Genomic DNA, 115,343 nt, shown 5'->3' on the forward strand with positions numbered 1-115,343 from the left:
TTTCTCCAATGAAAATAGGCGTTTCATCCTTTTCATTGGCATACCAGCGATAGTTGAGATTGACCGGATTGTTAACTGATAATTCAGCCCTTCCACTGGATTTGCAAATGGCCTGACTTTCGGCTTCCGGAGCATCGGGAATACTTAAAATTTCCACCCTAACTTTTATTCTTTCACTTTGACAAGCCAGATGATCCAGCCTTTTTATGGCTACAAAATAAGCAGTAGTAACAGCAATATCAGGCAAATGAAGCGTGGGACCGGTTCCAATAGCACTTGTTGCTTCTAAACTTTCATACCAGAAATAATCGTGGTCATCTGGTGCACCAGTGGCATTCAAAATGATATTAGAACTTCCACAATAGGGTGAAGGCTTGTCTACAATGGGTTTGGGAGGCAGTGCGTTCACTTTTATCTGTATCCATTTTCCAGGACCTTTGCACCTTCCATTTACAGGAACCACCTGGTAACTGTAAGTTCTGTTTTCAAGTAATATACCAGTGGAGAATATTCCATTAGTTTGCGCCAGACTATCCCCACTTTCTGATAAAAACAAATACGCATCCGCATAAACAGAACCTGAAGCGGAAATGGAAGCGGCTTCTCCCACACAAATTTCAGCAGGAAATTGCAAATTGGTAATTTCTCCCGGCAAATGTTCCATGGTCACCTGTATTTCAGCCGGAAGACTTTCACAACCCGTTTCATTGACAGCTGAAACATAATAAATTCCTGAACTGTAAACTGGGCCCAGGTTAAAAATTCTGCTGTTTCCACTGGGATTAGGCAACTCAATTTTCTCTGGAGATATTTTGGAATACCACTTGTAGGCTACAATTCCACTTTGAGCCTCTGGTGCGATTATGCCTTCCTCCCCGTAGCAAAAGGAATAACTTTTATTGGTTGGTCTGGCTGGTAAATCTACTAAAGTAACATCAAAAGGAAGTGCTACACTTTGGCAGGTTTCCCCCGATTCATAAGTGATGCTACTGGCCACAAAAAATCGCCTTTTGTTATTAAAAACCTCATTTTTCCAAATCGCTGGTTCAAAGGTATTGCCTTCTCCAAGCACGGTTTGTCCATCTTTATCCAGCCAGATGATTTTGGTATTCGGTGAATTATTCGGATTTAAAATACTGATCAATGCTTTTTGTCCTTCTCCACAAACAGGGGCAAAAGGTTTTAAGTCCGGAGTTTGGGGAATATCCCGGACGATAAGGGAAATTTTAGCCCGCTTTGGATTAGTGCATTCTTCCCCGGAGATATTGGTCCTGTAGCTTTCCACAAAAAAATCATAAGTGCCTGAAGCTGGGATATTGGCCTGAAAGGTTTTACCGGATTCATCCTGATTAAATAAAGGTTGCCCTCCAGATGCAGTCGAATACCATCGAAACTGAATGGCTTTGTCAATCAGGTTGGCTGATAAGGTATAATTTCCCGGACCACACTTGTAAATGTTGGCAGCAGGAATCAATTCCGGGAGTTCCTGAAAGGAAATGGTGGATGAGGATTCCTCACTAAAACAACCGGAAATATCCCGGTATTCTGCCACTGTGATAAGTTTAATGTTTTCCGAAACCTGCTTTAATAAAAGCTCGGTGCTTTCTCCTAAATATTCTTTTTGCTCCTGACCATTGCCCAAGGTAAAAGCTTTGTACCACCTGTACAGAAGTAAAGGATTGGGGTTTTCCACTACCATGGTCTTATCCTGAATGCCACAGACCGAAGTGGAAGTGACCTGAGGAGCAGCTGCTTTTTTGAAAAAAGTGATGGTTCTGGTATCAGCATCCACACAACCATTGGCTGCCTGATAAGTGTAATTCAGATCCACTGAAATCTTTTCCTTATTGCCTAAAGCTTGCTTAAAATCAGCCGGATTGATTTCACCGGCAGTGATGGTAATTTCGTTGAATTCAGCAGGTAAAGTCCACTTGCCTTTTTGGGTGATACTATTTCCATTGAATTGAATTTTGGGATCTTTAGCAGGATCATCAAAAAAAGTATGGAGGTTGACAGAAGGGTTTTCTATACAAATCTGAATAGGTTCCCCTGCAAATACTACAGGACTGGGCTTGACTTCTAATGTGAGTTTTAAGGTTTTGGTACCATTATAAAATTCCCTTGAAATGGGTATCACATGACTGCCTGTTTCAGCTTTTTTGGTGTCAAAAAAACCTTCTGCATTGACCAGATGATGGTTGAAGGTCACCTTGTGATCATAAAAAGAGAGGAAGTCTTTCAAATCAATTAGTCCTTCATTTTGGCAAAAGGAAAGATTTTGATCAGTGAGGTTAAAAGCAATAACTTTGATGGTCCATTGCCCAACTGTTTTAATATTTTCTGTATCATCTGTGAGGTTACAACTGCCATCTAAAGAGTTATAACTTCCAGAGCGAATAAAATAGGATTCTCCCATTTTATATTCGGTGGTAGTTAGCGGATTCAACTTAAATTCATCGGTAACAGTAGCGGAAGTTGGGGTGAAATCCAGTCCTCCCAAAGGCAATTCAAATTGATAAACCGCCTGATAGAAAAAGTTGAAATCTGCCCCGGAGCATCCCCTCGAACAATCCCCCAGCGTACAATCTTTTTCCGGCACGGGAACGGTAGCTTCCGGGCCATATTGGTAGAATTCTAAGGATTCGTAATAAGGAGTTGTTCTTTGGGCAAATACCCAGAAGGGAAATAATAGTAAAATGGTGAGTAGTAGTTTGGACATATAGCAAGCTGATTTGGGTTAGAAACTGAATTTTAAGCCACTTCGGGCAAAAAAGCGTTGGTGGCCAAAGGTGTTGTTGAAATAAAAATGCTGTTGGCATTTCACGGTCAAAGCCCAATGGTGATGGAAAAACCATTCGCTGCTCAATCCGAGGAAAATACCCAGACCCATTTCCACATTTTTATCCGCTGCATTCAGGCTCTTTTCGGTGGCATTGGGCAAGTCATCCCAAACGGCTGATGCTCCACTCAGACCATTGAAATAGAATTTATCATTCAGGTGGAAAAAGGTATAGGAGGAACCTAATTCCAGGTAATAACTTTGGAATTCCACTCCGGATAAATCCCCTTTTTCAAACTGTGCGGTGAGTTCAGTCTGCCATTTGTTGGATAGAAAATAATGAAAACCCACCTGAGTGGTAAAGCCATTTTTTCCGGCTCCTAATCCTATTTCCATTCCCTTCATGCCATTGGTGTGCTGGGCTTTTCCAAAGGAATATGGGGTTTTAAAACGGGCACTTTTGGGCCTTTTCTTTTGGTACTGAGCCCTGACTTCCTGAATACTTAGTATTCCGAAAATCAGGCACGCAACGCATAATATGGTAGTAGTTTTCTTTTTCATGGTTGAAATTTTAAATAGACCTCATAGCCATCCTGCAAATGGATAGCGGGTTGTTTGCTCATTTTTTTTAAGGGATCAACAAGGAAATTTCCCATTCCTCTGGTGGCAAAATTCAAAGCTGTTTCTACTCCTTCTTCAGCGGTTTCAGCAAGGGCTTTATTGGCCGGAAATCCTTTGCCCAATTTTATTCCGGCCAATTGATCGTAATCCATGACTTCTATGGAGAGGGGAATGATTTTTCCTTCCAAAACCAATTGCTCGATTTTAATTTGCAATCTGTTGCCATTTTGCAAACTGGATCGTCCGGTAAAAAATTGATTGGCTGGAATGGTGATGTCGTTCCAGGTCAAGTCCTGAAGCAACCGAAAAGTCACAGCTTCACCTGCTTTAATTTTATGGTCTTTAAAGACTTTGGCTTTTACAATTTGAATGGCTGGTTTTTGGGTTGGTAAAACAATAGTTGAGCCTGAAGCCGGATAAACCTTTGCGGTTTTGAAAGTTGTTTCCTCTGGCTCTATTTGCTTGGTTGATTCCAGCGATTTTTCATGAAAAACCCTTGTTTGTGGTTTGTTTGAAATGGATGGAATTAATTTTTTTGGTTTTGGAAGTATGCTTTTCTGCATATTTTCAGGATTAAAAGCCTGGGAAGCTGGAGTCACGCTGGAATCATTTTCCAAAAGAACCTTTTCATTTTCCTTGTTGGAATTAGGAATTGTATCCGGAACCACCCCTTTGACCATGGAAATGGGTTTATGATTCCGATCTCTTTTATAGGCAGTGTTATCCTCTTCAATTTTCTGTTCAAAGTATTCAATTTTGCTGATGCTTTTGTTTTCAAAAGCAATGTCATTTTCAGGTGGAGGAGTGGTGTTTACCCCTGAAAAGCTATGCTGATTTTCTTTCAGGAAAAATGTGAAAAATAATGTGCCTGAAAGCAGTAAGGCTATCCCAAAAGTAATCGCTATGTTTTTCTTTGAAGCTTTCATTTTCTTGTTATTCCATTTTTTTTAATTAAATGGTTTTGGCTTTCCTGATGACCTGAAAAGGTACTGACACACTCATGGTCCGGCTGCCTTTTTTCTCTCTTAGTGTAATTTTCAAGTGTTCTCCATTGCCTCCGGCAAAACTTGGCAGGGCATAAAGCAAAGTGGCAAAAGCCTCTTTTTCCACAATAGAAGGGGCCTGACTTTCCAGTATTTTCATCGCCCTGGTATTTTCTCCACCCGGACCAAATCCTTTTTGTTTGCTTTCAATTTCAAAAGTGACCAGATCAATTTCATAGTCCATGGAGCTTTGATTTTCCATCACCAGTTTTAAATAAATGGCTTCCTGATCCACCCTGATCGAACTGATGAGTAATAAAAGGTCATTTTCTTTTGTTCCCAGACTTCTATAGCGTTGTTTGTCTTGCTGAACTAACTCCAGTTTCTCATGAGTGGCTTGATCTTTTTCTTTCTTTAAAGTGGTCGGGGAAGTAGCCTCTTTTGGTTTGTTTTCAGGCTTAAGGTTTTTACTTTGTAGGGTTTGAATCCTTTTAGGATTTGCTCTAAAATCGTAAAGCAGTTTGGAAGGTGCTGCTTTGTAGGCAATTAATGCTTGGAAAACGCCATCACCACTTTCTAAAAAGAGACTGGAAACACCTGCTTCACTGGTTTTAGCATATAAAATAAACTTGTTTCCAGCATGCTCAAAGCCGAAATCCGTACTGCCCACATTGTAAAAGCTAATGGATTCCTCAAAAATCACTACCGTCATCACATCCGTACTCAGGAAAATGGTGTCGATGCCATTTGATGCATGGGAATTGGCTAGTCCGGATGTATAAAACCCAAGTATAAATCCCAATAGCCCGATAATAAATTTCTTATTCAAAAGTTGCATAGCTTATAATTTTTAAACCTCTTGGATTGTACCTGGTGCGATTCATTCCCCGGTCAGAAATCTTGAAAAAAGCTTTATGTTTCTGGGTATTGACCTTTCCCTTAATCTCCACCTGCTGGGTGGCAATCATCCAGCATTCGTAAGGGTAAATGTCCATGTTGACATGAATGCTATCCACGGTCAGGGAGTATCGGGCATCATTGTCCAGCAGGAATTTATAAATCTGATCTTCCTCAAACTTTTTATAAATGGGCAGTCCAAATTCATCATCAATCATTTGCAGTGCAATTTCCAAATGTTGGTAATAATTTCTTGCTTCAAATTGCAGCAAATATTGATGGAAAGTAATGCCAAAATTCTCTACATCCAAAGCAGAAAGTTCGTAGTTGTAATGTGCCTGAGCAGTGTACATTTCCCCTCTGTCCACCACATAAACTGTTTTGTTCAGGGTAAAAATAGCAGCGATTACCAGTGCGGATAAAAGAAAGAATCCGGTAATGCAGACATACACCAGTGTTTTTAGGAATTTAAAATCCTTGTTGGCATTTAAAGCAGTATAAACTTTTTCTATAGGCATTGGTCTTTCAAATTTCTTTTTTTACTCGTTATTCGAATCTCTTTCAGCAATGACCTGGTCAAGTGCTGAGGTAATTTTCCCGGTTTTTCCCAAAGCAGTTTTAATGGCATATTTATCTTCCTTTTTGCTGGAATAAGCGAGCCTTTCTTCAGGACTCACTTCCACTAAATACACATTAGAAACATTCCCCATTTTGATGAAAATCTCCCGACCATTTTCCTGGTGTTGGGCATCAATACTTTTGATCTGGGCATTTTCATGATCGGTTAAACCAAGGTCTTTTTGAAGTCCCGGAATCAGGTTGGGTTTATCAGAATGGTTCAACACAAATAGGGTAGAGGCATTGGAAATAATCGCCTGCCCCGCTTTGGTTCCGGCAATTTCAGCAGTGCCCTGTGTGATGACCATGGTGGCTCCATTTTCCTTTCGCCACTGCCGGGCATTTCTTTCCATAATTGCCCCAAGCCTGTCATCTGCCATATCCCAAAATTCATCCATGATCAGGCTTTTTCGCTCCAAAGGAAAGCGTTTGACAATGCCTTTTACTAAATGAGCAATCAGCAGGGAAACCACTGAATACAGCAACTGATTATCCTTAATCTGCCCCATTTCAAAGCAGACTAACTTTTTGGAAAAGATGTCCAGGTCATGAGTGGCATTCATCAAATAACTGTATTCACCACGTGTAAATGGAGTGATGCAAAGAGAAAAGGAAAGCAAGTCAAAATAGGCGGCCTGCTCTCCAAAATCTGATTTAAAATCCTGATTTTTATAATTTTCTATAAACCGTCCGAAACTTTCCATGCAAAGCCTGTTGTCCATTTCAATAGCCCACTGGTAATACTTTTGAACTATAGTTTTCAGGATAACTTTTTCTTCTTTGGTGAATATTTCCCCTTCCTGTTTCCAGATCAATTGGAAAATATCCAACAGGAAATGCAGGTGTTCATCCGAAACCGAAAATTGCCCCTGTGGTCCTTCCAAAGTAAAAGGATTGAACTCCAGGGGATGGTTTTCGGTGAACTCATAATATATGCCATCAAATAGCTGAACTGTTTCTTCATAAGATCTGCCCACATCGATTATGACCTGAATTTCTCCATTCTCAAAAGCTGAAGAAACAATCTTGTTTACGGTAAAACTCTTGCCTGCACCTGAAGGAGCCACCATTACCCTATTGCGATTGATCAATCTTTTATGCCATAAGTCCAGTTCAATGGGATGCCCTAATCTGTTGCACAGCCTCAAACCGTATTCAGTTTTGGGGAGTGCATTGAAATTGATAAAAGCCGAATTGATTTCTCCAATATTTAACAGCCATCGGAATTGGTTGCCACAATTAAATGGAGCTGCTGCCCAGAATAAATTCCCTGTATCAAAACTTTCCACCATGGCTCCACAATCATTCATTTTGGAAAATGCTTGCACGGTGCGATACACCTGATTTTTGAGTTGAGCTGTGTCATTGTGAAATACCATCACATTGAGATGTAGCAAATTGAGTTTCTGTCCGTTTGCTCTGACTTCCCGGATGAAGTTTTCCAGTTGTTCCTGCTTGGTTTCATTGGAAGAAGAATTCCCGCCAAAAGCATTCAGCAATTTGACCTGCATTTCAATTTTTTGTAATTCCTTTTCAGAATCAGTTACCAGAATGTAATGGTTGACAATATGGGGAAAAGGCAACTGCACCGTTAAGGGATCAATAAAGCCACTTTCCACTTTGTTCTCATTGGGTTTTGAGGAACAAACCGTATCGCCATAATTGTGAAGAGTGACTACATTCAAATCCTGTTCGCCTATGGTAATTCCTCCAAATTTGTTGGTGATATTTTTATAGAAAATGCCGGGTTGACCCAGAAAATCGAGGTTAAAATAATTGTAGGAAACCTGCTCAATTTGCGCATTATTTAATCTTTTGTAGGCCAGTCCGGGAATGGACGTGAGTTGATTGATGAAGGCTTTGGCGTGATCTTCGGCACTAGCTTTTCTGGTTTCAATATCGAGTAATGGATTTTTAAATTTGCGGATAACTGAAAAGATAGTCCCATCTGGTCCATTTGTCCCATTTTCTTCCTTGGCGAAACTCAGGAACAAATAACCCTTATGCCGCAACACTTTCCGCTCAAAAAAGTAATAGTTACTCTTTCCTTTGAAAAAGCCTTCTTCCTCCTGATTACTTTCGAATTGATCTTCAAAGAAAATATCCTGACGATGGATGATGGTACCATTGGGCAAATTGTTACTGGCCCTCCTGAAAATATCATTTGCCTTGTTATACTGATGCGCATCCAGGGATTCAAAAGCCGGAAGCAAGAGTTCAAAACCAAGGGCTACCCTGCCATCTTTGGTAATGGCCTGATGGTCTTCGATATTGAGCAATGGAAAAATTTCCTTGATTCCGATGGTATTGGTTGACATGGTTGAAAATATTTAAGGAACAAATTCCTGTTTCAATTGCTGAAGAGATTTCAGGTTAATTTTTTCTCCTGCACTGATCTTTTTGGGTTGTAACCAAAAGGCATAAAGGCTTTGCAGGAAAGTGGGATGATCCTTTTTATTGGCTATCAGCAGAATGACAAAAAGCACATTGATTGCCAGAAAACAAATGATATAATAGTAATAACCCACCGAAATGAAAAAACTCAGGATGTTACCAATTACCATTGAAAACACGATAAGGGCAAAATACAACACCATTTCAATGATTTTTACACCCAGAAATTTCCCCTGGCTCTGGATATGTTTGTTGACCTGATATTCCTTCATACCCCTTATACACTTGAGCCAAAGGCTGCCTGAACTGCATAACCCACAGCAGAAATGCCATAGAAAATGATGACACCCCAAACCAGTTTGATTCCATAGTCACCAGCATCAGGGTCCTTTTTCACAAAAGAATATAATACATAAAGCCCGCCCAGAGCAATGGCCACATTCCCAAGTGCCCAGATGGCTTTTAAGATATTGGTGGTCAGGGAATTAAAGTCAGACCAGATATCAAGGATAATGAGTAGTTCCATGTTAAATTATTTTTGTTGATTTGATAAAAATCGACTTGTTATCCTGTTGTTTTTTTTGAGTAACCAAAGCATTTTGTTGAATTTTAGCTTTCGGCTTTAATTCAAAATCTTTAGAGTTGAGCAACACAGGTTTAATGATGGCTTGAGCCACTAAATCTTTTTTAGTGTAGAGGTTTTTGTAGCGCATGATTCCCCAGTAAACCAGGCAAATCAAAATTGGTGTCAGGGCAAAAACGAATGAAAATGTACTTAATAAATCGTGCATAGGTCAATTACAAATCTTGAAAAAAGACAATTTTGTCCTATTCCTAAAACGGCCATGTTTTAAGTTTAAAATACACCTCTTGTGCATAAGAATTCCGAATAGTATCAAATGCAACAGGCTAAAGTAATGGCAACTATTTTATTGAATTTGTAATGTATTGATTAGTAAAAGCAAGTAATTGATAGATGTAAGAAATAATATCACAAAAATGGTTTAATTATCAATATTACTTAAGAAAGATAATTTGCTTTGTCAGATTGGATTTTGCTTACTATAAAATTATAAAAACAATCTGTAAAACCCCAAATTATTTTCAATATTTTTTTGAATTTATTCTTGGAATAGTATTAAAATATGGTTTGAGGGTGTTTTCTGGTGGAATTATTTTTTTGAGGAGAGTAGGCGATACGTTTTGAAAATGCTGAAAATGGTTAGACCTGTAAAGAATAATAGTGTGTACTGGATGATAAATCTGGTGTTTGTAATTTGGAGAGAAGATAATTGGCCAATAGTGAAAGAGGTATTTTCCATTTTAAAACTTTCCCATAGAAAATAGGCGAAAAGTGAATCAATAAAAAATAGAAAAAGAACTAAAATCATGTAAAACCATCTCTTCTTAAAAAATTGCATTGCCCCCCTAAGTAAATAAGCAGGTATGGTTAAGGATAAAAAAGTAATAAAGAAGAGGTAAATTGGGGAAGAAGTCTTGTAAGAATCGTTTTGTTTAAGTTCGAAAGACTTATCTAATTCATTTAGTTTACTATAAATCAAAAAGCTGAAAATTAAAAGTCCGATTACCCAGAGGGTTTCTTTAATTGTTCTGGTCATTTTTTCTTTTTACAATTTAACTCTCCATTTCAAAACCTACTTCATATTCATACGCTTAATACGGTCGAGGTAATTTTTGATGTAAATTTCTTTTTGTGCCTCATTTAAAAAAGAATTTTGAATCAGTTTAAACACAAGTTTATTTTCTTTCTGGAAGGGAGCTATGATTTTTTCTGCCCTGGAAACTTTGATGCCAATTTTTTTTCCAAATTCAAAAAAGTCCTGATAAGTATAAAATCCATAGGCCTCAAATGCTTTGGTGAATTCATCTTTGAAAAGGGAAAGAGCCAAGTCTGATTCGGTGGGATTGTGCAGTTTTGTACAAAGTAAATCATAGGCTGGTGTGAGTAGGTAATCTCCTTGTAGACTTTGGATGGCAGAGAAGTTTTTCAAATGAGCATCACCATTTGAAATGATATAATTGAAAAGGATAACTCGGAAGAATTTTTCCATTTCTATCTTGTAAGTTTTTATGTGTTCCCTGATTAAAGCAGCAATTTCCTCATAAGAAAAATCATACTTGTAATTTTCTCCATGCGTAATAGAAGTTCGTTGGGCTATTTGTGCAAAATCCTCTTGCTGGAATTTTTCATTAGCATTTGACCCTGCTTTTCGGTCAAATCTTTTTACCAGATAAGCCGGACTTCCATCCCGAAAATATACCAGCGCATTTGGCGGAACATTAATTTTGAATGCCTGCCTGGCCAGTTGCATGGTAAGATGTTCATTGGCTGGAGCTGCCTCCAGATGAAGAAAATTACCAATGGGTATGGGTTTAATGAGAAATTCCCCGCCTTTTTCAGTTAGCTCAAGTTGATTGTTTTCCAGTTTTACCGAGAATTTTACCTGAACTCCTGAAATCGAAATATTTTGCGTATGCTCAATAAAATAAGGTTCAGTTGCTTTTTGTGGTGAATTAAAGCTTAAAACAGGGCTTACTTTTTTTCCATCAAATAATTCTTTTCTGCACTTTGCACAAAATTCCTGTTGATTTTCTTTTAGGCATCCGGGACAATTCATTTTTCAATGGGTTTAACAGTGATAGCGCCAATTGTATCGGTATGAGCGGTTTTAAGCAATAAACTGAAGTAATCATTTTCATCAATTTTCAATGCCCTGCATTGGGTGGCTTTATTTGCCCCTTCGGAGAGTAAACCAAAAAAGAAGGGAAACAGGGAAGGGGAACGAAATTCCTGCTGTGTTTTTGGCAAAGTTAAACTGATACCATAAGTATTTGGGTTTTGGAAATAGGCTTCATGATAGGAAAAAACATAATCTCCCTTGTCGGTTTTCTCCAAAAAACCGCATAATTCCTTATTGCTATAAACTGCTGCTTTCCTGCTCATGGCATTAATTTCACTTCTATGGTCAGACCCAAAACCTCACAAATTTTTATCAGGCTTTGTAACTCCGGATTGCCAATACCCTTTTCAATATCCCGAAGCGTTCTCTCTGATATTTCGGAAATATCAGCCAGGTCCTCTTGTGTGATTTTGAGGAATTTACGCCTTTCCCTTATTGTTGATCCAATTTTTTCTATATCCATTTCCAGCAATATTTTGCCGATTTGAACAAAAATAGTAAAAATCTTCATTAATAGAAATGGAATCGGCAGTGTTTTGCCGGAAATAATATTCAATTACTGAATAAATGCTTCACCCATTGAATTTGCTCCTCAGTATCAGGAACTGAAAGTGTTCTATGATAACTTAATAAATCAAATACTTTATCCGGATTAAATCCACGCTTTTTAAATAAACAGGCAGCTACTAATGAAGTTCTTCCTATTCCCATTCGGCAATGGATCACCACTTTTTTATTTTCAGCCAAAGCTTTATCAATTATGGAAATTAGTTCAAAAAATGATTGAGAGTTTTCTGGAAGGGAACGATCTTTTATTGAAAAATGAGGAAGTTTTTATTTATCATCCCAACAATTCCTCCACCTCCAAATGAATTTTTTGGAAATTTAAATCCACGAGTTTTTCTAGTTTTGCTTTATCCAATTTTCCATCAATGTGTACAAAACCATCAAAATCTTTTTCTTTGAATTGATAAGGATGCTTTTTGATTTGTTCATCGAAGAAGGTGGCTTCTTTTCCTTTTTTACCAGTGACTTTGCCTACGAAATGCCCCTTTTCAAGGCTTTGGATGTAGGAGGGAGGTAAGATCACCTTTTCATGTAAGGATTGCGTCTGTGCCTGGCTCTGGGAGATTCTGGAGCCTCCCTGGCTGGTGCCAGCGCTAAAACTCTGGTGGAGCATTTCTTCTTTTCCAAAGAGATCACTAGCCAGTTTGGCTGTGGCAAAATCATTGACCATTCCAAAAAACTTGTTGCCTAAATTGGCTGATAAGGCTCTGGCATAATTTTCTTGATAAGCCAGCTGAGTTACACTGTAATCCTGAGTGGCAACTGCTGTAACAATTCCCCTGCTTCTTCCGGTTTTGGGTATTTTCTCTAGGTTAGGAATATACAAAGTGCCAATTTCATCACAGAGATAAAGGCATTTTTGTTTGCCTTGCTGATTGATGAGTTTGCTGACCACCGTAGCCACCAGACTCACCGTAGGAGAAATGGATTCCTCCACCATATCCCAGTTGCCTACACACAACCATGAAGGATTTTTCGGATCATTCAAATCCAGACTAAAGTCATTTCCACTGAATACCCAAAATATATTTTTGGCATATAAAGCACCGATGGGATTTTGCAGACTGGCTGTCATTCCGGCCAATTGGTTTTCAGCATCCAGTTCCATAGCCGATCGGATACTGGCTAAAGCATAAGCAATTTCTGAGTCTTTACAGAGCAATTTAAGTACTTTGGGAAAGGGACTTAAAGCCAATAAAACAGCATGAGGAAGATCACAAAATTGGGGATGATTTTTTCTGAGGAAAAAGAAAATACATTTAAGATAAAGAATCGCACTTTCCGCCCAGAAATCCTTTTTAGCTACCCATTCCTTTTTAAGACTGGTGAGAATGGCAAGTGCATAATCATGGGCAAAAGTGAGGTCAGGCATGTATTCTGGGTGGATAGGATTTACCCGATGGGATTTATCCAGTTGGGAAAAATTCAGGGTATAAAAATTTCTTCCCCTGTCTCCAAATTTTTCCAGACTATGGAAAGCTTCATTGGTGAGTTCAGGATATTTGTAATCATAAATGAAAGCAGCATAATCCTTTTGGGCTGCCTGATGAATGAGTTGATCAATAATACTCATAGTTTTCCCCGCACCAGCTCCTCCGACAATTTCAATTCCATCCTCAGGATGAAGGATTTGCAAGTAACCTTTTTGGGTTTTGAGGTTGAATCCAGACTTGGAAGGTTTCCGATTGGTTTTAAAAAAGGAGGAATTTGAGACAAATGAAAAATTTAACCTTGAAAAAAGAGCAGGTACAAAAATCAGGTAACTTAAAAAGTAAATGGGATAAAAGTATTTGACAAGACCAACAGGAAAGTAATCGATAAAAATAAATCCCAGGGCAAAAGCCAAAACCAGAAAAAGGGTCAGAAAAGGAAAGTGATTTTGTTCCTTGTCAGATACAAAGGATTGAGGCTGGATAATCAACACCAAAGGATAAAGCAAAAGCAGACCAAGTCGAATTTGGAATAAATTGGGAAAAATGAATTGATGATAAATCTGAATGGCAAAAGGGTAGGGGAATAGGGAAATATCCCACCAGAACAAATAATGCCAAAGCAATGCAAAAGAAAGTAAAACCACCACTAAAATAGCCGGATTGAAAGGGGAATTGTTCATGGTAAATTACAAATTGTTTCCAGCTAGATAGAAAGGATTATTGGCTTGGGCAAGTTTTAACCATAGAGCGGGATATTAGTGATGAAAAATGCCTGATACTTAACCTGGTTTAACCAGGCTTAAGGATAAAATCAAATGAAAAGAAAAATCATAAAGTAAAATTATGAAAAAGTATTCTATCATTTGGATTATGAAGATGAGCAAAACACTAGCTAGGGCGCTTTTCCGTTAGTTTGGAATAAGATTTTTTAAAATTCAGAATTGATTTTTTTATATGTCCTTTTTTAAAGATGTTTTTATCTCCTATGGTCGTAAAGAAAGCCTTAGTTTTGCCGGAAGATTGCACCAGCAGCTCAAATTACAGGGCTACGATTGTTGGTTTGATAAGGTGAATATTCCCGATGGAGATGATTACGCTTTAAGGATAAAACACGGCATTGAGTCTGCTCACAACTTTGTGTACATCATGGCTCCCCGTAGCCTGACTTCTCCCTATTGCCTTTTAGAATTGGAATATGCCCGATTGTTGGGGAAAAGAGTAATTCCCATGAATCAGATGGTGGGATTTGATATTGACATTCGGGAATTGACTCAGGAGGAAATAGCTACACTTAACAGGTTTTACCATGAATTTCAATTACCCAATCCTAATCTTAAAAGCACACAAGATGTAAGGGATCGGTCAATTGCCTTAATTGGAAAAACAGACTGGTTGGATGCCAAGGAAGAACTAGAAAAAGAAGACTGTATAGCACTCTCAGAATGGGCCATGCAGTATGAAAACCATTGGCACAAACATGAGAATGTAGACTTTTTATCTCCACTGAAACTGCCTTTATTTGGAAAAGGTATAGATAGATTTGATAGCATCCTTGAAAGATTGACCGAAGTTTTGGAACGGGAAAAAAGTTTTGTGATCCAACACACTGAAATCTTGCAGAAGGCGCTTGATTGGAAAGAAAACCAGAAGCAAACCAATTATTTGGCAGTTGGTGAAGAGCGGAAACTAGCCATGGAGTGGTTGCTTCAACCATTTACAGGAGGTAGGCAAATTCCGGCAACTCCTTCGGTCTGGCATTGTGAATTCATTATGGAAAGCAGGAAGAATGCCGAAAACCTGATGACCGATGTTTTCATTTGTTGTAGTTCGAAGGATAAAAGTATAAAAGACAATATTGTTAATACTTTATCCAGATATGGGATTACCACCTGGAATTATGAAAGAGACATCCGGAAAGGAGAAGATTATCACCAGGCAATTTTAAGGGGCATTGAGGAAGCCGATAACTTTATGCTATTTATTTCTCCGGATGCCATGTCCTCCTTACATTGCTACAAAGAATATCAATATGCCCTGCAATATCAAAAACGCATTATTCCTTTACTCATCAAACCAACTGATGCTGGAATTAAGGGATTTGAAAACTTTCCAAAACTGACCAATATTCAATACGTAAATTTTACAGATAATGTAATTGAGGAAGATTACCACCGGGATATTGATGAAATTTTGAACTTTTTAAAGCAAGACGAAAAATATTTTGAGGAGCATAAACAATTACTGACTAAAGCCATAAAGTGGGAGAAAAATCAGCAGAAATCGGTTTTCCTATTAAGAGGATTTAACCTGGAAAATGCCCAAACCTGGCTCAGAATTAATGAGAAAAGAGCGCAGAATGCCCCAACAGCATTACATAAATCATTTATAAAAGCGAGTTCAGCAGCCAAAGGCAGTCTGGCAACAGAGGTATTTATTTCTTATTCCCGAAAAGACAGCGACTTCGCCCGGCAGGTGAATAATGCCTTGCAGGAAGCAGGGAAAACCACCTGGTTCGATCAGGAGAGTATAGCGACAGGAGCCGATTTTCAAGCAGAAATTTATAAAGGCATCTCCTCTTCCGATAATTTCTTATTCATCATTTCCCCAGATGCAGTAGATTCGCCTTATTGTGCCGATGAAGTAGCCTATGCAGCTGAGCACAACAAGCGTTTCATGAGTATTTTGTATAAAAAAACGGATGAAAGTAAACTCCCGGCATCACTGGCGAAAGTACAGTGGCTGGATTTTGAAGGAGGAGATTTTTCAAAAAGGTTTGTAGAGTTAATCCAGGCAATAGAAATAGATCAGGAGCATGCCCACCAACATACCGTATTACAACAAAGAGCAACTGAATGGGAGGAAAATGATAGAAGTAGTGACTTTTTACTCAACCAGTCAGCATTTACCAACGCCAATGCCTGGTTGGAAAAAGGGAAAGGAAAAATACCTCTGCCAACCACCTTACAGAAAGAATATATACTAAAAAGTGAAGAAGCCATAAAAGCAGCAGAAGCCAAAGAAAGAGCTATTGAAAATCGTCTTAAAAAACGATTAAGAATAGCGGGAGCTGCGTTAGGGATAGCAGTGCTCTTTATTTTAGTAGCGGTATATTTTGGATGGCAGAGTTATAATAGTGGGGAAGAAGCTAAGGATGCATTAAATATGGCAGAATTAGAAAAGGAAAGGGCAAAACAAGAACAACAAAAAGCCGAAAATGCAAGAGATCATTTAGCACTGAAACAACAAGAGTTAGAACAAGAAAAACAGGCAGCTTTAAATGCCAAAGATTTTGCTGAAGTAAAACGAATTGAGGCCGAACAGGCAAAACTTATTGCAGAAGAGGAAAAAGAAAAACAAAGGTTAGTCCTAAAAAAATTTAAGGCAAGTAGCGTTTTTTCAAGATTACAATTAGAAAACTTAGTTGAGCAAGACCCTACCTTAACTTTTAATCTAATGAATTGGGTTTATAAGGAAATAAAGGAAGACGATGCAGTAGTAAAAAAGGGTTTATATGACACATATAAAAACCAGACTTTTTATCGGAGTTTAAAAAGCTGGAAGGGGTGGAGGCATACAAGTATTATTACTTCAGTTAGTATTTCGCCAAATGGGAAGCAGGTATTGACAGGAAGTTTCGATAATACTGCAAAGCTGTGGGATCTTGAAGGGAATGAGTTACAAACATTTGAGGGGCATTCTGCAATTGTGAAATCTGTCTGTTTTTCGCCTGATGGCAAGTATGTTTTGACAGGTAGTAATGATTATACTGCTATTTTGTGGGATTTACAAGGCCATGAACTCCAGAAGTTTAAGGGACATAATGATTGTATATTTTCTATCGATTTTTCACCCAATGGCAAGTATATAATTACAGGAAGTTGGGATAATACTGCCAAATTGTGGGATTTAAATGGAAAAGTGTTGCAAACCTTTAGTGGACATACTGATCACATAACCTCAGTTAGTTTCTCTCCTTTTGGCAAATATATATTAACTGGAAGTTTTGATAATACTGCTAAATTATGGGATTTGGCAGGCAAAGAACTCCAAACGTTCATAGGTCATGATTATGGAGATCAGGTATCTTGTATTTGGTCAGTAAGTTTTTCCCCTGATGGAAAAAAAGTGTTAACGGGTGCTTCTGATAATACTGCTAAATTGTGGGATCTTTCAGGAAAAGAGCTGCAAACTTTTACCGGCCATAATAGAGGAGAATATGGATCAAGTGTTAATTCTGTAGCATTTTCACCAGATGGCAGAAATGTATTGACTGGTGGAGATGATAATACTGCTAGAATGTGGGATCTTGAAGGGAATGAAGTGCAGAAATTTATCGGGCATCCAGCCATAATAAGTTCTGTAAATTTCTCACCAAATGGAAAGATAATTATTACTGGAAGTGAGGATAAAACTGCAAAGCTTTGGACACTAGACGGACAAGAGATACATAAATTCAGGGGCCATGTAGGTCGTGTAGAATCTGTTTCTTTTTCCCCGAATGGTAAAAAAATGTTGACTGGAAGTGCTGATCATACTGCTAAATTATGGGATTTATACGGAAATATTTTGCAAACTTTTAGTGGCCATATAGGTGAAGTTAACTCAGTGGTGTTTTCCCCAGATGGAAAACAAATTCTAACTGGGAGTACTGACAAAACAGCAAGGTTATGGGACCTTTCTGGCAACGAATTAAAAACTTTTAAAGGACATACTGATGGAATTACTTCGGTGAGTTTTTCCCCTAGTGGTAAACAAATATTAACTGGAAGTGCTGACAAAACGGCCATATTGTGGGATCTTTCTGGTAACAAATTAAAAACTTTCAAAGGCCATACAGATGGAATTACTTCGATAGATTTTTCCCCAGGTGGAAAACAAATTTTAACAGGGAGTGCTGACAAAACAGCCAAATTGTGGGATTTTTCAGGGAATGAATTATTATCCTTCAAAAGCCATACAGATGGAATTACTTCGGTGAGTTTTTCCCCTAGTGGTAAACAAATTCTAACTGGGAGTACAGATAAAACAGCAAAGTTATGGGACCTTGAAGGGAAAGAATTACGGACATTCAGTGGGCATACAAGTGGAATAGCCTCTGCTGTTTTTTCAAATGGAGGTGGATATTTGGTTACAGGAAGTTGGGATAGTACTGCCAAATTGTGGGATCTTGAAGGCAATGAAATTAAAACATTTACAGGGCATTCAGGGAGTATTTGTTCAGTGGCATTCTCATCCGACAGGAGTTGGTTATTGACAGGAAGTGAGGATTATACGGCAAAATTATGGAGCCTTTCAGGGCAGGAGTTGCAAAAATTTCAAGGGCATAAAGACCAGGTCACCTCAGTGGCATTTTCTCCTGATGGTAAATATACCTTAACTAGTAGCCACGACAAAACAGCGAATTTGTGGGATATTAATGGTAATATGGTTCAATCTTTTATTGGACATAAAGCAGCTGTAAGTTCTGTGAGTTTTTCACCAAGTGGCAAAAATATTTTAACTGGAAGCTATGATGGTACTGTGAAATTATGGAATCTTGAAGGTAATGAAATAAAAACATTTGAAGTTACAGATGAGGTAACATCCTTGTGTTTTTCCCCAGATGGAAATTATATTTTGACTGGTGGTGCAGATAAAACAGTCAAATTATGGGATCTTAAGGGTATTGAACAACAGGTTTTTACTGGACATGATGGTGAAATTACATGTGTTGCTTTTTCCCCAACTGGACAGAATATATTAACAAGCAGCTGGGACAATACAGTTAAACTATGGGATTTACAAGGGAATGAACTACGTACACTTAATGGACATATAGGTGATGGAAAATATACGGGTGTTTTTTCGGTTTGTTTTTCTCCAGATGGTAGGCAAATATTAACAGCAGGTATGGATAATGTGGTGAAATTATGGGACTTATGGGGAAATGAATTGCAATCTTTTTCTGGTCATACTAGGGGTGATTTTTCTTCCGGGGTTTACACGGTTAGTTTTTCCCCTGATGGTAGTCAAATATTGACTGGTGGCGCAGATAAAACAGTCAGGTTATGGGATCTTTCTGGCAACGAATTAAAAACTTTTAAAGGACATCACGAAGGTGTAGCATCAGTTTGTTTTTCACCAGATGGTAAGTATATATTATCCGGAAGCGGAGACAAAACAGCCAAACTTTGGAAGCCTAAAATGAATTTAGAAGATTACATTAAAAGAGGGAATTACGATCGCCTTACAGAGGCACAAATACGAGAGTATGGATTGTTGGATGAATATTAAATGTTTTAAATAGAATATTCCTTGCTAAAAATTTTAAATTCAAGGGCTGGATCTCTATTGTTTACTATCAGGAAAAATGATATTTGGAATTGATGAAAATTGCTCAAAATTTAATCTAAGTTCCCTAATGGTTGAGGCTTTTCTTCCCACCCACAAAAACCACCCTCTTGGATTTTCTAAGGTAATTGCGGTTCTGAATTACTGATTTTTATTTCAAGTTTTAATCAACCAATTTCTTTAAAACTAAATCTTTTCTCAAATTTCTTAGGCTGTATTCCCAAATATTAAAATTTATCTAATTATTATGTTTTCATTCTTCCTAACTCTCAAAAACCATCCTCAGGGATTTTTAAGGCATATTTGGTTCTGAATTGTCTCCTAAAAATGTGATTTTTTTCAAATTTTCATAATTGTACTATTTTAAGATGGTGGTTTTTAAGTTAGGTTAGCCAAAACTTCTTTAAGTGCAATTTTGATCCGCCTATTCCTTAGAAAATCCAAAACAATATTAATGTTATTGAAAAGATGGAAATTTCTTAAATTTTTAAATTAAGGCAATAGCTTTTTCAAATTCTTTTTGGGTCAAACTGGACGGACGGGACAAATGGGCCATTTGGGATAAATGGGTCAAAATAAGAGGTTTTAATTCATTTTAAGGTAAAAAGCCAAAAATCTGAATGGTTACCTGTTTAGTGAGGTTTCGCTGCATTTAAATAGATGTAAATACTTAAATTCGGAAAGTTTGAACCTGTAAATAAAGACTACTTAAGGTTCTAATATACTCTGGAGGTAATTGGTTGTACTTAGCTTGATTTTACCACCAAAAATTAAATGAAATCAATCCAAATTTTCTTCCTCAAAAATATCCTTCAAACTCTCAAAAAAAAATGTTTCAAGTATAGTTTTTTGGGGAAGAATGGGCTGTTTCGATTCCAAAAATTCTGATTCCCCAAAATGAATCAAAAAGTGAGTTTCAAAAGTTTTTTGAAGAAGGAAAAATTTAGCTTCAAAATGCCATTTATTTTCCAGTTTTTATCAAAAACTGTCAACTTTTTTCAGGACGAGTCAGAGACAAATGAGAGGAATGGGACAAAAAAGACACTTGGGACAAATGGGTCAGTAGCGGAGATAAAATAGGATAAAATAAGGAAATTAAATTCTTTTTTTTCAAAAAGTGTTAACGGTTCTGTTAACGCTTTTAAACAAAAAACCTGTAAGTGCTTGACTTACAGGTTTTTATGATCCTAATTTGTAGCGGAGGCAGGACTCGAACCTGCGACCTTTGGGTTATGAGCCCAACGAGCTACCAACTGCTCCACCCCGCACTGTTATTGAGGTCACAAAAGTAGTAATAAGTTTTATTAAAACAAATATATTTGCAGAAAATAAATAAAAAATCGAAATGGAAAATCATAAAGCAGGGTTTGTGGCAATTTTGGGAAAACCAAATGTGGGGAAATCAACACTGATGAATCAGTTGGTTGGAGAAAGACTTTCAATCATCACTTCAAAGGCGCAAACTACTCGTCACAGGATTATGGGGATCATAAATGGAGAAGATTACCAAATTGTATATTCTGACACTCCAGGGATAATTGAGCCGAAATATGAATTGCAAAAAGCTATGATGGGGTTTGTAGATTCTTCTCTGGAAGATGCTGATTTAATTTTGCTGGTGGTGGAAATGGGCATGAAAGAAATTGAGGAATCCATTTTAGAAAAACTTGGACAGGTAGGGAGTCCTGTTTTCCTGGTTTTAAATAAGGTCGATCTGGGTGATCAGGAAGCCGTGAATGAAAAAATGAATTATTGGAGAGAAAAATTCCCGTTTAAAGATATTATCCCTGTTTCAGCTCTTCATGGATTTAATTGTGATACCGTTTTTGATTCAATTGTGGATTCATTGCCTGTTCATCCTCCTTTTTTCGCTAAGGATGAATTAACGGATAAACCGGAAAGATTTTTTGCATCTGAAATAATTAGAGAGAAAATTTTCCTGAATTACCAGAAAGAAATTCCATATTCCTGCGAAGTGGCTGTTACTGCCTTCAAAGAGGAGGAAGCAATTATAAGAATAAGGGCTGAAATTTATGTGGAAAGAAGTAGTCAAAAAATTATTTTAATCGGAAAGGGGGGACAGATGCTCAAAAAAGTAGGGACTGAAGCAAGAAAAGATATGGAAGAATTTTTTCAAAAAAAGGTGTTTCTGGAACAATTTGTAAAGGTGGATTCTGATTGGAGAAAGAAGGTTTCGAGGTTAAAAAATTTCGGTTATAAAAATTAATGATAGATTTTTTGTCTGTCCAACTTTTTCAATTGTCTGAATAAGTGTAAAAGTCGTTAAATTTAAATGCCCATTGTAATGACTACAAAAAGAAAAAGATTGAACAATAAATTTACAAAGCTTGATACCAGAAAGGTAAGTTTAGCTTACGTTAACAAGTTTGAATCTGCTGTAAAAGTATTTGAAAAAGTACTTGAAGAAGAAAATGTTAAAAGAGGAATGCTTATAAAAAGCAGGTTTGCCAGTTTTAATTAAATTATATTAAAGGTTTATTTTTGTAAAGTGGAATATTTTTTCCACTTTTTTTTGTGCCTTTTTTTAAATTCAAACATTTCTTGTGGCTTCTACCAATGGATTTGATAAAAATTCATCCTTTCTTTTAGTCTACATTTCTTTTTGAAGGACTTCTAAGGGAGAATGGCTGACAATTCCTCTAAGGTTAAGCCAGCTTATTAAAGTAGTGAGGAATGTTATTGCCAGAATAATTAATCCTATACTTAGTAAATTAGGTGTGAAAAATAAATCTAAAAAATAAATAGAAAGTCCCCAGATTGCTCCAAAAGATAATAATACACCAGTAAGCGCAGCCAAAAAACCTAAATAACCATATTCTAATATGGTAATACTAATTAATTGTTTTTGCATAGCTCCTAGTGTACGAAGCAGAGTGTTTTCCTTGATTTTGGCAAATTTACTGTTGGCTACTGAGCCGGCAAGGACCAAGAGTCCTGTTATAATGCTGAACATGGCCATAAAACGGATGGCAAAAGCAATTTTATTCATTACATCATCTAGAGTCCTGACAATCAGGCTTAAATCTACCGTGGAAATATTAGGATAAAGATTAGATAATTTTTGTTTGAATTTGGCAGATGTTTGTTTGGTTGGGGAATTTAGCAACATGGCGAAATATTGGGGAGCTTGTTCCAAAACTCCTTTGGGGAAAACAAAAGCAAAATTTGTTTGAACTTCCTGCCAGTCCACTTTCCTTATACTTCCCACAAAGGTATTGAGGTTGACGCCTTGTAAATTAAAATTGACCTCATCACCAACCTTAAGAGATAATTGATTGGCAATGGTTTCAGTAATTGAAACATATATGGAATCATTGGCCTGAATGGAATCTGTTTCTATTTTTCCTTCAATGATAGATTCAGAGGCTAGCAAATGATCCCTGTAAGTAACAATATATTCCATATACAATAACCAGTTGGGAATGTTTTCTTCAGGATTTTCTCTTACTTCGCTGAGTGTTTGACCTTTGAGTTTATTTAGCCGAAGGGTAACAATAGGAACGAGCTGTTTTTGTTCAATTTCAAATTTTTCCACGAGTTGCTGGGTAGGAGAGGTTTGGTTTGGCTGAATATCAAAAAGTATCAGGTTTGACCTGGTTTTATTCCCAATACCTGCAACCTGATTTAATATCCCATCCTGTACACTGGTAACTGTAGCCACCAAAAATGCTCCCAGCCCAATCACTACCATAAGTACAGCGGTTTGGTTATTGGGACGAAACAAATTGGCGAGACTTTGTTTCCAAACAAAGCCAATCTGTTTGGGTGAGAGTTTTTTTATCATAAAAATGAGCAGGTTTGCGACTAAAATCAAGCACAACAAAGTCACTAATAATCCCAAAAAGAAGAAGCTTCCAATCTGCAGATCATTGGTTTGTACTATTGCAAATGCCCAATTGAAAACCAAAATCAATACAAATATTAACCTTTTGATATTTCTGTTTCCTTTTAATTTATCTGGAAAAGACCGCAAAACAGCAAGGGGAGAAGTGTATTTGATGTTGATTAATGGTAATGTTGAAAATAAAATGGTAATGATAATTCCAACTATAAATCCTTCAATAATGGCAAACCAGGAAACTGAAAAGTTGAGGGCCACAGGAATAAAATCCTGGAGGATATATGGAATTAATAATTGAATAAAATGCCCCAGGGTAATTCCAATGAGATTCCCAATTAAACCTAGAAATAGAATTTGAAGGAAAAAAATCTGAAATGCAATGTTTCCAGATGCGCCAATGCATCTTAAAATGGCAACAGTATTGATTTTCTCTCTTGTATAAATATGAACAGAACTGGCTACCCCTAAAGAGCCTAGAATAAGAGCCACAAATCCCAATAAATTAAAAAAACGATAAAGGTTTTCAAATCCACTACTGAGGCTTTCTTTTCTGTAAGAAACCGTTTCGTATCCATAGCCGTGCTTATTAATTATGGGTTTGATTTCGGCTAGGAGGGCTTCTCCTGTTTTTTTTCCATAATTTTTAAAATATTTCCTGTAATTAACCCTGCTTCCTTTTTTGAGCAGTCCTGTTTTTTCAATTTTTTCATACGGGATGTAAACGGAAGGTGCTATAGTTCCTGCAATTTTAATATTGCCAGGAATTTTGGTAACTACGCCTGCCACAGGCAACTGCAAATCTCCGACTTTGATATAATCACCAGGTAAAATATTATACTCCAGTGCCATGTTATCATCCAAAATAGCGACTCCTCCTTTATGAAACCTCTCTAATGCACCTGCTGGTTCAGTCTTCATCTCTCCGTAAAATGGATACCTTCCTTTTATGGCCACAATTTGGGCCAGCCTGCTTTCTTCCAGGTTGGGGAAACTCACCATAGAAGAAAACCTTGCATCTTCTGCCTGAGGGTAAGGCAGAGTATCAAAATGCAGTGAATCTGCTTCATAAAAATTATTTTCGCTATATAATACAAGGTCAGCGCCCAGTAGGGCTTTTGCCTGATTATCAATGTCTTTTTTTAAATTAAAATTGAAAGAATTTATAGCTACTAGTGCAGCTATTCCAATCACAATAGAAGAGATAAAAAGTGATAAACGACCCAGATGTTTTTTAGCATCATTCCAGGCAGTTCTCCAAATCCATCCACTTTTAAAGAGATGAACTTTTTTCCTTTTTATTTTAATAAATCTATCCATGCTGGTTTGTAGTGAGTAAAATGGAAATCTGGTCTTTCTCCAAAAAATTGAGGCAGATTGTTTAATTTATAAAATAATCAAATAACCAAAAAGCTAAGGAATAAATTCCTTACAACCTATTGGATAATTTACAATTTTTCTAAAAATATTTCACAAAAAAAGACCAACAGCAGAATACTTTTGGTCTTTTATTTTTTTATAGGTTTAATATTTTTACCCGGGGGATCAATCATTCATCAATTCTCTGGAAATGACTATTTTTTGAATTTCAGAAGTACCTTCATAAATCTGGGTAATTTTAGCATCTCTCATCAATCGCTCTACATGATATTCCTTTACAAATCCATATCCACCATGAATTTGAACGGCTTCCACAGTGGATTCCATCGCTATTTTTGAAGCAAAAAGCTTAGCCATGGCACTGGCCTTGGAGTAATCTTTTCCCTGATCTTTCAAAAAAGCGGCTTGTAAACACAGCATTCTGGCGGCTTCTATATTTGTAGCCATTTCGGATAACTTAAAGGCAATTCCCTGATGCTGATGGATTGGTTTTCCAAAAGCTTTTCGTTCTTTTGAATATTGAATAGCAAGTTCCAACGCTCCGGAGGCTATCCCCAAAGCTTGAGAGGCTATCCCTATTCTGCCACCATCCAGGGTTTTCATGGCAATTTTAAATCCTTCTCCATCCTCGCCCAACCGGTTTTCCTTTGGCACTTTTACATCGGTAAATCCAAGTGAATGAGTATCACTGCCTCTTATGCCCAGCTTATTTTCTTTTTTCCCAACAATAAATCCTTCCTGCCCTTTTTCAAGTATTAAACAATTGATTCCTTTATGTTTTTTCTCTTTATCAGTTTGGGCAAAGACCAGATATACAGAGGCTGTATTGCCGTTAGTAATCCAGTTTTTGTTTCCGTTTAGTAAATAATAATCTCCCTTATCTTCAGCCGTGGTTCTTTGGGAGGTTGCATCGCTACCGGCTTCTGGCTCAGAGAGACAAAATGCACCCCAAATTTCACCTTTTGCCAATGGAGTGAGGTATTTTTCTTTTTGTGCCTCGGTTCCATATTTTTCAAGTCCCCAGCAAACCAGTGAATTGTTCACAGACATGCAAACAGAAGCGGAGGCATCTATTTTTGAAATCTCTTCCATGGCTAGTACATAGGAAACGGTATCCATTCCACCCCCACCGTATTTGGGATCTACCATCATGCCTAGAAAACCAAGTTCTCCCATTTTTTTTACTTGTTCCAATGGGAATTTTTGCTCTTCATCTCTTTCTATTACACCCGCTAATAATTCTGTCTTGGCGAAATCTCTTGCGGCATCCCTGACAGCTAATTGTTCTTCTGAAAAATTAAAGTCCATATGAATGTTGTTTTGGTTATTTTATGAATGATGCGGTATTAATTAAAAACAGCTAATAACCAGAAAAGGTTATCAGCTGAATTTGTTTTAATAATTGTGGTTGTAATTATGTCAGATTAACGCATAGTAATTTATTATGCATGCATAACAAAAGTAATAAAAATTACCCTAAAAAAAAACTATTGGCATCTGTCATTTTTTACTCTGAAATATTTTCTGCCATTCATGTAAAATTTTCCATCCCGAAGTTCCACCTGATAGCTGGCAGATGATCCGTCATTATATTGTAGGATTAGTGTCCCGGTATTGCCACTTCCATTTGCACTCCATCGGCCTGCATTATTACTGTTGGCCACACCAGAAAAACTGGACACTGCGCCACTTGAAAAACTACTGGTATCATCCTTTCTGGCAAAGGAACCATCACTACACAGCCAGAAAATAATGTGGTCAGTGAACCCAGTTGAAGTCTTATAATATTCTAGTTTCCTGCCTTTTAAGTATTGCTGCCAGTCTGCCACATTGCCTGAGGGGTCCACAGCAACCTTTGGTTGGTAAAAACTAATACTTTTTGCATGTTGTGTAGCTGTATTTTTTAAATCTTCATTGTAGTCCTTGGTTTCACTTATGGCCAGAATGGTGGCTCCAATGCCAAACGGAGAAAGGATGCCGATGGCAAAACATTTGGCTTGTCTTTGGTTAAACATACCTTCAAACTCACTTGAAATTCCATTCGTTCCAAATAATTTTGGTTCACCCGAAATATTAAATCTAATATTTTGATCCATAATGCCCTGACGTGCCGCAACCTTTAATTGGTCAATAGTTTTAGCTTCCTGATTGGGTATAAGAAAAATCAGACTTCTTTGATCTGGCGATACGAATGTATATCCACCTTCACCAGTTTGCGAACTCCAGCCGGCTGGAGGATTGAATGAAATTCCCCATTCATCATTTCGGGTGGCGCCTATAGTATTTTGATTTGAAGAAATATTATTTGACGGGTTTAAATTGGGATCTGTTTGTTTTTGTAAATTAATGGATTGCCCTTCACTATAAATGCTTAATGTATTTCCCTGTATGGTTCCCGAAAATGGGATGTTAGTGCCAAAATAATTGTATGTACCCTGAATGGATTTCTGGTCATAGGATTTGGCAACCAGGTTGAAACTTCCTTCCTGACTTTTTACAAATCCTGCATAATTTCCAGCAGATTCCGTAAACTGAATAGTAATTTGTCCATTGGAAAAGCTTCCGATAAATGGATCACTTTGTCCGAAGGAATATAGGGAAAAAGTTAGTAGAAATAATGCGAGAATCAATTTAATATTGGAGACCATCTTATTAATCTGGTTAGTTTTAATTAATTTACTAAAATTGAATTTTTAATCCTAAGATTGGATATTGATTTTAGTTTTATAAAAATTCTTTCACTATTTGGTAAAAGCAAAAAATACTTCAATCAATTTGTGGAAATATACGGGTAGAAAAATGGATTGTTAGGCAGGACAGTCTCCTAAATTGCTAATAGAAGTTAACCTCGGATGGTAAAAAGAAAGCCAGTCTGAAAGAACCTTGAATCAAACTGGCATTTATTAATAAAATGAATGTAGTTGGGGATTTTGCTTAAAAAGAAGGGTTGTTTTGATTTTCCTTTATCTCTCTGATATCATCTTCAAGTCTCCAGAACGCCTCTTTTAATTCTGACACTGTATGATTTTCTTCAGGAAATTCTTTGCTGATAAATGCGGCAAATTTCCAAACCTCAATTACATCCTCTGCGGGAATTTCGTAAGAAGGGTAATTAATATTTGATGATTTAAGAATGAATTTACTCTCAGATTTAACCCTGTTGTAAATCTTCTTTAAAACTATCCCTTCATTCATATTTTTTACTACTACCACACAAACCTGCCCGTCTTTTATGGAATTCCAGTCGGAAATAAATTCTCCTACCACAATGCTTTTGGGCTTAAGAGGAAGCATTGAATCTCCTTTTACTTCAAATGCCCTGTAGGTTTTGCCTTTTGGTAGAAAAGGTAACTGATACTTTGGCAACTCACTCAGGTATTCGGTGTCTGCGTAACCGGCTGTATACCCGGCTGAAGCTTTAATAGGAACCAATTCAATGTTTTCATTATCACTTTGGTCGGTGGTAATAGCCAGAATTCGCAAATTTTCTGCTTTTACATATTTATCGGTTTCTTTTTGTTGCTTTATTTCCGATTCATCCAGTTTTGACAGATCCACATTTAATAGCTGGTCAACAGTAATATTGAAATATTTGGATATGCGGTTAAGTATTTCATACTTGGCTTCTGCTCGGCCATCTTCATAAGAACTTATTGCACTTCTGGTAAGGCCAAGCTTCATTCCCAGCTTTTCCTGGCTTGGCTTTCCGTGTTTTTCTCTTAAAAATCTGAGGTTTTTTCCAAAGTACATTATAAATATAGTTTTGTCTAAAAAATGCAGCTATTAAAATGTAAATGAGATGTTTACAATATTAGCAATAAATTCTCATAAAAGTAATTTTTTTTCTATAAAATACCATTTTTGATATTTGTATTGGGAATTTTTTGTTAAAAAAAACTACTTAAAAAGCCTCGTGTGCCTAGATATTGAGGTAGGGCTTCCTGAGGGAAGGAGGAAAAATTGTCTCCGGCTATCATATAAGATACATGGTGCAATTAAAAAAAGAGTTTAAGCAAACTGTTAATTCGGTTATGATTTTAGTTGAATATTTAGCAATTAATTAATAAAATAGTAATTATCAGCCTTATTTATTGATGATTTTGTAAAAATAACACGGTTTTAACTAGAGAAATATTGATTCGACTAAAAATAGTTATATTTTTAACCTAAATAATTAAATATTACAGAGATTTTTATAATTTTGGGTAATTATAAGACCATCAAATTGTAAAATCAAAGTAAAAATAGCTACAGAATGACAAAAGCAAAGTTAGAGTACATTTGGCTAGACGGATACAAGCCAACTCAAAGTTTGAGAAGTAAAACTAAAATAGTAAAGGATTTTAGCGGAAAATTAGAAGATTGCCCTATGTGGTCTTTTGATGGTTCCTCAACTGAGCAGGCAGAAGGAGGTTCTTCTGACTGTTTATTGAAACCAGTTGCTATTTACCCAGACCCAGCCAGAAAAAATGGATACCTGGTGATGACTGAAGTTTTAAATGCTGATGGAACTCCTCACGAAACTAATGGAAGAGCTACTATTGATGATGATGATAATGACTTCTGGTTTGGTTTTGAGCAAGAGTATTTCTTGTGGGATCCAGCTACAGATCTTCCATTTGGTTTCCCATCAGGTGGTTATCCTGCTCCTCAGGGACCATATTACTGCTCTGTTGGTGCGAAAAATGCTTACGGAAGAGAAATTATTGAAGAGCACTTAGATCTTTGCATTGAAGCTGGTTTGAATGTAGAAGGAATTAATGCCGAAGTTGCTGCAGGACAGTGGGAATTTCAGTGTTTTGCAAAAGGTGCACAAGAAGCAGGTGACGAAATTTGGGTTGCAAGATACCTTTTAGAAAGAACTGCTGAGAAGTATGGTTTATCTATCAACTGGCATCCAAAGCCACTTGGTGACACTGACTGGAACGGTTCAGGAATGCATGCTAACTTCTCAAATGAAGTATTAAGAACTTGTGGTTCTAAAGAAGTTTATGAGAAAATATGTTCAGCTTTCGCTCCGGTAGTTAAAGAGCATATTGCAGTTTACGGTGCTGATAACCATATGAGATTAACTGGTAAGCACGAAACTCAAAGCATAGATCAGTTTAGCTTTGGTGTATCAGATAGAGGGGCCTCTATCCGTATTCCAATTGCTACTGTAGAAAACGGATGGAAAGGATGGTTAGAAGACAGAAGACCTGCTTCTAATGCTGATCCTTACAAAGCTGCTGCTAGAATTATCAAAACTGTTAAATCAGTAGACTAAGTTTTAGCGCAATGTTTTTTGAAAGGTGTTCAAGTTTGATTGGACACCTTTTTTATTATACAAAGATTAATTTATAGTTTACATTTTGTGAATTGGTTGGAATTTACTTTTCTATTTTACAACTTTCGTCTGTAAAAACTATTTTCATTAGTTTTTTACCATAACCAAATATTCCTTTCTTTAACCTTCCGTCATTACTAACTGTTTTTCTACTTAATTTTTATTATTTCCTATCGTGAATATAAAAATTTATCATCGGGATAAGCTGGTTAGTGAAGCCCCTTTTGAAGCCCCGTCAAATGAATGGGCAAATATTGCCTGGATTATCAAAGGGTTCACTAAAGATGGCTGTAGTTTTGAATTATATTACCGAAGTGAAGAGGAATACAAACTATACCATAACTGGATGCTGAAAATTATGTACAAGGAAGGTGCAGAATTGGATACAGTGGAGTATTAGCTTCTGTAGGCTCCAAACTCAGGCAAACTCAATTCTAAAGGGGGGAGAAAAAATGCGCCCCCGTTCAGAATTCTTTTTCAAAAAATAAGGTAACCCTAATTCTTTCGGCTTAATTGATCAAAGCCAGATTGTTTTCCCTAATATACACTTTTTCTTTATCCCAGAGTATCTCATACCAAATATCATTTTTTGATAGTATTTCTACCCGATGCCCTTTTCCTACTTTTTCTACAAGGTTTGCCCCGGCTGAAGGTTCATCCATTAAAAAAGTATTGTCATTGGTAATTATCCCTTTATGGGAATCTAAACCAAAATTTATAGTGAAGAAGAACAAGGCTATAAAAGAAGTTAGAAAAATGGAGGGTATCAGGACGTCTCTTTTATTTATTTTGTTTTTAATGATCAACACCAGTAAAAACAAGAAAGTGGCTAAGACTCCTCCAAAAACGTAATACAGGTTTGCCTGAAAAAAAGCATAGAAGAATTCCGCATCGGTAAACTTATATCCTTTTAGTTCATTATCCGATGCTAAATCCATCATTTTATCCAAAACTTTTTTGTCTGCTTTGAATAAATAATACAAATTCAGGTAGTATAAAGTATTGGTAAAATCGCCTTCATTCTCTTTTATAAATGCCATTTTTAACAACATTTTTGGAGAGAACTGTCTATTTTCTTCTAATATATTATTGTAAATAGTGAATGCTTCCTGAAATTTATTTTGGTTGAAAAGAGAATCTCCTTCTATTAATTTGGGGTTTGAGGGCGCGGATATGGTCCGAAAGAATGTGGTCAAAAATAAAATTGACATCAAACAGAATAATTTTTTGATTTTTTTTTGCATTGAATGTATTTAATATTAGTTTTGCACCGCAAATAACGCAAAGGAGAGGACAAAATCCAATATCCTTTTAGATTCCGTAGCTCAGCTGGTAGAGCATCTCCCTTTTAAGGAGAGGGTCCTGGGTTCGAATCCCAGCGGGATCACAGCTGATTCGAAAGATCGTGAAATTAATGAAAATCCTGAAAAGGGAAGTGAAGTTGGAGAAAATCTTTCGAAATTTTTTTTTGTGTCATTTGATGCAGGAAAATAAAAAAAAGTATGGGAGTTTGGTGTTTTTCATTTGAATTCTCAATCTTGATTTTTTTACTGCCCACGTGGTGGAATTGGTAGACACGCCATCTTGAGGGGGTGGTGGGCTAACGCCCGTGGAAGTTCGAATCTTCTCGTGGGCACTAAATTAAGAAGATATTAGATTCCGTAGCTCAGCTGGTAGAGCATCTCCCTTTTAAGGAGAGGGTCCTGGGTTCGAATCCCAGCGGGATCACAAGCACAGCTCCAAGTTCAGAAATGAACGAGCTGTGCTTTTTTTATTTCCTCAGTCTGGACTCTGATTACAAATTAAAGATTAATGAGGTGAATGAAAAGAAATTTGATTTCCTTCCGTATCGATAAAAGTAGCCATATAGCCAATTTCATCAGATATTTTAGTTTTAGGTAATACCACCTTTCCACCGGCAGATTCAACTCTTGATAAAGGCGTACTTAAATCGTCACCACCATTTAAATATACTCTTGCTCCATTTTCCGATGGTTTGTTCCCGTCTCCATAACAAACGGCTCCTCCTACTTCTCCTTCACCACAGGGTAAGAATGCCATTTTTATTCCCATAATATCTTGCTGATACAGCTCCGCATCGAACACTTTTCCGTAAAAGTCTAAAGCTCTTTCGTAGTTGGATGATGGGATCTCGAACCAATTAATTGCATTTGCCATTTTTTGAATAGTTTTTAGTTGTAAAAATTAAATGATGCTTCAAATGTAAGTGAGTACTAAAAAGTTTTTTAGCTAAAAAATATAAAAACGTAAGATTCTAAAAAGAGAAAAAATGTTTTAATTTCATACTGAATATATTTTAATATGAACTTCTCTAAGTTTCTATGCAAAAAAAAGGTAATCTATTTTTATTGATAAAGTCTTTATCAAAGCCTGAAAAAAGGTATTTCCGGCTATTTACAAGCCAGCAGGAAAGTCAGCATAATTACCTGAAGCTTTTCGATTTTATACAAAAGCAAAATGAGGATGATGATCAGGCCATAAAAACGGCATTCAAGGATGAAAAATTTATTAAACAACTTCATGTCACTAAAATCTATCTCCGTGATTTGATTTTAAAGGCTCTCAGGAATTTCCACCAAAAATCATCCAAAAATCTATTAATTCTTGGCTATCTCCAGGAAATGGAAATTCTTTTTCACAAAGAATTATATCCTCAGTGCGAAGCCCTGGTTGAAAAAATTATAGGATTGGCTGAATCTTATGAAAAATTCCCTTTACTCATTGAGGCCCTGAATTGGAAAAGGAAATTGCTGATGACTACCAGAGGGGCCGGAAAAGAGCAGGAAAATATTAATATGATTTTGAAGGAAGAAAGGAAAATTCTGGAATGGATAGGGGAATTAAATGAACTATGGCGAATCACCATAAATATTTACAATATTTTTCAGGAGCTTGAAGGAATTGCCGGAACCAGACAGGGCTATAGTTTGAAAAACAAACTTTTGGATAAGGAACCGGATTTTCTTCAGGGAAAAGTGCTTTATTACTATATCAGGCAAACGGAGTCTTATTATAAGGCTGATCCGGAAAAGGCTTACCAATTTGCCGAAAACTTATGTCTGTTACTTGAAAAATTGCCTGAAAGGATTAAAGATGAACCTAAAGTGTATTCAACTGCTCTAAGTAACCAGATTGGAATGTTATTGCAAATGAAAAGACTGGATTATATTCCACCCTTACTGGAGAAAGCCAAGCAAATACCCACTACTTATGGCCTCAGGATTAATTCTTCATTTGTGGTCCGGTGGTATGTTCAGATATTTAATATAGAATTGGAGTTGCTCAGAGATACTAAGGCCTTTGAAAAAGGGGTGGAGCGAATTGGAGAAATAAAGGCTTTTATTGAAAAGCATAAGCAATCAGTTCCATTGGCTTATCGGCTGCTACTATATTATCAGTTTTCTTATCTTTATTTTATGGAAAAGGAGTTCTCAAAATCCCTTTCCTGTCTCAATATCATTTTAAATGAAAATTTTGGTGCTGAAAGATCGGATATTTTAAGCTATGCCAGGTTTTTAAATCTGGCCATTCATTTTGAATTGGGAAATATTATGGTGTTAAAATATGCAGTTATTGCTACCAAAAGGTTTTTAAAAAAGAATAGAAAGCTTTTGCCATTCGAAAACACTCTGCTAAAATTTTTCTCAAAAGTGTCTGTTTCCCCAAAATCTCATTTTCCGGAATTATTACAAAAACTAAAGAAAGATTTATTTGCAAAAGCCGGAAAATCAGAAATTGAACGGGTGCTGGACTATTTTGATTTTCACTATTGGATAGAGGTGAGATTGCTGAAGAACAAACAGACACATTAGTTTTTAGGAAATTTCTCCTTTACAAAAATCAAAATTTAATAATAGGTCTTTAAGAAAAGATACAATCTCAGGAAATTCTCCTTAATTTTGCCGCATGAATTATTTATCAGTTGATAGTCTGACAAAGACATTTGGAGAAAAGGTCTTATTTGAAAATATTTCCTTTGGTATAGAAAAAGGGCAAAAAGTAGCTCTCGTAGCCAGAAATGGGTCTGGAAAAACGACATTACTAAAAATTATTACAGGTCAGGACAGTGCTGATACTGGCGAAGTGGTCATTAATAAAGATATTTCAGTGGCTTTTCTCCCTCAGGAACCAGCGTTTGATAATATCAACTTTGTAATGGATTATATCTTTCAGGGGGATAATGCCATTCTAAAGGCCATCAAGCAATATGAGGAAGCCATAAAAGCATACGAAAGTGATCCATCCGATAAAAATCTTGATGTGCTTAATTCGGCCACAAGTGAGGTCGATAATTTGAATGCATGGGACTTTGAAGTGAAGGTTAAGCAAATTTTGGATAAGCTTAAAATTTCCAATCTCGATCAGGATGTGAAATTGTTATCCGGAGGGCAGAAGAAAAGAGTAGCCCTAAGCAGAGTACTGATTGAAGAACCTGATTTTCTAATTCTGGATGAGCCTACCAACCACCTTGATCTGGACATGATTGAATGGCTGGAGGAATATTTATCCAAACAAAACCTTTCCTTGTTTCTGGTTACACATGATCGCTATTTTCTTGATAGAATCTGCACGGAAATCATTGAAATAGAAGATGAACGGGTTTATAAACACAAAGGGAATTACAGTTATTACCTGGAGAATAAATCGGAGAGGGAACAGCAAATGACCAAAGAAGTGGAGAAGGCCAGAAACCTGATGCGAAAGGAACTGGAATGGATAAGAAGGATGCCAAAGGCCAGAGGTACCAAGGCAAAATACCGTGTGGATGCATTTGATGACTTGCAGGAAAAAGCCAAGGGCCCTGGTAAGAAGGAAGGTTTACAATTGGGCGTGAATATGGCCAGAATGGGTAAGAAGGTAATGGAAATAAAAGGCCTGAATAAATCCTTTGGAGACCTGAGAATTACCAATGATTTTAATTACATTTTTAAAAGGAAAGAGCGGGTTGGTATTGTGGGTAAGAATGGGGTAGGGAAGTCCACTTTTCTGAATATGTTAACCGGGAAGGAAAAACCTGATAGTGGAATTATCGATCATGGAGAAACCATTGTATTCGGTTATTATACGCAAGCGGGAATCAAGCTGGAAGATGGCAAAAGAGTGATTGATGTGGTTACTGATATTGCCGAAGTGATTCCACTTGCTGATGGAAGCAACCTTACTGCTTCTCAGTTTTTGCAGTTGTTTTTGTTTCCTCCAAAAACACAGTATTCTTTAGTTTCCACTTTAAGCGGAGGGGAAAAAAGAAGGCTTTATTTGTTGACAATTCTGGTGAAAAACCCCAACTTTTTGATTCTGGATGAGCCTACAAATGACCTGGATTTACTTACCCTTAATGTATTGGAAGATTTCCTGTTAAATTTCCAGGGCTGTCTTATTCTGGTGACTCACGATCGGTATTTTATGGATAAATTGGTCGATCACCTTTTTGTTTTTGAAGGAGATGGAGAAATAAGGGATTTTAATGGGAAATACCTGGAATACCGGGATATGGAGGATGAAAAAGAACGGTTGGAAAAATTAGAAAAAGAGGAAAAGAAAAAAGCTCCACAGCCCAAAAAGGCTTCCGGTTCGGACTCAAAGAAGAAACTTTCTTACAAAGAACAAAAAGAATTTGAGGCACTGGAAAAAGAAATTCCAGAGCTGGAATTAAAAAAAGAAGAATTAAGTGCAAAAATGAATTCTGGTGAAGTCACCGATCATATTGCTTTGCAGGAAATTTCGGAGGAAATTGGGGAATTGATGGAAGAAATAGATGAAAAAACCATGCGTTGGCTGGAGTTATCGGAATTGGCTTGATTCTTTGTTTGAGTTTTTTCAATAAGAAAAGCCCTGGATTTAAGTCCGGGGCTTTTTCGTTTTCATGATTTTTATTGAATTTAAAACTCCTTGTAAATCAGGCTTGGTTGAACACCGTTGTTGTTGTGATACTTTAAGCTATTGTATTTGACAAACTCACCAGTCATTTCATGGAAAAAGATTTGACAGATTTCCACACCGGCATAAATTTTTACAGGCTGAATACAGGCCAGTTCAAGTGTCCAGTAACCATTGGCTCCAACATTTCCCAAACCGGCCGTAACATGTATAAAAATTCCCAATCGGCCAATTGAAGACCTTCCTTCAAGCATGGGTACATGATTTTCCGCCTTGGTTAATTCTTCAGTTCTGCCCAGGTATAACTTCCCGGGTTGCATCACAAATCCATCTTCTGGTATTTCTATTTTTTCTACTTCATTGGCCAGTTTCATGTCAAGCACATCTGCCTTATAAACCAGTAAATCTTTATGTAATTTGAGGTTGTAGCTATTCGGGTTGAGTTGCTTTTGGTTGAAAGGTTCAATGAAAATATCCTTGCCAATTCTATTCTCGATTTCTTTTCCGGATAATATCATATTTATCGCATTTAGTGGGAAATGAAGAACGAGAGATTTCAGGAATTTGTTTCAATTGTTCTGTTATTAAGTTGTGAAGGCCTTGTTAACTTTTAAAACTCAACCTTCCACACAGAGACAGATTTATCGTCACTACATGACACTACAGTATTCCCAGTTCCGAACCATCCCACCTTATTTACGGATGTGCCATGCCCCGCATGTCTGGCTTTGTCTATCACTTTAAGCAATTGAAAAGTTTCCCCATCCCATACTTTTACAGATTTATCCTTGCTGCAGGTGGCAAAATATTTCCCATCTTCACGGTAGGAAATATCATTGATGGTAAACATGTGTGCCACAATGGAATCCTTAAGCTGATAATTTTGATTGACTTCCCAAAGTTTGAGATGCGCATCCCTGCTTCCACTTAATAAAATCTGGAAATCTGGGCTGTAAGTCAGGGAAAAAACGGAGATTTTATGGGCCTCAATTTCATGCTTTAAGTTAAATGTATTTAGGTCAAGAATCCTGATGAAATTGTCACTAAATCCACAGGCGATTTCCTGGGTTTCTGGATTAACAGCCATTGTCCTAAGAGATTTATCCGAGAGTTCTATCTCTTTCAGAATTGAAAAAGTCTGGTAGTCTACTACAATCAATTTTCCATCACCTGTGGCCACAAAAATTTTCCCTTCGTGCCATTGGATGGAAAAAATGGCTGCCTCAGTGAGTTTTAAAGATTTTATTTCTTTCTTATTTTCAATATCAATCAGGTGGATACCACTGAAGTTTTCCCCTACCAATAGTTGATTGTATTCCTTAAGGTATTTGAGAGCATAAACCGTGTTTTGAACCGTAGCGATCAGTTCTCCTTTGTCTGGTTCATTTAAATCCCACTTCACGACCAGCTTATCCGACCCACTGGTGAAAAACTCGTTGGCTGTATAAGCCTCCATTGCATATATGCAATCTTTATGACCAGTGAAAGAATGTACCTTTTTTACCTCTATTTTTGCCATGTTGGTTATCTTTGCGCACAAATGAAAATATCGTGAAATTGAATGAACAAAATTAGCCTTTTTGCTCAAAGATTTAAGGGATATAAATCATTTTATAAATACAATTGAAATATACCAGCAGGTTATCGAAATAAAAGTTTCAGACATTATTTCCATAACAGGCTTAAAATTTAATTCATGTCCTTATTAAGGCATCATCAGATTAGTGAACATACTTTTTGGGGTATGTGGGAGATTGAGGAGACATTAGAGGATTTACTGGACATTTTTCCCGAAGCCATCCATCATCAGGATTTTACAGCCATTCATATTGAGCTGAAGCAAAAGCAATGGCTGGCCAGCAGAATTCTTATTCAGAAACTACTTGAAATTCATCAACTTCCTTATGCAGGAATCAGCAAAGATGAATTTAATAAAGCGATTTTATTGGATTCGGATATTCACTTGTCCATTTCCCACTGTAAAGATTACGCAATAGCCATTATTGATACCAAAAAATCTACCGGGATTGATATTGAGTTGGTCTCTCCCAGAATACAGCTTGTCGCTAAAAAATTTCTTAGTGATTTTGAAAAGAATAATACTTGTTGGTCGGATGAAGAACTAACCATTTACTGGTGTGCGAAGGAAGCCATGTATAAATTGTATGGGAGAAAACAATTGTTTTTTAATAAGGAATTAAAAGTGATAAAAAACTCAAATGCAACTGCATTTACAGGGGAAATCATAAAAGATGAAATTACCATTCCTGTGGAAATGATCAGTGAAAAATTTGGAGATTATATTATTGTATATTGTAAATAAAAAAGCCTGTGAGTCCAAACTACAGGCTTTTTTGATTTTAAGAATTTGTTTTTTACTCCAGAGTGACTACTGGCAATGTACTTATTGTACTAGGGATTTGAATTGTTGGATTTTGATGATTATTTGTTAAACTTCTGACTCTTGGTTTTACATAAGTACTTAATTCATCAATAAATACTGTTTTGTCTACTGGAAATATATCCGCCTGACCTTTTTCTAATCCTTCCAGCAGTGCCAAAGTAAAAGCTCCATGACCCCAATCAGTATTCTCCAGGGAATATTCATCTCCTGTAGAAGCGGACATTATTATTACTCCATTTTCTACAGAAGACATTGTTCTTAAAGCTTCTGTATTGTTTACATATCCCACATTAGTTCCCAACTGACCGCTATGACAGGCATCTACCAGCATCAGTACTTTTGAAGGCAGGTTAGCCAATACTTCTGCGAAGTTTTGCCAGTCCACACCAGTTTCTCTTAAATTTTCCGGATCTCCATCATGTGGAAGAATATAGAAATGATTTTTCTCATTGAAACCATGAGAGGCAATAAAAATGACAACTAAATCTTTTTGAGTAGCATTTTCCTCCAGCCATCTAAACTCATTTAAAATATTATGTCTAGTTGCCTTTTCATTCACTAATTCTTTCACAATGATATTTCCGTACAATTTATCTTTCCGATTTTTAAAAACCTGAGAAATGGCATGGGCATCATCATCTGCATAATTCAGATTATAGTCAGATTGTGTGAAATCAGAGATGCCAATACTTAATAAATAAAGATTCGGTTTTACGATATAATCGAACACATCAAATTCCAGTTCCTCAGCTTCCTCAACGATATCTGTTTCTCTTTTTTCTTTTTTAACCCTTATAATTCTTTCACCCGAAATTCCTTCCGCATTTTCATTGGCGGCATAAATCTGGATTCTACTTTCAGCATTTACCAGTGGAACATCAAAATCAACCCACTTTTTGGTTGGGGTATTGGTTTGTTCTACCTTAAATCCTCTTCCTTTTGATACAGGCCTTCCATCTACATATACTTCTACTTTTGTAATAGGGGAATCCGAAGTGACTTTGGCTTTAATTTTTACTCTGTTTTCTTTGACTTCCAAAAAGTCTTTTGAAGGAATTAACCATTCCACCGATGGCGGTAATAAATCTTTAATTTCCTCTTCCTCTACTACAATAATTTCCTGATTGGTTTGGCCATAAATCGTTTTTGCAATTTCGAATGAACCATGTTCAATGGTCAGTTTTACCAATTCTGGTTTGAAATATTTTTTGCTAAAGGTTTTTACCGGGAAGAATTCTGCACTTTTATCATCCCCTCGGTTTACATGCCATCCCACGTACTTTTCCCCTCCGGCAGAGGCGGTATAATATCCCTGGGGAGTCCAGCAAACCCAGTCATTATCTTTGGCAATGAATAAAGTCACCAGGTTTTCCCCAGTATCAATATTCCAGACCTTAATGGTTTGATCATTACTTGCTGAAGTTAAAATTTTACCGTCATCTGAAATGGATACGGACCAAACTTCGCCTGTATGCCCAACAAATTCTCTTAATTCTTTTCCTGAGCTGTTATAAAGTTTCAGGGCTCCTGCACTTCCCACTACTACCTGTCCATTTGGAGTTACAGCATAAGATCTGATTATCCGTCCGCTTGAGGCGGTGTTGGTAACTTTAGCTCCATTTCCAAAATTTAGAGAATACTCACTTGTTTGCCTGAGAGACAGCCCACCACCAGAAGTTTTACTTCTTTTAAATTTAGATGGATCAATTTGCTGAAGATTTAGCTTTAATTCTTTGAAATCGAATGATTTTTCGAATGGTCCTCTGTCAGCCACATTTTTAGGTGCATAGGTATTTCCAAAGGCAAGTTCTTTTTCATTGCCAAATCCCACGGTCCAAACGGCCTGTCCCTGGCCTTCCAGGTGTTGCAGCACTTTTCCATCTTCGGCATTCCATAGAAAAATTTCATTGTCAGAACCTCCAGCGGTGGCGATAATTTCCACCCCTTCTTTAGTTCTGACAGGTGCAAATGCGGATGCTCTTACAGTATTGTCATGTTTTGTGAATTTACCCAGGGTAAGTCCGTAAGGGATTTCGTAAACGGTACCATCTTTAGTCATGGCCACCAGTTTATTCATCTCATGAGAAAAGGAAATGGTAAATATTTCCTGACCAAGTTCCTGAATGGTATTGTAAAAATTTCCATCACTATCCCAAAGTTGGATTTTTCCATCCAGTCCTCCTGAGGCAATGTATTTTCCATCAGGTGAAAAATCCACACAATATACCCTGTCGCTGTGGTCTACCATTTGCCCTGCCATGGATTTGGAAGGAGCTGCTGAAGTACCCTCAGGAGTTAAATAATATAACCTGAGTGTGCCATCGAAGGAGGCTGAAACCACTTTTTTTCCATTCGGAGCGAAGGCTACACCGTATACCGGAGCAGTATGATCCGAAAAGCTACTCAACAATTGGGGTTCATCATTTGGCGAAAACTGATCCTTACCGGTCAATTCCGGGATACTCCAGATTCTCACACTATTATCTCCTCCGCTACTGGCCAAAAATTTCCCGTCACCCGAAAAATCAAGATCAGTTACAGTGTTTTCATGTCCAAGAAGGGTAGCAATTTGCTGTCCGGTGGCCAAATGTATTATTCTAATTTCATCATTTGGAAGATAGCCAGCCACAGCAATCAGGTTGCCATCCGGGGAAATTGCTCCTGCATTTAATTTACCAAAAGGACCAGCTCCAATCTGGCCTCTAATGGTTTTCCTTATGGTTCCGTTTGTTGTATTCCATACCCGTATGGTTTTGTCATCAGAAACAGAAATTAAAGTTTTACCATCTTTGGTAAACATTACATCTTTAATCATAGCTGAATGTCCCTGTGGATCGATTACCAGCCGGGGGTTATCCTGACTAAAAAGATGAAAATTGATGAATGACAGCGCTAATAAGATAAATAAATGTCTCATTAAGTTTCCTTTTGGTGAGAATTTTTGGGTTAAATAATAGTTCACTTCCGATGTTATTGCATTTTTCTCAAATTCAATTACCTGTGAGAAATTGATTGGTGATTAAACTGATAAACTTTTAGTGAGCAAGTAAAAAGTATCCAATTATAGCATTAATTATGGATTAAAGAAAAAATCCGCAATTCAATTGTTTAGAGCCTGTTTAAATTTTAGATTTTATTAAAATCGACCATTTAAGGAACTGCCTTTCATAATTTACCTGGAACAATTAAACTCACAAATTTATAGTTTAAACAAGGGCTTATTTGGTTTAGCAATTCAAGAACATATTTACGGAATAATCCTACTTGGGTTTTCCCCATTTGGTTTATTAGCCATTCTTTTTCTCCGGAAGGAAAATTTCAGCGATCATACACCTGGTTCCTCCTCCTCCAATTCTTTCAATTGTGGGAATAGGAACAGCCACTATTTTAGCGAATTTATTGATAATTTGAAGTTGCTCTTCTCTGAAGCTTTGCCGGGCCTGTTCAGACATTACCAGAATATTTTCTCCTTTGTCATTTTCCAGTTCAATTACATTTCCAGCAAGGGATTTCATCTGGCTAAAGGAAATATTTATGATCTCCTTATTGGTGCTTTTGAAATGGCTTACAAGGTTTTCCTTTTCTTCAGGGTTTTTCACCGAGTCCAGACAAACCACTACAAATTTATCCGCTACAGATAGCATGACATTCGTATGGTAAATAGGGAAATCCTGTTCGTCAAGGGCTTCGAAAATAACGGGTTTATAACTGAATTTTTCACAATACTCCTTTAAAAGCTCAGGATATGTCCTCTCTGAAATACAGGCATAGCAAATTTTATTGGCTTTGTCTAAAACCATACTTCCGGTCCCTTCCAAAAAAATGTTGTCCTCTTCATAATGGCTTAAATCCACTTCATTCAGGATTTCAAATTGTGAGCCGATCAGATCAAGAATGCTTCTTCTTCTTTCAAATCTTCTGTTGGGAGCGCACATGGGGAAAAGTACAACAGTACCGTCTTCCTGAAAAGTCACCCAATTATTGGGGAAAATCGCATCTGGTTTTTCAGGTTCTTTTGAATCGAAAATTACTGCCACTTTAATTCCATTTGCCTTCAGGGTTTGAACCATGTGGTCGAATTCCTGAATGGCTTTATCCCGAATTTCGTCATCATCCAGTTTGGGAATTGTTTTTTGAAAAGCATTGGTTTCAGCTGTTTGTTGGTTTACGCCAAAAGATGATGGACGAACCATCATAATATTTGCGGTGCGAGTTTTCATTTTGAGGTTGTATTAATTGTTTATTGGTAATTTGAATAATTAAATCAAAGCTACAAATAAACAAATGATTCTTGAATCCGGAGTTTATTCAGCAGGAAAAAGAATAAATAAATTACCAATCATCTTTAAATAAGATGAAGCATGGTATAGCCATTATTTTACAAAAATCAACTTTTCCTTTTGAAAAAAAATCCTGTTGTTTTTTGGTTTAACACTGCTTTTTGGTCGATTTAAAGGAAAATACACATTAAAATGCTATAAGATGTTTTGAGAAATTGAGTTTATTATTAAATTAGGGGAAGTACTTATGGTATTTAAACTGCAAAAATTAAAAGTCCTTTTCCATTATTTTTTCCAAAACCTTAGGGAAATCGGCTTTACGGAATCAGGGAAAAAATCATTTCCGCTTTAGAATCCGTAAAATCCAAAACAAGGGATTTACCGAAACTTTTTACTGAATTGATTTTTTAACCAAACCCTTTCGTGCTATGAAACAGCTAAACGACAATTGGCTAACCACTGGATTAATTGATTTTGAATACAAGAAATATATGCTGCTTGCTTACCTTCAGAATGTGAAAAAACAGTTTGAAGGACATAAGCTGTACCCGGGGTTAACCGATCTGGTTTTTCACTACAAAAACCTTCAGTCCATAAAGGAGAATAAGCAGCTTTTGTACAAAAATTTCCCCCAAAAAATTTCAAAAGCTGATTTTGCCAAGCTTAAAGTATCTTATGAAAAAATTGTACAGGATGGAGAAGTGATGAAAGTATTGGAGGAAATTATTTTCTATTCGCTGCCCAGAATAAAGGGAATTTTGGAAGAAGGGAAAACAGTGTATGAATTAATTGAAAGCAAAATCGAAATTTCCCCAGTGGGAATTTTGCCCATTTATCCTGAATACGGCTACCTTTTTGTCAATGAATATAAGATGAAGGAGACCAGGATTTACAATTATAAAATTACCATTTTCGAAAGTGCAGATGAAAAATTTAGGGGCATCAGCACCACTTTTATGGAAACTGTGCGGAAAGGGATCGGTACTACTTATGAAAATATAAAATTGCAATTAATTAAAAAGCATAAATCACTTCCAAGTCCGGCTGCATTTATATTAAATTCAAATGTACCCTGTCCGCTGGAGGAATCTTTGATGCCAGTAGCCAAGAGAGCCTTGATTAGGAAAATATCGAAAATGGCTGCTTAAACATTGTTTTTTCATCTTCACTTAATTGTTGTGCGTAGTTCTGGGATAAAAAAACAATGAAAACTGAGAAAATATTCCCTGATTTCCTCATTATGACATTTGGAAATATTTTATTTGTATCCTGAAATTGTCTCTGATCTCAAAAGCGGGCAGAGACTTTTTTCAGGATTAGTAATTTCCTTTTATGGAAATTTTGTACTTAAACATAACCAGGTGAAGTTAGACAACTGTTTTTTAGTAAGCCTTAAATCCAACCAGGACCTGGCGGTTTTGGAGGATGTAAAATATTACAATCTTGCTTTTGATGGACTTTCAGTATTAAATAGTAAATACAAAACCAGGGTAATGGGTTATTGCCTTTTACCCAATCAGATTAATTTAATTCTCACCGGTCTTCAGGAAGAAGCACTTTCCCGTTATTTGGACGATTTCAAAACCCTCACCCGAAAGGAAATTATCAGATTACTTGAAGTGGATAAAAAAACTCAGGTAGTGGCCAGCCTTGAAATTGCAAAAGGCCAGAGAAGGTATCGGGTTTGGAATACAACTTTTGAAAAAGAACCATTAGAAGATGTAAATGCCATCAAGGAAAAAATTGATTTTCTTCATCAAAAACCTGTAAGTCTTGGTCTGGTTGATTCTCCCAAAGATTACCTTTTCTCAAGCGCCAAATTTTATCTGAATAATAAACCTACGGAAATTAAAATTCTTGATATCAGGACTTTTTAAATCATTTTACTTTTTTTGCCACTGAAAAGGGAAAGATACCTTTTGTATTAACTTTAAATGAAAAAATCTTCAACAAACAGTAGTTTTCCTATTTAATGGAAAATTACCTGCAACAATCACAATTTGAAACAATGAAAAAAATACTATTAATCAACTTTTTGATCTTTTGTCAATTATCATTTCTAAAAGCTCAGGACCTTGGCTGGCAGCAAAGGGTAGAGTATGAAATGGAAATTGATTTTGATGTCAACATTCATCAATTTGATGGAAACCAAAAACTGACCTATTATAATAATTCACCAGATACTTTAAAAAGAGTCTTTTATCACTTGTTTTTTAATGCTTTTCAACCGGGGAGTATGATGGATGTTCGTTCCAGAACAATAAAAGATCCCGATCCAAGAGTAAGAGACAGGATTTTGCATCTTAAGGAAAACGAGATTGGGTTTCAGAAAATCAGTTCCTTAAAGCAAGATGGAAAGGACCTAAACTACAAAGTGGTGGGGACTATTTTGGAAGTAGAGTTGGACAAACCATTATTGCCCGGAAAGAGGTCGGTTTTCAAAATGGAGTTTAAAGGACAGGTTCCAAAGCAAATCAGAAGATCGGGAAGAGATAATAAAGAAGGTATCGCCTACACCATGACCCAATGGTTTCCAAAAATGGCTGAATACGATTACGAAGGATGGCATGCGAATCCATACATCGGTAGGGAATTTCATGGCGTATGGGGAGATTTTGATGTGAAAATTACCATTGATGAAAATTTCACTATTGGCGGTTCAGGTTACCTCCAAAATGGAGATAAAATTGGTCATGGCTACAATGGAATTCAGGACAAACTTCCAGGAAAAAACGGGAAACATACCTGGCACTTTGTAGCCCCAAATGTACACGACTTTGCCTGGGCAGCAGATCCGGATTATCGTCACACCATTTTAAAAATGGAAGATGGACCGGAATTACATTTTTTCTATCAGGCTGATACATTGGTGGAAAACTGGGAAAGACTTCCAGAATATACTAAGAAGCATTTTGAATTGGCGGGGAGTTTATATGGAAAATATCCTTATAAGCAATATTCGGTGATTCAGGGAGGAGATGGAGGAATGGAATATGCTATGTGTACCATGATTACCGGACATAGGAAATTACCAAGCCTTGTTGGGGTGACTGTTCATGAAGCGATGCACAGCTGGTTTCAGCATATCTTTGCCTTCAACGAAACTAAATATGCCTGGATGGATGAAGGATTTACTAGTTATGCTTCCAATATAATTGAAGATAAATTATTTAATGAAAATAAGTTTTATCCTCATTATGGTAGCTTTTCTTCTTACAAAAGGCTGGTTGATATGGAGATGCAGGAGCCGCTCACCACCCATTCTGATTTCTATACCAGAAATGGTATTTATGGAGTCTCATCTTATTCTAAAGGGGCTTTATTTTTAAGCCAAATGGAGTACATCATTGGTAAATCTACTTTTGATAAGGCTATGCTTCGGTTTTATAATGAATGGAAATTTAAGCACCCTAAGCCTATCGATCTTTTAAGAATTTTTGAGAAGGAGTCAGAAATAGAATTAAACTGGTATCTGGAGCAATGGATTGGTACTACCAATACCATAGATTATGGTTTGAAATCTGTTGAATCTGAAGGAAATGGAACCGCAATAGTTCTGGAAAGGGTTGGGAATATGCCCATGCCTGTAGATGTTTATGTAGAATATACTGATGGAAAAATAGAAAGGTTTAATATTCCATTGAGAATAATGAGAGGAGTAAAACAGGAGGAATTTAATGGTATTTCCAATAAACAATTGGAAAGCTGGCCATGGACTTACCCGGAATATAAGTTTACCCTGGAGGTATCTCCAGATAAAATAAAAACTATTGAAATTGATATGTCCATGAGAATGGCTGATATAGACAGAAGTAATAATTATTACCCGGAAAAGGAAAATCCGGTCACTTTTCCCTATATCGGAAAATAAGTGAAAACATTTTGTCACTCATAATTCCCCATCAAACTCCTTTCAAACCTGGCTTTGGAAGGAGTTTTTTTATAGGGAAGGTTGATTGGCATTTACCCAAACCTGCATTGAACCAGCACCTCGGTTCGACCAGCTAAAATAAGGAATGGCCAAAAAGTTGACAGTTTTATTGTCGTCTACATAGCATTTTCCGGAAATGGTTTGCACTCCCTTTAGGAGTTTCTTGTTGAAGCTGGTATTAAGTTGATCTTCTGGTTTTAATTCCATTTGCAAAAGATTAAAGGGATTATCATGGCCTTCCAGGCAGTATAAAAGTGGTCCTCTTTCCATCGCTATTTTCCCGCGATTGCTTACGATTTTTTCATCACAGGCTATTTTTCTAATTTCCATGGGGAAAATTAATTCAATTTTATCTCCTGTTTCCCATTTCTTATTGAGGGTAATAAATGCCGCTTCATGATTATAGTTCAGTACTTTGCCATTTACTCTCAATTCAATTTTTGCCTGAGAAGAATCTGTGTAATGGTAAATACTTTCTCCACCTATAATAGGTTTGTTTTTTAGCCAACCAGGAATTCTGATATGGATGGGAAATTCCTGTGAAGTTTCAGCCGTTACCGTGATCACGGCATGGCCATTCCATGGAAATTCTGTTTCCTGTTTTAATTTTACCGTCCCTTTTTCATTTTTAAAGGAAAGCTCACTTCCGATAAATTGATTAACAAAAATTTCATTCCCTCTTTGTGCATAAATGTATTTTGGAACAGAGGGAATGAATCTGGTTAAACTGCTCAGGCAACAGGCTACAAATTCAAAATCAAGTCTTTCTGCTGATTTATTCAGGTTGAATTTATGTTTGCCGTCCGAGGCCAGGGGATTGGAATAAGAAAATGATTTTCCATCCAGGGAAATGCCTGATAATGCACCATTATATAAAATTCTCTCCATAAGATCTGGATATTTTACATCTCCGGTCAGCAGAAACATTTCATGGTTAAATACCAAAAAAGCAATGGCATTACAAGTTTCATTATATGCTTCTAAATTGGGCAATTCATTGGTTTCTGCAATGCTTTCCAGTCGCTTCACTGAGGCTACACCCCCAGTGATGGAAACTTTCCCTTCTACCAGATCCTTCCATGCCATTTCCAAAGTGGGGAGGTAATTAACAGAATCAATTTCGCGTTGCAATTTAGCCATGGCAATGTACATGTATAATGCTCTTACGGCATGCCCCTTAGCTTCAATTTGTTCAGAAACAGGGAGGTGGTCCTGAGCGTAATGCCGGTCTTTTATCCCGCTTTCTTTATCCGTTTTGATGAAGAGTGTGTGATTTTTGCCATTCCCTCTTTCCTCTAAAAAATAGTGGGCAAGGTTTAGATATTGAGGGTTTTGGGTAACCTGATACAATTGAATCAAACCAAGTTCAATTTCCTGATGTCCCGGTGGAATTTCTAACTTCCCCGGACCAAATGTCTGGTTAATATGATTAGCTAATTTGATGGCAACCTCCAAAAATGCTTTCTTTCCTGTGGTTTTATAATAGGCAACAGCTCCTTCAATTAGGTGCCCCGCACAATACAATTCATGCATGTTTTCAATATCTGCCCAATTATGATCTGGTTTTTTTCTGGCCCATGGTTCGGGGCTTTGTCTGGTCATGTGAAATGTATGCAAATAGCCATTTGAGTCCTGGGCAGCCTCAAATAATTTGATCAGGGAATCTGCAGCTTTTTGTAAGGCGTCATTATTTGATTGGTAGGCGGCCCCAAAGGATTTTATAAGCGTGTCTCCTGCATTTACTAAAGTTTTATTATCTGAGTGATAGTTTAAATAAGCGATTCCTTCAATTACCTTGTATAACTCAGAGTCAGACCAGGGCAGTCCTCTGTGGGCGCTGGAGCTTTTTCCTGCTGCACTTATGTAATTGTCTTTGTATCCATTTTCATCAAATCTATTCAGCACTGCCGGGATGGTAACGTTTGAATTTGTGGTAATTTTCCCATTCCAAAAATCATCCTTTATCTCAACTTTAGATAGAGGAACTTCTATTATTTCCAGAGTTTTATTCCCTTTGGGTTTAGGGGAATAACATCCTGAAAAAAATATTAGCATTAAAATAATGTAGGTTAAAAGTTTCATGGCTAAAAGATAGATTGGTAAAAATTGTAGTCATTTAATTTAATGAAAACAAAAGAATCTTCCTAAGAAATATCAAAAAACAACAATTCAGAGTGAATTATCACTGCTGGTTTTTCTTAGCCCCAAAGATAATATTAATGGTTACCACCGGACCCCGTAGCTTTGTTTTTCCTTGATTGACTAAGTAAAATCAGTTTTAAAGTCCTCTATATTTTTGATTATAAATTGAAAAATAGCCAATTACAAATGGAATACCTACCAGATGAAAAGATGTAGGCTTCCTGAAGGTTCAGCGAAAGTTTCTAAGCGAAAATCCGCAGAGGTTGCCCATAATTATATATTTTTATCCAAAACAACAAATACCGCAATTTATTAAAACAACATAAAACACAGAAAATAAGGAAAATGGAAAATCAAGTACCGCAGCAAAGGGAGTTTTTGGGACATCCTGTAGGATTATATATACTTTTCTTTACAGAGCTTTGGGAGCGATTTAGTTATTATGGAATGCGTGCCATTTTGGTATTGTATATTGTAGCTGGTGTAAAAGAAGGGCCTCTTGGTGGTATGGGATGGTCCAATGCAGATGCACTGGCGTTATATGGTTGGTACACCATGTTGGTTTATGTGATGTCGGTTCCAGGAGGTATTTTAGCAGATAAATTTTTAGGGCAAAAAAAATCGGTGATGCTGGGAGGATGGCTGCTGGTAATTGGGCATGGCATTTTAGCAGTAGAGGCTGATTGGGCATTTTTTACCGGTCTGGCCTTTATCATTCTAGGTGTTGGGTGTTTAAAGCCCAATATTTCCACCATGGTTGGCGGACTTTATAAGAAAGGAGATATCAGAAGAGATAAAGGATTTACAATTTTTTACATCGGAATAAATATTGGGGCATTTTTATCCCCAATATTTGTGGGCTATGTGGGGGAAAGAATTGGTTGGCATTACGGGTTTGGGCTGGCAGGAATAGGAATGTTTATTGGACAACTGGTTTTTTTATACGGGCAGAAATATTTGAAGGGAATTGGGGATTTTATTCCCACAGAAATAAATTCCGAAAATGCTGGATCCGGAATTTTGAGTAAAATTTTTAAAGATGTATTGGCTACCATCGTCATGGTCCTATTGATTGGGTTAGGTGGAGTGATGACTTTCTATGGAAGTATTGGAGGTGGAATTTTGGTAGTATTTGGTGGAATAGCTGTGGGGGCAGGAATTGTTATTTTCAAAGAACTAAATGATATTGAAAAGGATAGGGTAACAGTGTTATTGCTTTCTTTTCTGATTGTAATAGTATTCTGGGGAGCTTTCGAACAGGCAGGGGGATTAATGAATATATATGCCAAGGATAAAATAAACCGCATGTTTTTCTCCTGGGAAATTCCAGCGTCTATTTTTCAATCAGTCAACTCCTTTTTTATCATCACGCTGGGAACTGCTGTGGCTGGCTATTGGGTAGTCAGAAGGTTAAAGGGAAAAGAAGAGTCAGCCATTTTTAAAATGTCAATAGGAACCATAATTATGGGGTTGGGATTTTTATGCATGGCTGCTGCATCTCTGGAAGCCGGAGCTGAACCTTTTGGAAAAGGAGCTATGATCTGGTTGATATTAGCCTATTTATTCCATACGGTTGGGGAATTGAGTTTATCTCCTGTTTCCCTTTCTTTTATTACAAAGCTGGCGCCTGCAAGATATGTGGCTATTATGATGGGTGTTTATTGGGCTGCAACAGGTTTGGGAAATAAAATGGCAGGAGCAATTGGGGAGGCTTCACAAATGGAGTCGGTAAAAATGGAAATGGTGGCCACTAATGAGCAAATTAATAAATTTGTGGCCCCTGAAGCTATAGAGAAAAAAGAAGATTTTTCAGTTAGGGCAAAATTGTTTTTGGAGGGGGATGAAATTGTATTAAAAGATTTGGAAAAGGATGAACCCATAAACTCGCTGATCTCACTAGATACTGAGAATGAAGAAAGATTGATAACCTTATTAAAAGAAGAGCAATTAACCGCAGCACAAAATGGCCATGCTACCCTGAAGTTTGATTTTGATGAGGAGGAAGATAAATATAACGGGGAAATTATAGTGGAGGAAATCCAAAATCAAAGGGAGTTGAAAACATTTTTATTGATTACTCTTTTCACCGTATTATTTGGACTGCTCTTATTAGCTTTCTTAAGGAAATTGAAGAAAATGACTCATGGAGCTGAGGATGTAGATTTTAGTATTGGAAATGTAAAACCCATGAGGCCTAAAAAACAAAAGATATAAGTTATTAAATTCAAAAACCATCTGAACTACATTTTTAATCATTTAAGTTCAGATGGTTTTTTGTATAAAGATAAATTTTCTCAGACTAGGCCTGTCTTCTGTTTAATTCGTCTCTAATTTTGGCCGCTTTTTCATAGTCCTCTTTGGTGAGGGCGGCTTCCATCATGGATTTTAATTGATCTATTGATATAGAGTTAAGTTGGGAGGTATCTAGTGGTTCACTATCCTGACTAGCCTTTACCACAGGAGATTTTTTGCTTTTGGCAGGTTTTTCGTTTCCTTCGTCTTCCTCATTTAATACAATCCCCGCTTCTTCCAGAATATTTTCATTGGCATAGATAGGAACATCAAATCTAAGCGCAATGGCAACCGCATCAGAAGGACGGGCATCCAGTTCAATAAAATTGGAGCCATCTCTGAAACTACATATAATTTTGGCATAAAAAACACCTTCCTTTAAATCGGAAATAATGATTTCATGCACATCTATATCAAAATTTATGGCTAAAGATTTAAATAAATCATGAGTCATTGGCCGGTTAGAAACAATCTTTTCCATTTCAATGGCAATAGCCTGAGCTTCAAACATCCCTATAATTATGGGCAGTCTTCTATTCCCCAACTCCTCTCCTAAAACCAAAGCAAATGAACCTGATTGAGAATGACTTGCCGATAATCCTAATATTTCTAATTTGATTTTGTCCACAACTTCAAGTTAGCTTTTAAACTTTACACAAAAGTAAACATATTCTTAATAAAATCTAATTTGACAAAATTAATTTGCTCAAAGAATTGAATAGGTATTTTTATTAAAAATTGAAATTTATTCCACCCTAATTTTTGCGAAAAATGATAGAAAATGGATTAATTCAGGTGAAAAATGAAAATTCTCTAAGTAATTTCCTGATTGGTAATTTAATAAAAATATAATGCTATTCCCTAAATAATATAAATTTTGATCCTGTCTTATTAGATTTAAAAACCTAATTTGCTACTGGTCATAATAAGAGATCCCGCCTGAAAGGCTGAATTTCTCAGAAGTCTTTCCCCTTCCTTCATCGCTTTTTCCAAACTCATTGGACTATCTTCGATGGCAAAGAGGGCATCAAAAGCCTTAAATTTTTCCTGCTCTTCCGGTGGAATGTTTCCCGAAAAAGCAATGACCATTTTACCTGCTTCCTTGGCTTTCAGGGCAATGCCATAAGGGCCTTTGCCATCTAGTGTCTGGAAATCCAGTTTGCCTTCTGCTGTAATCACAATATCAGCAGTTGGCAGGTGTTTCTCAAATTCAAGAATTTCCATCACCAAATCAATTCCGTTGCAAATTTCGGCATCCAGATAACCTTTTAGCCCTGCTGAAATTCCCCCAGCTGCACCGCCATGATCAATTGAAGCCAAATCTTTCCCGGTAAATGCTTTTGAAACTTCTACAAAGTGTTTCAGGTTTTGCTCCAACATAGAAACCTGCTCGGGACTGGCCCCTTTTTGAGGTCCAAATACCCTTGCCGAACCTGATTCACCGATAATTTTATTCTCTACATCACAGGCAATTTTAATCTTACAATCCCTTACATCCCTACTAACATTATCATCATCGATTTTGTTAATTTTTTGTAGATTTCCACCACCAAATGGGATTTCCCTGCCATCATTATCTAAAAAGCTGAACCCTAATGCCTGTAATATGCCAACACCTGCATCGGTGGTAGCACTTCCTCCAATTCCCAAAATAATTTCTTTGCATCCCTCATTAATTGCCGCCTTCATTAATTCTCCAGTTCCGAAGCTGGTGGCATTCAGGGCATCCAGTTCTTCCGTCTTTAAAAGCGCAAGACCGGAAGCTTTTGCCATTTCAATAATTGCGGTACCTGAAGGAGTGATTCCATATGCTGCCTGAACTTTATTTCCCAATGGGCCTGAAACTTCTACCAATTTCATTTGTCCGCCAAGTGCTTTTACCAAAACATCCGCAAAGTGGTCTCCACCATCAGCAATGGGCAGTTTCACTGTCTCAAAATCTGAGCTTGCTTTAAGCAAACCGGCTTCAATGGCGTTGGCAGCTTTGTGAGCATCAAGACTTCCTTTAAATGAATTAGGGGCGATTATTACTTTTAATTTTCGATTCATTTAATGAGATGGTTTCTACAAAAAGCTAAAAATGACAAATATATGGCTAAAAATTAAAGCCCTTCTAAAAAAATAAAAGGGCTCTCATAAAAAATGTAAGAACCAGAATTTCATTCCTGGTTCATTTGTAGGGAGAAATGCTGTCTCATTATCAAACAGTTATAGCCCCAATGGATTCATTTATTTTTATCCAACTACTTTTATTCAATTAATAGGCTAAAATACTACCCAACCATTTTTCGGTTTCCTCAACTGACTTTCCAATCCTTTTGGCATAGTCCTCTACCTGATCTTTTTTGATTTTGCCTAATCCAAAATATCGTGAGTTTTCATTGGCAAAATACCAACCACTTACCGCTGCAGCCGGATACATGGCAAAACTTTCCGTAAGTTCCAGACCGATATTATCCGTAGCATTAAGCATTTTAAAAAGTGTACCTTTTTCCAGGTGATCAGGACAGGCCGGATACCCCGGTGCTGGTCGTATACCCTGATATTTTTCCCTGATAAGCGATTCGTTATCAAGTGCTTCTCCTTTGGCATAACCCCAAAGTTCAGTTCGTACTTTTTGGTGAAGGCACTCTGTAAATGCTTCTGCGATTCTATCGGCCAGGGCTTTGATCATAATACTGTTGTAATCATCATGATCTTTTTCAAACTCTTTAGCTAGTTCTTCTGCGCCATGGCAGGTTACTGTAAATGCCCCAATGTAATCACTTATTCCGGTTTCTTTTGGGGCAATATTATCTGCCAGACAAAAGTTGGTGGTTTTTTCTGATTTCTTATTTTGCTGTCTCAAATGATGTAAAACTTCAGCCACTTTTGTTCTGTCTTCCTCAAAAGTTTCCTGGTTAAACTGATAGACTTCAATATCATCATCATTAATTGAATTGGCAGGAAAGAATCCTATTACCGCATCTGCTTTTAATGACTTTTCTCTGATCACTTTATCTAAAAGCTCATTGGCATCATTAAACAGTTTTTGAGCCTCCTGACCAACTACTCTGTCTTCCAGGATTTTAGGATACCTGCCAGCCAGTTCCCATGATTGGAAAAATGGCGTCCAGTCGAAAAATTTCACTATTTCCTCCAGAGAGAAATCCCTGAAAACTCTGGTGCCTAAAAATGAAGGTTTTGTAATTTTCTGGTTTGGCCAGTCCAGTTGAGTTTTATTGTTTCTGGCATTTTCAAGAGAGATATAAACTTTGGATTCCTGACGCTTGGCATGATCAGTCCTTAAAGTGGCATATTCTTCCTTGAACTTGGTTTTTTGCCGGTTCCTGACTTCATCCGATTCAGCCGTAAAACTACTGACCACAGGTACACTTTTAGAAGCATCAAGCACATGGGCAATAGGGCCGGAGTATTTAGGATCAATTTTTACTGCGGTATGAATTCTGGAAGTAGTGGCCCCTCCAATTAACAGAGGTATTTTCAAGCCTCTTTTCTCCATCTCCTCAGCTACACCAACCATTTCATCGAGTGAAGGGGTAATTAAACCACTTAAACCAATGGCATCTACATTTTCCTCAATGGCTTTCTGGATAATTTTTTCTGTGGGTACCATTACTCCCATATCAATAATATCGTAATTATTACAGGCGAGTACCACCCCAACAATGTTTTTCCCAATATCATGCACATCTCCTTTAACAGTAGCCAGTAATATTTTAGGTGCTTTGGCTTCTGCATCAATTGTCCCGGATTTTTTCATTTCCTCCTTCTCCCGTTCCATAAATGGAAGTAAATAAGCCACCGCCTTTTTCATTACCCGGGCAGACTTTACTACCTGAGGAAGGAACATTTTTCCAGACCCAAAAAGATCGCCAACAATGTTCATCCCATCCATTAGAGGGCCTTCAATCACATGAAGAGGCCTTGGGTATTTTTGTCTGGCTTCTTCAGTATCTTCTTCAATGTAATCAACAATTCCCTTCACAAGTGCATGGGAGAGTCTGCTTTCAACAGTTTCTTTTCTCCAGGCATCATCCACCACTTTTGCCTTGCCCGAACCTTTTACAGTTTCGGCAAATTCTAACAAATTCTCGGTGGCTTCATCTTTTCTGTTCAGAAGTACATCCTCTACTTTCTCTAATAAATCTTTTGGGATTTCATCATAAACTTCAAGCATAGTGGGGTTTACAATTCCCATATCCATACCGTTTTTAATCGCATGGTACAAAAACGCGGAATGCATGGCTTCCCTCACCGGATTATTTCCCCTAAATGAAAATGAGACATTACTAACTCCTCCGCTTACTTTGGCTCCGGGCAAATTATCTTTAATCCATTTTGTGGCCCTAAAGAAGTCCAGCGCATTGTTTTTATGCTCTTCCATACCGGTGGCTACCGGGAAAATATTGGGATCGAAAATAATGTCTTGAGGAGGGAATTTCACTTCATCCACTAATATTCTATATGCTCTTTCGCAAATTTCCACTCTTCTCGGATAATTGTCAGCCTGTCCTTTTTCATCAAAGGCCATTACAATTACCGCAGCCCCATACATTTTAATTTTTTTTGCCTGATACTTAAACTCCTCTTCTCCGGCTTTCAGACTGATGGAATTTACCACTGATTTTCCCTGAACGACTTTAAGTCCAGCTTCAATAATTTCCCATTTGGAAGAATCAATCATAATAGGAATTCTTGAAATTTCTGGCTCTGAGGCAATTAGGTTAAGGAAGTTTACCATGGATTCTTTTCCATCAATCATTCCTTCATCCATATTTACATCCAGGATTTGCGCACCGCCTCTTACCTGATCAAGTGCTACAGATAAAGCTTCTTCAAAATTACCTTCTTTTATCAATCGCAAAAATTTCCTTGATCCCGTTACATTTGTTCGCTCTCCAATATTTACAAAATTAGATTCCGGGGTAATGATTAAAGGTTCAAGTCCACTCAACATTAAAGGTGGAAGCTGTCTTTGAGGATTAACTGTCATTTATTAATATTTTTATTCAAATCAAAAAATAAGACCAGGTGAAAAAATCATCTTAAGCAAGTAAAGTTTCTGGCAGTGGTCTGGGCTGATATTTTCCGGTAAGTTCTGCAATTACCTTAATATGATCAGGGGTAGTTCCACAACATCCTCCGATTATATTAATCAACCCATCTTTAAGGAACATTTCAATTTGTTTCCCCATCATTTCAGGGGTTTCATCATATTGGCCAAACTCATTAGGCAATCCGGCATTAGGATGCGCACTCACAAAAGCATTGGAGTTTTTGGAAAGCACTTTTAAATAAGGTTCAAGATCTTTCGCTCCAAGGGCACAGTTCAAGCCAATACTAAGAAGTGGAATATGGGACACTGAAATTAAAAAAGCTTCAGTAGTTTGGCCTGAGAGTGTTCTACCGCTGGCATCGGTAATAGTGCCGGATACCATAATTGGAAGATCAGTATTATTTTCTTCATTTACTTCAGAAAGTGCAAATAAAGCAGCTTTGGCATTCAGTGTGTCAAATACAGTTTCAACCAGGAAAATGTCCACACCCCCTTCTAAGAGGGCTTGCCCTTGTTCTTTGTAGGCCTTTACCAGCTGATCGAAAGTAATGGCTCTATATCCAGGATCATTTACATCAGGAGAAAGGGAAGCTGTTCTGTTAGTTGGTCCAATTGAACCAGCTACAAACCTGGGTTTTTCTGGTTCTTTTGCTGTAAATTCATCTGCCACTTCTCTGGCTATTTTGGCCGATTCATAATTTAGCTCATAGATAATATGTTCCAGGCTATAGTCTGCCTGGGCAATAGTAGTTCCACTGAAAGTATTTGTCTCTACAATATCAGCTCCTGCATTAAAATACTCTGCATGAATTTCCTTAATAATATCCGGGCGGGTAAGAGAAAGTAAATCATTATTTCCTTTCAGGGGGGAAGTATGATCTTTTAGATTTTCATTTCTAAAGTCTTCCTCTTCCAGTTTATGTCGCTGGATCATGGTTCCCATTGCACCATCCAAAACTAAAATTCTTTCTTTTAAAATATCCTTGATGTTGCTCATAGCCTAAAAATTCCCTAAATATTTATCAGGTGTTTTTTAATTAAAAAATACTAAGCTTATGAAGAAAAGGGAGGCAACAGAAGTGGTCTGTTTCTTATCTTCTCCGATAATCTCGGATGGGAATTGGCACCTTGAGAAATATTAGTTAATGGTTAAATGCTCAGGTTGCCAAGACTTCAAAGGGCCCAATCCCTCAGTCTTTCTAGATAAGCTAATTATTTGGCAAAGGTATTTTTATATTTTAATAAAAACAAAAAAACCTTTAGTAGCTATTAACTAATAAAGGTTTTAAAAATTATTTTAATCCAAGACTTTTAGGAAGTGGTCTCTGTTTCTTTTCTTTTGGCTTCCTCTCTTTCTTTTAGTGGTCGTCTTAAAATTTTGCCCACATTGGATTTTGGTAATTCGTCAATAAATTCTACATGACGTGGAACCTTGTAGCCAGTAAGGGATTCCTTACAATGTGTTATGATTTCCTCCTGAGTGAGGGATTGATCCTTTTTAACAATAAAAACTTTTACAGCTTCATTGGATTTTTCGTTGGGAACTCCAATTGCAGCTACCTCTAAAACTTTTGGATGTTTGGCTATTTCGTCCTCCACTTCATTGGGGAATACATTAAATCCGGAAACCAGAATCATGTCCTTTTTCCTGTCTACAATTTTGAAAAAACCATCTTCATCTTTTACTCCAATATCTCCGGTCCTAAACCAGTCTCCATGAAATACTTTTTTAGTTTCATCTTCTCTATTCAAATAACCTTTCATTACCTGAGGTCCTCTAGCACAAATCTCTCCTCTTTCTCCAATACCCAATTCATTTCCCTCTTCATCCATAATGGTTAACTCGGTATTAGGTAGAGGTAGTCCAATTGTTCCAATTCTTTCTGTTCCATCTATTGGATTACAGGAAAGTACAGGTGAAGTTTCACTTAATCCATAGCCTTCTGCCAGAGCTGTGCCAGTGGTTTTTTTCCATTTTTCGGCTACTGCCATCTGAACAGCCATCCCGCCTCCTACAGCAATTTTTAGATGATTAAAATCAAGATTTAAAAAATCCGGCTGATTCAATAAACCATTAAAAAGTGTATTTACCCCGGTAAATACGGAAAAAGGATATTTCTTTAAGTCTTTAATGAAACCAGGCATATCCCTGGGGTTTGCAATCAGCACATTTTTGGCTCCCATTCTTAGCATTGAAAGGCAATTGACAGTGAGGGCAAAAATGTGGTAGAGTGGGAGGGCGGTAATCACTACTTCTTTATTGACCTCCAGGCCAGGATTCATCCATTCTGTTATCTGAAGGATGTTAGAAACAATATTTTTATTGGTAAGCATGGCTCCTTTGGAAACTCCAGTAGTTCCTCCGGTATATTGGAAAAATAACAAATCCTCAGAGGATATTTCAGGTTTAGTGAAGTTTTGTGAGGCTCCTTTGGCCATGGCTGTATTAAACCTCACTGCATGGGGGATGTTGTAGGCTGGTACAAGCTTTTTTATATATTTTACTACAAAATTTACCAACACCGATTTAAATCCTCCAAGTCTGTCTCCAATATCTGTAATGATTACATTTTTGATTTTGGTATTAGGTAATGCTTTTTCCACTCCTGCAGCAAAGTTGGACAATACCACCAGGGTTTCAGCTCCCGAGTCATTGAACTGGTGGGTCATTTCCCTTACCGTATATAAAGGATTGGTATTCACCACAATAAGCCCTGCCCGAATGGCTCCGAATAAAGCAATTGGATATTGCAAAAGATTGGGCATCATCAGGGCAATTTTATCACCTTTTTTTAAACCCAGCCCCTGAAGATAAGCTGCAAAATTTTTGGATTGCTGATCCAGTTCTGAATAGGATAATGCCTTGTCCATAGAAACAAAGGCTGTAGCATTTCCAAATTTATTGAAACTCTCTTCTATGATTTCAGCTACATTTTTATAGGAATCTGGATTTATTTCTTGGCCTACACTTGCCGGATAATTTTTAAACCAGGGAAAGTCTTTCATTTTCGATATTTAATTAGTTGTTATTAGAAATTTCCTAATTATTTAATTAATAAGCAATTTATTGTTTGAGAACCCAAAATAACATTAAACCAGTTATATTTTCTGGGGGTTCATTACCGCAATATATGAATTTTTTTAAATTTTCAGGTGGATGGGAATCCTTTCTCCACTATTAGGTTTAGAAAATTTAATAAAGAAATAAATAATCATAATGAATTAGTGGCTGATGGTTTTTTTGCCCAATTCTTTCTTTTGCTTTTTCCGAATTGTATTTTGCCACTCCGAGCCCTATCTCATCATTCTTTTCGCAAATTATTTTTATAATATCACCCTTTTTAAAGTCCCCGATTACTTCCACAATTCCAATAGGCAACAGGCTGGTAGTATGTTCAGAAGAAAGGGCTTTTTTGGCGCCTTCATTGATAATTACTTCTCCTTTTACGTAGTGGACACTTTGAGCAACCCACTTTTTCAGGTCTGAAGTACCTTTTTGAGGTTGAAAAAAAGTGCCAGGAGGATTGGGGCTTATAAGCTCCAGGATTATGTTTTCTTTTTTCCCATTGGCGATGTGCACACCTATGCCGAGTTTGGCTACTTTTTGGGCATTTCTGCATTTGGTTACCATACCTCCTCTGCCAAAATTAGACTTTTGGGCAACCACAAATTGTGTGAAATCGGTGTTTTTATTTTCGAAAACAGGAATTACAGAGGAATTTGCATCATTCGGGTTTCCATTGAATACTCCTTCCACATTACTAAGGATGAACAAGGCATCTACATTGAGCATGGCCGCTACCAAACCAGCCAGTTCATCATTATCCGTAAACATTAATTCCGTAACAGATATTACATCATTCTCATTTACTATAGGAATAATATTATTTTCAAGGAGGGCATTGAAGCAATTTCTCATATTGAGGTAATGGGTTCTATCGCGAAAATCCTCCTTGGTTACCAGCACCTGGGCGCAAACCATACCCTCCTTTTCGAATAAATCTCTATAAGTTTGGATTAATTTAATCTGACCTATGGAGGAAAACAATTGTCGCTGAATAACCGGATTTAATTTTTTTGAAGGCTTCATAATTCCTTTTCCGGAAGCCACTGCTCCTGAGGAAATTAGGATGACCTCAATACCCTGTTTTTTTAAGGCAGTGATTTGCCTGGTAATATTTTCAAGAATTGTCCGGTCAGGTAATCCATCCTCATTGGTAAGGACATTTGACCCGATTTTTATGGTAATTCTCTGGTATTTGTTTGCGTTCATTCAAATTAAAATTGAGAGGCAAATCTAATATATGAACAGATACTTTTTTAATTTCAGGTTAGATATTCTGGGAAGTAAAATTTATTCACCCTTTATAATTAGGGGATTTTGAATTAGAATTGTATTATCATTACTAAGTAAAAACAGCGTGTGAATTTGTTAAATTATGGTAAAATCTTACCTGGAAACCTATAAATTTTTCTCTAAATTTTTTAATAGCCTGAACTTTGTGTATGTTCATATGTTGTAAATTTGAATAATTTAATCTTCCTACCTACTACATGAAGCAACTTTACTTTTAAAGTTTTAATTTATTGTATACCACAGCAGTCAACAGGTCCAATTTTTCTATGTTTAAAAATTGCCAAACCAAACAATTACTTTATGTGATCCTTTTCATCATAGGATTATGCCCATGTACAAAAGCTCAGCAAAAAAAGCACACGGTGAAGTGGCTTGGAAGTGATTTCTGTAATCCTGGGATTTCAGGAATGTCACCTTCCAGAGGCATTTCCTTTGAGCATAATAATACGCCAAAGTTCAGGCTTTCTTCCAAAGGAAATAAATCCGAGATTGGGAATGGAACTTCCGAAGTAGATAACCAGCGAATAATTAAAATGAAATTGAGGGTTCCTGTTTGGAATAGTGATAATTTAAAGGCTGTAATTGGTTTTAAATACAATGAAGAAGAATTAATTTTTGATGATGATGCTAGTGATTCTCCATATGCTTTACATCAGGACTTAGGGACCAGAGAACTAAAAAGTGTAGGAACCAATCTTAATATTTTAAAACCTTTCAGGGGGAAAAAATATCTGGTGTTGCGTGCAGGAATTAATTACAGCGGGGAGTTTAAGGCACTTACCGGTATTAACCGGCATGAATTCTTTGGATATTCCTTTGCAGCCCTTCTGGGCCATAAGTTTAGTGATGACAGGGAAATCGGATTTGGTTTCAATTATAGTAATAACCTTGGTGTAAGAAGTATTTATCCCGCCTTATTGTACAATCATAATTTTAGAGAAAACTGGGGAATAGAAGCTTTACTGCCAAAAAAGATTGCCCTAAGGCACAACCTGAATGAAAAAAGTATTGTTTCGCTTGTTAGTGAAGTGGAAGGCGGAAGGTATTTTGTACCCGATGTGCAATTGAGCCCTGAGGAAAGGGAAGATTTGAGAATGGAAATTTCAGAAGTAAAACTGGGTCTTTCTTATCAAAGGGAAATCTTTTCCATATTATGGTTCAGCTTTGATACCGGTTACAGAAAAAGCCTGGATTATGATCTTGTCAAACCGTTTATTCGAAACAGTGATAAAATTGTAGAGTCAGATATTCCCGGTGGTTTTTATGCCAACTTTACTTTTTTCATTACTCCTCCTAAGAAATTCAGAAAGTAATTCCTCCAATTGTTTTTTAGATTTTGAGCTGATATACTGGCACTTGTGAATCTTCACAGGTGCTTTTTTATTTCCATTCCCCAATCATTCCCCCTTATCCGGAAATTCACCTGTTCACTACATTTAATATTTTAATAATCTGTTTTCTATCCATATTTGATTCAGAAATAAAAAGGGAATTCAATCATTCCCATGCTTATAAAAGGATTGAGGGTATAGTTTGTTTGGTTTAGTTAGTGGTAAGTAGTTTTCGTTGAGGTATTTTTAGATTTACCGAGAAAATGAATAAAGGCCATCCCATATTGGGATGGTTTTTTTTGTTTAAATCTTTTTTGACCAATTATTATTCGTCTCTCAAACACTTAATTGGATTAATGAGTGCTGCTTTTACTGCCTGGTAACTAATGGTTATCCAGATAATGGAAATGGTAAGCACCGCACTGGAAACAAAAGTACCTGCGCCTATGTCTACCCGGTAATTGAAATCATCCAGCCAATTGTTGCCGAAGTAGTAAGTTACCGGAATTGAGACGATCATGCCAATTATAAATAGGATAGTGAATTCCCTGAATAATAATATGATGATTTTGGATAAGCCTGCCCCTAGCACTTTTCTCACTCCAATTTCCTTTTCTCTTTGTCGGGCATTAAACAGAATTAGTCCATAGGAGCCCAGACAGGAAACTATGATGGCCAGAGAGGCAAAAATCCCAATAATTTTCCCGAGCTTTTCGTCTTCCTCATAAAGCATTTTCAGGTTTTCATCCAAAAAATCATATTCAAAAACTTTGTCTGGAAAATGTTTTGTCCAGGTACTATTGATAGAGGCAATGGTCTCAGGCAGGTTTTTTTGTTCAAGTTTTATAGAAAAGGAATTAAAAAATGGTACGCTAACATGCATAAGCATGGCACCAATAGGATTTCGAAGGGAAATGTAGTGGAAGTCTTTCAGTACGCCAATTACATAACCAATCTTTCCTTCAAGTTCAATTTTTTTTCCGATGGCTTTTTCAGGAGATTCCCAGCCAAAATTTATGGCGGCAGTTTCATTAATAATAAATGCATCCAGATGATCTGTTCCTGCATTCTTATCAAAATCTCTTCCTTCTATAATTTCCAGCCCATAAGTTGAAATGAAATCGTAATCCACCGAATAAGAAGGATAAAATTCAGTTTTATCGGGATCCAGGCCTTCATATCTGGTCATTCTGGAAACAGCCCCAAGTCCAATTAAACTGGAAGAAATAGTGGTAGCTTTTACCCCCGGAATTTGGGAGAGTTCTTCTTCAAAAGCATTCATTTTTGCCCTGAAGGGACCATCAATTCCTCCAAAAACACCATTTAAATTGGCACTAAAAAGTGGTACGGTGATAATGCCCTCTTTTTCGAACCCAAGTGGCCGGTTGATTAAAAAATTGAGCTGGTTAAAAATTAGGATCGTACCAGTGATCAGGATTATGGAGATCACAAATTGAAAAACTACCAGAATCCTTCTGAGGGTAATTTTACTTTTACTGACTTCCGTAATTTTGCCTTTAAGTGTCAGGGTTGTTCTTAGTCGAGCCACAATAATGGCTGGATAACTTCCTCCAAGAATCCCTGCTAAAAGGAATATTCCAAAGGATAGCATAAGAATGTCCCATTCATAAAAAATATCCAGGCTCAATTCTTTGTTTGTGAGTTCATTAATCTCGGGTAAAGCAAAAGAATTGATTACTCCGGCAACTAAAAAACCGAAAAAGGCAATTAAAAATGATTCCCCAAGAAATTGCCAGAACAATTGTTTTTTCCTTGCACCTAATACCTTACGAACCCCTACTTCTCTGGCTCTTCTAGTGGATTGTGCAGTGGATAAATTGATGAAATTGAAAATGGCAATAATCAGGGTTGCCAGGGCTATAGAGATAAAAACCATGATGTACTGATAATTTCCCTGTTGTTCTGGTTCAAGGCTGGCTTCAGACTTCAGGTGAATGTCGGATAAGGGGAACAGAATAAATTTTTGTCCCAGTCTCAATTGTTCAGGAGCATGGGTATTAACCAGAGCCTCAAATCCATTATTGATATTATCTGGTGTAGCCCCTTCTTTTAACAGTACAAAATTGTAGGAATGTGAAATGACCCAGTTTTGAGCCAGATTATTTCTCATCCGGTCTCTGGCATTTTCCGGCTCCAGGTCGAACATGTTGTCATAGGGCAGTAAAATATTAAAATGGATATGAGAATTACTCGGAAAATCCTTAACCAAGCCAACCACCTTGAATTGCTGATTATAAGGAAGCATGAGTATTTTCCCAATTGGATTTTCATCACCAAAATATTTTTGGGAAATCTCTTCGTTGATTACTGCTGTAAAAGGCTCTTTGAAAAAACTTTTTTCATCCCCTGAAAGCACTTCCATTGTAAATATATCCTGAAAACCAGAATCCACGAAAAAAATCCTCTCTTCCTCAAATTCCAATTCATTTTCAGGATTGGATTTGTCTTTAATTTTGATACTCAGGTTTCTGGGATATGCTCTTACAGAATTTTCTACTTCCGGAAAAGTGGTTGAAAGATGTTGGTTAATGGGGGGCGGGATTCTCGCCAGTTCAACTCCAGTAGTTGCCAGGTAATTTATTCTGTAAATTCTATCGAATTTTTCATTGAAAGTATCGTAACTCAGCTCATCTTTTACAAATGCAAAAATGAGCAGGCAGCAGGAAATGCCAATGCCCAACCCCAAAATATTGATGGCGGAGAATACTTTTTGCCTGAAAATATTTCGGAAGGCAATGGTGAGGTAATTTTTTAGCATACTAGGAACATTTAGTTTATTGGGGAAAGTAAAAAATAATGGTAGGGAAATAAAAGGATTTTACAGGAGCGGTTATTGGAGCTAATGAGCATAATAATAAATAGTAAAATTAAATTTTAGGTAAAGAACTATTGTTACTTTTGTGGGTCGGGTATTGAAGGTTTTACTTTCCTTATTCGGACCTATACCAATAAACAAGAAATAGTTGAATCATAATTTTCAACCAAAAAAAACACCTGTAATGATATCAGCAGATAAAACACAAATTTCTTTAGAGGATTATTTTAAGCCTTTTAGGGAAAATGTAGTAGGTTATAATCAGGAATTTGATTCTCCCTACGGAAAGCAAAGAATTGTATATGCCGACTGGACTGCTAGTGGCAGGTTGTATGGGCCGATTGAAAAAAAGATTTTGGAAGAATTGGGTCCATACGTAGGCAATACACATACTGAAACTTCCTTGACCGGGATTTTAATGACAAAGGCTTATCATCAGGCTCATCAAAAAATTAAAAAGCATGTTAATGCCAATTCGGAGGATATCATCATAACTGCCGGCTCGGGGATGACTGGAGTGGTGAATAAGTTCCAGCGAATATTGGGCATCCGAATTCCTGAAAAGTATGCCAATCAGGTGAAAATTGAGGAAGAAGACCGGCCTGTGGTTTTTATTTCTCACATGGAGCATCATTCCAATCATACTTCCTGGATAGAAACCATTGCAGATGTGGAATGTATTTTACCAAATGAAAAGGGGTTGATTAATGAGGATCATTTCCTGGAACTGGTGGAAAGATATCAACATAGGAAAACAAAAATTGCTTCTTTAACAGCCTGTTCTAATGTAACCGGAATAGAAACTGAATACACAAAAATTGCCAGAATAATGCATGAAAATGGCGGGATGTGTTTTGTTGATTTTGCCTGTTCGGGTCCTTATGTGAAAATTGATATGCATCCCGATGATCCCCTGGAAAGACTGGATGCTATATATTTTTCTCCTCATAAGTTTTTAGGAGGACCGGGAACTCCAGGCGTACTTATTTTTAACAAATCCTTATATAATAATAAAGTGCCTGACCAGCCCGGTGGTGGAACTGTAGCCTGGACTAATCCCTGGGGGCAAAGAAAGTATTTTGACGATATTGAGGCAAGGGAAGATGGGGGTACGCCTGCCTTTCTTCAAACTATTAAAGCTGCACTGGCGATTAATTTGAAGGAAAAAATGGGCATAGAATTGATGGAGGAGAGAGAGAAGGAACTTGTGAAAATGTGTTTCAATACACTTGATAATATTCCAAATCTTCATTTGCTGGCAAAGGATATTAAAGAAAGACTTGGGGTAATCTCATTTTATATTGAAGGCTTACATTTTAATCTTGGAGTAAAAATTTTAAACGACAGGTTTGGCATTCAGGTGAGGGGAGGTTGTTCTTGTGCAGGTACTTATGGACATTATTTATTGGATATTTCCCAAGGCAAGTCAAAATCGATTACCGATATAATTGATCAGGGTGATTTAACCGTAAAACCTGGCTGGATCAGAATGTCTGTGCATCCGATTATGACTAATGAAGAAGTACAATTTATTCTGGATGCCATTGCACAACTTTCAAGGGAATTTCATGAATGGAGCAAGGATTATGAATACAATCCTAAAAACAATGAGTTTTTTCATAAGAAAGAAAAAGGAACTGAAGATGATATGGTAAGCCGCTGGCTGGAAGTGTAATTTATTCTTCTCTATTTCTTTTTCCTTTAATGAATTTAAACAGAGGAGTTTTTATATTTAGAAAAAAATTGCGCTGCTCATAAATGGAAAAAGATATACGGACCATCAAATCAATCATGATCATCTTTGTTTTTTGTTTGATCATTTACCTGATTTTTATTTTAGCTGAAATGCTCATTCCTCTGGCTTTGGCAATCTTTATTGCTATTTTGTTACAACCCATATTGGCCTGGCTGGACAGCAAAAAGCTCCCTTTTGGATTGAGTATGGTCCTAATTACTTCAATTACGGTGGGCATTATCTACCTGGTGGGAGCCTTAGTAGTAGGTACCTGGAATGAGCTTTCTAAAGAACAGGATGTATTGTTGCAAAATATAAATGAGCGACTCAATAGTCTATTGGGATGGATTAATTCCTTCACCGACCTTAGACTTTCTGCGGATGAATTTATCCTCACCATTAAAAATCTTATTTCTGCGGATTGGTTAATCAAATCTACCGGGAATTTTGCCGGAGCACTTGGGAACTTTACCACCATATTTTTTATGACCATTCTTTATTTAGTGGTGTTACTTGGTGGCATATTGAAATATGAAAAATACATTTCTTATCTGGAAGAAGATATTGATGAGGAAGGGAAATTATTAAATGGCTTTGAAAAGGTAAAAACATCAGTTTCCACTTATATCAAAGTGAAGTTTTTCATGAGCCTTTCAACTGGAATTGGCTACTGGCTCGTTTGTTTGATCTTCAAGGTGGAGTTTGCCCTATTCTGGGGTTTTTTAGCATTTATACTAAATTTTATTCCAACTGTAGGGTCGATCATTGCTACCATTCCTCCTGTATTACTTGGGTTGATCGAATTTGAATCATTTACTACTCTCCTTGTTTTTATTCCTGTATTATTTGCTGTCCAGATGATTTTTGGGAATGTGATTGAGCCTAAACTTATGGGTAGTCGCCTTTCTTTAAATACCATTACAGTTTTGCTTGGTTTGGTTTTCTGGGGTTACTTGTGGGGGGTTACAGGGATGATTTTGTCAGTGCCTTTGATGGTATTGCTAAAGGTGATTTTAGAGCAGGTAAATGGGGCAGAGGTTATTGTAAAACTTATGGGAAGTAAAAACTTATCCTAAGGGGGAAATTAACATTAACCTTTATTATAAAAATGTTAGGTTATTAAAGGATTCCAGACCTTTTTAATTATATTTGGGCCGCTTTTGAAGCAAATTGCTATTGGTTTTGGAGGTGAAATTATAAGTATTTGAATTTCAATTAGCAAACAACTTATTAATTCTTCAACTAATTTCAGTTTTGTATTATCAAATCATACCTATTTTATTATCCTATTTTAATTAGATAGAAATTATTCAAAAAAAATGAATATTCACGAGTATCAAGCAAAGCAGACATTAAAAAAATATGGTGTAGCAATTCAGGAAGGCATAGTTGCCGATACTCCTGATAAAGCGGTGGACGCTGCAAAAGAGTTAAAAGAGCAAACCGGTACAGGCTGGTGGGTTGTAAAAGCTCAGATTCATGCAGGTGGTAGAGGAAAAGGTGGAGGAGTAAAACTTGCCAAATCTCTTGATGAGGTGAAGGAACTATCCAACAAAATTTTAGGCATGCAGTTGGTAACTCCACAAACCGGACCTGAGGGGAAAAAAGTGCATAAAGTACTTATTGCCCAGGACGTATATTACCCAGGTGAAAGCGAAACTTCAGAATTCTATATCAGTGTGCTTTTGGACAGGGCTACTTCCAGGAATATGATCATGTACTCTACTGAAGGAGGAATGGATATCGAAGAAGTTGCTGAAAAAACACCGAATTTAATTTTTAAAGAAGAAGTTGATCCTAAGATTGGTTTACAAGGATTTCAGGCAAGGAAAATTGCTTTCAATCTTGGTTTATCAGGCAAGGCATTTAAGGAAATGGTGAAATTTGTCATGGCGCTTTACAAAGCATATGACGAAACAGATTCGGCCATGTTCGAAATTAACCCTGTGCTAAAAACTTCTGATGATAAAATCATTGCAGTTGATGCCAAAGTAAATCTTGATGATAACGCACTTTACAGACATAAGGATTTGGCTTTAATGCGCGATATTAATGAAGAGGATCCTACTGAAGTAGAAGCTGGTGAATCTAACCTGAATTATGTGAAACTAGATGGAAATGTGGGTTGTATGGTTAATGGAGCTGGTTTGGCCATGGCTACAATGGATATGATTAAATTATCTGGTGGAGAGCCTGCCAACTTCCTGGATGTAGGAGGTGCCGCAAATGCTCAAACGGTAGAAGCTGGTTTCAGAATCATTATGAAAGATCCTAATGTAAAGGCTATTTTGATCAATGTTTTCGGTGGTATTGTAAGATGTGACCGTGTAGCCAAAGGAGTAGTGGAAGCTTACAAAAATATTGGTAATATCAACATTCCAATTATAGTAAGACTTCAGGGAACTAATGCTGAGGAAGCTAAAAAAGTAATTGATGAATCAGGTTTAAAAGTAGTTTCTGCAATTCTTTTAAAAGATGCTGCTGAAAAGGTAAAAGAAGCCTTAGCTTAAGATTCTTAAAATAAATTTACTAATGAGAACACTTGCTAGTTTTTAGCAAGTGTTTTTTTATGTCAAAAGTTCAAGCAAATTACTATTCAATGACTTTTTGACACAATTTTTTTGAAGGTTTAATTATTGGTGGTCTACTTAATAGGTTGTTTTACAAAAATAAATTTACGAACTAGTATATAGGTAAGTACCTGTACTTTTTTAATGTTGAAAAACTTCACCACAATATCAATTAGTAGCGGAAAATTAAAAGGTTGTTATTGCTGCCCAACTACTTAGAGTGGAAAAAGTAATGTGCAATTTTATGGGTATTTAATTTTTGTTCTGGAAGATACTTTTAGAAGGTGCAAGGCAGCATTGTAAAACCAAAAAACAATTATTAATTGGGTTAATGGAACAAGTAGAAAACTGGAAGTTATTTTTTTACCTTTACTAAAATCAATAAAGATAAATCAGGTAAGTATATGAGAAAAATTTTATTGAACATTGTATTGAGTTTGGGAGCAGGTTTTTTAGGAGGATATTCATTTTTTTATTTTAATCCTCCGGTTAGTCCTCAATTCCAAAAAACGGAATTTACCGAATCGGATAGTAATGGAATTGCCACTTTTACATCTACTCCTTCAAGATCTGCAATATATGAGAATATAGACTTTTCAAACGCCTCCAAAATCAGTACTGAGTGTGTGGTGTATATCAAAACTATTTCCAAGCAGGATGTAGAAAGATACAGTTGGTTTGACATGTATTTTTACAACAGACAACCTCAAAGACGAGTAGCAGGATCAGGTTCTGGAGTGATTTTCTCCAAAGATGGTTTCATTGTTACCAATAACCATGTGATTGATGGCGCTGATGAAATAGAAGTTATTTTCAATAAAAAATCTTATAGGGCCGAATTAATTGGGACAGACCCTTCTACTGACCTGGCCTTGTTAAAAATTGATGGCAAAAACCTTCCATTTATAAAGGTAGCCAGTTCGAAAACCCTCAATGTAGGCGAGTGGGTTCTCGCTGTGGGTAATCCATTTAATTTGCAATCTACCGTTACAGCAGGAATTGTAAGTGCGAAAGGAAGAAGAATTAATATTCTGGAAGATATTTTTCCCATAGAGTCTTTTATCCAAACGGATGCTGCAATTAACCCGGGAAATAGTGGTGGAGCCCTGGTTAACCTAGATGGACATTTGGTAGGCATTAATACTGCCATACTTTCCAGAACTGGTTCTTATGCTGGTTATGGATTTGCGGTGCCTTCAGATATAGTCACCAAAGTAGTAAGTGATTTGAAGCAGTATGGGGAAGTTCAAAAAGCTTTTATAGGTGCTGAAGTAGTAGATTTGGATGAAGATTTATCCAACCAGTTGGGAACCAGTGATTTGGATGGGGTAGTGGTCACTTTTATTGAACCGGAAGGTGCTGCTGCTCAGGTAGGCATTGAAAAAGGGGATATTATAGTGGAAATAAACGAAAATAAAATAAATTCAAGGGCTTTATTTGATGAACAGCTTGGTTTTTACAGGCCTGGGGATAAAATTAAGATCAAATACAAGAGAGGAAAGGAAAATTACGTTAAAGATATAATTCTCACCAATGTGGAAGGAACAACCGGGATCGTAAAGAAAATCACTTACAATGCAGAGAAACTTGGAGCCACCTTTGAAGTAGTCCCCAAAATGGAAAGAACCAGACTTGGAATCGAAAGTGGTATAAGAGTGAAACAGGTAGAGCGGGGACTGATTAACAACATGGATATAAAAGAGGGAGAAGTAATTGTGGCGATCAATAATTATAAGATAGAAAAACCGGAGGATTTAGAGGAAATTTTAATTAGGATCAGGGGGAGAGTAATTGTAGAAGTAATTGACAGAGATAACAAAAAAAGATATTACTCATACAGGTTTTAAATTGAACAACAAGAAAAATTTTAACCTATAAAAAAAGAGTCTGGCATTTTAAAAATGCTTAAAGATTACATTTAGTTAACATGTAGAACATCGGTAAAGGACACTCATTTTGAGTGTCTTTTATTTTGCTAAAAATCCAATTTTTGGGCGGTGTTATGTGACTGAAAAGTTAAAAATAAATGAACCTAAAAAGTTGAAGTTTATCCATTTTAACCATTTTTTTAGTCTATTTACACAATAAAAAAATGAAATTTATTTTACTGATAATCAGTTAATTAACACGAATTCGTGCTTATCCACAACATATCAACAAGTTATCAACATCTTATCCACATACTTGTTCACAAATAAAATTTATGATCAGTTGCACCCAATGTTAATTTAGGTTTAAATTGGCTTTCCAAATTGAAATCCAGGTTTGTAATTTAACTTTAAAGTCTTGGCAAAAATTGATAATGAGCTTCAGGAGCTCTTAAATAATAAAGAATTTGAGCAGGAAGTAAAGCGGGCAAAAGATAGATTCAGATTTAAAACTTTTAGCGAAAGGTTTGGCTATCTTAAGGATAGCAGCAAGTACTTTCGGTTTATTTTCCATTTGTTCAGTATCCTCACCGGGTTGGTATTTGTTTCCTTCCTTATCGATACCGCAATCCAGAATATTTACCTGTCATTTGTGCTGGCGGGTTTGTTCCTGGCTTTTTGGGAAATTGCGAAAAGTATTTTATTAGCCAATGTATTTGAAACCTTTTACAGAGTGAATAAAGTACCTTTTGGTATGGCAGTTTTAGCCATGTTGTTGCTTTGTGGATCGATCTGTGTCTCGATAGAGGGGGCAAAAAAATATTATTCTCTACAAAATAACTCTGAAGAGGAAATTTTAAAAGAATTTACAAACAAGCGGGATAGTCTGATCAATTATTATGAGTCCAGAATAGGAGAAGAGAAAAAGGAATTGGAGGACTTTAAAGCTTCGGTGAGTTACAAAGGGAAAATTAATTTATATAATGAGGCTACCGCTAAAACAGTTTCTTCTTATGCTGATAAACTTGCTTACCTGGAGAAAGCTTTGAGTGAATCCATCAACAATATTGATGGTGAATATAAAAATAAAATTAAGGGAGATAAGGAGAAATCCTCTTTTGATCAATTTGCGTTTGCGGCTTTGTCCGGGGTAAATGAGCTGATTATTGTCCTTATCGTTTTTTTCCTGGTCTATTTTGATTACCGAACTGCTGTTGAGGGAGGGGAGATTTTGGCACAGAAAGAGTCAAAGCAGGAGGAAGGAAAAAATGAGGATTTAAAGAAAATTTTAGAATTAATTAGTGCTAATAGTATAGAAGAGAGTTTAATAAACAAGACTGACAGACAGACTTCTGATTTAAAAGACGAACAAAAACTTCCTGAAGAAAAACCTGTTGAAAAAAAGGAAGTAACCAAAGTGGAAGAAAAAATTGAGGAGGAAAAAACGGTAACCATAGGTTTCAAACCTCCTAAAAGGCAAACTCCTGAACCTATGTTGCAACCCTTCCAAAAGCCGGGAATTGCAGCCGTTTCAGGAGGCACTCAGCTTTCTCTTGGATTTGGAGAAGAGGAAACACCAACCAGAGTTACGCCAAAAACAAGGAAAAAGAGACGGAAATAATTTATAATAGAACTATATGCTAATCAAATTTTGCGCACACAAAGCAGATTTGACTTGAACCTAAACTAAAGGAGGCTTATTACGCTTCCTTTTTGTGTTTATGGACAAACCAGGAAATCAATTGACCAGCAATACTGTATTCCCCAGGAGTAAGGGGCAGTTCATCAGGTGCATACCAATCGGCATGCGAAATTTCATCGTCATCTACCTGTATTTCCCCACTATCCCATTCGGCTGTGAAACCTACCATCATAGAGCTTGGAAAAGCCCAGGCCTGGCTTCCGAAGTAATTTATGTTTTTTACCTGAATGCCAACTTCCTCATAAACTTCTCTTCTTAGGCAATCTTCAAATGATTCTCCCACTTCCAGAAAACCTGCCAATACGCTATAAAAGTTTTCTTTAAACCTTTTGGCATGTGCCAGCAAAATCTTACCTTCTTTTTCAATGGCCACTATGATTGCCGGATAAATATTGGGGTAAAAAATCGCATTGCATTTAGGGCAGGATTTGGCTTTTTCACTGGGAACTGATTCGGTTGGAGTCCCACATTTGCCACAAAACCGATTATTTTCAGCCCAGAAATTAATCTGCCTGGCTTTACTTAGCATGAGAAATAATTCCTTTTCAACAGTGGTGATTAATGACCTTAAGGTGACCCATTCAAAGTTTTCAAATGTTGGAAGGTCCTCCTCTATATTTACCGTAAAACAGGCTTTTTCATTAACCAGACCCAAATACTCTGATGAAACCCTTACTTCAGAAGCATTAAATGGAAGTCTTTGAAAAAACAGGACAGGCTTTTCATGGATAAACTCAACCAGAATTTTATCAGCAGTAAAAATTAAATACTGGGCGGTATTGAAGTCTGTTTTATCAGAAGGATTCCCCGGTAGGAATTTAAATTGGTTGTGAGTGGTCATGAATTTTAGATTTTGAAAGCAAAGTTAATGAAATACTTGTTTCCTGAATTTTTCCTGAAGATTTAACCTTCAGGAATAAAAAAGTACTGGATATAATTTATAATTATTTGAAAGGGAAAATGTTAATACCATAGAAGTTGGGCAAAATTGTGGCATTTTTTAATTTTACCCGGATAATGGAAAATTGACGGTAAAAAGTTCCAAAATATTTTTCAGCCAAGAAGGGGTAAAGTTTTTTTAATAATAATTTTTTTAAATTGGGTTCAAAGGTAAAATATCAGGCAAAAAAACAGGTAGGAAGTTATCCTTTTATCAATGTGCTTGTAAGCATTTCCACTGCTTTATTCATGATTGGTCTTTTTTGCTTGTTGGTCATTTTGGCTAATAACCTGACTTACAACCTCAAAAAGGATATTGAAATTCAGGTATTTTTAAAGTCAGATCTCTCTAGTGAGGAGAAAGAGGGACTTGTAAAGGATTTGGAAAGGAAGGAATATATAATGAAAACTGATGGCAAGTCAGCGGTCAGGTATTTATCCAAGGAAGATGCTGCAAAACAATTAATTGAAGATACGGGAGAGGATTTTATTGAATTTTTAGGAGAAAATCCACTTAGAGATTCATATATCATTGTACTCAATCAAAATTACCAGACTAATGAAAACCTTGATTTTGTAAAACTGGATCTGGAGTCTCATTCCCAGGTTTTTGAAGTAGCTTTTACACGAAATCTCAAGGAATTGATCCTAAGCATCAATGATAATATTAAAAGGGTAGGGCTAGTTTTGGTGATTCTTGTTGGCATATTGTTGTTCACAGTGGTGATTCTTATTAACAATGCCATTAAACTTGCCCTTTTTTCCCAAAGGTTTTTAATTAGAAGTATGCAATTGGTTGGGGCTACATCTTATTTTATTAAAAAACCATTTTTATTAAGGGCCATTTTGCAGGGATGTTTGGGGGGAATGATTGCGATTTGTTTTCTATCAATTCTTTTATTTTTAACAAGGCCATTCCTGGAAGGTTTTGAATCTAACTTGAATTTGGTTGAAATTTCAATAGTATTCTTCTCCATAATCGTGATCGGAATTTCAATCAGCTATTTTAGTGCATATCTGGCGGTATCAAAATACCTGAAACTTAAGCTTGATGAACTTTACTGATCTCTATTTAATACCATTAACACTTTTTCTTTCCTTATCTCTTTAATTTGAGGTAACCTCGCATAATAATTTTTTACTTTCTGAAATCGGATTTTTTGCGACTCCAAATTTTAATTTGACTCCAACAAACTGTAATATTGTAACTTGATTTTTTTAGCCCCAATATTTTTTACAGGCTAGCATAATTTCAGGTACTCATCATCAAAAATTAAAATACTAATGAAGGACCAAAATAGAATACTGGTTTTTTCCAAGAAGAATTACAAAATCATGTTTTTGGGTTTAATTGTTCTTTTTTCCGGGTTTGTAATTATGAGTCTGGATCAGGAAGAGTTTGGGTTTGGTTTTTTAGGGCTGACGCTGGGACCAATAGTCGTTTTATCTGGTTTTATCATTCAATTTTTTGCTATTCTAACAAAGAATAAAAAGGAGGATACTCCAACAAAGGAATAAAAATTCTTGGCTAAACTAACAATTCTAATTAAATCAAATGGACATTATTGATGCGATAATCCTTGGGATCATCCAGGGCCTGACGGAGTTTTTACCGGTGAGTAGTAGTGGGCACCTTGAATTAGGGAAAGCTATTTTGGGTAAGGAAATTCAAGCCGGACTGCTTTTTTCCGTGATTTTACATGCGGCCACTGCCTTAAGTACTATTGTTGTTTTTTGGAAAGATATTGTGGACATTTTCAAAGACTTATTTAAGTTTGAGTGGAATGAATCGGTGGAATTTGCTATAAAAATTGCCATTTCTATGGTTCCGGTTTTTATTGTTGGCGTATTTTTTAACGATGCCATTGAAGCCCTTTTTGAGGGAAAAGTGTTGTTAGTTGGTTCTATGCTTCTGGTGACAGGCGTATTACTGATGCTTACACATTTTTATGGAGATAAAAAAGGAACTGAGGTCAGTTACAAACAATCCTTTATCATTGGAGTGGCACAAGCCATTGCTGTATTACCAGGGATTAGCCGATCAGGATCTACCATTGCCACCGCACTTCTTATTGGTGTGGATAAAGCCAAAGCTGCACGATTTTCGTTTTTAATGGTTCTTGCTCCCATATTCGGGGCCACTTTACTCGAACTAAAGGATTATTTTGAGTTGGAGGCTACTGAGCAAAGTGTGGACCTGAAGTCATTAGGGATTGGTTTTGTATGTGCTTTTTTAACCGGGCTGGCAGCCTGCACCTGGATGATTAAGCTGGTGAAAAACGGTAAATTATCATATTTTGCCATCTACTGTTTTATTGTTGGAACTATTGCTGTTATTTTTGCACTTGCGTAAAGTAAACCTGGCTTAAAAATTAAGCCTAAATTGATAACAGTTTTTAGAAAATTTTGGAAGGGACAGGATCAAATAAAGTATTTAATTTTCAGGAAGGAGAAGTTTTACTCATCGATAAACCATTGGAATGGACATCATTCGATGTGGTTAAGAAAATTAGAAATGCCATCAAAATTAAAAAAGTGGGTCATGCTGGTACGTTGGATCCACTTGCTTCAGGACTTCTGATTTTATGTACCGGAAGGAAAACCAAAAAGATAAATGAGTTTCAGGATCAGGAAAAAGAATATACCGGAATTCTGGTGGTGGGTAAAACTACCCCTTCATTTGATCTGGAAACTGAAGTCGAAAATGAACAGGATATCTCCCATCTTCAAATTGAGGATATAAAAAATGCAACCAGGGAATTTGAAGGGTTTATCGACCAGATTCCTCCCATATATTCAGCTGTCAAAATTAATGGAAAAAGGGCTTATACTCATGCCAGAAAAGGTGAAAATGTAAAAATAGAGCCCAGAAAAGTTGAAATTAAGGCATTTGAAATCACCCATATCGACTTACCAAATGTATATTTTAGGGTAGTTTGTTCGAAAGGTACCTACATCAGGAGCCTGGTGAATGACTACGGAGCAAAACTTGGCGTTGGAGCATATATGTCCCAATTGAGAAGAACTAAAATAGGCGATTTTGATGTGGAGAATGCCTACCAATTAACTGACCTCATTGAACAAATTAATGCATTAAAACCAGAAGAATGAAGGTTTATCACGGCTTGGATGATTTTATAAAACTGCCCCCTTCAGTAGTGACCAGCGGTACATTTGATGGTGTCCATATCGGCCATCAGAAAATTCTGGAACGACTCAAACATATTGCGGAACAGGAAAACAAAGACAGTGTGGTTATTACCTTTTGGCCGCACCCTCGGTTTGTACTTAATTCCAATGGTCATAAATTAAAACTGATATCTACATTAGAAGAAAAAATCTCCTATCTTAAAGCCATTGGCATAGATCATTTATTGATTATCCCATTTGATAAAAAATTTTCCCAGCTTTCTTCTCAGGAATTTATTCAAAAGATAATCATAGAAAAGGCCAATACTAAAAAACTGGTGATAGGTTATGACCACAGGTTTGGGAAAAACCGGGAAGGAAGTTTTGAATTTTTAAAGGCCAATGCGGGAAGTCTTGGTTTTGAGGTGGAGGAAATTCCTAAGCAGGAAATTGAGGAAATTGCTGTAAGTTCTACAAAAATCCGTGCTGCACTGGAAAGTGGCAAAGTGGAAATAGCGACCAAATTTTTGGGAAAACAATACCAATTAAGTGGTGTGGTGGAAAAAGGAGACCAAATTGGGCGAACATTGGGTTTTCCCACCGCCAATATTCATGTAGAGGAAGATTATAAACTTATTCCGGCCAATGGAATTTTTGCAGTGCAGGTGCAGGTAAAAGCAAAGAATTATAATGGCATGTTAAATATTGGATTCAGGCCAACAATAGCCGGGAACCTGACCAAAAGAATTGAGGTAAACATTTTTGATTTTGATCAGGATATTTACGGTGAAAAAATCACCTTATCTTTTGTGAAATATTTGCGCTCAGAAATAAAATTTTCTGGGATTGAAGAATTAAAAACCCAGTTGAAAAAGGATAAGGAAGAAGCCTTAAAGTATCTCAATTAAAATTAATATTTCCCCGGAAATTTGTATTTCTTTCCGGGGTTTTAAGTTTTATTTATCCTTTTTTTCTCCTTCTTTTAAGTAAGCCACTAGTGTATTACAAAGCTTTTCCATTTCGTCAGCCATAAAATTATCATCCGTAGATGTTCTCAGACTATTCGCCATTCCTCCGATGGTATCTACATAGAATTTTTTCATTTCGTCCACAGGCATTTCCTTGGACCATAAGTCAATTCTCAGCGTTTCTCTAAACTTCTGATCCCAAATCGAAATATTGATGGCTTTGGTTTCTTCAAGTCCTTTTACGGGGCTGTCAGTGGCCTGCCAAAATATTTTTTCAGGAACATTTTCATCGTCCAATTCTATCTTAAATCTAATTTCTGAAGATTTCATCTTATTTTTTTTAATTAAGGTGCAAAACTACTTAATTGCTTTTTTATACTCAAACTAATTTGCACGAGGCTTTATGCAGGAAAATTCTTCTTTTACCAGAATTGTGAAAATGTCTTTTCAACCAGATAAAACTGATTTATTTCTGGAAATATTTAAAACATCTAAGGAGAAAATCAGAGGATTTAAAGGATGTCTTTCCCTCGAATTACTTCGGGATAAATCCTGTAAAAACGTTTTTTTTACTGTGAGTAAGTGGGAAAATGAATATGCTCTTGAAGATTACCGTACTTCAGATTTGTTTCGCTCCACCTGGAAAAAAACAAAAGTTCTTTTTAATGATAAGCCTTTGGCTTTTTCATGCGATCGGATTTTTTTCTTACCAGCGGAAAAATAATCTTTGAAGTAGTAAGGAATTGATAAAATAATTATCTTAGAGTGTTGATACTTATTACTTTAAAAGTAAGGTTAAGAATTTGTATTTTTCCTAGGCAACTGGATGGCCACATGGATGATCAGATTATTTGTATCAAAAACTACCAAATTGGTGCTCAGTGCCAGTCAAAAAAAGAAGATAAGCGCTTTTTTAAATGAAAAAACTAGCAATCATATTACTAATTATTGCCCTGCCAATAATCATTTTTTTTCAATACAAACAATATGAAAGGTTTCATCCTCCGGTGAACTATACTTATCCGGTCAATGATAGTATAGATATTAATTATCATGACCAGTTGCTGGTAAGCAAGTATTATGAACAAGCTTTTAAAGTCGGGGCAATTGCCAGGGAATCATGGTTTAATGAGGATATAGATGTGCGGTTTCCAGATCTGGAAAATATAGATGCCCGGGAAAGAGCCGCCTTGTATAACCAAATCATTGCCTCTGTTAAACACATCGAAAAGATTTTGATTCAGTCCAAAATGCTGAAGGCACAGGGATTTAATAATGAGGAGATAAAAACAATCGAAAAGGAAGGGATTAGTCCAAAAAAATTTCGCTACAAGAAATATCTGCTGGATAAAATGATAGGGGCAAAGAAAGGTGATAAAAATTCGGGGGTATGGGAAGTTCAAAAATTATTGAATACCAAAGGATATAAAATACCTACTGATGGAATTTTTGACATCAGAACTGATAGTGCTATTCGAGATTTTCAAACTAAAAATAATTTGTATCCCAGCGGAATTGCTGAGGAAGATGTGTTAGATGTATTAATTGACTAAAAAAACAAGGAAATGGCAGATAAGGAAAATAATATTGAGATGCCAAAAATGAAAGGCGCAACAGACCAAAAGATTGATGCCATCAAGCAATTAATTTTTGGGGAAAATATTCAGGAATATGATGAGGAGTTTAAACAAATAAGGAAGAATATTCTGGATGCAAAAACTGAACTTGCAAATAAGTTGGCGGAAACTTCTAAGGAGTTAAAAAACATGATTGAAACGCTGAGAGAGAATCATGATAAAAAAATTGAAGATTTGAGGGGGCAAATGCTCGATGAGGTGAGAAACCTGGATCATAAAAAACTGGATAGAAACTTATTGGGAGATTTACTTCAGGAAATCGGAGGTAAAATAAAGGAATAAACAGGAGGGGTGTTTTTGAGACAAAAAAAACCTGATCTGAAAATCAGACCAGGTTTAAAATGAAATTGTCGACTGTAAAGTTTTAAACTGAAACAGTTGCTTTTTCACTGCTTCAAAAAATATTTTAATATTACCTAATTTGGTTTATTCTCTTTCAAGATGGTTGTAGTTATCCAACCCAGGGTAATTTTAAAGTTTTAATTACCCTGGTGTCAGATTAAATATGAAAATGAAAATTATATGTATAGCTGGCTTTAGGCCTTGTTATGAGGAGTGATTGTAAATATGGGCATCCATTTGTGGAAAAGGAATATTGATGCCTTCCTTATCAAAAGTTACTTTCACTTTTTCCTGCATATCGAAATAAATATTCCAATATTCTGCTGCATTACACCATACTCTCACTGCAAAATTCACCGAACTATCTGCCAATTCAGACACGGCAATAAATGGTTCCGGATCTTTCATTATTCTGTCATCCTCATCAATAATTTGTCTAAGCACCTGCTTTGCTTTGGCAATATCATCGCCATAACCAATACCGAAAGTGAAATCTACTCTTCTTGTAGCCTCAGTTGAAAAGTTGGTAATACTACCGCCTGCCAGTGGCCCATTAGGAATAATGATGGTTTTGTTATCGGGGGTTTTCATGATGGTATTAAAAACCTGAATTTCATGAACTTTTCCAATAAATCCCTGCGCATCAATTACATCTCCCACTTTATAGGGTTTAAATAAAAGGATAAGTACTCCTCCTGCGAAATTGGATAAACTTCCCTGCAATGCAAGGCCAATCGCCAAACCTGCTGCACCAATTACTGCAACAAATGAAGTAGTTTCTATACCTACCATGGAGGCTACACTTATTAAAAGCATGGCTTTCAACAGCACGCCAAGAATACTTCTTAAAAAAGGAACCAGAGATTCATCTACATTTCGTTTTTTTAAGACTTTTGTTAACATTCCAATAATTGAATTAATTATTGGGAAACCAATTAACAGAGTTAAGATAGCTAAGGCTAGTTTAGGGGCATACTCAAGAGCCATGTTCATCAGTTCCGAAGTATTTACGTCAAAATTTTCCATAAAATAGTTTGAGTTAAAAAAATGGGTTTAAGTTTGTTGTTTAACCTCAATGTGGTTATTTGATTTAAAAATCTTAAAATTACACTGTAAAACAAATGTTTTTCACTTAAACTCTGATTAATTTTCGGTGAAGTTTCTCTTTTACACTTTCAAATGAGGATTTCGCACTTTAGGTTGATTGGAGAAACTTTATCTTTGTTTAGTGTTAAATTAAATTTTACTTATGGCAGGATATTCAGGTACTCCTTTGGCGAAAAAGCTTGGAATAAAGTCGGGTTTCATATTAAAAATAATAAACCAGCCAGATGATTTTTTTGACTTCTTTGAAGAGTTTCCCGAAAATATCACTTTTGAGGATAGTCCGGAAACACTAAAGGATGTCATTCACTTTTTTACTATGGAAGTGAAAAATCTTCATAGTACATTAAAGCAATTAAAAACTGAAATAAAACAAAATGGAATGATTTGGGTATCCTGGCCAAAGAAAGCTTCTAAAGTTCCTACTGATGTGAACGAAGACATCATTAGAGGATTTGCTTTAGAAACCGGACTGGTAGATGTGAAGGTTTGTGCAGTGAGTAAAATTTGGTCAGGCTTAAAACTGGTGATTCCTGTTAAGGACCGGAAATAAGTTTTGTTTATTGCTTACCTATTTGTTTGGATTTTGGAAATGATTTTGGTAGTGGAAAAGCCTTCTACCAGTGATATTGTTTTTAATTCCCCTCCATTTTTCAACACCACATCCGCACCCACTATATTTTCAACTGCATAATCATTTCCCTTTACCAGAATATCCGGAAGCAGAGTGTTAATTAATTTAAGCGGAGTGTCTTCTCCAAATAGAATTACCGCATCTACAAACTCCAGGGCTGCCAATAGTCTGGCCCTGGCGTATTCATCATTTATTGGTCTTTCCGGACCTTTTAATTTACTTACAGAACTATCGGTGTTCAAGCCTATAATTAATCTATCTCCAAGGTTGGCTGCTTTTTCCAAATAATCTACATGTCCTAAATGAAGAATATCAAAACACCCATTGCTAAATACAACCTTTTCCTCTGTCTGTTTCCATCCTTCCCTTACTTTGAGTAGGTCATCTATTTCGAAAATTTTAGCTTTTGTATTAGATTTCATTGAAGTGATTTTACATTTAATTTTTAAGAGCTCAAAGGTAATTATCTCTTTTGTTTTAAGGGGAAATATATTTAGAATAATAAAAAAAAGAGCATACCTGAATTGAGGTATGCCCTATTAAAGTAATGATAATTTATCAGTTTTTCATGGGGACATCCATTACTAAAATTTCTGCATCTTCCAGAATTTCTATCTCTAGGGTGGATGCATCCCAAATTCCAATTCCATCTCTTTTTTCGAGTGTTTCCTGCCCAATTTTTATCTTTCCTTCGAGCAGAAAAAAATATGCTCCATTTTCTGGACTTGAAATTTTATAATTGGTTTTTTGTCCTGAAGTAAAATTGCCCAGAGAAAAATAAGCATCCTGGTTAATCGATACGGCCTCAGGGTCAGTTGGAGATACAACTGTCTGAAACCTGTTGGTTCGGTCTTTTGGGTCATAAGTTTTTTGATCATACCTGGGCTTAATATTCCGTTCTTTCGGAAATACCCATATTTGTAGAAAGTTGACCTTAGAATCCTTATTTTTATTATATTCTGAGTGGAAAATACCCGTTCCAGCCGACATCACCTGTACATCATTTTCCCTAATCACTGCTGTATTTCCCATACTGTCCTTATGTTCCAAATCACCAGATAAAGGGATAGATATAATTTCCATGTTGTCGTGAGGATGCTTTCCAAAGCCCATTCCTCCTTCAACAATATCATCATTTAAAACCCTGAGGGTTCCAAAATGCACCCTTTCAGGATCGTAATAATTGGCAAAACTAAAAGTATGATGAGAATCAAGCCATCCGTGGTTGGCATGACCTCTTGTTTCCGCTTTATGAATGATAGTTTTCATTGTAATCTCCTTTTTGATTTTGAATTTTTTTGATATTACAAATCTACCTTTGTTTCCATTACGGGGAAATGTCAAAATAATCGCTTGTGTTGTACTTTTTACGGATTTCCTCACTAAATGACGAAAAAGTTTTCCCAGTGCAATTCTTGAAAAATTTACTAAAGTGGGGGATATCCTCAAATCCGAGCTGGTAGGCTACTTCCTTCATGGTATTTTCCGAATTGATAGCAAGCCTTTTTGATTCCAGAATTATCCGGTTTTGGATCATTTCTTTAGCTGAAATCCCGGTGGAGGATTTAATAACTTCATTCAAATAGTTGGCAGTGATATTTAATTGCTCTGCAAATTCATTCACCTTATGTCGCTTTTTAAATTGAGCTTCTACAAGTTGTTTAAATTCACCAACTATTCTGTTCTGATTACTATCTATAGCGATATTCTCTTGTCCAATTCTTACCTTTATTCTTTTAATTTCTATGAGAAGTAATTTCAGCCAGTTTCCAATGGCTTCTTCCTTTAAAATTTGTACATGTGCGGATTCCTTTTCCAATTGGCGGATATAATAGGAGAGGTTAGAAAATTCATCTGAAGGCAGGGTTAGTGGAAGCACTTCATTACAGTTAAAAAAGAGCCCTAGGTGATCAAAAAATGTCTTATTTATTTTACTGGTTTCAAGGAATTCGGGGGTAAATTCAATGACTTTTCCCATGGGTTGTCCTTCAATTTCAAGATGATGAACCTGTTCCGGACTGATAAAAAAAATTGTATTGTTCTGAATAGGATAAGATTTGAAATCAATATGGTGGATTCCCCTGGCTGTTTCCACAAAAATAATGACATAATAATCATGTCTGTGAGGAGTGTCTTTTTGCTTTTTTCGGAGGATTTCAATGTCCTCCATTCTCTTAATTAAAAAGGGATTATGGTTGTGAAGTTTTTCCACCTGTCCAATGTCTGATTACATATTTAACCTGTTATCAATGAATTTCTGGATTTCATCAATTGCTCTAAAATCCTTTACTTTATCGACATTTAATCCATTGAAAGTTCCCGGGGCCGTTTCAATGCCTATAAAATTTACTTCAGCTTTTTCTGCTTCCTCCATGTCGAGAAGAGTATCACCAAAGAAAAATACCGGTAAATCATTTTTTTGGGATAAATTCCTGAGAATAGCAGCTTTATCACTATTAGGATGTCCATATATCCCTTCAAACTGATCGTAAATACCAAACTGTTTCAAATTATCAATCACCTCTTCCTGGGGAGCCGCAGAGGATACATACTTCTTTTGAGGCGCATTTTTAATAAAGGCCTCCACACCAGGAATCATTTGAGCAGTTCCCATTACTTCATAGACCATATCTCGGCACTGAATAAGCATTTTATCTACTTTTTCTGCTATGTGATTTTCCTTTAAAATATGGGAAAGAATATATTGTATTTTTGATTTTCTAAAAAGTCCTCGGTTCGCTCTATTGTAAATTTTAATTAATTCAAATTCAGCTGGGTTTACATCGGCAAAAATTTTTTCTATAGACTGGATTTTTAACTCTTCCGAATCAACAATTACCCCATCCTTGTCAAAAACCAAAATGTATTCAGCCATAATTTATTTCCCTTTTGCCTTTGATTTATTTTTCTTCATCCAATGCTTTAAAAGTAACTCAGCCATTTCCTGGTGGTTATAGTGCCAGTCGGATATGCTATGGATATCCTGGTAGGAAATTTCCAGACTTTCCGGAGAGAGTTTAATTTTAGCATTGTCTTCTACTTCACATAAAAAAAGAATGAGGTAAAGCGTGTGAGGCAGTCCGTATTCTCCCGGGTACCTGGTGACAATATCTACCATTTCCAGACTAGTGACTTTTAGTCCTGATTCTTCCAGTACCTCTCTTTTTATAGAGGTTTCAGGAGATTCACCAGTTTCTGCATAGCCGCCTAAAAGGCCCCATTTTCGGTCATCTTCTCTAAATTCCAGAAGCATTTTCCCTTTTTTATTAATAATGGCACAATTCACCCCAACTTTTGGAGTGCTATAGCCTAATTCTTTTTCAAATTTTTCACTTATTTCAAGACTGTTTTCACCAGAAATGAATGCATATTCATCGGAAAGTAATTCCAGCATTCTTTTATATCTTTCCTTATCATAAACTCCTGTAGTGTGGTTTAATCCAGTTATGGCAATGGAGCGGAATTCGTCTAACATTTGAAGGATATTGGGGCTGACTTTTTTCTTCTTCATTTTGAAAAAATGGATTGATACTTAGTTGGTCAAAAGTGATTATAATTCTTTCGAATTAAATAATTAGATTCATTTATTAATTAATGCCTTTGGTAAAATGATTTTTGCCGACACCTCAAAGTTAAAAAAGATTACCTGGGATAGAGATTAAAGTGGGTTTTATTTGAAATGAATTGAGGGAAACAGGCCAATAAAAAAGCCCTACCAAAATTGGTAAGGCTTGAAAAAAACTTGCGGAACAGACGGGACTCGAACCCGCGACCCCCTGCGTGACAGGCAGGTATTCTAACCAGCTGAACTACTGCTCCAAAAAAGGTCAAAATTAAATAAGACCTCAAACATTCCTACTTACATTAAAATAGGTTGAAAAAAACTTGCGGAACAGACGGGACTCGAACCCGCGACCCCCTGCGTGACAGGCAGGTATTCTAACCAGCTGAACTACTGCTCCGAATCAATACAAAGTTAAAGAACTTTATGGATATTAATCATTTATTAACGATTGGTTTTTTATCCATTTGCTTTCCTTAAAAGCGATGCAAAACTATGTTTTTGAATAAATTAATCCAATGTTTTTCTTACTTTTTTTTAATTTATTTATAATGGTTTGATAGTCAAATTATTAGGATTATATCAAGCTGAAGGCAAAAAGGCTATTTCATAAAAGAAATAAAAATTTAGACAGGGCTGTCTTCACAATTCCTTCTATTTTTGTCATTTGTTAAAAGTTAAGAAAGAATTAAATATGATTTATTTCATTACCGGAGGTCAAAGATCCGGGAAAAGTAGGTTTGGTCAGGAATTAGCCAAAAGAATGGGTAATAAACCCATATATCTGGCTACTTCAAGGATTTGGGATGAAGATCATCATGCCAGAATTAAAAGGCACCAGGAAGATAGGGATGATTCCTGGCACACCATTGAAGAGGAGAAAAAAATTAGCCAATATGATTTTAAAGGGAAAGTGGTTTTACTGGATTGCCTTACCCTTTGGCTGACCAACTTTTTCACTGATAATGATGGAGATGTGGAGCTTACACTTCAGCAGACTAAAGCTGAAATAAATTCCCTTATTAGTCAGGATTTAAATCTGATTATTATTTCCAATGAAATAGGCATGGGGTTACATGCTGAAACCAGCCTTGGAAGGAAATTCACAGATCTTCAGGGTTGGATAAATCAGCATGTAGCCGAACTGGCTAATGAAGTTTACTTCATGATGTCCGGTATTTCGATGAGAATAAAATAAGTTTAATGTATTTCTCTCAATTTTAATAGCGCTACATTTTCCACATGCATGGTATGGGGAAACATATCAACTGGCTGAATTTTGATCAATTCATATTTGGCATTTAAAATCGCCAAATCTCTGGCCTGGGTGGCGGGATTGCAGCTTACATATACAATTTTTGGAGCTTCCAGTTTGAGCAGCATTTCTGTAACATCCGGATGCATACCTGCTCTTGGAGGATCTGTAATAATTACATCTGGTTTGGGATGTTGGGCCACAAATTCATCATTTAATAAATCCTTCATGTCACCCGCATAAAAGCTGCAATTATCAATATTATTGAGTTTTGCATTCTTTTTGGCATCTTCAATTGCACTTTCCACATATTCCAACCCAATTACCGATTTCACAGATTTGGACATAAATAGTCCGATTGTTCCGGTTCCGGTATATAAATCATATAAAACTTCCTCCCCTTTTAATTCAGCAAAATCTCTGGTTACCTTATAAAGGTTATACGCCTGTTCGGAATTGGTTTGAAAAAACGATTTTGGCCCAACCCTGAATTTCAGGCCTTCCATTTCCTCTACAATGTAGGGTACACCATGGTAGGTAATGATTTCCTGATCGTAAATGGTATCATTATTTTTAGGATTGACCACATAATTCAGTGAGGTAATTTCAGGGAATTTGTTTTTAAGAAACTCCATTAAACCATTAATCTCCTCAGGTTTGTCTTCAAATACCTGTACAATTAACATGACATCACCAGTATTGGCTGTTCGAATGGTAATTACCCTCAGGTATCCTTTTCTGGTTTTGGCATCGTGAAAAGAAAGCCCTTTTTCCTTTGCATATGCTTTTATGGCATCCCGTATGGCATTAGAAGGATCAGGCTGGAGATAGCATTTATCAATATCCAACACACGATCCCATCTTCCAGGTAAATGAAATCCTAGCCCTCTTCGGTCGATATTTTCGCCTTCTGCTTCAATTTCTTCCTGTTCCAGCCAACGGTAGGATGAAAAGGTGAATTCGAGCTTATTGCGGTAGAATTCCGTTTCCGGAGCAGGAAGAATGGGTATGATTTCGGGAATTTCCAGTTTTCCTATTCTTTTAAAATTATCTACAACTTGTTTTTGTTTATAAAAAAGCTGCTTTTCATATTCCAGGTTTTGCCATTTACACCCACCGCAAAGTCCGAAATGCCCACAAGCAGGTTCAATTCTGGTAGCCCCAAATTTGTGGAACTTTTCTGCTCTTCCTTCAAGAAATTTTTTCTTCTTCTTGGTGATCCGAATATCCACTACATCCCCAGGAACCACCATATCCACAAAAACTACCAGATCTCCTTCTACACGAGCCACACACTTCCCTTCTGCAGCCACATCCAGTATTTCTACCTGTTCGTAAAATCTCTTTTTTTCCTTTCTTGCCATTTACTATTTTAATTATCTCCACCCAAATATTTTTAAAGATGGGGAAGGTAGTATTTCCAATCAAAATTATGAAGGCGCAAATCTACTTTCTTTTTAAATGGAAGTAAATGATGGCAGGTAAAATATTACGGTTTTTAGCAATTTCCTTCTTTAGGGTGTTCTTCTAAAGGATTGGGAAAAGCATCAGATTCATCCTCATTTTCCCTTACAGTAAGGCATTTAAAATCTTTTTCAATTAATAGATCCAATGAAATATTATCAGTTATTGAAATTTGATGTTGGATACCCACCTGGTCTGATTCTGCCCAATTACTAACCATCCTGGAAGGCAGTTTTATTTGTATTTGGTTCGTATTAAGACTGGCAGATATCTCTTTACTATTTTCATCTTTAAAAATGGAATAAATAAATCGCTGATCTTCGGATAATCCAAATTCAGTAATTTCCTTTACCAGACCTTTTTCGTTTAAATCATTTACTTCTCCCTGCATTAATCTCAGTCTGATTGAATTTCCTTTTATCCTTAATTTCATGGTATTTTTCAATTATTTAAGCACCAGTGCTCCACTCCGGGTATTCCATACCGGGCACTATTATTCCCGAGAAAAAGTAATCTCCCTATCACTCTTTTATGGCAAAATAACACGCGGTTAATGTTGAATTACTACTTATAATACAAATATAGTCTAAAAACAGCATCCTATTTTCCCATTTAATATTGGAGTAAAACAAAAATAATTATCCGATAGATATTTGAAATCGGTGATGTTTTTTCTAGGTGAAATTAGTTCAATTTTCTGTAATTCGTTCTTTTCCAGCGTAAATATTGAATCCGTTATTTTTTACAAACCCAACTAAAGTAATGTTAAATTCATGCGCCAAATCCACTGCCAGGCTGGAAGGTGCACCCACCGCAGCAATAATTGGAAATTGACTGACAATCGCCTTTTGAACGAGTTCGAATCCCACTCTTCCACTTAGAAACAGTATTTTTTCGGTTGGGTAGTTTTTTTGCATCAATTGCCAGCCAACCAATTTATCCAGGGCATTGTGTCTCCCGATGTCTTCTTTCACCATCAATAAGCTTCCTGTGGTGTCAAACAGTCCGGCAGCATGTAATCCACCTGTGTTGGAAAAAATGGTTTGTTGGGCAAATAAATTTTCAGAAAGTTTCAGAATGATTTCGGAGCTAATCTGGAATTGTGAGTCGTTATTTTTGAAATAGGATTGCTCCATATTTATGGACTCAATACTGGTTTTACCACAAACTCCACAACTGGAATTGATGAAAAAATTTCTACTCAGGTGATTTTTGGAAAAATTAACTTCAGGCTTGATTTCAATTTTAACCACATTGCCGTATTCTTCAGGACTTTTTACATTTTCACAATGCCTGATGCTGGAAATATCTGTAACCTGAGTAATAATTCCTTCGCTAAATAAAAAACCGACCACTAAATCAAAATCATGACCAGGAGTACGCATGGTAATGGCCAGTGAAGTTTGGGTTCTTTCATTCTCAGGCCCGTATCCAATAATGATTTCCAAAGGTTCTTCAGTAACTACAAGGTCTTCCTTTGCAATTCTTTGGTTCTCCCTTTGGGAAATTATCTTTGTTGACTTAATTGGTAATTTTTGCATTAGTCATTTTTTGAATAGTGTAAAATCCTATTCAAAATTAGATAAAAGGACAAGGAAATTTAAATCTGTCCAATCCCTGGAATTTTAAGCCTCTTTAGAACTTTCCGCTTTTAACTTCTTCTCTTCCTTCTTTTCGGCAATGGTTTTTATCCCAACTTCCAGAAAATGCATGTAAAAAGACAGAAATAAAATAGTCAGATGGATTTGGAAAAACCAGTAGGAAATAATGGAAACTATTCCGAAATATATCAGGTAAAAAGTAACATCTACCGTGAATTCTACTACAAAATTGTAGTCCTTAAATTTCCTTTCCACCCATTTGGTAATCGGATCTCTTACCGTAATCGCCTTGTAGGATATCAGTGTATAGGCGATAAGTAGCAATAAAAGGAAGTAGGGAGAAACTTCATTGTCACCTCTTTCAAGAGCCAGAAAAGCATTGATCAAAATGAGAGGCCCGGGCATTTTTCCATAGATGGTATTGTGAATATCCCGGTCTTCAAAATCTCCAAATATTACAATTTTGTCCTTTACCATTTTGGCCAGAAAAGGAGGGGGGATATTTACGAGTTCCTGGATATTCACAAAGCGATAAAGGTCCCTGTTGAATATGTCATTTTTATCCATTGGATAATCCAGAATAAAAGAATTGAAGCTCCTTTTCCCTCCAATTTTGTCGTAAATCAGGCCTTTTTCATGCATTTTCCCGTTAATGATTTCATTCATTCTCAAAGGAGTGGTTTTTAGAGAATCTCCCTGAATAAGATGATATTTCAAAATTAAATCCCTTTCTTCATCATCCACCTGCATATCGGAAAGGGAAATTGGTGCTTTGACAATTGGAATAACAGGTTCTCCCTTTGCATTTTTATGATAGGAGACAAGGCATCTTTTTATTTTATTAAACTCTAATTCCAGCAGAGAATCATCCGGAGAAGGATCAATAAAATTGATATCCACCAGTATAAATTCGTGATTATCAGGAAACTGGTTGATTTTATTTAAAACCTTTGCTAACGATTCTCTATTCGTAATTGGCTGATTACCGATAATATTTCCAATTGTATCTTTTTTAGGAATGAGTTTTTTATCCCAGGCAACATTTACCAGCAGAAACCTTTCCGTATCAGGACGTCTTTTTTGTTGGAAAAGCTTGTTTTTAATGGAGGAAGTGGCCTGAATGAGCACAATCTCATCATCCAGCGTAAAGGAAATAGCCAGATAAATTAAAGTAACTATTAAGAGGAAAATTGCATGGACTAAGGAAAGTCCTACATTCAGCAACTTTTTTTTGTTGGAAAAAAAATTAGGAGCCAAGATTAAATTAGAAATATTAAAAAATTAGTTGATCAGTTATTTAACTGAAGGAGGTTGAATTAATTTCCTGTTTCCGAAGGATTTTATTAATTCCTGATCTTTACATTTCAATAATATGAATTGCAAATGAATTAAGCAATTTGAATTTTAGGACAAAAAAAAACTTCCGAAGATTTTAATTAAGATCATTCGGAAGTTTTTTTTTTACCATTAGAAAATTACCTCTTGGTAATCAACTCTTTAGAGTCTATCCAATTCAGAAATATTTCCTTATTGGTTGGTCCGTGTACATCCAGTACAAAATTGTATAATTCTTCCTGAAGAGCTTTCCCCTGCATTACATTGTTGTTTTGAAGGAAGTTCGCCACCGATTTTAGTTCAATCAATAAGGTTTCCTCGGGAATAAACAGTGGTTGGAAGGTTACAAGGTTCTGGTTTTCATTTGTTTGCGTATTAAAATAAATCAGGTCAACCGGATAGGTTTTTTCTGGTTCTACAATTCTTCCTTTAGTTTTGTACAACCTGTTTTTATCTAACACCAGATAATCATCCTTTTGAGCCACAATTTTATTTACAGGCCTGTCTTCAGTTTCGTATCTGAAAATAAATGTCCAGCCATTTTCCAATACAAATTTTTCTTTATTTGGGCCAATCACTAATTCGTCTCCAATGATCACATATTTGTCACTGCCAAAGAAGTTCTTAAAATCAAGAATATTCATGGGGTCACCACCACGGGTACTTAACTGAATATTTCCTTCAAGCGGAAGAATCACATCTTTTACGAAACTAATAAATTCTCCATCTGCGGTTTTTTCCACTTTCTCACCTCCAACTACCATTCTTTTTCCAGTTTCATCAAGAACAACTGCTCTTGCTGCAGGATCCAGGAATTTCAATTCATCGGAACTGGAAAGCATGTCACCAACCTTCACAGGATTATTTGTATTTTTTACCGCAATGTCACCTTTTACATGAACCACATATAAATCTTGTCCAAAACTTATAAGTGTTGTAAGTAATAAAATAATGAACGTGCTTAAAATTTTCATAATTTAATTTATTTAGGTACGCGTCTGAGAGTTGTTTTCGGTTTATTTAGGTTAAATCTCAGACAATAACCAATTTAATTTTAAGGATTTTAAATTAAAACTCTTTATTGATATAATTATTAATAATTGTATTGCTTCAGCCTTTTTGAAATCGATCTAAGACAATTGACTTAGAAAAGGAATTTGTATTCCCATCCATTTCCCGGCATTAATGCTCTACTTAATTGGTTTTTATGATGTAATTATAGGATTAAATTGTTTGGGAAGATTATTAAAACAATAGCTTAATCGAAATTTAATGATTTTAGTTTTATAGAGATAAAAGGAAATTCCTATATCTGTTAAAAAGTGAAAAATTAAAAATTCATCATATTTGACTAAAAGTTTTATCAGATTTTGGTGCAAAAATAAGCAAATTAAATTTTACAGTAATCAATCTTTTGAATTGGTATTGCATAAATTAGAATAATTAGGCAATGCCACCGGTAATTTCTTCTACCACTCTCTCCGCACTTTCCATTGCTCCATGTAATGTAGCGCTATGACCATAATAATTTGTAGCTTCACCAGCAAAAAAGAGGGTGTTATTCAAATTTTGAGCCAGTACCATTCTCTTTCCTTCACTAAAGGGGCTATCAAATGAGTAAGTCCCGTGAATAAATTGTTCTTTAGTCCAATCCATTATATAAAATTTATCAAAATTTTTTGAGGCAATTTTATCCCCAAAAAATTGATCAAGTTCTTTAACGAGTATTTCCACTGACTGGTTTCCCAATTTGGCAAGATATTCAGCTCTTTCAGCCATTATATATCCTACAAGCACTGCCGGAGCTGATTTTCTTCCTGGCCAGGGGTTATAATATAACTGACAATCCTTTCCTCCATAAATCTCAAAAATATCTTCCTCCCAAAAATGATCCCTAAATAAGAGAAATACTTTCATTCCTGAGCCAAAACCTATCTTCTGGATAGCTTCAATTTTTAATAAGGGCAATTTCGGTTGAAACTGGATTAAATTGTTTTTTAAAATACTCAATGGAACTGTGACTACCACTTTTTGGGCTTCGTAATAATTAAGCCTGGCATCTTTTACCTGAACCTGGTCATTTTCATAAATAATATCAGTTACAATGGAATTCAGTTTTAAATCTTCCTCAATCACTTCTTTAAATTCCTTCAATATATCCTGAAGAGGTCCTTCTATCTTGTAATCATTTTTTCCTGCTGTCCATAAAGCTTCATTTTTGGCAAGCGATCTCATGCCCAGATGATTATTAGAGGTACCATATTCCAATCCAAATGCATCTAAAATGTTCTTCGTGTTTTTATAAAAAGCCTGATTTTCCAAATAATCCTGCACGCTTATTTCCTCTCCCTCATATTCCCATTGCGTATCAAAAAATGTAAATGCTTTATTAAGCTCAGGGAATTTTTCACTGGCCTCTTCTTCCTCATGTAGTGATTCCTTAAAATATATGAGGTTTTCTCCTCTGATTCTTTGAGGTTTTAGATTCAGGTATTCCAGGAAATTAAATAGTGTAGAATTTTTCCCGTGAATAAATTCCGCCCCAAGTTCAATAGGCAAATCACAGAAATTAGTGAGTGATTTTATCCTCCCCCCAATTTGAGAAGATGCTTCAAGAATTTGAACTTTAAATCCCTGACTTTTAAGCATGTAAGCACAATAGAGCCCGGAAATTCCAGCCCCTACAATTATAATATCTGTTTTATTTTCCATTTGTGAAGTTTCCCATTAACAGGAAGTGTTTGTCGAAAATGCTTATTTTTGTAGCCTAATAGGGTTTTATGAATTCTAAATTAAGATTATATACTATCCAAATTTTAATTTTTACAAAAAAAATCCCATTTTGAAGGAAATATAAAAGCAGGATCCGGGACCATAATAATAAACAACTAGGTAAGGATGCTGTATTAGATTACTAACTTGATGAAAATTTTACTGAACTACTAAAAAACTTTACCCCAAACATGCAAAATTTTCCCGTTTTGTCTCTAAAAATTTATTTTCCAAAACTCTTAATCTTTCTCATTTTCCTATCCATAGTAGGCTGCAGACCAAAACCAGACGTTTTTAATGCCGAAAAACCTTATGCACTCATCACCGGAAAGTATAGAAGTTATCAGGAAGCAGCTGCTAATGTGGAAAGGCTATTTAATATGGGAATGGCTCCTTATACCATTTTGCAGCGGACTGAGACCAATGGTTATTGGTTTTTGAATTTACTGGATGCTTACAAAAGTCTGGAAGGGGCCATGGCCAAAAGGATTGAATACGAAGACGATTTTAGTTTGCAATACCTTGATATTGTGAATTTTAATAAATTGTCGGAGGAGATGGAGGAATTCGATGAAGATGATTTTAAATTGTCGTATCTAAATGCTGAAAAACCTCCTTTTTCCAACCATTTGTATGAGGTTTTGCAAAAGGCCCCTTTTTCGGATGAATACTTTATTTCCGATTTAAAACTGGTAAATCCTCAGGATTCTCTGGAAATTATGCAATACGCTTCTCTAAAATCAATTGTATTTGATATGCCAAGGGGAGTTGTTCCCACACGAGTGATTCAACATGCTCATGGATTTGTAGAGGTAGATTACAAGGATAATTTAACGGGTACTGCCTTTACCACCCATGTGGTAAAATTGAAAGAGGAAAATCCATTCGGTGAAGAATTGACAAAATATTTTGCTGAATCCATCATGGATACCAGGGAATATGAATTTGAGGAAATGATACCCAAGAATATTGGAATCAATGAAGAAGTGCAGTTAAAGGGATATTTGGTGAATATAGAACCCAAAAGAGGGAAATTGGCCAGGTATCTGGTTTTATCGGATAATGACCAGAAATTTTTGTATTTCATCCATTCCTTGAAATGTTCGGAACAAAACATTCTGGATTTTGCCAGAAATATTTCGCAAAAAAATGGTTTACTTTCCTATCAGCCATTTCATAACACCTTTCTCACTTTTCCCTCCAAACCGGATTCTTCCCAATTAATGCTTTATTTTAATCTATATAGAATAGGGGAGTCTTCAAGGGGAATTGGAGCAAAATTGGAAGGAAACTATAAGTCAAGACATTTGATTTACGATTTGGAAAAAGGTGTTTTTCAATTTGATCTTACTTATCTATACAACAAGGCCGCTGTAGATGATATCTTTACAAAGGCTTATCAACCAACAAGATATAATAAAAAGGATAGTATTGACATCCGAAACAGCTTAGGGTGGATGACAAAAATAAGGCGAAGAGATAAGGAAAACCGAAAGTATGTGGATGCTCCAAATGAATTACAATTTACCACCGATCAATTCGTAATCGTAATTTCGAATAAGAAAAAAGCCTGGCTGAAAGAGGAGGATCTATTCACTTTTGCTCATAATTTACAATTGAATATGAAGACAAAAGATTAAAAGGAACTGTATTCATTTTAGTCAAATTTTTATTCCAGAAACCCTTCCCAAACAGTGTATTGGGATGGGAAATTTAGTGTTGTCTTATTTTCAAAAATGCCAAAAACAGTTGATCCGGAACCTGTCATGCTTGCATATAAAGCACCCTGATCATAAAATTTCTGTTTTAACGCTTCCAAAAAAGGGTAATTTGGAAATAAGCTGATTTCAAAATCATTAGACAGTTTTCCTTTCCATTGGTTTACAGGACCTTCTAATAATACAAATGGATCATCTGTAAGCGGTTTGGGGGTAATGCCTGCATAGGCTTCTTTGGTGGAAATATGTAGTTCTGGGTAAACCAGGATAATATATTTTCCTTTCAAACTTAAGTTGGTGGCCTGAAATTGATTCCCTGTTCCTGATACAAAAAGTGGTTTGTTTTCAATAAAAAAAGGGCAATCACTTCCCAATGTTTGCGCATATTGCTGCATTTTTTCCGAACTCATTTTAAGTTCAAACAAATCATTCAGGGCTTTGAAGGCAAAAGCACAATCAGATGAACCTCCTCCTAATCCTGCTCCAATAGGAATGACTTTATGCAAATGGATGGCTACCTCAGGCAAATTAAAATCCTTTTTCAATAACCTGAAGGCTTTCACCACCAAATTCGTTTCTGGATCTCCGGGAATATCTATCCCGGTGGATTGAAATGAAAAACTAGCGGCTGGAATAATTTCCAGTATATCCGACCAGCCTACAGGGTAGAAACAAGAAAGAATGTTATGATATCCATCTTGTCTTTTTTCAGTTATGTTTAATCCCAGGTTAATCTTAGCATTCGGAAAAACAATCATTTCGCCTTTTTTTATTTTAAATTTCCCCAAAATTAATTGGGATATTTTCGAAACCAAAATTGGTGGAAATTCTCTTGGCAAATGCACCAACAGTTTTATGAAATTGGAATTCTCCGAATACCTTTTTTTAATACCTGAAAAGGGTGATTTTTTTGCAATTTTTATGCTTTTTAAATTTGTATTTTTTTGTAATTTTTATAATGGATTTGAAGACAGGACGGATTACTATGAAATCAGCTTTGAATTACACGTAATCAAATTAAATATTCAATTGAAGTGTTTGGTGTAAGTTCTTGAATTACAGGTTAGTAATAAATATATCTTCTTCTTTTAATTGACCTCATGTGAAACTAATGGAACCCTTGGTTTTTACTTTAATTAGTTCCTTGGTATTTAGCTTAAAAAATTGTATTATTGCGGGAATAACTTAAGAATAAATGGAAGAAAATAACGAGAATTATTCGGCCGGTAATATCCAGGTTCTTGAGGGCCTGGAAGCAGTACGAAAAAGGCCAGCAATGTACATTGGAGATATAGGAATAAAAGGTCTCCATCACCTGATTTGGGAAGTTGTAGATAACTCTATTGATGAGGCTATGGCAGGTTACTGTGATGAAATTAAAGTAACCATTCATACTGATAATTCAATTGAGGTGAGTGATAATGGTAGGGGAATTCCTACCGGAATGCACCCCAAAGAAAAAAAGTCGGCTTTGGAAGTTGTAATGACAGTTCTTCATGCCGGTGGAAAGTTTGATAAAGATACTTATAAAGTTTCTGGAGGATTGCACGGTGTGGGTGTTTCATGTGTGAATGCACTGTCGAAGGACATGAAAGTAAATGTCCACCGTGAAGGTAAAATCTTTCAGCAGGAATATAAGAAAGGTGTTCCTCAATATGATGTAAAAGTGACTGGTGAGTCTGAATTGCATGGAACTACCGTAAGGTTCTGGCCTGATGATTCCATTTTCTCTGTTTCAGTTTATACTTATGAAACTGTAAAAAGCAGGTTAAGGGAACTTGCCTATCTGAATGCTGGAATCAAAATTAAACTGGTTGACCTAAGGAACCAGGACGAAAATGGGAATGAACTTTCCGAAGAGTTCTTTTCTGAAGGAGGATTAAGGGAATTTGCGCTTTATCTGGATGAAACCAGAACCAGGATTTTGCCGGAGCCTATTTATATGGAAGGTGAAAAATCCAACATTCAGGTTCAGGTAGCAATGTTGTATAACACTTCCTACTCTGAAAATGTACATTCCTATGTGAATAATATTAATACTCATGAAGGAGGTACGCACGTAGCAGGTTTCCGAAGGGCCTTAACCCGAACTTTGAAATCATATGCCGACAAGTCTGGCATGTTGGATAAGGTGAAATTTGATATTACAGGTGATGACTTTAGAGAAGGGTTAACTGCTATTATCTCCGTAAAGGTACCTGAACCTCAGTTTGAAGGACAAACCAAAACCAAGCTTGGCAATTCAGAAGCTATGGGAGCTGTGGATATTGCAGTAGGGGATACACTTTCTACCTATTTGGAAGAGAATCCTCAAATGGCCAAGCTAATTGTGCAGAAGGTAATTTTGGCTGCTCAAGCTAGACATGCGGCAAGAAAAGCCAGAGAGATGGTACAGCGGAAGAATGTTTTGAGTGGGGGAGGATTGCCGGGTAAACTGTCTGACTGTTCTGAAAAAGATCCCGCTTTATGTGAGGTTTATCTGGTGGAAGGGGATTCTGCTGGTGGATCAGCCAAGCAGGGTAGAGATCGAAATTTCCAGGCGATTCTTCCTTTAAGGGGTAAAATTCTTAATGTGGAAAAAGCCCAGGAACACAGGATTTATGATAATGAAGAAATTAAAAATATCATCACTGCTCTGGGGGTAACTTTTGGAACCGAAGAGGATGAAAAAGCATTAAACCTTGAGAAATTGAGGTACCATAAAATTATCATCATGACGGATGCTGACATTGATGGTAGTCATATCAGGACGCTTATCCTAACCTTCTTCTTCAGGTATATGAAGCAATTGATTGAAAATGGATATGTGTATATCGCTCAGCCTCCGCTTTATTTATTGAAAAAAGGTAAAACCGAGAGATATTGCTGGGATGATAATGAGCGGGATAGACTAATTCTGGAAATGGCTGGTGAAGGTAAAGAAAGTTCTGTACATATTCAGAGGTATAAAGGTCTTGGTGAGATGAACCCGGAACAACTGTGGCAAACTACCATGAATCCTGAGCATAGAAGTTTGAAAAGAGTAGATATAGAATCGGCTGCGGAGGCAGATCATTTATTCTCTATGTTGATGGGAGATGAAGTAGGACCAAGAAGGGAGTTTATTGAGCAAAATGCCAAATACGCTAATGTAGACGTATAATCCCACCCATATTCTGCAATTAAAAAAGGCAGTGGTTTCATTATTGAAACCACTGCCTTTTTCTTTTATTGAAAAACTATTTGACATAAAAAAAGTCAGACCGAAAATTCAGACTGACTTTTTTTGTAGATCCCAAAGTTAAAACTTAGGCATTAACAACCTTGATTGTTAATTCGTGTTTTACTTCTTTGTGTAAATCTAATAGTGCTTTATATTCACCAAGGTTTTTGATCTCACTTAAGAAAGAAATTTTCTTTCTATCTACTTCAAAACCTTTTTCATTTAATTTTTCAGCAACCTGAGTGGTTGTTACTGCACCAAATATCTTTCCTGATTCTCCTGCTTTTGCTCCAATTTCAATTACCAAATCACCAATTTTTGACGCCAATTCCTCAGCAACAGTTTTGATTTTTTCGGCCTTGTGAGCAGCTTGTTTAAGGTTTTCTTTCAATACCTTTTTATTCGATTCAGTCGCAAGGATAGCAAATCCTTGTGGGATAAGATAGTTTCTCCCATAACCAGGCTTAACATTTACTATGTCGTCCTTATAGCCTAGTCCTTTTATATATTCTTTTAAAATTACTTCCATTATTGTAATATTTTTAAGGGTTAAAACCTCAGTATTTGCATACTTCGAATTTTCTTCCTAAGAAATTTATAGACTATTTAAAACCGTCAGTTACGTAAGGTAACAAGGCTAATTGACGAGCTCTTTTTACTGCAACAGCAATTTTCTTTTGAAATTTTAAGCTTGTACCTGTCAACCTTCTTGGAAGGATTTTACCTTGCTCATTTAAAAATTTGGCAAGAAAATCAGGATCTTTATAATCGATATATTTAATCCTGTGTTTTTTGAACCTGCAATATTTTTTTTGCTGTTCTCCTCTGTTGATTGATTCGTTTACTAATGTCATTTTTTAGCCTCCTCTTTTTGTGGTTCAGATTTTTTTGTCTTTTTAAATGCACCAGCTCGCCTTCTCTCGTTGAATTCAACGCCATATTTATCAAGGCTAACTGTTAAGAATCTCATGACTCTTTCATCCCTCTTGTATTCAATTTCAAGATTAGCAATCACTGTTGGATCTGCCTTAAACTCAAATAAATGATAAACTCCTGTTGTTTTGTTCAGGATTGGGTAAGCAAGTTTTTTTAGACCCCATTTTTCATCATGGTAAACATCTGCACCGTGATCTGAAAGCCATTTTTTGAACTTATCGACAGTTTCCTCTACCTCTTGATCGGATAGAACGGGAGTAATTATGAAAACTGTCTCATAATGTTTCAAACTCATGTTTTTAATTAATTTTAAATGTTTGAAAAATTGATATTAAATTTTCGAGGTGCAAATATAGTGTTTCTTATTTAATTTGCTACATGAGTTTGAAAATAAATACTACGGAATAAGGTAACTTAATAATACCTTCCAATATACTTGCTTTCCACAATCTTTTTCTTGATTTCGTAAGGATTAATGGTGCCCTGCTGACTGTATAGAATCTTTCCCCCAGGCTCTACTAATATAGTGTAGGGAAGTGCTCCTTGCCAGTTTTCATCTATGGCTTCTATGAGTTGGTATTTGTCTTCCAGGCTAAAAAGGTAATTTTGGGTAGCGGCTTCCATTCTTTCCAATTTCGCCAGCACTTTTTCTTTTTTTTCAGGCTTGTCGGCACTGATGGAAATAAATTCAAAATCCCGCTCCATATACATTCGGTGGATATCCACAAACTCGGGAAATTCCATTACACAGGGACCACACCAGGTAGCCCAAACATTTATTAGTCTTAATTTATCAGTATCATTTTTAATTAACTGTTTAATTCCTTCTGGGGAAATTTCATTTAAGGTAACTTCCTGCTGAGCCCAATTCTCATCAAGTTTCTTTTTCCATTCATTTTTCCATGCCCATTTTACAGAACATCCAAATGTTTTGGTGATTGGATTGCTCACTTTTTTATTTGCTAACACTGCATTTATGGCCGATCTTAAATCTTCCGCATTTGCTGAGCCCGGTTTTTCAGAACCATCTAACCTGCCTACATAACTGAGCTTTCTTTCCTTGTTAAATAAAAAGGCATGTGGAGTGGCAATTGGTCCGTATTTTAATGAAGCTTCCTGGGTTTCGCCATCGTACAGATAAGGGAAATTGTAATTTTTTTCTTTAGCTCTTGTCTGCATATCCTTGAATGAATCGCCCAAATCAGAATAGCCTAATTCTCCTAAGGCTACGGCATTTGGCGCATTCGGAGAGATAACCACAACTTGTACACTTTTGCCTTTATAATCTTCAGTAAGCTGTATTATTCTGTCTTCATAGGCTTGTGCTGTTGGGCAATGGTTACAACTGAAAATAATTACCAAAGCTTCTTTTTCGGAAAAGTCGCTTAGAGTATATTCCTTTCCATCTACCCCGGGTAATTTAAAATCAGGGGCTTCTGCTCCAATTTTTAGTGGATTAGGCTTAGGATGTTCTCCTTCCTGAGCAAAAAGTGATGAAAATATGATTACTTGAATGAGCGTAAACAGGCGGGAATAGGTTTTTATGTTCATTGTAATAATAGGTTTATCTCCTTGAAGTTTCATTAGGGTAATTTCCAATATTACGGATCAATTTCCGAAAAAAAAACCATAAATTCTATTTCTCTTTACATATCCTGAATTTTGAGTAATACTATAATTAAATTCTTCTTAAACTCAACTCACTTTCCCTTTTTCTCAACAATTTGCTATAATAGAGGATTCAAAAAATAAACTGATCTATAACTGAACTAATGAATACCTCTTTTCCACTAACCAAAAAGATTGGGCTTTTTTTGGGACCAATATTATTCTTTATATTTCTTTCAATCCCTGTGATTCCTCCTTTAAACCCGGAATCACAAAAAGTAATAGCCATTGCCAGCCTGATGATTTCATGGTGGATTTCAGAGGCAGTTGAATTACCCGTAACTGCCCTGGTACCAATTGTTTTGTTACCTTTTACCGGTGTTTTGGATATTAAAGAAGCAACCGCTCCATATAGCTCTCCAATTGTGTTTTTATTTATGGGAGGTTTTGTTGTGGCCCTTGGTATGGAGAAATACCAATTACACAAAAGAATTGCCTTAAATATAGTAAGTTTTACAGGGACGAATGCCAATGGAATTATATTAGGATTTATGTTAGCCACTGCCTTTTTAAGTATGTGGATAAGTAATACAGCCACTACCGTGATGATGCTGCCTATTGCAGTTTCTGTAATTTCTCTTTTAAGCGATCAGACTGATCCCGAATCAAAAGGATTAAGGTACTTTTCATTGGCAATTATGCTGGGAATTGCCTATTCTGCAAATGTTGGGGGAATTTCAACCCTTATCGGAACTCCTCCCAACTCCGTATTTGCAGGTTTTATTTACGAATCTATGGGGTTTGAAATAAGTTTTTTAAACTGGATGTTAATGGCATTTCCTTTTACCACAGTACTCTTATTCATTACTTATTTTTTCCTGGTTAAGATATTATATCCCAATAAACTGGGGCATTTTTCAGGCTCAGCTGAGGTAATCCGGGCTGAAAAACAAAAACTGGGGGTTTTAAAGGCTGGTGAAAAAAGGGTATTAATAGTATTTATTTGCACAGCAGTTTTGTGGATTTCAAGAAGTTATATCAACCCATTCATCCCTTTTGTAAAATTGACAGATGCGGGAATTGCCATGACCGGTGCCCTGGCCTTATTTTTATTCCCGATTAATTATAAAACTGGAGAATTTGTGTTGGAATGGAAAGATACCACCAAGCTTCCCTGGGGAATTTTAATTCTATTTGGCGGTGGACTTACCCTTGCTGCAGGTATGGAAAAGACCGGGATAATTGATTTAATTGGAGAATCGGTAGCAGATTCTGGTCATATGGGTAATTTGATGGTGATTTCTATTTTGATAACCATCATGTTGTTTATGACCGAATTGATGAGTAATGTGGCACTCGTCACCATTCTACTACCTGTAGTGGCAGGTGTGGCAAAAGGTCTGGATATTGATCCATTGTTAGTGGCTATTCCGGTAACCATGGCATCTAGTTGTGCATTTATGTTGCCAATGGCCACTCCGCCAAATGCCATAGTTTTTGCCAGCGGGCATATTAAAGTATCCCAAATGGTAAAAGCCGGTATTTACCTCAATATTATTTCCGTGATTTTGCTAATTGTGTTGTCCCAGACCCTGGTTCCCATGATTTTTAGTTGAGCCTTTTAAGTTGTTTATGGGAATTCTACAAAAATTTCGTCAGGGTTTTCCATGGATAATTCAGGTACCTGCTCCAGGCCATGGAGTCTTCTGGCATAATAGGGGACTCCATAATTTGGATCGGCTATAAAATGATAAATTTCCGAATAAGACAATTTATTGTCTTTATTGGTGTCTCCATTCTTATTGTGGATTGCTTTTAAAAAGAAGTAGGTAAGCATGCCATGCTTTTTTTCCGGGTACCAACTTGAAACCTGGTCCCCAGCTGAAGAAGAAAATACAGCTGCATTATCAATTCCGATTGCCCCTTTCGATTTAATAATTATAGGAGAAATATTTTCATAAATAGAGGCTCCGGAAAAACAGGCATCCATCACAATTGTAGTTTTCCTTGCCGGAATTTGTGCAATATTGTTATAAAATGTATTAAGGGCATAACCGCTGAGTTCTACATATTGAGGATCACATTCTACAGGTACAAAATATCCTTCCTGATTGTTAAGGCCTGGTGCTCCATGTCCGGAATAGAAAATGAAGATGTCACTTAGATTGGCTCTGACTGCATTGAATAATTTTCCTTTTGGATTTCCTGTGTTGCCGAAGTATAACTCAAAGTCTCCCTTGCTTGCATCTTCCAGATAAAAAATGTTTCCTTCCTGATATCCCAGCACATTGATTAAGTATTTTTTTACAGCTGAAGCATCATTAAGGGCAAAATCTACTTTTTTCGTTTTTTCATAATTTGAATTTCCTATAACTACCGCAATCGCATCCCTATTGTTCACTCCAGTTACTGGAATATCCATGGAAATGTCCGAAATAAGTACAGGTTTGTTTAAAGTAGTTTTTACCTGAACAGGACCAGAGGAAGGATTTGATGAAGATGGATTGTTGTTGGCGATTCCAGGATTTGCATTATTATTAAATAAGGGTGGATTTGTAGTTTCAATCATAGGAAACATGACATCTTCTTCAAATTTCTGATGCCTTTTTTCTCCAATATTTTCAAATTGTTTTTTTGCTTTTGCCTGATTGGTTTCTTCTCTCAAAGTAAAACCTCCAAAAACAGGCACAATGCCTACAAAATATTTTTGTCCATGTTTAACATTAAGGGAAATTTTCTTATTGGAGACTTCAACATTATACCTTCCCTGGGAATATAATTTCATAGTCACCTTTCCAGGACATCTTAATTTAAAGTATTCTTTATTGTTTACAGTTACTGTAGGAGAAAGTGCAGCACCAACATAATTGTATTTCCTATAAATATAGATGGTGGCATAATCCTGGTTTTCCTGAGCAAAAATGGAATTGGAAAAGCTAAACAGATAAAAAGTAATGCCGAGTAGTTTTAGGGTTTTAGAAATAGCCATTGTCAATTGTGGAAGGTAATATTGAGTTAAAAAATCAGGTAAAGTAATGAGATTATCCTCATTAATCTTATTATACCTGTATTTTTAAAATTAGGTTTTGGAATTAGCATATCTATTTCGCTGTCAAAGCGTAAAGTGCCTTGATTTTGATTGCTCTCAAATGGGAAAACTTTTGAATATAATCAAACCAATCTGCAGGATTGTTGTTGAGTTTATAATTTGTTAATATTAATTTTTTTTATTAAAAAATAATTTTTTTTATGTGTATGCTAAAATAAAAGTTTAAATAAATATGATGTGTGGTATTTTTACGTTTCCGTTATCTAAAATATTTAAAACTATTACTAATTTAAAAAAATCAATGAAATCAATTAAATTTTTAATTTTCGCATTAATTGCCTCGGTATTATTTTCTTGTTCAGAGGACGAACCAGCTACACCAGACCAGGGAATGATTGTAGGTGCCTGGAAAATGTCATCAGTGGATTATTCTGGTACTTCCACTACCGTTTTTAATGGTCAAAGTACTAAGATAAATTTTACCGGTGAGGGCAAGAACTTAAATAATGAAATAAATTTTTCAGAAAACCCGAACGAATTTTCGGTATCAGGAACCTACGATGTGGTATTGAAAATGGACATGGGTGGAAATGAGATGATTTCGGAGCAGAATGGTTTAAGCTTCGTTAATTCTGGTGATTGGGAAATTGATGGAAATAAACTGTATATCACTGATGATGTTTCTGCAATTCAGGAGGCTACAATTAAGGAATTATCCGAGAACAAACTGGTGCTTTTATGGACACTAAAACAAGAGTCTGATCAATTTGGTGTGAAAACAATAATGGAAGGAGATGGAACTTTTACCTTCACCAGAAATTAAGCCTGGTATATGAATAAAAAAACACTTCACTGTTCATTCAGTGAAGTGTTTTTTTATTAGAGTGTGTTTAAAATTTAGGTTTTCAAGCGAAAACGTCCAGTTTTGGGTTCTCACGAAAAAAGAAAATTTTTGAATAGCAGCGTTATTTGAGAATTTTATTTTGAAGTGAGGTTTCATAAATGGGCGTTTGCAGCGAAACAGTTAAAATTTAAACATGCCCTTACCCAATTAATTTATAACCAACCCCATGCACAGTAAGGATAATTTTAGGATCATTAAGGTCTGATTCTATTTTTTGCCTTAGTTTTAGGATAAAATTATCGATGGTTCTGGTGGTGGGAAATTCATCATAGCCCCAGATGTTTTCCAATAGCTGATTTCGGCTTACCGTTTCATTTTTATGATTCCACAGATAATGTAAAATCTCAAACTCCTTGTGCGACATTTTCACTGGTTTTCCTCCTACAGTTCCAACATAATTACTAAAATCTGCGGTTAAATTACCAATTCTGGTTTCACCTTTTCGAGGAGTGTTTTCCTCCAAAGATTCTGTCCTTCTTAACACCGCTTTCACCCTGGCCAAAAGTTCTCTGAGGCCAAAAGGTTTGGTGATATAATCATCGGCTCCAAGCTCCAGGCCCAGCACTTTGTCAATTTCCTCCCCCTTAGCAGTTAATAAAATAATGGGGGTTTTTATACCTTTATTTCTGGCTGTTTTACAGACATCGAATCCAGATAAATTTGGCATCATCACATCGAGCAAAACCAGGTGGTAAGAATTGTTCAGAATCTTGTCCAATCCTGATTTTCCTTCCTCGGCAATTTCAACTTCGTATCCTTCAAATTCAAGATTATCCCTTAATCCCATTCGCATATTGGGTTCGTCTTCTACAATTAAAATCCTGGCCATTTTTCTCTTTGCTTATTAAAAAATTATTGAAAATTAATAAAAGAAATGGATTTATGCTGATGGTTTTTTACGAATGGTTTCAGAGAGTTTAAAGTTGATGATTAATTCATTTGGAGGGGTGGTTTGTAAAAGCTGAAATTTCTAATTTGCATACTTAAATATCACCACAATTAAATAAGATAAGCAAAATGTCAATTAAAAATTTCTTTTACTATTCTAGTTACATATTAATCCTTTCCATGTCGGTATCTCTTTGGAGTTGTGAAGAGAAGTCAAAGGAAGGTCATTCAACTGAAATACCTCCTGAAAATAAATTAATAATAAACAAAGAAAATCCTGAAATCCAGCTTTCTACTATTGCCATTGGTTCGTGCAACCATGAATATGATGAACAGGTTATTTGGCCGGAAATCAGGAAAAATACCCCTGATCTTTGGGTTTGGCTTGGGGATATAATTTATGGGGATTCGGAAGATATAGAGGTGTTGAAAGGCAAGTATGACCTACAGAAAAGTAATGCTGTTTATGCCGAATTCATAAAAAACATTCCCACCATTGGTATTTGGGATGACCACGATTATGGTGTAAATGATGGAGATAAAAACTATAAAATGAAGGAAGAAAGCAGGGATATTTTATTGGATTTCCTGGATGTGCCCAAGTCAAATGCAGTATGGGGCAGGGAAGGTGCTTACAATGCATTCAGTTTTGGAAATGCAGATAAAAAAGTGAAAATCATTTTATTGGATGCCCGATATTTTAGAGACGAGCTGGAAGACTCTGAAGATACTTTGAAAAGATATGAAATTAATGAAAAAGGGGATATTCTGGGGGAGGAGCAATGGAAATGGTTGGAAAAAGAATTGGAGAATAGTGATGCCCGGGTAAACATAATTGCCAGCGGAATTCAGGTTTTACCGGAGGAACAGGTTTATGAAAAGTGGGATAACTTCCCGAAGGCCAGAACCAGGTTTTTAGAACTTATTTCCAATTCAAAAGCGAAAGGTATCATTTTAATAAGCGGGGACAGACATATTGCCGAAATTTCTAAAATTGAACTTCCCGGGCAACAAGAACCGATTTATGAGTTTACCTCAAGTGGGCTTACCCACACTTGGGGAAATGATTTGGATACCGAAGAAAATAAGTACAGGGTAGGGGATTTAATTATAAAAAAGAACTTTGGCATTATAAAAATTGATTGGGACTCAGCTCCATTGGAAGCTGTATTTGAGGTGAGAGGGACTGAAAATCAGCTTTTTCAGGAAACAGAAATTATTTTGAACTAATGGAAAATGGAATTACCAATTCAGGAACTTATGACTCTAAATTCCTGAATTGGTAAAAACTGAAAAATCAATTAGCCTCCTTGTAAACTTTCAGATCATCTCCGGCAATATCTGCCCAGTTGTAAAAATGAAAGGTTTTATCATCAGACATGGCTACAAAAAGACCTCCAGGAAACTTCCCATTGAAGGTTTGATAAGTAATTTCACTACCATCGCTTTCCCTTGTAGAGACTTGTACTGCCTTTAGTAAATCGTGCTGATGAGAATTCTCGGTAGTTCCTTCTCTTGGGAATATATGAAATTTGTTGGCTTGCTGATCGCTAACCAAAATATAGCCTGTACCATCGGGAAATTTATAAATGGAAATTCCTTCGTGATCATCTGTAAAACCTTCAGTGGCAAAAAGTGCGAGTTCTTCATTGCCCATGGCTGGTTCTGCATAATATTTTCTAACTCCTTTACCCTCATCCGAAAAATAGATATAGCCTAATTCTTCATCTACAGCAATGGATTCAATCTCCTTTCCCCCTTCAAATTTTCCGAACTTTCTGACCAACTCTGCACTAACCGATCCTTCATTTTCTTTTAGCTCATACTGCCATAAATAACTTTCGCTTTCACCTCCTTTTCTGCTAACAATGGCATAGAATTTACCAGATTCAGGAGATCGGTAGGAGGCAATGCCCATGGGACTTTTTATGTCCTCTCCTTCGAAAACCGGTATCCCCCCATTATCAATTGAATCCATTTCCGGAATGCTGAAAATTCTTAAAAGATCACGGCCTCTTTCTGTTACCAGAGCAATGTCAGTAGGATTTCCATTAACCTGAAATCCATAGGCTATATCCACATTATTCACCCGCGTTAGGCCGGTAACTGATTTATCTTTGACGATTTTTCCTTCCAGATCATAGACCATTAAAGCTGCATTTTTATCAAAATCATCCCCTTTATCTGTTCCTAGGATTAAACTTTTAGAAATATCCTGCTTGTTGATCCAAATGGCAGGATCATCTGTATCATAAAGTGAAGGTTCAGTGATAAGGGCAGGAGATAAGGACTGATGATGACTTAAAGTATCAATAACCGATACGTCACTATTTGGCTGATTCGAATTACAGGAAGCCAAAACAAACTGGAAAAAGATGATATATAAAGTTAGATTTCTCATAAATTATTTATTTAAAGTTAAAAAAAAACATTCCGGGAATCTCCCGGAACGTTTCGTATCTCATATGTAAAATCTTGAATGATTATTTATTAAAAAGATCGAATTTAACACCTACATTCATTCTAAGGTTGTAGTATTCAGCCTGCATAGTTCTGCTGCTTACTCCCTGATAATATCTAAGTGGTTGATTGGTAATGTTATTTACATCTACGAATAATCTCCATTTTGGAGTAAAAGCATAAGATCCGTTGAAATCAAGAAATGTTTGTTTATCGTAGAACCTATCCTCAAAAGTATCTCCGCCAAGTTCATCAAGATAATCTGATGCATGGTTTAGTGAAAGTCTTAAAACCAGTTTTTTAGTCTCGTAGGATAAGGAACCATTAAACATGTGTTTTGCCGTGCCGGGAAGAACCATTTTTTCTTCCTCTCTTCCCTGAATACCGCTTGCGGTGGAATTAGTGTTGGTATAGTTAAGGTATATACCAAGGCCTTTCATAAATCCAGGTAAAAAATCCAATTGTCTTTGAAATGCTAATTCAAAACCATAAACATCCACTGCGTTTCCATTTTGGTAAGTCACAAATTCGATGTCATCCCCGTAAACTGGGTGCGTATAGTTTTCTTCTACTCTTGTGTAAATGAAATCCTGAATGTTTTTGTAAAAACCTCCTGCAGAAACTAATCCAATAGATTTGAAGTAGTTTTCTGCCATAAAATCAAGGTTGGTAGAAACTGAAGGTTTAAGCTTTGGATTTCCTGCTTCCAGTTCTGGTCCATCCGGATCAAATGCTTCAAAAGGTACTAATTTAAAATAGTCAGGTCTGGCTAAAGTTTGGGTTACTGCAAATCTCAAAACCTTATTTTCATTCAAATTATATTTCAGGTGGAGATAAGGCAAAACATTGGTATAGCTATCGGTACCTTCCGTAGTGCCAATTTCTTCTGTATCGAAATTAAAAGAAAATCCCTGATAATCAATTTGAGTGTTTTCCATTCTTACACCAGCAAGTGCAAAGAATTTTTCCGAGAATTGGTAATCTGCCATAGCGTATGCAGCAATTATATTTTCAGTGGCTTTGTAATTGCCGGGAATGTATTCACCCATTTCATCACTTTCCTCATAAATATCAGAATTTTTTAAGTCCAGCTGAGACAAAAACTGTTTGGTTACAAAATAACCAGCCTGGTATTTTTCTCCGGCAAGGAAATCTGATTTGGATTGATCTTCTGTAGGTACATCTCCCATATATTCTCCAAATGATTCCACATCCAAAGGTTCAAATTCAGAAAAAATATTATCTCTTTTTTTCTCTTTACCTCTGTATCTTCCTCCGAATTTAAAAATACCATTTTTACCAATGGGAAGTCTGAAATCCAGTCTACCATTAATATCCCTTTCATAAGTCATCTGAGTTTCATCGGAAATACTATTTAATTCTAGAGTCTGGAATTGATTTTCATTTAAAGAAGTAACCTGAGGCTTATTAGGATCTCTTATATCCATTAAAACAGGCAAATCACTTGTTCTGTAGCTAATGTACCTTTCATTTACTCTGTCTTCCGATGCTTTAGCATAAGTAACTGACCAGTCCATTTTTAGTTTGCTCGCAATCAGGTGATCACCCTTTAAAGTCAAATTGTAAACTCTTTGATCTTCAAGCCTTTTTTGTTTTCCTCTGTCACTGTCAATTCCACCCTTTGTTTCTCTTTCAATTCTACCCTTTGTTTGGTATAAACCAGGTGCAAGTGGAATCCAGGCTTCAGGATCATAGTCTTCATCTGAGGGATCAAGATTTCCGTTCTCGTAGGCATCTTCAATTTGTCCTACTCTGTATCTGTACCTGTTTTCCCAATCATCTCTCCAATTATACATCCCATTCAGATAGATTTTATTATTAGGATTAAATTCATAGTCTAGTCCAAGGGAAATACTTCTTCTTACCCTTTGTACATAATAGGTTCTTAAATCAAATTCATCCAGAATAGGTCCGTCATCGGTATCAATCCAAACAGCTTCAATGTTATCTGAACCAAAGTTGTGGTTGTTGTAAGAGGTACTCAAAATTACGCCAAGTTTGTCATTGGCAATTCTATCACCGATTACCAAAGCACCTGTCCAGATAGGCTTATTGCTTAAAAAATTCATTCCTGTTCCCAAGGTACCGGAAACTCTAAGTCCATCAGGAGTACTTCGAGTGACCAGGTTTACGGATCCTCCAATAGCATCAGCATCCATGTCAGGGGTTAAGGCCTTATTAACTTCAATAGTTTGGACCATGTCGGCAGGAATCAAATCCAACTGGATTCTTCTATTGTCTCCTTCGGCAGAAGGAATTCTTTCTCCATTGATCATGACAGAGTTAAGTTGTGGCGCTAAACCTCTAATGATAATATCTCTGGCTTCACCCTGATCATTTTGGATAGTTATACCAGAGATTCTTTTCATGGCATCTCCGATATTCGCATCTGGAAATCTACCGATCTGATCTGCAGCCACAATATTGGTAATATTTGGATTGGTTCTTTGCTGGTTAATGGCTTTTGCCTGCCCTTTCAGCCTGTCCCCTAATATCAACACTTCCTGACCAACAGTTACCCCTGGTTCAAGAGAAATTTTAATTTCATTGGTTACACCACCTGATATCTCAATTTCTTTTTCCAAATCGCTATACCCGATGTAAGTAATTTTCAATTGGTGAGGGCCGGTGGGGACATTCAAAATAATAAACTCTCCGTTTTCGTCCGAAACGGCTCCTGTTCCATTTACATCAGTGACCAAAATCGTTGCACCTGGTAATCCAAGCCCGTTTTCATCAGAAACCTTTCCCTTCAAAACACCAAAGGCCTCCCTTTCCATGGCTCTCAATTCCTTTTTGGTTGGGCCGGCAATATTAGCTTTTACTAAGATATTTCTATTGATCTGCTTGAAACTCAATCCCGTTTCTTTGGCAATCTGGGTTAATATTTCTCTTACACTTTTATCCTTTTCAGAAATGTTCACTTTTTTGTCTAAAGCCACCATTCGGCTGTTATACATGAACTTGAGACCGGTTTTCTTATCAATTTTTTTGAATGCAGTTTTTAATGGTTCATTTTCCAATTGAATGGAAATCCTGATTTCATCAATACTTTTCACTTTTTCTCCTGCCTGAACTGATTGAAATGCGGCAGAAAACACTAAACTAATCAATAACAACATGCCCTTTTGGGTAATCTGATTAAGTAATTTTGGTTTCATGATTTATTTAAATTTTAAGTTTATGCTTGATAAATAATTTGTTTTAATCACATCCTTTTCCATCCAGAAAAATGGTTTCGTTTACTATTCTATAGGTGATGTCATTGGTGTATTTGATACTCTCCAATACATTGATGAGTGATTCATTTTTAAATTCTCCTGTTAACTGGCAATCCAAAATTTCCTGGTTTTCAAACTTGATGCTTATGCCATACCACCGTTCCATACTTTTTGCTACCAAAGACATTGGGGTATCTTCAAAAAATAAGGTGCTGTCTTTCCATGAAAATTCTTGTTTATAATTAAATGGTTTTTCGATGAGGCTGGCGTCCTGTTTAGAAAAAATCACCTGCTCTCCCGGAATTAAGTGTACCTTGTTATTCTTGTTTTTCACTTCCACTTTTCCGGTGGCAACCGAAACTTTTATTTCCTTGTTTTCAGGATAAGCCGAAATATTGAAACTTGTGCCTAATACCTGAGTTTCCAACTCTCCACTAATAATTTTGAATGGTCTTGATGTGTCCCGGGCTACTTCAAAAAAAGCTTCACCCTCCAAATGAACGACTCTTTCAGTGCTTTTGAAGTTTTTCGGAAACATGAGTTTTGTTTCGGCATTTAGTTTTACCATTGTACCGTCCTTAAGTCGGATGGTTTGTTTTTTCCCTGCCGGAACAAATTTTTCTACCATTTGGACGATGGGGGAATTATTGAACTGGAAAAAATTTCGATTAAGAAATAACCCGGATAAAAATATCAGTACAACACTGACCGATGCAGCAAAAGCAAAAACCTGTCTGCGGTTGAGTGTTGTAGTATGCAACTGTCTCGTTTTGGTGGTTGGGCTTTCATCTATTTTTTGATTTAGAATTTTTCGCCCTCTTGCCAAATCAAATTTCTGTTGAGGAAATATTTCTTTTTCCCATGTGATTTTGAGCGTTTCAAATTCTCTTTTGAAAAACTCATTTTCATTAATCAATTTTTTTAAACTGTCGATTTCCTCTTTTGTGGCTTCCTTATTGAAGAATCGTAATGCCAATCTTTCGAATTTTTCCTCCATCGTCCGTATTTAAACTTTATGCTTTCAATGGAGTAGAGTGTATTTTTTAAAGTTTCCGAATAATGGAATTTTAATGATATGTGAAGTAAATGTGAAAAAGAAGTGGATTGTTTGAATAAAAAATGAATATACTTGAAATTATTAAAGATGAATAGAGCTTTCTAAAATACCCGACTTTGTATTTTCAACTTTACTTAGGCATTGGAATTTGGGAAAATAATAGACTTTAGTTTTTTTACGACTAATAGAAGGTGGTTTTCCACTGTCTTTTCCGAAATATTCATAATTTGGGAAATTTCCTTGTATTTCATTCCTTCTGTTTTGCTGAGTCTGAAAATAGTCCGGCCGGGCTCCGGAATGGCGTTAAGAAATAAATTAAGCTCAGTACTTAGTTCATTGATCAAAAGTTCTGAATCGGCCTGGTTTTCAGACACGAGAAAATCAGGATAGTCCTCAAGGTTTTTCCTTTCTTTGTTTTTCCTGGATTTAAAATACGCTGAGGCTCTATATTTTATGGAGGAAAATAAATAAGCCCGCAAATTAGAATGAATTTGCAATGTAGCCCTGTTTTGCCAGATTTTAAGAAATAAATCAGTGACGATTTCTTCTGATTCTTCTTTTTGTTCAATTAAAAAATGACAAAAATTGCAAAGCTGATTATAATATTTATCAAATAGATTGTTAAGGGCAGACCGGTTATTTTGCTTTAATTTTAAAAGCAAAAGCCTATCCTCCTCATCATTGTCAATAGAACTGTTTTTTATTTGATTTGACGACTTATACTCCTCCAATTCACTAATCATTTTGAAATCTGATTTAATCCCGTTTCATTGCATTTTCAAAGATTCGAATAATTCCAGCGTCTCTCAAAAAAAATCCTTTATCAAACCTTTAAATATTGATTACATGGAAATGAAGTTGTTCAGGGTACATCCTTCATACGGCAAATACCCAGTTTATCTTTCAATTCCATTTCTCCTTGTTATTTAAAATCGACAACTTTAGTGAAATAAAAAACATCCTGTGCAGCACCCAGGATGTTTCGATTCACATTATTCCTACTAATAGGAATTATTTTGATTTTATTAGAGGGCTAATAAAACAATGTCTTTATAAAGAAATAACTAAATGGTTTATAATTTTTTATGAAGATCGGAGGAATTAAAACCCTCTTTTTTACTGTCAACTGAAATAATTCTTTAACATTATATTAAAATAATGTCCAAATATTTATACTAAACAGCTGGTATTCAAATCTTTTTGATTATGAATTAATGAATTTAAAAGCAGACTTGTGTGAATTAGATGTTACATTATTAACATTAATGTAAATAAAACCGGAAAGTTCAGAATTATTGAATTGTCATATTAAATGATACGTCAATATCAGTTTCCCCACCGGAAAGGGTAATATCCCCATCGGAAACTCCAGTAGCATCTTTGTCTGGCTCATGTTTCAAAACAATTTGAAAAGTACCATTTCCAGCCTTAATGCTACTAATAGTTCCTTTCAGACCAACGGGGTTGTCTCCTGTGTTTGGAGGATAATCAGATTCTTTATCTGCATAAGCTACATTGATATAATTGGTGAAAACAGCGGTCCCTCCATAAAAGAACTGGTGTTCGGCAGCTTCTTCTTTCACCTCTTCGGTAATGTCTTCGGTTGGTGTTTCATTTTCGTTTAATAGCTCAATTTCCAATAAATAGGTTTTGTTATTTTCCAGCGTAATATCTGAGATTTCCGGAGCATTACCTCCATCACCGTCTAAATCTTTCCAGCTTGCATTTACAACCGTTCCGCCACCTTGTGGGGTAAAAGTAAGATTTAGAGTAGTGATTTCTTCTTCTTCATTCTCGGGTTCAGGCTCTTCGTTGTCATCACATGCGCCAAGAATCCCTAAAGAAAAAACAAGTAAAAAATAAATGTGTTTCAGTTTAAAAATGTTCATCATGATATAGAAATTAGAAATTAGAAATTAGAAATTAGAAAAGGGTATCCTAGTTGAATTTGAATTTGGCTCGCAGGGTAATATTTCGACCTAGGTCATCTGCGAAATACCTCATTCTGTTAAGATAATCCCGGTATCTTGTATTCAGTAAGTTTTCAATACTGATTCCAAAAGTGGTATTTAGTTTTGAATCGGGTAGGGCAATATCCAGGTTTAAGTTTAAAAGTGTATAACCCTTTGGAGGCGTAGTGAAATCGGTATCCGGAGCTCTGTATTGTGTTGCAACATAAGCCAACTCTGTGGATACGTGAAGCTCTTGAATGGTTTTTGAAAACTCTTTGTGGAAATGAATCCCATTGGTCCATCTGTCAGCAGGCATGTATATTAAATCTGTATTTTGTGTCAGATCTCTACCTCTCACCAAACTAAATTTTGATAAATAATGGAAATCCTCCAGAAATTCAAATTGAAAATCGAGGTCTGTACCCATTATCCTGGCATCCGTTTGTTGGTATTTAAAAACGGGGAAAGCTCCTCTAATGGTTAATCGAAATTCATCCTGTGGTTCCAGGAAAATGTAATTATTTACCAGATTATAATAGGCAGATGCTTCCAGTTTAATTTTTCCCTTACTGAAACTTAAGTTATTAACCCATTTAAAGGCTTTTTCAGTAATTAGATCAGGATTACCTTCCTCAATGGACGCTGCACCGTGGTGTAACCCTTCGCTAAATAATTCACTTACATGTGGAGGCCTGAAGGCGGTTCCCAAATTACTGGAGACGAAAAAATCATCTCGGAAAAAGTAGGTTGCTCCAATATTACCGGATAAATTGTGAAAATTGTAAACCGGAGTTTCGAGTTCATTTTCCTGATTTATTCTAAAAACCTCCAGGTTTCTAAAATCATACCTGCCGCCTAATTCCAGTTCCCATTGGTTTCTGATATATTTTTCAATAATATAAACACCAAAATTATTGCTATTGAAATTAGGAATAAGCGGACGGACTCCTGTTCCCGGGATATTACTATTCTGTTGAATTAATCCATTTATTCCCAGAGAACCAATAAGAAATTTGCTTTGTGATTTTTTCAATTGAATATCCAGGCTGTGGGTATTAAGTTCCAAATCCAATGAAGGTTTATTATTTCTGTCCCCTCTTCTCACATCAAATTCTTGTCTGCCATTAGATTGGTATCCATATTGAAAACTTAATTCTGAAAGTGCTGAGAAATGGTAATATCCCTCAGCTTTATATAAAGTATGTTTTATTTTTTGTCTTGGGTTATTGATGTCATATGAAAAATTATCCTCGGTAAAGAAAGGAACTTCCCGGTCAATGGCTTCTTCCAA

General features: G+C 36.3%; 92 protein-coding genes, 6 tRNA genes and 1 riboswitch (2 of these 99 only partly in view). Of the genes, 36 read left to right on the plus strand and 62 right to left on the minus strand.

Features of this window, described 5'->3' with window-relative positions; genetic code table 11:
* From A3EM_RS0105085 to A3EM_RS0105160, 14 genes are all read right to left on the minus strand, one after another.
* Nucleotides 1-2,719, minus strand: partial view of an Ig-like domain-containing protein gene (locus tag A3EM_RS0105085; RefSeq protein WP_020527096.1) — the 5' portion only. The gene continues 1,364 nt to the left of window position 1, outside the view; 2,719 of the gene's 4,083 nt are visible here — the first part of the coding sequence; its start codon is at nucleotides 2,717-2,719; its stop codon lies beyond the left edge, outside the window.
* An 18-nt stretch (nucleotides 2,720-2,737) separates the two neighbouring features.
* On the minus strand, nucleotides 2,738-3,340 hold the full coding sequence (locus tag A3EM_RS0105090) for a hypothetical protein (protein ID WP_020527097.1): 603 nt from the start codon (nucleotides 3,338-3,340) through the stop codon (nucleotides 2,738-2,740).
* Nucleotides 3,337-4,326, minus strand: a complete 990-nt coding sequence (gene traM, locus A3EM_RS0105095; protein ID WP_020527098.1) for a conjugative transposon protein TraM — start codon at nucleotides 4,324-4,326, stop codon at nucleotides 3,337-3,339. The genes A3EM_RS0105090 and traM overlap by 4 nt, the downstream gene beginning before the upstream one ends.
* 25 nt (nucleotides 4,327-4,351) lie before the next feature.
* Nucleotides 4,352-5,221: a DUF4138 domain-containing protein gene (locus tag A3EM_RS0105100; protein ID WP_020527099.1), complete on the minus strand. Its 870-nt coding sequence runs from the start codon at nucleotides 5,219-5,221 to the stop codon at nucleotides 4,352-4,354.
* Nucleotides 5,205-5,798, minus strand: coding sequence for a hypothetical protein (locus A3EM_RS0105105; RefSeq protein WP_020527100.1), 594 nt, complete (start codon nucleotides 5,796-5,798; stop codon nucleotides 5,205-5,207). The genes A3EM_RS0105100 and A3EM_RS0105105 overlap by 17 nt, the downstream gene beginning before the upstream one ends.
* A gap of 21 nt (nucleotides 5,799-5,819) precedes the next feature.
* Entirely contained in the window at nucleotides 5,820-8,216 is a 2,397-nt protein-coding gene (locus tag A3EM_RS0105110) for a VirB4 family type IV secretion system protein (protein WP_020527101.1), read from the minus strand.
* 12 nt (nucleotides 8,217-8,228) lie between these two features.
* Nucleotides 8,229-8,564: a hypothetical protein gene (locus tag A3EM_RS0105115; RefSeq protein WP_020527102.1), complete on the minus strand. Its 336-nt coding sequence runs from the start codon at nucleotides 8,562-8,564 to the stop codon at nucleotides 8,229-8,231.
* A gap of 5 nt (nucleotides 8,565-8,569) precedes the next feature.
* Entirely contained in the window at nucleotides 8,570-8,818 is a 249-nt protein-coding gene (locus A3EM_RS0105120; RefSeq protein ID WP_020527103.1) for a hypothetical protein, read from the minus strand.
* 1 nt (nucleotide 8,819) lies between these two features.
* On the minus strand, nucleotides 8,820-9,083 hold the full coding sequence (locus tag A3EM_RS0105125) for a hypothetical protein (RefSeq protein WP_020527104.1): 264 nt from the start codon (nucleotides 9,081-9,083) through the stop codon (nucleotides 8,820-8,822).
* Between the two features lie 864 nt (nucleotides 9,084-9,947).
* A complete protein-coding gene (locus tag A3EM_RS0105140; protein WP_020527107.1) occupies nucleotides 9,948-10,931 on the minus strand; it encodes a HipA domain-containing protein in 984 nt (327 codons plus the stop codon).
* Entirely contained in the window at nucleotides 10,928-11,257 is a 330-nt protein-coding gene (locus A3EM_RS0105145; protein WP_020527108.1) for a HipA N-terminal domain-containing protein, read from the minus strand. The genes A3EM_RS0105140 and A3EM_RS0105145 overlap by 4 nt, the downstream gene beginning before the upstream one ends.
* Entirely contained in the window at nucleotides 11,254-11,457 is a 204-nt protein-coding gene (locus A3EM_RS0105150; protein ID WP_026210106.1) for a helix-turn-helix domain-containing protein, read from the minus strand. The genes A3EM_RS0105145 and A3EM_RS0105150 overlap by 4 nt, the downstream gene beginning before the upstream one ends.
* An 89-nt stretch (nucleotides 11,458-11,546) precedes the next feature.
* Nucleotides 11,547-11,810 carry a protein-tyrosine phosphatase family protein gene (locus A3EM_RS41590; protein ID WP_083925178.1) on the minus strand — a complete coding sequence of 88 codons (264 nt, stop codon included), beginning with the start codon at nucleotides 11,808-11,810 and terminating at the stop codon, nucleotides 11,547-11,549.
* A gap of 25 nt (nucleotides 11,811-11,835) precedes the next feature.
* Complete coding sequence (locus A3EM_RS0105160; RefSeq protein ID WP_020527111.1) at nucleotides 11,836-13,674, minus strand: type IV secretory system conjugative DNA transfer family protein; 1,839 nt, start codon at nucleotides 13,672-13,674, stop codon at nucleotides 11,836-11,838.
* A 274-nt stretch (nucleotides 13,675-13,948) separates the two neighbouring features.
* On the opposite strand from A3EM_RS0105160, the gene A3EM_RS45535 reads away from it, so the two are divergent.
* On the plus strand, nucleotides 13,949-19,267 hold the full coding sequence (locus A3EM_RS45535) for a toll/interleukin-1 receptor domain-containing protein (protein WP_020527112.1): 5,319 nt from the start codon (nucleotides 13,949-13,951) through the stop codon (nucleotides 19,265-19,267).
* Nucleotides 19,268-20,519: 1,252 nt separating this feature from the next.
* Here the strand turns inward: A3EM_RS45535 and A3EM_RS0105185 are convergent.
* Nucleotides 20,520-20,592 (minus strand) — tRNA-Met (locus tag A3EM_RS0105185).
* Nucleotides 20,593-20,669: 77 nt separating this feature from the next.
* Here A3EM_RS0105185 and era point away from each other — a divergent pair.
* Both era and A3EM_RS0105195 read left to right on the plus strand, forming a co-directional pair.
* Nucleotides 20,670-21,551 (plus strand): GTPase Era, encoded by an 882-nt coding sequence (era, locus tag A3EM_RS0105190; RefSeq protein ID WP_020527116.1) that lies wholly within the window; start codon nucleotides 20,670-20,672, stop codon nucleotides 21,549-21,551.
* Nucleotides 21,552-21,629: 78 nt separating this feature from the next.
* Nucleotides 21,630-21,806 (plus strand): hypothetical protein, encoded by a 177-nt coding sequence (locus A3EM_RS0105195; protein WP_157637746.1) that lies wholly within the window; start codon nucleotides 21,630-21,632, stop codon nucleotides 21,804-21,806.
* 129 nt (nucleotides 21,807-21,935) lie between these two features.
* Here A3EM_RS0105195 and A3EM_RS0105200 read toward each other — a convergent pair whose 3' ends face one another.
* From A3EM_RS0105200 to A3EM_RS0105215, 4 genes are all read right to left on the minus strand, one after another.
* Nucleotides 21,936-24,503: an ABC transporter permease gene (locus tag A3EM_RS0105200; RefSeq protein WP_020527118.1), complete on the minus strand. Its 2,568-nt coding sequence runs from the start codon at nucleotides 24,501-24,503 to the stop codon at nucleotides 21,936-21,938.
* A 225-nt stretch (nucleotides 24,504-24,728) separates the two neighbouring features.
* Nucleotides 24,729-25,871, minus strand: coding sequence for an acyl-CoA dehydrogenase (locus A3EM_RS0105205; protein WP_020527119.1), 1,143 nt, complete (start codon nucleotides 25,869-25,871; stop codon nucleotides 24,729-24,731).
* A gap of 179 nt (nucleotides 25,872-26,050) precedes the next feature.
* The gene (locus tag A3EM_RS0105210) at nucleotides 26,051-27,193 is read right to left on the minus strand and encodes a hypothetical protein (protein ID WP_169513326.1); all 1,143 of its coding nucleotides are present in this window, start codon (nucleotides 27,191-27,193) and stop codon (nucleotides 26,051-26,053) included.
* 304 nt (nucleotides 27,194-27,497) lie between these two features.
* Entirely contained in the window at nucleotides 27,498-28,313 is an 816-nt protein-coding gene (locus A3EM_RS0105215; protein WP_020527121.1) for an XRE family transcriptional regulator, read from the minus strand.
* Nucleotides 28,314-28,818: 505 nt separating this feature from the next.
* On the opposite strand from A3EM_RS0105215, the gene A3EM_RS0105220 reads away from it, so the two are divergent.
* The gene (locus A3EM_RS0105220) at nucleotides 28,819-29,829 is read left to right on the plus strand and encodes a glutamine synthetase beta-grasp domain-containing protein (RefSeq protein WP_020527122.1); all 1,011 of its coding nucleotides are present in this window, start codon (nucleotides 28,819-28,821) and stop codon (nucleotides 29,827-29,829) included.
* Between the two features lie 235 nt (nucleotides 29,830-30,064).
* On the plus strand, nucleotides 30,065-30,289 hold the full coding sequence (locus A3EM_RS0105225; RefSeq protein WP_020527123.1) for a hypothetical protein: 225 nt from the start codon (nucleotides 30,065-30,067) through the stop codon (nucleotides 30,287-30,289).
* Nucleotides 30,290-30,398: 109 nt separating this feature from the next.
* Here A3EM_RS0105225 and A3EM_RS45540 read toward each other — a convergent pair whose 3' ends face one another.
* Nucleotides 30,399-30,929 (minus strand): hypothetical protein, encoded by a 531-nt coding sequence (locus A3EM_RS45540; protein WP_157637747.1) that lies wholly within the window; start codon nucleotides 30,927-30,929, stop codon nucleotides 30,399-30,401.
* A 274-nt stretch (nucleotides 30,930-31,203) separates the two neighbouring features.
* Here A3EM_RS45540 and A3EM_RS0105235 point away from each other — a divergent pair.
* The 3 genes from A3EM_RS0105235 (at nucleotide 31,204) to A3EM_RS0105250 (ending at nucleotide 31,617) form a co-directional block, all read left to right on the plus strand.
* A tRNA-Lys gene (locus A3EM_RS0105235) sits at nucleotides 31,204-31,276 on the plus strand.
* Between the two features lie 165 nt (nucleotides 31,277-31,441).
* Nucleotides 31,442-31,525: transfer RNA gene (locus tag A3EM_RS0105245), tRNA-Leu, on the plus strand.
* Nucleotides 31,526-31,544: 19 nt separating this feature from the next.
* Nucleotides 31,545-31,617 (plus strand) — tRNA-Lys (locus A3EM_RS0105250).
* An 81-nt stretch (nucleotides 31,618-31,698) separates the two neighbouring features.
* Here the strand turns inward: A3EM_RS0105250 and A3EM_RS0105255 are convergent.
* Nucleotides 31,699-32,067, minus strand: coding sequence for a VOC family protein (locus tag A3EM_RS0105255; protein ID WP_020527125.1), 369 nt, complete (start codon nucleotides 32,065-32,067; stop codon nucleotides 31,699-31,701).
* Nucleotides 32,068-32,231: 164 nt separating this feature from the next.
* Between A3EM_RS0105255 and A3EM_RS0105260 the strand changes: the two genes are divergently transcribed.
* Together A3EM_RS0105260 and A3EM_RS0105265 are read left to right on the plus strand one after the other, a co-directional pair.
* Nucleotides 32,232-33,722, plus strand: a complete 1,491-nt coding sequence (locus A3EM_RS0105260) for a hypothetical protein (RefSeq protein ID WP_020527126.1) — start codon at nucleotides 32,232-32,234, stop codon at nucleotides 33,720-33,722.
* A 94-nt stretch (nucleotides 33,723-33,816) separates the two neighbouring features.
* Nucleotides 33,817-35,709 carry an ABC-F family ATP-binding cassette domain-containing protein gene (locus A3EM_RS0105265; RefSeq protein ID WP_020527127.1) on the plus strand — a complete coding sequence of 631 codons (1,893 nt, stop codon included), beginning with the start codon at nucleotides 33,817-33,819 and terminating at the stop codon, nucleotides 35,707-35,709.
* A gap of 80 nt (nucleotides 35,710-35,789) precedes the next feature.
* Here the strand turns inward: A3EM_RS0105265 and dcd are convergent, their stop codons facing one another.
* Together dcd and A3EM_RS0105275 are read right to left on the minus strand one after the other, a co-directional pair.
* A complete protein-coding gene (dcd, locus tag A3EM_RS0105270; protein WP_020527128.1) occupies nucleotides 35,790-36,305 on the minus strand; it encodes a dCTP deaminase in 516 nt (171 codons plus the stop codon).
* Nucleotides 36,306-36,397: 92 nt separating this feature from the next.
* On the minus strand, nucleotides 36,398-37,306 hold the full coding sequence (locus A3EM_RS0105275) for a WD40 repeat domain-containing protein (RefSeq protein WP_020527129.1): 909 nt from the start codon (nucleotides 37,304-37,306) through the stop codon (nucleotides 36,398-36,400).
* Nucleotides 37,307-37,483: 177 nt separating this feature from the next.
* Here A3EM_RS0105275 and A3EM_RS41605 point away from each other — a divergent pair, with 177 nt between their 5' ends.
* Entirely contained in the window at nucleotides 37,484-38,110 is a 627-nt protein-coding gene (locus A3EM_RS41605) for a 4'-phosphopantetheinyl transferase family protein (RefSeq protein ID WP_020527130.1), read from the plus strand.
* Between the two features lie 52 nt (nucleotides 38,111-38,162).
* On the opposite strand, the gene A3EM_RS0105285 is transcribed toward A3EM_RS41605, so the two are convergent.
* Together A3EM_RS0105285 and ctlX are read right to left on the minus strand one after the other, a co-directional pair.
* Complete coding sequence (locus A3EM_RS0105285) at nucleotides 38,163-41,108, minus strand: caspase family protein (protein ID WP_020527131.1); 2,946 nt, start codon at nucleotides 41,106-41,108, stop codon at nucleotides 38,163-38,165.
* 370 nt (nucleotides 41,109-41,478) lie between these two features.
* The gene (ctlX, locus tag A3EM_RS0105290; RefSeq protein WP_020527132.1) at nucleotides 41,479-42,411 is read right to left on the minus strand and encodes a citrulline utilization hydrolase CtlX; all 933 of its coding nucleotides are present in this window, start codon (nucleotides 42,409-42,411) and stop codon (nucleotides 41,479-41,481) included.
* 488 nt (nucleotides 42,412-42,899) lie between these two features.
* On the opposite strand from ctlX, the gene A3EM_RS0105300 reads away from it, so the two are divergent.
* The 3 genes from A3EM_RS0105300 (at nucleotide 42,900) to A3EM_RS0105310 (ending at nucleotide 46,342) form a co-directional block, all read left to right on the plus strand.
* Nucleotides 42,900-43,619 carry a hypothetical protein gene (locus A3EM_RS0105300; protein ID WP_020527134.1) on the plus strand — a complete coding sequence of 240 codons (720 nt, stop codon included), beginning with the start codon at nucleotides 42,900-42,902 and terminating at the stop codon, nucleotides 43,617-43,619.
* A 213-nt stretch (nucleotides 43,620-43,832) separates the two neighbouring features.
* Nucleotides 43,833-44,348 (plus strand): hypothetical protein, encoded by a 516-nt coding sequence (locus A3EM_RS0105305; RefSeq protein ID WP_169513327.1) that lies wholly within the window; start codon nucleotides 43,833-43,835, stop codon nucleotides 44,346-44,348.
* A 131-nt stretch (nucleotides 44,349-44,479) separates the two neighbouring features.
* Nucleotides 44,480-46,342: a M1 family metallopeptidase gene (locus tag A3EM_RS0105310; protein WP_044237619.1), complete on the plus strand. Its 1,863-nt coding sequence runs from the start codon at nucleotides 44,480-44,482 to the stop codon at nucleotides 46,340-46,342.
* Between the two features lie 69 nt (nucleotides 46,343-46,411).
* Here the strand turns inward: A3EM_RS0105310 and A3EM_RS41610 are convergent, their stop codons facing one another.
* Complete coding sequence (locus tag A3EM_RS41610) at nucleotides 46,412-48,457, minus strand: glycoside hydrolase family 127 protein (protein WP_169513328.1); 2,046 nt, start codon at nucleotides 48,455-48,457, stop codon at nucleotides 46,412-46,414.
* 432 nt (nucleotides 48,458-48,889) lie between these two features.
* Here A3EM_RS41610 and A3EM_RS0105320 point away from each other — a divergent pair, with 432 nt between their 5' ends.
* Complete coding sequence (locus A3EM_RS0105320; RefSeq protein WP_020527138.1) at nucleotides 48,890-50,758, plus strand: peptide MFS transporter; 1,869 nt, start codon at nucleotides 48,890-48,892, stop codon at nucleotides 50,756-50,758.
* 85 nt (nucleotides 50,759-50,843) lie between these two features.
* Here A3EM_RS0105320 and A3EM_RS0105325 read toward each other — a convergent pair whose 3' ends face one another.
* The 6 genes from A3EM_RS0105325 to proB form a co-directional block, all read right to left on the minus strand.
* Complete coding sequence (locus A3EM_RS0105325; RefSeq protein ID WP_020527139.1) at nucleotides 50,844-51,464, minus strand: bifunctional nuclease family protein; 621 nt, start codon at nucleotides 51,462-51,464, stop codon at nucleotides 50,844-50,846.
* Nucleotides 51,465-51,733: 269 nt separating this feature from the next.
* Nucleotides 51,734-52,885: a glycerate kinase gene (locus A3EM_RS0105335; RefSeq protein WP_020527140.1), complete on the minus strand. Its 1,152-nt coding sequence runs from the start codon at nucleotides 52,883-52,885 to the stop codon at nucleotides 51,734-51,736.
* Between the two features lie 208 nt (nucleotides 52,886-53,093).
* Nucleotides 53,094-55,832: a methionine synthase gene (gene metH, locus A3EM_RS0105340; protein WP_020527141.1), complete on the minus strand. Its 2,739-nt coding sequence runs from the start codon at nucleotides 55,830-55,832 to the stop codon at nucleotides 53,094-53,096.
* 52 nt (nucleotides 55,833-55,884) lie between these two features.
* Nucleotides 55,885-56,892, minus strand: coding sequence for a homocysteine S-methyltransferase family protein (locus A3EM_RS0105345; protein ID WP_020527142.1), 1,008 nt, complete (start codon nucleotides 56,890-56,892; stop codon nucleotides 55,885-55,887).
* Nucleotides 56,893-56,983: 91 nt separating this feature from the next.
* A riboswitch (SAM riboswitch) is annotated at nucleotides 56,984-57,105 on the minus strand.
* A 101-nt stretch (nucleotides 57,106-57,206) separates the two neighbouring features.
* A complete protein-coding gene (locus A3EM_RS0105350; protein WP_020527143.1) occupies nucleotides 57,207-58,901 on the minus strand; it encodes a long-chain-fatty-acid--CoA ligase in 1,695 nt (564 codons plus the stop codon).
* Nucleotides 58,902-59,088: 187 nt separating this feature from the next.
* Entirely contained in the window at nucleotides 59,089-60,168 is a 1,080-nt protein-coding gene (proB, locus tag A3EM_RS0105355) for a glutamate 5-kinase (protein ID WP_020527144.1), read from the minus strand.
* Nucleotides 60,169-60,482: 314 nt separating this feature from the next.
* Between proB and A3EM_RS0105360 the strand changes: the two genes are divergently transcribed.
* Complete coding sequence (locus A3EM_RS0105360; protein WP_211211943.1) at nucleotides 60,483-61,565, plus strand: DUF6268 family outer membrane beta-barrel protein; 1,083 nt, start codon at nucleotides 60,483-60,485, stop codon at nucleotides 61,563-61,565.
* A 343-nt stretch (nucleotides 61,566-61,908) separates the two neighbouring features.
* Here the strand turns inward: A3EM_RS0105360 and A3EM_RS0105370 are convergent, their stop codons facing one another.
* The gene (locus tag A3EM_RS0105370) at nucleotides 61,909-64,362 is read right to left on the minus strand and encodes an ABC transporter permease (protein WP_020527147.1); all 2,454 of its coding nucleotides are present in this window, start codon (nucleotides 64,360-64,362) and stop codon (nucleotides 61,909-61,911) included.
* A 241-nt stretch (nucleotides 64,363-64,603) separates the two neighbouring features.
* On the opposite strand from A3EM_RS0105370, the gene A3EM_RS0105375 reads away from it, so the two are divergent.
* From A3EM_RS0105375 to A3EM_RS0105395, 5 genes are all read left to right on the plus strand, one after another.
* Nucleotides 64,604-66,094, plus strand: coding sequence for an aminotransferase class V-fold PLP-dependent enzyme (locus A3EM_RS0105375; RefSeq protein ID WP_020527148.1), 1,491 nt, complete (start codon nucleotides 64,604-64,606; stop codon nucleotides 66,092-66,094).
* Between the two features lie 83 nt (nucleotides 66,095-66,177).
* Complete coding sequence (locus A3EM_RS0105380; protein WP_020527149.1) at nucleotides 66,178-67,230, plus strand: AI-2E family transporter; 1,053 nt, start codon at nucleotides 66,178-66,180, stop codon at nucleotides 67,228-67,230.
* A 243-nt stretch (nucleotides 67,231-67,473) separates the two neighbouring features.
* Nucleotides 67,474-68,664, plus strand: a complete 1,191-nt coding sequence (gene sucC / locus A3EM_RS0105385) for an ADP-forming succinate--CoA ligase subunit beta (RefSeq protein ID WP_020527150.1) — start codon at nucleotides 67,474-67,476, stop codon at nucleotides 68,662-68,664.
* 464 nt (nucleotides 68,665-69,128) lie between these two features.
* Nucleotides 69,129-70,571 carry a S1C family serine protease gene (locus tag A3EM_RS0105390; RefSeq protein ID WP_020527152.1) on the plus strand — a complete coding sequence of 481 codons (1,443 nt, stop codon included), beginning with the start codon at nucleotides 69,129-69,131 and terminating at the stop codon, nucleotides 70,569-70,571.
* Between the two features lie 439 nt (nucleotides 70,572-71,010).
* Nucleotides 71,011-72,213: a hypothetical protein gene (locus A3EM_RS0105395; protein WP_020527153.1), complete on the plus strand. Its 1,203-nt coding sequence runs from the start codon at nucleotides 71,011-71,013 to the stop codon at nucleotides 72,211-72,213.
* 79 nt (nucleotides 72,214-72,292) lie between these two features.
* Here the strand turns inward: A3EM_RS0105395 and nudC are convergent, their stop codons facing one another.
* Nucleotides 72,293-73,135 (minus strand): NAD(+) diphosphatase, encoded by an 843-nt coding sequence (nudC, locus tag A3EM_RS0105400; protein WP_020527154.1) that lies wholly within the window; start codon nucleotides 73,133-73,135, stop codon nucleotides 72,293-72,295.
* A gap of 257 nt (nucleotides 73,136-73,392) precedes the next feature.
* Between nudC and A3EM_RS0105410 the strand changes: the two genes are divergently transcribed.
* From A3EM_RS0105410 to A3EM_RS0105430, 5 genes are all read left to right on the plus strand, one after another.
* Nucleotides 73,393-74,298 (plus strand): cell division protein FtsX, encoded by a 906-nt coding sequence (locus A3EM_RS0105410; RefSeq protein WP_020527156.1) that lies wholly within the window; start codon nucleotides 73,393-73,395, stop codon nucleotides 74,296-74,298.
* 219 nt (nucleotides 74,299-74,517) lie between these two features.
* Nucleotides 74,518-74,751: a DUF3098 domain-containing protein gene (locus A3EM_RS41615; protein ID WP_020527157.1), complete on the plus strand. Its 234-nt coding sequence runs from the start codon at nucleotides 74,518-74,520 to the stop codon at nucleotides 74,749-74,751.
* A 37-nt stretch (nucleotides 74,752-74,788) separates the two neighbouring features.
* Complete coding sequence (uppP, locus tag A3EM_RS0105420; protein WP_020527158.1) at nucleotides 74,789-75,586, plus strand: undecaprenyl-diphosphatase UppP; 798 nt, start codon at nucleotides 74,789-74,791, stop codon at nucleotides 75,584-75,586.
* 53 nt (nucleotides 75,587-75,639) lie between these two features.
* Nucleotides 75,640-76,344: a tRNA pseudouridine(55) synthase TruB gene (gene truB, locus A3EM_RS0105425; RefSeq protein ID WP_020527159.1), complete on the plus strand. Its 705-nt coding sequence runs from the start codon at nucleotides 75,640-75,642 to the stop codon at nucleotides 76,342-76,344.
* Nucleotides 76,341-77,270: a bifunctional riboflavin kinase/FAD synthetase gene (locus A3EM_RS0105430; RefSeq protein WP_020527160.1), complete on the plus strand. Its 930-nt coding sequence runs from the start codon at nucleotides 76,341-76,343 to the stop codon at nucleotides 77,268-77,270. The genes truB and A3EM_RS0105430 overlap by 4 nt, the downstream gene beginning before the upstream one ends.
* A 48-nt stretch (nucleotides 77,271-77,318) precedes the next feature.
* On the opposite strand, the gene gldC is transcribed toward A3EM_RS0105430, so the two are convergent.
* Nucleotides 77,319-77,660 carry a gliding motility protein GldC gene (gldC, locus tag A3EM_RS0105435; RefSeq protein ID WP_020527161.1) on the minus strand — a complete coding sequence of 114 codons (342 nt, stop codon included), beginning with the start codon at nucleotides 77,658-77,660 and terminating at the stop codon, nucleotides 77,319-77,321.
* Nucleotides 77,661-77,733: 73 nt separating this feature from the next.
* On the opposite strand from gldC, the gene A3EM_RS0105440 reads away from it, so the two are divergent.
* From A3EM_RS0105440 to A3EM_RS0105455, 3 genes are all read left to right on the plus strand, one after another.
* A complete protein-coding gene (locus A3EM_RS0105440) occupies nucleotides 77,734-78,054 on the plus strand; it encodes a putative quinol monooxygenase (RefSeq protein WP_020527162.1) in 321 nt (106 codons plus the stop codon).
* A 193-nt stretch (nucleotides 78,055-78,247) separates the two neighbouring features.
* Nucleotides 78,248-78,883 (plus strand): peptidoglycan-binding domain-containing protein, encoded by a 636-nt coding sequence (locus tag A3EM_RS0105450; protein WP_020527164.1) that lies wholly within the window; start codon nucleotides 78,248-78,250, stop codon nucleotides 78,881-78,883.
* A gap of 12 nt (nucleotides 78,884-78,895) precedes the next feature.
* The gene (locus A3EM_RS0105455; protein ID WP_020527165.1) at nucleotides 78,896-79,249 is read left to right on the plus strand and encodes a hypothetical protein; all 354 of its coding nucleotides are present in this window, start codon (nucleotides 78,896-78,898) and stop codon (nucleotides 79,247-79,249) included.
* Between the two features lie 264 nt (nucleotides 79,250-79,513).
* Here A3EM_RS0105455 and A3EM_RS0105460 read toward each other — a convergent pair whose 3' ends face one another.
* Nucleotides 79,514-80,335, minus strand: a complete 822-nt coding sequence (locus tag A3EM_RS0105460; protein WP_020527166.1) for a mechanosensitive ion channel family protein — start codon at nucleotides 80,333-80,335, stop codon at nucleotides 79,514-79,516.
* Nucleotides 80,336-80,558: 223 nt separating this feature from the next.
* Here A3EM_RS0105460 and A3EM_RS0105465 point away from each other — a divergent pair, with 223 nt between their 5' ends.
* A complete protein-coding gene (locus A3EM_RS0105465) occupies nucleotides 80,559-80,966 on the plus strand; it encodes a DUF3052 family protein (RefSeq protein WP_020527167.1) in 408 nt (135 codons plus the stop codon).
* Between the two features lie 14 nt (nucleotides 80,967-80,980).
* Here A3EM_RS0105465 and rfaE2 read toward each other — a convergent pair whose 3' ends face one another.
* The 7 genes from rfaE2 to A3EM_RS0105500 all read right to left on the minus strand — a co-directional run bounded on the left by rfaE2 (nucleotide 80,981) and on the right by A3EM_RS0105500 (nucleotide 85,009).
* On the minus strand, nucleotides 80,981-81,469 hold the full coding sequence (gene rfaE2, locus A3EM_RS0105470; protein ID WP_020527168.1) for a D-glycero-beta-D-manno-heptose 1-phosphate adenylyltransferase: 489 nt from the start codon (nucleotides 81,467-81,469) through the stop codon (nucleotides 80,981-80,983).
* A gap of 136 nt (nucleotides 81,470-81,605) precedes the next feature.
* Nucleotides 81,606-82,316: a pirin family protein gene (locus A3EM_RS0105475; protein ID WP_026210113.1), complete on the minus strand. Its 711-nt coding sequence runs from the start codon at nucleotides 82,314-82,316 to the stop codon at nucleotides 81,606-81,608.
* A 58-nt stretch (nucleotides 82,317-82,374) separates the two neighbouring features.
* Nucleotides 82,375-83,217 carry a helix-turn-helix domain-containing protein gene (locus A3EM_RS45545; protein WP_020527170.1) on the minus strand — a complete coding sequence of 281 codons (843 nt, stop codon included), beginning with the start codon at nucleotides 83,215-83,217 and terminating at the stop codon, nucleotides 82,375-82,377.
* 57 nt (nucleotides 83,218-83,274) lie between these two features.
* Nucleotides 83,275-83,922 (minus strand): HAD family hydrolase, encoded by a 648-nt coding sequence (locus A3EM_RS0105485; protein WP_020527171.1) that lies wholly within the window; start codon nucleotides 83,920-83,922, stop codon nucleotides 83,275-83,277.
* A 3-nt stretch (nucleotides 83,923-83,925) separates the two neighbouring features.
* Nucleotides 83,926-84,558: an NUDIX domain-containing protein gene (locus tag A3EM_RS41625; RefSeq protein WP_020527172.1), complete on the minus strand. Its 633-nt coding sequence runs from the start codon at nucleotides 84,556-84,558 to the stop codon at nucleotides 83,926-83,928.
* A gap of 234 nt (nucleotides 84,559-84,792) precedes the next feature.
* Nucleotides 84,793-84,866 (minus strand) — tRNA-Asp (locus A3EM_RS0105495).
* A gap of 69 nt (nucleotides 84,867-84,935) precedes the next feature.
* Nucleotides 84,936-85,009, minus strand: a tRNA-Asp gene (locus A3EM_RS0105500).
* 294 nt (nucleotides 85,010-85,303) lie between these two features.
* Between A3EM_RS0105500 and cobU the strand changes: the two genes are divergently transcribed.
* Nucleotides 85,304-85,807 carry a bifunctional adenosylcobinamide kinase/adenosylcobinamide-phosphate guanylyltransferase gene (gene cobU, locus A3EM_RS0105505; protein WP_020527173.1) on the plus strand — a complete coding sequence of 168 codons (504 nt, stop codon included), beginning with the start codon at nucleotides 85,304-85,306 and terminating at the stop codon, nucleotides 85,805-85,807.
* 2 nt (nucleotides 85,808-85,809) lie between these two features.
* Here cobU and rlmD read toward each other — a convergent pair whose 3' ends face one another.
* From rlmD to A3EM_RS0105535, 6 genes are all read right to left on the minus strand, one after another.
* Nucleotides 85,810-87,228, minus strand: a complete 1,419-nt coding sequence (gene rlmD, locus A3EM_RS0105510) for a 23S rRNA (uracil(1939)-C(5))-methyltransferase RlmD (RefSeq protein ID WP_020527174.1) — start codon at nucleotides 87,226-87,228, stop codon at nucleotides 85,810-85,812.
* A gap of 134 nt (nucleotides 87,229-87,362) precedes the next feature.
* A complete protein-coding gene (locus tag A3EM_RS0105515) occupies nucleotides 87,363-87,761 on the minus strand; it encodes a DUF7009 family protein (protein WP_020527175.1) in 399 nt (132 codons plus the stop codon).
* A gap of 256 nt (nucleotides 87,762-88,017) precedes the next feature.
* The gene (gene fdhD, locus A3EM_RS0105520; RefSeq protein ID WP_020527176.1) at nucleotides 88,018-88,869 is read right to left on the minus strand and encodes a formate dehydrogenase accessory sulfurtransferase FdhD; all 852 of its coding nucleotides are present in this window, start codon (nucleotides 88,867-88,869) and stop codon (nucleotides 88,018-88,020) included.
* An 84-nt stretch (nucleotides 88,870-88,953) separates the two neighbouring features.
* Nucleotides 88,954-90,186, minus strand: coding sequence for a CHASE2 domain-containing protein (locus A3EM_RS0105525; RefSeq protein ID WP_020527177.1), 1,233 nt, complete (start codon nucleotides 90,184-90,186; stop codon nucleotides 88,954-88,956).
* Between the two features lie 218 nt (nucleotides 90,187-90,404).
* Nucleotides 90,405-91,238, minus strand: a complete 834-nt coding sequence (locus A3EM_RS0105530) for a hypothetical protein (protein WP_020527178.1) — start codon at nucleotides 91,236-91,238, stop codon at nucleotides 90,405-90,407.
* Nucleotides 91,239-91,707: 469 nt separating this feature from the next.
* Nucleotides 91,708-92,976: a flavin monoamine oxidase family protein gene (locus A3EM_RS0105535; protein WP_020527179.1), complete on the minus strand. Its 1,269-nt coding sequence runs from the start codon at nucleotides 92,974-92,976 to the stop codon at nucleotides 91,708-91,710.
* Between the two features lie 251 nt (nucleotides 92,977-93,227).
* Between A3EM_RS0105535 and A3EM_RS0105540 the strand changes: the two genes are divergently transcribed.
* Nucleotides 93,228-94,676 (plus strand): hypothetical protein, encoded by a 1,449-nt coding sequence (locus A3EM_RS0105540; protein WP_020527180.1) that lies wholly within the window; start codon nucleotides 93,228-93,230, stop codon nucleotides 94,674-94,676.
* A 29-nt stretch (nucleotides 94,677-94,705) separates the two neighbouring features.
* Here A3EM_RS0105540 and ispE read toward each other — a convergent pair whose 3' ends face one another.
* Complete coding sequence (gene ispE / locus A3EM_RS0105545; protein ID WP_020527181.1) at nucleotides 94,706-95,512, minus strand: 4-(cytidine 5'-diphospho)-2-C-methyl-D-erythritol kinase; 807 nt, start codon at nucleotides 95,510-95,512, stop codon at nucleotides 94,706-94,708.
* A 437-nt stretch (nucleotides 95,513-95,949) separates the two neighbouring features.
* On the opposite strand from ispE, the gene gyrB reads away from it, so the two are divergent.
* Nucleotides 95,950-97,896: a DNA topoisomerase (ATP-hydrolyzing) subunit B gene (gyrB, locus tag A3EM_RS0105555; protein WP_020527183.1), complete on the plus strand. Its 1,947-nt coding sequence runs from the start codon at nucleotides 95,950-95,952 to the stop codon at nucleotides 97,894-97,896.
* 145 nt (nucleotides 97,897-98,041) lie between these two features.
* Here gyrB and rplI read toward each other — a convergent pair whose 3' ends face one another.
* The 4 genes from rplI to A3EM_RS0105575 form a co-directional block, all read right to left on the minus strand.
* A complete protein-coding gene (rplI, locus tag A3EM_RS0105560) occupies nucleotides 98,042-98,485 on the minus strand; it encodes a 50S ribosomal protein L9 (protein WP_020527184.1) in 444 nt (147 codons plus the stop codon).
* Between the two features lie 73 nt (nucleotides 98,486-98,558).
* The gene (rpsR, locus tag A3EM_RS0105565; protein WP_020527185.1) at nucleotides 98,559-98,810 is read right to left on the minus strand and encodes a 30S ribosomal protein S18; all 252 of its coding nucleotides are present in this window, start codon (nucleotides 98,808-98,810) and stop codon (nucleotides 98,559-98,561) included.
* Entirely contained in the window at nucleotides 98,807-99,187 is a 381-nt protein-coding gene (gene rpsF / locus A3EM_RS0105570; RefSeq protein ID WP_020527186.1) for a 30S ribosomal protein S6, read from the minus strand. The genes rpsR and rpsF overlap by 4 nt, the downstream gene beginning before the upstream one ends.
* 119 nt (nucleotides 99,188-99,306) lie before the next feature.
* Nucleotides 99,307-100,476, minus strand: a complete 1,170-nt coding sequence (locus A3EM_RS0105575; RefSeq protein ID WP_020527187.1) for a redoxin domain-containing protein — start codon at nucleotides 100,474-100,476, stop codon at nucleotides 99,307-99,309.
* A gap of 188 nt (nucleotides 100,477-100,664) precedes the next feature.
* Between A3EM_RS0105575 and A3EM_RS0105580 the strand changes: the two genes are divergently transcribed.
* Entirely contained in the window at nucleotides 100,665-102,116 is a 1,452-nt protein-coding gene (locus tag A3EM_RS0105580; RefSeq protein ID WP_020527188.1) for an SLC13 family permease, read from the plus strand.
* 14 nt (nucleotides 102,117-102,130) lie between these two features.
* On the opposite strand, the gene A3EM_RS0105585 is transcribed toward A3EM_RS0105580, so the two are convergent.
* Complete coding sequence (locus A3EM_RS0105585) at nucleotides 102,131-103,489, minus strand: caspase family protein (protein WP_020527189.1); 1,359 nt, start codon at nucleotides 103,487-103,489, stop codon at nucleotides 102,131-102,133.
* Between the two features lie 361 nt (nucleotides 103,490-103,850).
* Between A3EM_RS0105585 and A3EM_RS0105590 the strand changes: the two genes are divergently transcribed.
* Nucleotides 103,851-104,372: a lipocalin-like domain-containing protein gene (locus tag A3EM_RS0105590; RefSeq protein WP_020527190.1), complete on the plus strand. Its 522-nt coding sequence runs from the start codon at nucleotides 103,851-103,853 to the stop codon at nucleotides 104,370-104,372.
* 220 nt (nucleotides 104,373-104,592) lie between these two features.
* On the opposite strand, the gene A3EM_RS0105600 is transcribed toward A3EM_RS0105590, so the two are convergent.
* The gene (locus tag A3EM_RS0105600; RefSeq protein ID WP_020527192.1) at nucleotides 104,593-105,282 is read right to left on the minus strand and encodes a response regulator transcription factor; all 690 of its coding nucleotides are present in this window, start codon (nucleotides 105,280-105,282) and stop codon (nucleotides 104,593-104,595) included.
* Nucleotides 105,283-105,470: 188 nt separating this feature from the next.
* On the opposite strand from A3EM_RS0105600, the gene A3EM_RS41630 reads away from it, so the two are divergent.
* Entirely contained in the window at nucleotides 105,471-106,571 is a 1,101-nt protein-coding gene (locus tag A3EM_RS41630) for an alkaline phosphatase D family protein (protein ID WP_157637749.1), read from the plus strand.
* A 67-nt stretch (nucleotides 106,572-106,638) separates the two neighbouring features.
* Here the strand turns inward: A3EM_RS41630 and A3EM_RS0105610 are convergent, their stop codons facing one another.
* The 6 genes from A3EM_RS0105610 to A3EM_RS0105635 form a co-directional block, all read right to left on the minus strand.
* Nucleotides 106,639-107,742 carry a phytase gene (locus A3EM_RS0105610; RefSeq protein ID WP_020527194.1) on the minus strand — a complete coding sequence of 368 codons (1,104 nt, stop codon included), beginning with the start codon at nucleotides 107,740-107,742 and terminating at the stop codon, nucleotides 106,639-106,641.
* Between the two features lie 82 nt (nucleotides 107,743-107,824).
* On the minus strand, nucleotides 107,825-110,983 hold the full coding sequence (locus A3EM_RS0105615) for a TonB-dependent receptor (protein ID WP_020527195.1): 3,159 nt from the start codon (nucleotides 110,981-110,983) through the stop codon (nucleotides 107,825-107,827).
* Nucleotides 110,984-111,026: 43 nt separating this feature from the next.
* Nucleotides 111,027-112,040 carry a FecR domain-containing protein gene (locus tag A3EM_RS0105620; protein ID WP_020527196.1) on the minus strand — a complete coding sequence of 338 codons (1,014 nt, stop codon included), beginning with the start codon at nucleotides 112,038-112,040 and terminating at the stop codon, nucleotides 111,027-111,029.
* A 194-nt stretch (nucleotides 112,041-112,234) separates the two neighbouring features.
* Nucleotides 112,235-112,843, minus strand: coding sequence for an RNA polymerase sigma-70 factor (locus A3EM_RS0105625; protein WP_020527197.1), 609 nt, complete (start codon nucleotides 112,841-112,843; stop codon nucleotides 112,235-112,237).
* 549 nt (nucleotides 112,844-113,392) lie between these two features.
* Nucleotides 113,393-113,992, minus strand: coding sequence for a hypothetical protein (locus tag A3EM_RS0105630; RefSeq protein ID WP_020527198.1), 600 nt, complete (start codon nucleotides 113,990-113,992; stop codon nucleotides 113,393-113,395).
* 46 nt (nucleotides 113,993-114,038) lie between these two features.
* A protein-coding gene (locus tag A3EM_RS0105635) for a TonB-dependent receptor (RefSeq protein ID WP_020527199.1) crosses the window boundary here: on the minus strand, nucleotides 114,039-115,343 show its 3' portion. Its footprint extends 1,008 nt past the window's final position; 1,305 of the gene's 2,313 nt are visible here — the last part of the coding sequence; the start codon falls outside the window, past its right edge; its stop codon occupies nucleotides 114,039-114,041.

Source organism: Flexithrix dorotheae DSM 6795, assembly GCF_000379765.1.
Classification (GTDB): domain Bacteria; phylum Bacteroidota; class Bacteroidia; order Cytophagales; family Flammeovirgaceae; genus Flexithrix; species Flexithrix dorotheae.

Coding starts and splice junctions, on each gene's coding strand:
- A3EM_RS0105440 (WP_020527162.1), top strand. CDS start 77,734: ATGCAGGAAAATTCTTCTTTTACCAGAATTGTGAAAATGTCTTTTCAA.
- A3EM_RS0105115 (WP_020527102.1), bottom strand. CDS start 8,564: ATGAAGGAATATCAGGTCAACAAACATATCCAGAGCCAGGGGAAATTT.
- A3EM_RS0105310 (WP_044237619.1), top strand. CDS start 44,480: ATGAAAAAAATACTATTAATCAACTTTTTGATCTTTTGTCAATTATCA.
- traM (WP_020527098.1), bottom strand. CDS start 4,326: ATGAAAGCTTCAAAGAAAAACATAGCGATTACTTTTGGGATAGCCTTA.
- A3EM_RS0105375 (WP_020527148.1), top strand. CDS start 64,604: ATGATATCAGCAGATAAAACACAAATTTCTTTAGAGGATTATTTTAAG.
- rplI (WP_020527184.1), bottom strand. CDS start 98,485: ATGGAAGTAATTTTAAAAGAATATATAAAAGGACTAGGCTATAAGGAC.
- A3EM_RS0105615 (WP_020527195.1), bottom strand. CDS start 110,983: ATGAAACCAAAATTACTTAATCAGATTACCCAAAAGGGCATGTTGTTA.
- A3EM_RS0105285 (WP_020527131.1), bottom strand. CDS start 41,108: ATGAGACATTTATTTATCTTATTAGCGCTGTCATTCATCAATTTTCAT.
- A3EM_RS0105540 (WP_020527180.1), top strand. CDS start 93,228: ATGCAAAATTTTCCCGTTTTGTCTCTAAAAATTTATTTTCCAAAACTC.
- A3EM_RS0105195 (WP_157637746.1), top strand. CDS start 21,630: ATGACTACAAAAAGAAAAAGATTGAACAATAAATTTACAAAGCTTGAT.
- A3EM_RS0105585 (WP_020527189.1), bottom strand. CDS start 103,489: ATGGCTATTTCTAAAACCCTAAAACTACTCGGCATTACTTTTTATCTG.
- A3EM_RS0105160 (WP_020527111.1), bottom strand. CDS start 13,674: ATGAACAATTCCCCTTTCAATCCGGCTATTTTAGTGGTGGTTTTACTT.
- A3EM_RS0105215 (WP_020527121.1), bottom strand. CDS start 28,313: ATGTACTTTGGAAAAAACCTCAGATTTTTAAGAGAAAAACACGGAAAG.
- A3EM_RS0105515 (WP_020527175.1), bottom strand. CDS start 87,761: ATGAAATTAAGGATAAAAGGAAATTCAATCAGACTGAGATTAATGCAG.
- A3EM_RS0105120 (WP_020527103.1), bottom strand. CDS start 8,818: ATGGAACTACTCATTATCCTTGATATCTGGTCTGACTTTAATTCCCTG.
- uppP (WP_020527158.1), top strand. CDS start 74,789: ATGGACATTATTGATGCGATAATCCTTGGGATCATCCAGGGCCTGACG.
- A3EM_RS0105320 (WP_020527138.1), top strand. CDS start 48,890: ATGGAAAATCAAGTACCGCAGCAAAGGGAGTTTTTGGGACATCCTGTA.
- rlmD (WP_020527174.1), bottom strand. CDS start 87,228: ATGGCAAGAAAGGAAAAAAAGAGATTTTACGAACAGGTAGAAATACTG.
- gyrB (WP_020527183.1), top strand. CDS start 95,950: ATGGAAGAAAATAACGAGAATTATTCGGCCGGTAATATCCAGGTTCTT.
- A3EM_RS0105350 (WP_020527143.1), bottom strand. CDS start 58,901: ATGAAAGACTTTCCCTGGTTTAAAAATTATCCGGCAAGTGTAGGCCAA.
- A3EM_RS0105150 (WP_026210106.1), bottom strand. CDS start 11,457: ATGGATATAGAAAAAATTGGATCAACAATAAGGGAAAGGCGTAAATTC.
- A3EM_RS0105620 (WP_020527196.1), bottom strand. CDS start 112,040: ATGGAGGAAAAATTCGAAAGATTGGCATTACGATTCTTCAATAAGGAA.
- A3EM_RS41605 (WP_020527130.1), top strand. CDS start 37,484: ATGTCCTTATTAAGGCATCATCAGATTAGTGAACATACTTTTTGGGGT.
- A3EM_RS0105535 (WP_020527179.1), bottom strand. CDS start 92,976: ATGGAAAATAAAACAGATATTATAATTGTAGGGGCTGGAATTTCCGGG.
- A3EM_RS0105590 (WP_020527190.1), top strand. CDS start 103,851: ATGAAATCAATTAAATTTTTAATTTTCGCATTAATTGCCTCGGTATTA.
- A3EM_RS41615 (WP_020527157.1), top strand. CDS start 74,518: ATGAAGGACCAAAATAGAATACTGGTTTTTTCCAAGAAGAATTACAAA.
- A3EM_RS0105530 (WP_020527178.1), bottom strand. CDS start 91,238: ATGAAAATTTTAAGCACGTTCATTATTTTATTACTTACAACACTTATA.
- era (WP_020527116.1), top strand. CDS start 20,670: ATGGAAAATCATAAAGCAGGGTTTGTGGCAATTTTGGGAAAACCAAAT.
- sucC (WP_020527150.1), top strand. CDS start 67,474: ATGAATATTCACGAGTATCAAGCAAAGCAGACATTAAAAAAATATGGT.
- A3EM_RS0105575 (WP_020527187.1), bottom strand. CDS start 100,476: ATGAAACTTCAAGGAGATAAACCTATTATTACAATGAACATAAAAACC.
- A3EM_RS0105610 (WP_020527194.1), bottom strand. CDS start 107,742: ATGAGAAATCTAACTTTATATATCATCTTTTTCCAGTTTGTTTTGGCT.
- A3EM_RS0105475 (WP_026210113.1), bottom strand. CDS start 82,316: ATGAAAACTATCATTCATAAAGCGGAAACAAGAGGTCATGCCAACCAC.
- metH (WP_020527141.1), bottom strand. CDS start 55,832: ATGACAGTTAATCCTCAAAGACAGCTTCCACCTTTAATGTTGAGTGGA.
- A3EM_RS0105390 (WP_020527152.1), top strand. CDS start 69,129: ATGAGAAAAATTTTATTGAACATTGTATTGAGTTTGGGAGCAGGTTTT.
- A3EM_RS41625 (WP_020527172.1), bottom strand. CDS start 84,558: ATGAAGAAGAAAAAAGTCAGCCCCAATATCCTTCAAATGTTAGACGAA.
- A3EM_RS0105090 (WP_020527097.1), bottom strand. CDS start 3,340: ATGAAAAAGAAAACTACTACCATATTATGCGTTGCGTGCCTGATTTTC.
- A3EM_RS0105105 (WP_020527100.1), bottom strand. CDS start 5,798: ATGCCTATAGAAAAAGTTTATACTGCTTTAAATGCCAACAAGGATTTT.
- A3EM_RS0105630 (WP_020527198.1), bottom strand. CDS start 113,992: ATGATGAACATTTTTAAACTGAAACACATTTATTTTTTACTTGTTTTT.
- ispE (WP_020527181.1), bottom strand. CDS start 95,512: ATGATTGTTTTTCCGAATGCTAAGATTAACCTGGGATTAAACATAACT.
- A3EM_RS0105145 (WP_020527108.1), bottom strand. CDS start 11,257: ATGAGCAGGAAAGCAGCAGTTTATAGCAATAAGGAATTATGCGGTTTT.
- A3EM_RS0105430 (WP_020527160.1), top strand. CDS start 76,341: ATGAAGGTTTATCACGGCTTGGATGATTTTATAAAACTGCCCCCTTCA.
- A3EM_RS41630 (WP_157637749.1), top strand. CDS start 105,471: ATGTCAATTAAAAATTTCTTTTACTATTCTAGTTACATATTAATCCTT.
- A3EM_RS0105110 (WP_020527101.1), bottom strand. CDS start 8,216: ATGTCAACCAATACCATCGGAATCAAGGAAATTTTTCCATTGCTCAAT.
- cobU (WP_020527173.1), top strand. CDS start 85,304: ATGATTTATTTCATTACCGGAGGTCAAAGATCCGGGAAAAGTAGGTTT.
- A3EM_RS0105380 (WP_020527149.1), top strand. CDS start 66,178: ATGGAAAAAGATATACGGACCATCAAATCAATCATGATCATCTTTGTT.
- A3EM_RS0105345 (WP_020527142.1), bottom strand. CDS start 56,892: ATGAGCAACATCAAGGATATTTTAAAAGAAAGAATTTTAGTTTTGGAT.
- A3EM_RS0105300 (WP_020527134.1), top strand. CDS start 42,900: ATGAAACAGCTAAACGACAATTGGCTAACCACTGGATTAATTGATTTT.
- A3EM_RS0105625 (WP_020527197.1), bottom strand. CDS start 112,843: ATGATTAGTGAATTGGAGGAGTATAAGTCGTCAAATCAAATAAAAAAC.
- A3EM_RS0105205 (WP_020527119.1), bottom strand. CDS start 25,871: ATGGACTTTAATTTTTCAGAAGAACAATTAGCTGTCAGGGATGCCGCA.
- A3EM_RS0105275 (WP_020527129.1), bottom strand. CDS start 37,306: ATGGCAAAAATAGAGGTAAAAAAGGTACATTCTTTCACTGGTCATAAA.
- rpsF (WP_020527186.1), bottom strand. CDS start 99,187: ATGAGTTTGAAACATTATGAGACAGTTTTCATAATTACTCCCGTTCTA.
- A3EM_RS0105335 (WP_020527140.1), bottom strand. CDS start 52,885: ATGAATCGAAAATTAAAAGTAATAATCGCCCCTAATTCATTTAAAGGA.
- rpsR (WP_020527185.1), bottom strand. CDS start 98,810: ATGACATTAGTAAACGAATCAATCAACAGAGGAGAACAGCAAAAAAAA.
- A3EM_RS0105450 (WP_020527164.1), top strand. CDS start 78,248: ATGAAAAAACTAGCAATCATATTACTAATTATTGCCCTGCCAATAATC.
- gldC (WP_020527161.1), bottom strand. CDS start 77,660: ATGAAATCTTCAGAAATTAGATTTAAGATAGAATTGGACGATGAAAAT.
- A3EM_RS41610 (WP_169513328.1), bottom strand. CDS start 48,457: ATGCTAATATTTTTTTCAGGATGTTATTCCCCTAAACCCAAAGGGAAT.
- A3EM_RS0105140 (WP_020527107.1), bottom strand. CDS start 10,931: ATGAATTGTCCCGGATGCCTAAAAGAAAATCAACAGGAATTTTGTGCA.
- A3EM_RS0105455 (WP_020527165.1), top strand. CDS start 78,896: ATGGCAGATAAGGAAAATAATATTGAGATGCCAAAAATGAAAGGCGCA.
- A3EM_RS0105125 (WP_020527104.1), bottom strand. CDS start 9,083: ATGCACGATTTATTAAGTACATTTTCATTCGTTTTTGCCCTGACACCA.
- ctlX (WP_020527132.1), bottom strand. CDS start 42,411: ATGAAAACTCGCACCGCAAATATTATGATGGTTCGTCCATCATCTTTT.
- A3EM_RS45545 (WP_020527170.1), bottom strand. CDS start 83,217: ATGGAGGACATTGAAATCCTCCGAAAAAAGCAAAAAGACACTCCTCAC.
- A3EM_RS0105370 (WP_020527147.1), bottom strand. CDS start 64,362: ATGCTAAAAAATTACCTCACCATTGCCTTCCGAAATATTTTCAGGCAA.
- A3EM_RS0105460 (WP_020527166.1), bottom strand. CDS start 80,335: ATGGAAAATTTTGACGTAAATACTTCGGAACTGATGAACATGGCTCTT.
- rfaE2 (WP_020527168.1), bottom strand. CDS start 81,469: ATGAAATCTAATACAAAAGCTAAAATTTTCGAAATAGATGACCTACTC.
- A3EM_RS0105485 (WP_020527171.1), bottom strand. CDS start 83,922: ATGGCTGAATACATTTTGGTTTTTGACAAGGATGGGGTAATTGTTGAT.
- A3EM_RS45535 (WP_020527112.1), top strand. CDS start 13,949: ATGTCCTTTTTTAAAGATGTTTTTATCTCCTATGGTCGTAAAGAAAGC.
- A3EM_RS0105580 (WP_020527188.1), top strand. CDS start 100,665: ATGAATACCTCTTTTCCACTAACCAAAAAGATTGGGCTTTTTTTGGGA.
- nudC (WP_020527154.1), bottom strand. CDS start 73,135: ATGACCACTCACAACCAATTTAAATTCCTACCGGGGAATCCTTCTGAT.
- A3EM_RS0105200 (WP_020527118.1), bottom strand. CDS start 24,503: ATGGATAGATTTATTAAAATAAAAAGGAAAAAAGTTCATCTCTTTAAA.
- fdhD (WP_020527176.1), bottom strand. CDS start 88,869: ATGCAAAAATTACCAATTAAGTCAACAAAGATAATTTCCCAAAGGGAG.
- dcd (WP_020527128.1), bottom strand. CDS start 36,305: ATGATATTATCCGGAAAAGAAATCGAGAATAGAATTGGCAAGGATATT.
- proB (WP_020527144.1), bottom strand. CDS start 60,168: ATGAACGCAAACAAATACCAGAGAATTACCATAAAAATCGGGTCAAAT.
- A3EM_RS0105265 (WP_020527127.1), top strand. CDS start 33,817: ATGAATTATTTATCAGTTGATAGTCTGACAAAGACATTTGGAGAAAAG.
- A3EM_RS0105100 (WP_020527099.1), bottom strand. CDS start 5,221: ATGCAACTTTTGAATAAGAAATTTATTATCGGGCTATTGGGATTTATA.
- A3EM_RS0105220 (WP_020527122.1), top strand. CDS start 28,819: ATGACAAAAGCAAAGTTAGAGTACATTTGGCTAGACGGATACAAGCCA.
- A3EM_RS0105260 (WP_020527126.1), top strand. CDS start 32,232: ATGCAAAAAAAAGGTAATCTATTTTTATTGATAAAGTCTTTATCAAAG.
- A3EM_RS45540 (WP_157637747.1), bottom strand. CDS start 30,929: ATGGCATTTATAAAAGAGAATGAAGGCGATTTTACCAATACTTTATAC.
- A3EM_RS0105255 (WP_020527125.1), bottom strand. CDS start 32,067: ATGGCAAATGCAATTAATTGGTTCGAGATCCCATCATCCAACTACGAA.
- A3EM_RS0105465 (WP_020527167.1), top strand. CDS start 80,559: ATGGCAGGATATTCAGGTACTCCTTTGGCGAAAAAGCTTGGAATAAAG.
- A3EM_RS0105600 (WP_020527192.1), bottom strand. CDS start 105,282: ATGGCCAGGATTTTAATTGTAGAAGACGAACCCAATATGCGAATGGGA.